Genomic DNA, 85,121 nt, shown 5'->3' with positions numbered 1-85,121 from the left:
GAACGGTCGCTTCCTTTGTACTCACCCGAGAGACTCTCTCGCGGCTTTCCTCCGGGCGCTTCCCTTCGGTCTTGCGTTTCCGACTCTATCAGATCCTTTCGGCGTCCGATTCCCGGTCGGCGGGTGTGCCGGAGACCTTCTCGCTTTCGCTCGTCGGCCTTTCGACATTCACTACGTTAGCCGATTCCCTCGCGAACTCATAATCAAGTTCCGCGGGTTCGAATTCGGGCGTGCGGACACGTCGAAGTCGTCCCCGACAGAGGGGGGAGACATAGGTAGTGGTTTGGCCGCTCCGGCTGCTGGCGAACGCCGTACCCGGTTCAGCGGCTTGGGCCACATTACGCACCTTCCCCACGCGAGTCAACTTCGACGGCGGCGTGGCACGTGGGCGCGGTAGGGACTCACGGTCGGGTCGTCCGCGATCCAGAAGCGCCAGGGGTGGATGTCCCCGTTGCCCCCGTCGCCGGCCACTCCGGTACGCGGACCGTTCCGTACCTGGTCGTAGGGGGCAGGGGTGCCGGTCACGATCCGCAGGAGCGTCTGCCCGGTGGCGCAGGCGTCCGTGCCGTCGAGGGCGCGGTCCACGCCCAGGGCCGTGGCGAGGCGGGCGGGGCCTTTGGCGAGTTCCCTGTCGTTGCGGGCCGAGAGTCGACGCTTGCGAGCCAGCTCCGCGCCTTCGATGATCTCGCCGGCCCGCAGCAGGACCGCGCTCGCGGTGCCCTCGGGGCCGCACACCAGGTTCATGCAGAACCACATGCCGTAGGTGAAGTAGACGTACACGTGTCCGGGCGGACCGAACATCACGTCGTTGCGGGGGGTGCGGCCGCGATAGGCGTGGGAGCCGGGGTCGTTCATGCCGTCGTACGCCTCGACCTCCGTGATGCGCACCGCGATCGGGCCGTCCGGCGTCGTGCGGACGAGGACGCGGCCGAGCAGGCCGGGTGCGACCTCGAGGACGGGCCGGTCGAAGAACTTCCTGGGCAGGGGCGTACGGTCCGAGGGCGCGATCATGGCGTCCGAGCGTAGTCCAGACGGGTGGATCCCAAGGACTGGTCAAGGTTCTGTCCGCTTGCCAGGGTGAGGGCGCGGAACCGGTCGTGCGTCGATCGCGTTTCTAGGGATCAAGGATCCGTACGCAAAGGGAGAGTCATGGCGTTCAAGAAGCTGCTCGCGAGCCTCGGGGCCGGCGGGGCTTCGGTCGAGACGGAGCTGGCCGAGGTCAACGTGGTGCCCGGTGGTGTCGTCCAGGGCGAGGTGCGGATCCAGGGCGGGTCCGTGAACCAGAACATCGAGGGTCTGTCCGTCGGCCTGCAGGCGCAGGTCGAGGTGGAGAGCGGCGACGAGGAGTACAAGCAGAACATCGAGTTCACCAAGCTCCGGCTCGGCGGGGCCTTCGAGCTGCAGGCCGGGGCCGTGCACGCGGTGCCGTTCGGGCTGGAGATCCCGTGGGAGACGCCGATCACGATGATCGACGGGCAGGCGCTGCGCGGGATGCACATCGGTGTGCGGACCGAGCTGGAGATCGCGCGCGCGGTGGACTCGGGTGACCTCGACCCGATCAACGTGCACCCGCTGCCGGCGCAGAAGGCGATCCTGGACGCCTTCATCCAGCTGGGCTTCCGCTTCAAGAACGCGGACATGGAGCGCGGTCACATCCGGGGCACGCGCCAGCAGCTGCCGTTCTACCAGGAGGTCGAGTTCTACCCGCCGTCGCAGTACCGGGGTCTGCACCAGGTCGAGCTGAGCTTCGTGGCCGACGAGCACGCCATGGACGTGGTGCTGGAGATGGACAAGAAGCCGGGGCTGTTCAGCGAGGGCAGCGACACCTACCGGTCCTTCCAGGTGGGACTGCACGACTACCACGGGACCGACTGGGCCGGCTACCTCAACCAGTGGCTGTCCGAGGTCGGGAGCAAGCGCAACTGGTTCTAGGGCCCTAGGCTCGAAAGCCACTGACTCCAGAACCGTTCAGGAGGTACCGAGGTGACCGAGCTCAAGCGGCGGCCGCTCCCCCATGACTTCCACCCGCCCGTGCCGTCGTTCACGGTGACGAGCGAGGACGTCCAGGAGGGCGCGACGCTCAAGGACGCTCAGGTCCACGCGGCCGGCAACACCTCACCGCAGCTGCGGTGGGAGGGCTTCCCGCCCGAAACCAAGAGCTTCGCCGTGACCTGCTACGACCCCGACGCCCCTACGGGCAGCGGGTTCTGGCACTGGGTCGTGTTCGACATCCCGGCCTCGGTGACCGAGTTGCCGGCGGGTGCGGGCGGCGGCACGTTCCAGGGGCTGCCCGAGGGGGCCGTGCACGCGCGGAACGACTACGGGACGAAGGACTTCGGCGGTGCCGCGCCGCCGCCCGGGGACGGACCGCACCGCTACGTCTTCACCGTGTACGCGGTGGACCAGGCGAAGCTCGGTCCGGATGCCGACGCCTCGCCCGCCGTGGTCGGTTTCAACCTGCGGTTCCACACGATCGCGCGGGCCCAGCTCATCGGTGAGTACGAGCACCCTCAGAAAGGCTGACTGAGCCCAGCGTTCATGGAACGTTTGCCCGCCTCTGGTCTTGGAAGTGATCAGAGGCGGGCATTTTTTATTGCGTTGTCCATCTCGGCGCGCCCGTCCAGAGTTGATCCAAGCCCGCCGGGGGGTGGGCCGGTGCACATGGGAGGTGGGCTGGATGCGTGACACGCTGGTGCTGAACGCGAGCTTCGAGCCGCTGTCGACGGTGACTTCGAACCGAGCCGTCGTGCTGGTTCTCCAGGCCAAGGCCGTCGTCGAGCAGGCCCACCCCGAACTGCGCATGCGGGGCGCCGATGTGGACATACCCGTGCCCCGGGTGATCCGGCTGTGCAGGTACGTACGGGTGCCGTTCCGAAGACAAGCACCGTGGTCGAGGCGGGGTGTGCTGGTCCGGGACCGGCACCGGTGCGCGTACTGCGGCCGCCGGGCGACGACCGTGGACCACGTGGTGCCGCGGGCGCAGGGCGGGCAGGACACGTGGCTGAACACGGTCGCCGCGTGCGCGGAGGACAATCACCGCAAGGCCAACCGGACACCGGAGGAGGCGGGTATGACGCTGCTACGGGCACCGTTCGAGCCGACCCCCGCCGATGCGATGCTGCTGGCTCTGGGACAGGAGGACCTGGGGGCGTTGCCCGAGTGGCTGGCGCACGTCGCGGCCGCTGCCTAGGGCCGTCACGGTGGTACGTGAGTGGGGCCCGCCTTCTCCACGAAGGCGGGCCCCACTCAGCGTACGCGGCGAGTCAGTCGATCGACGGCTTCTCGCGGCGCTGGTCCGGGACGTTGCCGGAGCCGTTGCCGCCGCTCGAACCGCCGCCCATCGGGTTGAAGTTGCCCATCGCGCCGGACAGTCCCTTGAGGGCGTCGCCGATTTCGCTGGGGACGATCCAGAGCTTGTTGGCGTCGCCCTCGGCGATCTTCGGGAGCATCTGGAGGTACTGGTAGGAGAGGAGCTTCTGGTCGGGGTCTCCGGCGTGGATCGCCTCGAAGACCGTGCGGACGGCCTGCGCCTCGCCCTCGGCGCGCAGGGCCGCGGCCTTGGCCTCGCCCTCGGCGCGCAGGATCTGGGACTGCTTCTCGCCCTCGGCGGTGAGGATGGCGGCCTGGCGCGTACCTTCGGCGGTGAGGATCGCGGCGCGCTTGTCACGGTCGGCGCGCATCTGCTTCTCCATCGAGTCCTGGATGGAGGTGGGCGGTTCGATGGCCTTGAGCTCGACCCGGTTGACGCGGATGCCCCACTTGCCGGTGGCCTCGTCGAGGACGCCGCGCAAGGCCGCGTTGATCTCCTCGCGGGAGGTCAGGGTCCGTTCGAGGTCCATGCCGCCGATGATGTTGCGCAGGGTGGTGACGGTGAGCTGCTCGATGGCCTGGATGTAGCTGGCGACCTCGTAGGTGGCCGCGCGGGCGTCGGTCACCTGGTAGTAGATGACGGTGTCGATGTTCACGACCAGGTTGTCCTGGGTGATCACCGGCTGCGGCGGGAAGGGCACGACCTGTTCACGCAGGTCGATGCGGTTGCGGATGGTGTCGATGAACGGGACGACGATGTTGAGGCCCGCGTTCAGTGTCCGTGTGTAACGGCCGAAGCGCTCGACGATGGCGGCGCTGGCCTGTGGAATGACCTGGATGGTCTTGATCAGGGCGATGAAGACCAACACCACCAGAATGATCAGGACGATGATGACCGGTTCCATCGTTTCCCCGTACCCTTCTCCGCCTCGGCGCCTTGGAAGATCCCATGGCTGTTGAAGATCTTGCTGGTCGAGTCTGACAGACCGTCGCGCAACTCGTGAGGTGTTCGGTCCAGTTGAGTCCTGCGAGGTCAGATGACAATCGCGGTGGCTCCCTCGATGTCCACGACGTCCACCTCCTGGCCCACCTCGTAGGCGCGTTCGGAGTGCAGGGAGCGCGCGGACCACACCTCTCCGGCGAGCTTGATCCGGCCGCCGGAGCCGTCGACGCGTTCCAGGACGACGGCTTGCCTCCCCTTCAACGCGTCGATGCCCGTGACGAGTTGGGGGAGTTGGCTGCCGTGCCGGGCCGCGATGGGCCGGACTACGGCGATGAGGGCGACCGAGACGATGACGAAGGTGAGGACCTGGATCACGACCCCGAGGCCGAGGCCGGCGACGACCGCGGCCGCGACGGCGCCCACCGCGAGCATGCCGAACTCGGGCATGGCCGTGACGACGAGAGGGATTCCGAGCGCTGCCGCGCCGACGAGCCACCACACCCATGCGTCGATGTCGTTCACATGGTCATGGTAGGGCCGCCGGTCTGTCACGGACAGGGCGCACCGGGGTCAGGACAGGGGCAGTCCGTGGGCGGTCCAGCGGTCGCCGACCTGCTCGACGACGAGGGGGAGTCCGAAGCAGAGGGAGAGGTTGCGGGAGGTGAGCTCGAGCTCCAGCGGGCCCGCGGCGAGGACCTTGCCCTGACGGATCATGAGGACGTGGGTGAAGCCGGGGGCGATTTCCTCGACATGGTGGGTCACCATGATCATGGAAGGGGCGATGGGGTCGCGGGCGAGGCGGCCGAGGCGGCGGACCAGGTCCTCGCGGCCGCCGAGGTCGAGGCCTGCGGCGGGCTCGTCGAGGAGCAGCAGTTCGGGGTCGGTCATCAGGGCGCGGGCGATGAGGGTCCGCTTGCGCTCGCCCTCGGAGAGGGTGCCGAAGCGGCGGTCGAGGTAGTCGCTCATGCCGAGGCGGTCGAGGAAGGCGCGGGCGCGCCGCTCGTCGATCTCGTCGTACTCCTCCTGCCAGCCGGCCGTCATGCCGTACGCGGCGGTCAGCACGGTCTGCAGGACGGTCTGGCGCTTGGGGAGCTTCTCGGCCATGGCGATGCCGGCCATGCCGATGCGGGGGCGCAGTTCGAAGACGTCGGTGCCGGGCTTGCCGAGGGTCTCGCCGAGGATGGTGGCGGTGCCCTTGCTGGGGAAGAGGTAGCTGGAGGCGACGTTCAGGAGGGTGGTCTTGCCGGCGCCGTTGGGGCCGAGGATGACCCAGCGCTCGCCCTCCTTGACCGACCAGGAGACCTGGTCCACCAGAGCCCGGTCCTCGCGGACCACGGATACGTCCTGAAGCTCCAGAACATCGCTCATGAGCGCGTTGTCTCCCCTTGCAGTGTGCCGGTCTCGGCTGTCGCGTACGCCTGTGGCTCGGTCCGCCGCGCCGGTGGGCGCAGCCCTTATGAAATCTACGCCACGAGTGCGGCGCTCCATTCCATCGGTCCGGTCCTTAGGGTGGTGGCATGCTCTCGGAACCACGTTCAGGACGGCTTGCCGCCTGGGGAAATGCCCTCCTTGCCGGGCTTGTCTCACCGGACGACGCGGTGCTCGCCATCGTCGGGGAGGACGCCGTCCACCGGGTGGAGGGGTTGCCGGGCGAGTCGGTGCCGGTCGGTCTCACGCTCGCGCTGGGGCGGCTGCGGGCGCTGGGGGTGACCGGGCTGCGGGTGGCACTGCCCCGGCCCGGTCATCCGCTGGGGCTGAGCGGGCCGCCGGAGTTCAACGCGCGGGCTCTGGACTCGGAGGAGGCGGTGATCGGTCACGGTGCCGCGCTCGGGCTGGTGCCGGAGGTGTACGAGGCCGGGCCGTCCGGTGATGTGCATGTCGAGGTGGAGTGGCACGTGCTTCCCGTGCGGGAGGCTCCGCCGGCCGATGTGCCGTCGCTGGGCGAGGCCGAGCGGGAGCTGGCGGAGGCCCTGCGGGAGGCGACCGGGGTGCTGTCGCGGCTGGACGTGGCCGGGTCGGGCCCGGTGGCGGAGGCGGCCATCGACGCGTACCGGGCCCGCGCGGAGCGGGGGCGCCAGGTGCTGGCGCCGGGGTATCCGCCCAGGGCGGTGCGGGTGCTGGAGCTGGCTCAGCGGGTGGGCTTGCTGGTCTCGCTGGCGTACGACAACGGACACGGGGGTGCGGTCAGCTCCGCTGAGATGGCGGCGCGGGCGGAGGCGCTGCGGCCGGTCGAGCGGACGGCTCGGCGCGCGCAGGTCGCGGCGTACAACTCCGTGGTGGAGGAGCGGGAGCGGGGGGCTCGCTGAGCGGGCCTTGTCCGGTTGGCCGAGTCGGTGTGGGTGCCGCTGGGGACCGCCGTCCCCAGGCCCCCGCTTCGGCCTGAACGGCCTCGTCCGCTCTGGCAGGCCCCCCGGTGCACGCGGGGGGCCTGGGTCCTGGTCGGTCGGGACTCAGTGGTTGAGGCCCAGGTTGCCGAAGGCCGGGTTCAGCACGCCGATGACGTTCACGCTGTTGCCCACCGCGTTCACCGGAACGTGCGCCGGGACCTGGACGACGTTGCCCGAGACGACACCCGCCGAGCGCTCGGCCCCGCCGCCCGCCGTCGCGCCGCCGGTGGTGGCGGAGGCCATTCCGGCACCGGCGGCGATCAGGCCCCCGGCCACCATCGTCACGGCCGCTGCCTTCTTCAGGTTCTTCACTTCTTCGTCCCCTCCTGAGTGAGCTCCGCGGCAGTTGCCGCGGACGCACTGGAGAACGCCGGAGATCGCCGGAGGGTGCGCCACCGGAGTGACATTCCCGCGATGGTATGAATCTCAGCCCGTCACACCATGACGTACCGCCCACAACGCCGCCTGCGTACGGTCCGCCAGGTCGAGTTTCATCAGGATGTTCGAGACGTGGGTCTTGACGGTCTTCTCGGAGAGGACCAGGGCACGGGCGATCTCACGGTTGGAGCGGCCGTCGGCTATCAGGCCGAGCACCTCGCGCTCCCGTTCGGTGAGCGAGCCGCCCCTGCCCTGGCCCGAGTTGGCCTGCTCCTGGGACAGCAGGGCGTCGGCGACCTCGGGCTGGAGCAGGATGTGGCCGGCGTGGACGGAGCGGATGGCTCCGGCGAGCGCGTCGGGGTCGACGTCCTTGTACACGTAGCCGGCGGCGCCCGCGCGCAGGGCCGGGACCACCGTGCGCTGTTCGGTGAAGCTGGTGACGATCAGCACGCGTGCGGGGTTGTCGAGTTCGCGGAGCCTGCGCAGCGCGTCGATGCCGTCCATGCCCGGCATCTTGACGTCCATCAGGACCACGTCGGGCCGCAGTTCCTCGGCGCGGTCGACTCCCTGGGCGCCGTCGGCCGCCTCGCCCACCACCTCGATGTCGTCCTGGACCTCCAGGAAGGTGCGCAGTCCCCGGCGGACGACCTGGTGGTCGTCGACGAGCAGCACCCTGATCGCCTCAGCCACCGGGCACCTCCATCTCGATCGCGGTGCCCTTGCCGGGCGCCGATTCCACGGTGAGTACCCCGCCGACGCCGCTCGCCCGGTCCCGCATGGAGACCAGGCCGAGGTGGCGCCCCGCGCGGCGCACGGACTGCGGGTCGAAGCCGCGGCCGTCGTCGGTGACGCGCAGGACGGCTCCGCGGCCGCGCCGGTCCACGGTCACCTCGACGTGCTCGGCCCCGGAGTGCCGCAGGGCGTTGTGCAGGGCTTCCTGGGCGACGCGCAGCATGGCCTCCTCCTGGGCCGCGGGCAGGGCGCGGAACCCGCGGGCGGCGAACGTCACGCGTGCGCTGTGGGCGCGGTCGAGGACCTGTGTCTGGGTGCGCAGGGTGGCGACCAGGCCGTCCTCGTCGAGGGCCGCGGGACGCAGCTCCACGACGGCGGCGCGCAGTTCGTCGGCGGCCTCGGCGGCGAGCGCCGCCACCTGGTGCAGCTCGCCCTTGGCGCGGCCCGGATCGCGGTCGACGAGTGCGGCCGCCGCCTGGGCGGTCAGACGCAGGGAGAACAGCTTCTGGCTGACCGCGTCGTGGAGCTCGTGCGCGAGGCGCGAGCGTTCCTCGGCGATGGTCAGTTCGCGGCTGCGCTCGTAGAGACGGGCGTTGGTGAGGGCGATCGCGGCGTGCTGGGCGAGGATGGCGAGCAGTTCCTCGTCCTCTTGGGTGAAGCCGCAACCGCCCGCGGGTTTCGGGCAGTTCTTGTTCGCCAGGAACAGCGCGCCGATGACCTCCTCGCCGTCCTTGACGGGCAGGCCCAGGAAGTCGGACATCTCGGGGTGCGCGGAGGGCCAGCCCTCGAAGCGCGGGTCGGTGCGCACGTCGGCGAGGCGCTCGGGGCGGGCCTCGTCCAGCATCGCGGCGAGGATGCCGTGCCGGCGCGGGAGCGGCCCGATGGCCTTCCACTGGGCGTCGCTGACGCCGTCGACGACGAACTGGGCGAAGCCGCCGTGGTCGTCCGGGACTCCGAGGGCGGCGTACTGCGCGTCGAGCAGCTCGCGGGCCGAGGCGACGATCGTCTTGAGGACGTCGCGCACCTCGAGGTGCCTGCTCATGGCCAGCAGCGCGGAGCTCACCGCGGCGAGGCCGGACCTGGGGCCGTGACTCATGACCTCACGGTACCGGCGGGGTGCGACAGCGCGGATGGGACCGACGGAGGCATCGGCGGGGCCGGTGGGTCTAGGTCCGGCGGCGTAGGCCGGCGGCCTAGGACGCGGGTCCCGGGCCGGCGGCGTAGGGCGAAGGGACCCCTCGCACCGGGGCCCGCGTCCGAGGCGGCCGGGACCGTGCCGTTCCTACGGTGGGGTCACCGCCGACGGAGGCGGACGGGAACGAGGGGACGGTTGTCATGCCGGTAGGGATCATCACGGGGGCCTCGAAGGGGCTGGGGCGGGCGCTCGCCGAGGCGCTGGCCGCGCGGGGCTGGGACCTGGTGCTGGACGCCCGCGGTGCCGGGGCGCTCGGTGCGGCGGCGCAGGCCCTGGCCGGGTACGGCACGCGGGTGGAGGCGCTGGCGGGGGACGTCACCGAGGCCGGGCACCGGGCCGAGCTGGTGGCCGCCGCGGCCGGACTGGGCGGTGTGGACCTGCTGGTGAGCAATGCGAGCGCGCTGGGCGCCGAACCGCTCGTCCGGCTGGAGGGACTGCCGCTGGAGGGGCTGCGGCGTGCTCTGGAGGTGAACGTGGTCGCCGCGCTGGGGCTGGTCCAGGAGGCGCTGCCGCTGCTGCGGAAGTCGGCGGCGGGCACGGTGATCGCGGTCAGTTCGGACGCGGCCGTGGAGGCGTACGGGACGTGGGGCGGCTACGGGGCGTCGAAGGCGGCTCTCGACCAGCTGGTGGCGGTGCTCGGCGCGGAGGAGGCCGGGCTGCGGGTGTGGGCGGTCGACCCCGGGGACATGGCCACGGACCTGTACGCGGCGGCCGTACCGGGGGACAGCGATCCGCGTCCGGCGCCGGCCGGTGTCGTGCCGGCCTTCCTGCGGCTGCTGGACGAGCGGCCGGCGAGCGGGCGGTACGCGGCGCCGGCTCTGGTGGAGGGGCGATGACGACCGCGGTGGAGGTTCCGGAGGAACTGTCGGCGCGGGTACCGGCCGAGCAGCGGGGGCCCGGCCTCGACCGGGATGCCGTGCGGCTGCTGGTCTCGCGTGGCACCGAGGTGAGGCACCACGGGTTCGCGGAGCTGCCGCGGCTGCTGCGGGCCGGGGACCTGCTGGTGGTGAACACCTCGCCCACGCTGGCCGCCGCGGTGGACGGGCGGATCGGGCACGCGCGCGTGGTGGTGCACTTCTCCACCCGGGGGGACGACGGACGGTGGGCGGTCGAGCTGCGCAGTCCCGACGGGCGCGGCACCACGCGCCCACGGCCGGGCGGGTCCGCGGGTACCGAGGTGGGGCTGCCGGGCGGGGCGCGGCTGGTGCTTCAGGAGCCGCTGAGCGGGCGCGGCGATCGGCTGTGGTGGGCCCGGCCGGACGGTGCGGAGGTCCTCCGGGTGCTGCGGGAGCACGGGCGGCCCATCCGGTACTCCTACACGGAGCGGGACCAGCCGCTGTCCGCCTACCAGACGGTGTTCGCGCTGCCGTCCGGTGACGGGGCGGGCAGCGCGGAGATGCCGAGTGCCGCGCGGCCCTTCACGGCGCGGCTGGTGACGGAGCTGGTGAGCCGGGGGGTGCGGTTCGCGCCGATCACGCTGCACACGGGGGTGGCGTCCGCGGAGGCGCACGAGCCGCCGTATCCGGAGCGGTTCGCGGTGCCGGAGGCGTCGGCGCGTCTGATCAATGCCGTGCGGGGCGGCGACGGGCGGGTCATCGCGGTCGGGACGACGGCCGTGCGGGCCGTGGAGTCGGCGGCCGGTCCGGACGGGACGGTGCGGGCGGCACGGGGGTGGACCGATCTGGTGGTCACTCCCGCGCGCGGGGTGCGGGTCGTCGAGGGGCTGCTGACCGGGCTGCACGAACCGCAGGCCTCGCATCTGCTGATGCTGGAGGCGGTGGCGGGGCGGGCGGCGGTCGACCGCGGTTACGCGGAGGCGCTGCGGGGGCGCTACCTGTGGCACGAGTTCGGCGACGTGCACCTCATCCTCCCGGAGGAGGGCCCTCACACAGAGGATTGCTTCAGCAACTGATGGTGAGGAAACCCTGAGGCCAATGTGAGCCCGCACATAGGACGCACATCACGTACGAACGGACATAGAAGATAAAGAGTACGTCCATGAACGGGGCAGACGTTCAAGTCTGTCCTGTTTTGCCCTACCCGATCCACTATCCAGGGTCGTACGTCACACCTTTGCCTGTCCGTTTTGCGGCCGCTAAGAATTGCGTTCGTCGCTCAGCGCCGTGGGTTTCGCCCCGCGGCGTTCGTGCGGGAAAAGGAACCGATTCCCCCGCAAGCCCGAGAGCGACCTCCGCGCGATTCGAAGAGGTCCATCACCCATGCCCCAGAACTTCCACATCCGTCGTCTCAGTCCGGCCCTGACCAAGCACCGCAAGATCGCTGTCGCCGGCGTCTCCACCCTCGGTGCCGCCGCCATCGCCTTCTCCGCGGTGCCGAGCAGTGCCCACACGGTCACCACGGGCGCCCCGCAGTCCGCGCCCCGGGTCGCCTACAGCTCCGAGCGGATCCAGGACGTCAAGGGCACCGTCACCGACCAGCTCGCCGCCGAGACCGTGAAGGTCGAGACCATCAAGGCGAAGAAGACCGCGCTGGACGCGGCCGCGAAGCAGGCCGCCGCGAAGAAGGCCGCCGCCGCTGCCGCCGCCAAGAAGGCCGCCCAGCAGCGCGCCGCCGAAGCACGCACCGTGCAGGCGGCCGCGAACAGGTCCGCCGCGCGTGCCGCCGTCAAGCCGGCCGCCGCGAAGACCTACGCCAACAACCTGGACGGCTGGATCCGGCAGTCCCTGGACATCATGAAGGCCAAGGGCATCCCGGGCAGCTACAGCGGCCTGCACCGCAACATCATGCGGGAGTCCTCCGGCAACCCCCGCGCCATCAACAACTGGGACATCAACGCCATCAACGGCATCCCGTCGAAGGGCCTGCTCCAGGTCATCCAGCCGACCTTCAACACGTACCACGTGCCCGGCACCTCGTGGAACATCTACGACCCGGTCGCCAACATCACGGCCGCCTGCAACTATGCCGCCCACCGGTACGGCTCGATGGACAACGTCAACAGCGCGTACTGAGGTCGGCGCGGACCTCTCCAGCACGCAACAGCCGGAAGGGCGGCACCCCGTCGCGGGGTGCCGCCCTTCGTCGTCGTACGGGCCGGGCGCGGTTACTTGCGCATGACCTCGGGCTCGTGGCGGCGCAGGAAGCGGGCCACGAGGAAGCCGCAGAGCACGCCGAGGGCGATCAGCGCGGCCATGTCCATGCCCCAGGCGGAGGCCTGGTGGTCCCACAGCGGGTCCGTGTTGGCCGGGTCGTCGGCGTTGGGGGCGATGTTGTTGAAGTCCAGCGTGGTGCCGGCGGCGGCCACCGCCCAGCGCGACGGCATCAGGTACGAGAACTCGTTGACGCCGAGCGTGCCGTGCAGGGTGAACAGGCAGCCGGTGAACACGACCTGGATGATCGCGAACATGACCAGCAGCGGCATGGTCTTCTCGGCGGTCTTCACCAGCGAGGAGATGACCAGACCGAACATCATCGAGGTGAAGCCGAGCGCCATGACCGGCAGGCACAGCTCGAACAGCGTGGAGCCGCCCAGGACGAGGCCCCGGTCGGGAATCTCCCGGCTGGAGAAGCCGATCAGGCCGACCATCAGGCCCTGCAGCACGGTGACCGCGCCCAGCACGACCACCTTGGACATCAGGTACGCCGACCGGGACAGGCCGGTCGCCCGCTCCCGCTCGTAGATGACCCGTTCCTTGATCAGCTCACGCACGGAGTTCGCCGCCCCCGCGAAGCAGGCGCCCACGGCGAGGATCAGCAGGACCGTGGTCGCCGTGCCGTTCGGGACGGGCACGTGTGTCCTCGGGTTCACCGGATTGACCAGCAGGCCCCGGTCCGAGTCGATCAGCAGGCTGACCGCCCCGAGCACCGCGGGCAGGATCACCGTCAGCGCCAGGAAGCCCTTGTCGGAGGCGATGACCGCCACGTACCGCCGGATCAGGGTCATCAGCTGCGAGCCCCAGCCCTGCGGCTTGGGCGGCTTCATCGCCTGCGGCGGAGGCATGTGTACGGACTGCGGGGCGACGGCGTCGATGTCCGCGGCGTACATCTGGTAGTGCTGCGAGCCCTTCCAGCGCCCCGCCCAGTCGTAGTCGCGGTAGTTCTCGAAGGCGGAGAAGACGTCGGCCCAGGTGTCGTAGCCGAAGAAGTTCAGCGCCTCCTCGGGCGGGCCGAAGTAGGCCACCGCGCCGCCCGGCGCCATCACCAGCAGCTTGTCGCACAGCGCCAGCTCGGCCACCGAGTGCGTGACGACGAGGACCGTACGGCCGTCGTCGGCGAGGCCGCGCAGCAGCTGCATCACATCGCGGTCCATGCCTGGGTCGAGGCCGGAGGTCGGCTCGTCCAGGAAGATCAGGGACGGCTTGGTGAGCAGTTCCAGGGCCACCGAGACGCGCTTGCGCTGGCCTCCGGACAGGGAGGTGACCTTCTTGTCCTTGTGGATGTCCAGCTTGAGCTCGCGCAGCACCTCGTCGATGCGGGCGTCGCGCTCGGCGGCCGTGGTGTCGGCCGGGAAGCGCAGCTTGGCCGCGTACTTGAGGGCCTTCTTGACGCTTAGCTCCTTGTGCAGGATGTCGTCCTGCGGGACCAGACCGATGCGCTGGCGCAGCTCGGCGAACTGCTTGTACAGGTCGCGGTTGTCGTACAGGACCTCGCCCTCATTGGCGGGCCGGTAGCCGGTGAGCGCCTTCAGCAGGGTGGACTTGCCGGAGCCGGACGGGCCGATGACCGCGATCAGGGACTTCTCCGGGACACCGAAGGAGACGTCCTTGAGGATCTGCTTGCCGCCGTCGACCGTGACGGTCAGGTGGCGGGCCGAGAAGGAGACCTCACCGGTGTCGACGAACTCCTCGAGCCGGTCGCCGACGATGCGGAACGTGGAGTGGCCGACGCCGACGATGTCGGTCGGGCCGAGCAGCTGCGTGCCGCCCTTGGCAATGGGCTGGCCGTTGACGTACGTGCCGTTGTGCGAGCCCAGGTCGCGGATCTCGAAGCGGCCGTCGGGCGTGGCGTGGAACTCCGCGTGGTTGCGGGAGACCTGGAGGTCGGAGACGACCAGGTCGTTCTCCAGGGCACGGCCGATGCGCATCACGCGGCCCAGGGAGAACTGGTGGAACGTGGTCGGGCTGCGGTCGCCGTAGACCGGCGGCGCCCCCGCGCCACCACCGGGCACCTGCTGCGCGTGACCGTCGGCCGAGCCGCTCTGCTGCTGCGGAATCCGGTGCGGAACCGGCGCGGCCTGCTGCGGCTGCTGCCAGCCGGCCTGCGCGACGTGCGGCTGGGGCGCCTGCTGCGGCGGGGCCTGCTGGACCCAGCCCGGGCCCGCGCCCTGGGCGGCGTACGGCTGCTGGGGCTGCGCGGCCGCCGCGGCGCCGGAGAGGCTCAGGCGCGGTCCGTCGGTCGCGTTGCCGAGGTGCACCGCCGAGCCGGGGCCGATCTCCGTGGGATGCGGGATCCGCCGGCCCTGCACGAACGTGCCGTTGGTGCTGCCGTGGTCCTCGATCACCCAACTGCGGCCGTTGTGGCTGACCGTGGCGTGCCGCCAGGAGACCCTGGCGTCGTCGAACACGATGTCCCCCTGCGGATCGCGTCCGAGTGTGTAGGTCCGGGACGCATCGAGCGTCCAGGTCCGTCCGTTTGATTCCAGTACGAGTTCCGGCACTCCACGCCCCACTGAGTTGTCCCCCGAGTTACCCCCGTCGCAGGGAGTCTAGGGATGTCGAACATCGTGGGGAACTATTCCAGGCTCCGCCCTCTGACCGAAAGTCGGGCCTTGCGAAGAGCGCCCGTGAACGCTTCAACTCATCCCGTTGACGGGGTTGAAACCGGGCCGGAGAGTGGTAATCCCCCGCGAGGGGGACACGCGCGGCCGCCGGCCGCGCCGCGGATCGGGGGGTCTGCCATGAGCGCTGCCGCGGGATTCGGGACCGCGCGACACGGCACGAGGCTGCCGTGGGGCGACATCCTGCTGTCGGCGATCGCCGCCGTCAGCTGGGCATTGACCGGGATGGCGGGTACGGCCGCGCTCGGGCTGCACCTCCTGGGGGCGGACACGGCGGGCTCACTGGGCCCGATGACCGCGGCCGTCGTGGCGCTGGGGGCCGGTGGTTCGGTCTCCCCCTCCGGCGACGTGTCGGCGTTCGGCCTCAAGGGCGCGCAGGCGCACACCGCCATAGAGATCACGCCACTCGGAGTGAGCCTGGTCGGTGCCCTGCTGCTGTCGTGGTTCTTCCTGCGGTCCCTGCGCGCGGCCCACGGTGTCATCACCCCCGCCGAACTCCTCGCGCGCGCGGGCGCGGTGGCGGCGCTGTTCGTGGCGGTGCTGGGCGGTCTGGCCTGGGCGGGGCACGACGTCATCACCATCGACGGCGGCTCGCTCGGGCTCGGCGGTCCGCCGGGCGCGGGCAGCGGCGGTGATGGTGGTGGGGCCGGCGGCGGGGTCGGCATCCCCGGTCTCGGCGGCCTCGGGGACATCGGCGGGCTGCTCCCCGACCGGATCGGCGACCTGATCCACGCCAAGGCGGCGGTCGGCTTCACCGTGGACACCGCGCCCACGGTGCTCGGCGGCCTCGGCTGGTGCGCCGGAGTCCTGCTGATCGCGCTGCTCGCCTCGCGCCGCACCCCGCTGCCGAGCGGCTGGGAGGCGGTGCACCGGGTGGTACGGCCCGCGGCCTCGGCACTCGTCACCGTGCTCCTCGTGGCCGTGGCGGCGGGCCTCGCCGCGGCCGGGTACGCGGCGATCGGCGACGACCACCCGGCGCGGATCGCGGGCGCGGCGCTCCTCGGCGCGCCGAACGGGGTGTGGCTCGGCGTGCCGATCGGCCTGTTCGTGCCGTGGGACGGCAAGGCGACGGGCGCGCTGGTGGGACTGCTGCCCGACCCGCTGGACCGGCTCCTCGGTCCCGGATCCGGCCGGCCGGTGACGCTGGGGAGTCTCGCCGGCCTGGACGGGCGGGTGTGGCTGCTGGGGGTCGCGGCGGCGTCGATGATGCTGCTGGCGGGGGTGCTGACGGCGGTGCGGACTCCCGGGTCGGCCGTATCCGGTACGGCCGGGTCCGGCGCGACCGGATACGGCGCGACCGGTTTCGTGGCGCGGTGTGCGGTGCGGCTGGGCGTCGCCACCGCGCTGACGCTGCCGCTGCTGGCCTGGCTGGCCGACGTCTCCGTGGACGCCTCGCTGTCCGTGCTGGGCTTCGACGCGTTCGGGGCGGGCGTCGAACTGCACGGCCGTCTGGGCACGGCTCTGCTCCTCGGGGCCGCGTGGGGCGCGGGCACGGGGGCCGCGGGAGCCCTGCTGGCCCTGGTGTCCGGGGCGACGGGCCGCGGGGCGACGGGTCGGGGGGCGACGGTGCCGGCACCGGGTGACGCGGCGCGTGGGGGTGCGGGTCACGGGGACGGTACGGGCTTCGGGGACGGTACGGGTACCGAGGCCGTCGCGGGTACCGAGGCCGTCGCGGGTTCCGGGGCCGGCTCCGGGTCCGGGCCCGCCGGGCATGCGGGACGTTCCGGCTCTTCGGGCCGGACCGGCCCGTCGGGGCCCTACGCCCCCGGCACGCCGTACCGTCCGCCGAACCCGGCCACCAATCCCTATCTGCGGGTCCCGGAGGAGTTGCGGGACCCGCGGGACGCCCCGGGTGCGCACGGTCCCGGGGAGCCGTCGGCCTCCGGCGACGTGCACGGCGCACCGACCGTGGCCCGGCCGTTCGGTCAGCCTCCGCCTCCGCCACCGCCGCCACCGCCGTCCCGCCCGCCGCGTCCCCCGGGGAAACGGGACGGTCGGTGAGGCGACGGGCCGCGCACTCGGGTGCGCCGGAGGCGGGAGCGGCCGCAGGCTCGGGGCCCGGCCTCCGCGCACCGGCCGTGGCCCGCCCGTCGGGAGCCGGCAACCGGAGCGACACTCACTGTTCCCTGTCCGATGGTCGGACCAGGCGGGCGGGGGGCACTGGGTGCCGGATACGGTGGAGGCACCATGAGCGCTTCGCAGACCTCCGCCTCACTGACCTCCGGGGTCCCCACCCTCCTCGTCAAGATCTTCGGCAAGGACAGGCCCGGCATCACGGCCGGCCTCTTCGACACCCTCGCCGCCTTCTCCGTCGACGTCGTAGACATCGAGCAGGTCGTCACGCGTGGCCGCCTGGTGCTGTGCGCGCTCGTGACGCAGCCGCCCCCCGCGCTGGAGGGTGACCTGCGGGCCACCGTGCACAGCTGGGCCGAGTCGATGAAGATGCAGGCGGAGATCATCTCCGGTCGGGGCGACAACCGTCCGCGTGGTCTCGGACGCTCCCTGGTGACCGTCCTCGGGCACCCGCTCACCGCCGAGGCGACCGCCGCGATCGCGGCTCGGATCGCCAAGGCCGGCGGCAACATCGACCGTATCTTCCGGCTCGCCAAATATCCGGTGACGGCGGTGGAGTTCGCGGTGTCCGGCGTGGCGACCGAGCCGCTGCGCACCGCCCTGGTCACCGACGCGGCGGCGCTCGGCGTGGACGTCGCGGTGGTGTCGGCGGGGCTGCACCGGCGCGCGCAGCGCCTGGTGGTGATGGACGTGGACTCCACGCTGATCCAGGACGAGGTGATCGAACTCTTCGCCGCGCACGCCGGCTGCGAGGACAAGGTCGCCGAGGTGACGGCGGCCGCGATGCGCGGGGAGCTGGACTTCGAGCAGTCGCTGCACGCGCGCGTGGCCCTGCTGGAGGGCCTGGACGCCTCGGTGGTGCAGAAGGTGCGGAGCGAGGTGCGGCTGACTCCGGGGGCCCGCACCCTGATCCGGACGCTGAAGCGGCTCGGCTACCAGGTCGGTGTCGTCTCGGGTGGCTTCACGCAGGTCACCGACGATCTGAAGGAGCGGCTCGGGCTGGACTTCGCCCAGGCCAACACGCTGGAGATCGTCGACGGGAAGCTGACGGGCCGGGTCACCGGCGAGATCGTCGACCGGGCGGGCAAGGCCCGGCTGCTGCGCCGGTTCGCCGCGGAGGCCGGGGTCCCGCTGTCCCAGACGGTGGCGATCGGGGACGGCGCCAACGACCTGGACATGCTGAACTCGGCGGGGCTGGGCGTGGCCTTCAACGCCAAGCCGGTCGTCCGCGAGGCCGCGCACACCGCGGTGAACGTGCCCTTCCTGGACACGGTCCTGTACCTGCTGGGCATCACCCGCGAAGAGGTCGAGGCGGCGGACACGCACGACGAGGGCTGAGCCGCCCCGCACCGCCCCGGTCATGCCGCGTACGCGGGAGGGCCCGGCATCGTCCGGGATGCATCAACAGCATCCGTCCGGGTGCCGGGCCCTCCCGCGCGTGCCGTCATGCGGCGGCGGTCACGGGCGGGGTGTCACTCGGAGGGAGCCCAGTAGTCCACAAGCGTGGCCGTGCCCGGTTCCAGGCTCTTCCAGGAGCCGGTGAAGGTCAGCACGGCGAACGCGGCGGCGGGGAAGCCGCGGCGGTTCATCCGTTCACGGGCGCCGTCCTCGGCGGAGGCGGCCAGGATGTCGGCGAGTCCGTGGATACCCGGGTTGTGACCGATCATGATCGCGTTCTGCGTGTCGTCGCCGACTTCGTTCAGCACGGCGATCAGCTCGCCGGGTGAGGCCTCGTAGACCCGCTCCTCATAGATGGTTTTCGGCCGCTCCGGGAGCTCGTGGACGGCCAGCTTCCAGGTCTCGCGGGTCCGGACGGCGGTGGAGCACAGGGCCAGGTCGAGGTGGATGCCGGTGTCGGCCAGCTTGCGACCGGCGACCGCGGCGTCCATGCGGCCCCGCTCGGCGAGTGGCCGCTCGTGGTCGTTCACCTGTGGCCAGTCGGCTTTCGCATGCCGGAAGAGGACGATCCTGCGGGGTTCTGCGACGCTCATGGCACCCAGCTTCGCATGAAACAGGCCATGAGGCGCAGGGAGTTGACATGCGGATTCACCGATGCGGGGCGTCCCGCCGCCGGCCGGCCGGACCTGGCGGTGGCCTCCCGGTGGCCTCGCGACGGCCTAGCGGGTGACCAACTCCTGTACCCGTTCGAAGAGATGGGTGAGAGCCGGGTCACCGGTGGCGGCCTGGGCGTCCGACGGGTTGAGTATCAGCATCAACAGGGAGACGAAGGCGAGCGCGGGCAGGGCGAGGGCCCACCAGGGCAGCCGGATGTCGACGCCGCCCGTGGTCGCCGGGTGGGTACGGGTGTGCGTACGGGCCGGCATGCTCGCCTCCGCGGGTCTTCGAGTGGTCCGTGGTCCGCCGGTCGCGGCCACGTCTCGAAGCTACGGAATCCGGGCCCGCCGGCCCATCCGGTGACCCACCCACTTGACCCTGACCCTGGCCCCCTAGGGGATGGGGGGCCAGCACCACCATGGCGGCCGGGGCGCGGGGTCAGGGGGACGCGATGGTCGCGATGATCGCGATGAGCACGAAGATGGCGAAGAACGAGCCGAAGACGATCAGCATCTTCTTCTGGCCGTTCTGGGGGTTCGGGTCGAGCACAGGCATGCCGCCAGTGTCGCACCCCGGATCCCCGGCGGGCCCGGCGGGGTGCGGCCCGTCATCCGTCCGGCGGATCAGCGGGCCGCCTCGTCCTCCACCGTCCGGTCCCGGCCCGCCAGGACGCCCACGGCCATCTGCGGCAGCATGAGGCCGGCCATGAGCGCGATCGGCAGGCCCCAGCCGCCGCCGCTCTGGTAGAGCACGCCGACCAGGAGCGGGCCGGGGATGGAGATCAGGTAGCCGGTGCTCTGCGCGAAGGCGGACAGCTGGGCGACGCCCGCGCCGGTCCCGGCCCGCATGCCGACCATCGTCAGTGCCAGCGGGAAGGCGCAGTTGGAGACGCCGAGCAGCAGGGCCCAGGCCCAGGCGCCGCCGGCCGGCGCGAAGTACAGGCCGGCGTACCCGGCGAGGCCGCAGGCGCCCAGCGCCAGCACGATCGGGCCCTGGTGCGGCAGCCGGGCGGCCAGGCGCGGGATGACGAAGGCCAGCGGCACGCCCATCACCATGGTGACGGCGAGCAGCAGGCCGGCCGTGCCCGCGGCGACGCCCGCGTCCCGGAAGATCTGCGCCATCCAGCCCATCGTGATGTAGGCGGCGGTGGCCTGGAGCCCGAAGAAGACCGCCAGCGCCCAGGCCGTGCGGCTCCGGGTGATGCGCAGCGCCGGTTCCGGCCGCTCCCGCGGGGCCTGCCGCGCGGGCTCCCGGCCGGCGGGCGCCGGCCCCCGGTCCCGTACCAGGGGCAGCCAGGGCAGCACCGCGACGGCGGCGAGGGCCGACCAGACGGCGAGCCCGGACCGCCAGCCGCCGCCCAGGGTGCCGGTGAGGGGCACGGTCGCCGCGGCGGCGGCCGAGGTGCCGGCGGCGAGCGCCATCGAGTACAGGCCGGTCATGGAGCCGACGCGGTCGGGGAACCAGCGTTTGACGATGACCGGCATCAGGACGTTGCTGACCGCGATGCCCATGAGGGCGAGTGCGCTGGCGGCGAGGAATCCACCGGTGCTCCCGGCGTAGGGGCGGATCAGCAGGCCCGCGGCGATGGCGGCCATGCCGGCGCACACCACGGCGGAGGGGCCGAAGCGGCGGGCGAGACGGGGGGCGGTGACGCCGAAGACGGCGAAGCACAGCGGGGGGACGGAGGTGAGGAGCCCGGCCATGCCGCCGCTCATCCCGAGGTCGTCGCGGACCTCTTCCAGGAGGGCGCCGAGGCTGGTGATGGCGGGGCGGAGGTTCAGCGCGGACAGCACGATGCCGACGACGACCAGACGCGTCGCCCACGCGCGCGGGGGGCGCGCGGCCGGGCCGGACCCGCCGGGGGACGTGGGGGTGCGGGGTGTCGTACGGGTTTCCTCGCGTGTCCTGCGTATGTCCTCGCGCGCCATGCGGACCATCATAGAATCATAGGATGATTGGTTGTCCATCTGTGGGCCGCCCGCGGCCGACCCACCTGTGCGAAGGTGTGCCATGCCCCTGAGCCACCCCCGTCGTTCGGCGCTGTCCGAGCAGGTCATCGCCGAGCTGCGCAACCAGATCACCTCGGGCGAGTGGCCGGTCGGCTCGCGCATCCCCACGGAGCCCGAGCTGGTCGAGCAGCTCGGGGTCGCCCGCAACACGGTCCGCGAGGCCGTCCGCGCGCTCGCGCACAACGGCCTGCTGGACATCAGGCAGGGCTCGGGCACCTACGTCGCGGCCACGAGCGAGCTGGCGGGCGTGATGCACCGCCGCTTCGCCGGCGCCGACCCGCGGCACATCGCCGAACTGCGTTCCACCCTGGAGTCCTCGGCGGCGAGGCTGGCCGCCGAGCGGCGAACCGAGAAGGACCTGAAGCAGCTCGACGCGCTCCTGGTGCGGCGCGAGGAGGCCTGGGAGTCGGGTGACGCGGAAGCCTTCGTGACGGCCGACGCGACCCTCCACCTGGCCGTGGTGGCCGCCTCCCACAACGACGTCATGACGGCGATGTACGCGGACCTGGGCGAGGTGCTGCGGGACTGGCTGCGCGCGGACGTCGGCGCGGAGCTCACTCCCGGGACACGCATGGACCACACCCGGCTCGTGGACGCCATCCGCGCGGGCGACGCCGAGGCCGCCGCCACGGAGGCCGCGGGCTACCCCTTCCTGTGCCGTCCGGGGCGGCTCAGCTCACCTTCTGGTGGCTGATCCACACCGAGCGGACCTCCTTCCAGCACCGTCCCGACAGCCGGACCGTCATCGCGGGCCCGGCGTCGACGGGATCGCCGTCGGTGTCGATGTCCCACCAGCGGTCGCACTCGATGTGCAGTCGCACGCGGTCCGTGTCGACATAGGGGTTGTGGCAGTACGCCAGCACCTGGGAGCCGCTGACGGTCGTACGGCATTGAGCCCCGAACAACTGCGGGAACGGCGGCTCGCCGCCCCGCGCACGCGCGTGCGGCATCGCCTCGTACGGCAGGGAGAGCACGAGGGCCACGGCTACGGTCACCGAGGTCAGGCTGCGGGACAGGCGCACGAGAAGACCTCCTCGGCCGTGCTGGGGAGGGCATTCGCGAGGTGGACGCGCTCTCCAGGGTGCGCCGTCCCCCGTCCGGGCGCCCGGCCTGTGAGCCGAACGGGTGATACGCCGGTGCCCTCGCCACGAGGTCCCGGCAACGCCGGAGGCCCGCACCCCGGCAGGGGGTGCGGGCCTCCGCACGGTCGGGCCCGGCGGCAGCGGTCAGGCGCCGATGGCGTGCAGGCCGCCGTCCACGTGGACGATCTCACCGGTGGTCTTCGGGAACCAGTCGCTCAGCAGGGCGACCACACCGCGACCGGCCGGCTCCGGGTCCTTCAGGTCCCACTCCAGGGGCGCGCGGGTGTCCCACACGGACGCGAGCTCCGCGAAGCCCGGGATGGACTTGGCGGCCATGGAGCCGATCGGGCCCGCCGAGACGAGGTTGCAGCGGATGTTCTGCTTGCCCAGGTCACGCGCCATGTAGCGGCTGGTCGCCTCCAGGGCGGCCTTGGCCGGGCCCATCCAGTCGTACTGCGGCCAGGCGAAGGAGGCGTCGAAGGTGAGGCCGACGACCGAGCCGCCGTTCTGCATCAGCGGCAGGCAGGCCATGGTCAGCGACTTCAGGGAGAACGCCGAGACGTGCATGGCGGTGGCCACGGACTCGAACGGCGTGTTGAGGAAGTTGCCGCCGAGCGCGTCCTGGGGCGCGAACCCGATGGAGTGCACGACGCCGTCGAGGCCGCCCAGCTCCTCGCCGACGACGTCCGCGAGCCGGCCGAGGTGCTCGTCGTTGGTGACGTCCAGCTCGATGACCTTGGCGGGCTTCGGCAGCTTCTTGGCGATGCGCTCGGTCAGCGTGGGACGCGGGAACGCGGTCAGGATGATCTCGGCACCCTGCTCCTGGGCCAGCTTGGCGGTGTGGAAGGCGATGGAGGACTCCATCAGCACACCGGTGATCAGGACACGCTTGCCCTCGAGAATTCCGCTCATGGTGATCAGTGACCCATTCCCAGTCCGCCGTCAACGGGGATGACGGCTCCAGTGATGTACGAGGCGTCGTCCGAGGCGAGGAACCGCACCGTCGCGGCGATCTCCTCCGGCTGCGCGTAACGGCCGAGCGGCACCTGCGACACGATGCCCTCGCGCTGCTCGTCGCTGAGCGCCTTGGTCATGTCGGTGTCGACGAAGCCGGGCGCGACGACGTTGAAGGTGATGTTGCGCGAGCCCAGCTCGCGGGCGAGGGAGCGCGCGAAGCCCACCAGGGCGGCCTTGGAGGCGGCGTAGTTCGCCTGCCCCGCCGAGCCGAGCAGGCCGACGACGGAGGAGATCAGGACGACGCGGCCCTTCTTGGCCCGCAGCATGGCGCGGTTGGCGCGCTTGACGACGCGGAACGTGCCGGTGAGGTTGGTGTCGATGACCGAGCTGAAGTCCTCCTCGGACATGCGCATCAGGAGCTGGTCCTTGGTGATGCCCGCGTTGGCGATCAGCACCTCGACCGGGCCGTGCTCCTCCTCGATCTCCTTGTAGGCCTGCTCCACCTGCTCGGGGTCGGTGATGTCGCACTTGACGGCGAGGCAGCCCAACTCCGCCAGGGCGGCCGGCGGCTCCCCCGAGCGGTACGTGATCGCGACCTTGTCGCCGGCGTCGGCGAAAGCGCGGGCGATGGCGAGGCCGATGCCCCGGTTGCCTCCGGTGACGAGAACCGAGCGGCTCAACGGATCACCCTTTCGATAGCGGTCTGACACACCGCCCGAACACCTGGATGACAGACGGCTTCCCTCGAAAACCTATCGGTCCGGCCGCGCCGGGGGGCAAGCGGGCACCGACAGTGGCGTGCGCGAGTCGCTGTCGGGTTTCTACAGTCGGCCGCCAGGTCACTCCGCCATTCCGGGGGCGTGGGCGGGCAGCCCTTCTTTGCGCGCCGCGTCGAGCATCCTGCGGTCGTACGTCACGAATGCCGCCAGCTCCCGCTCCATCGAGAGGGCGCTCGCCACGTGGAGGGCGTCCAGCGCGCGCAGACCGGGATCGACGCGGGTGGCCAGGTCACGGACCTCGCGGCCGAGGAGGATCTCCGTCACCCGCTCATCGAGATCCGCCAGAGCCCGCGGGAAACTGCCCGACCGGTCCAGATGCCGCACCGTCTCCACGAAGCCGACCGTGCAGGTGGCCAGTGGGGCCGGTGGGAAGCTCGCGAGGAAGGATTCGAGTGCGGAGGCGTTCACCCTCCCGGTCAGCAATGTGATCAACGCGGAGGAGTCCATGTAGATCACCGGTAGTACTCCTCGCGCTCGGCCAGCAGGGACTCCAGCGGATCCGGCGCGTCGTCCGGGACGTCATACCGGGGGAAGTCCGCGAGGTCGGCCACGGTCGCCGTCTTGAGTTTGATCTTTCCCCGGGCCACCAGGTGCGCGTACCGCTCCATCGGCCCGCCGCTCGGAACCAGTATCGCGATGACGTTGCCGTGCCGGGTCACCTCGACGGTCTCCCCCTTCTCCACCCGGGCGAAGACGGCGCTGGGGTTGTGGGAGAACTCGCGGACGGAGATGGCGCTCATGAGCTCCCTGCCTTGCACGTCGCGTGTACCTACATCGGATCGATTGTACCCACATCTTCCCGGGCTCTCCATGTCCGTGCGTGCCAGTACGGCTTGCGCCAGGGCGTCGATGCTCAGGTCCACCTGCTGCGGGGGCCGGTTCAGATCCAGCACGTGACGGTGCAGTACGACCTCGCCGTCGCCCACCGGTACGCGTACGACATCGGCACGACCGGACGCGTACACGAGGTGGCCGTCTGCGAGATCGAGGCGCACGCAGTACGCGAGCATCTGGTACGGGTCGTCGCGGTGGAAGCCTCGTTTGTACTTGGCGTCGACGACCGCGGCGGCCCGGCGCCCGCCGGTCGGCGCCGGTCGGCGCCGGAAGGCAGCGGATCAGGTCGGGTCTGAGGACGTGCTTGCGGGGTGGCGCGAGGAAGTGGTCACGGTCCCGGGTCCGGTACCTGCCGCCCGCCCTGCGGGTCAGCGCCTCTCCGAGCGCGCGGGTTTCGGCGAGGAGCTTCGCCGCGTCCTGGGACCGGCGGCCGTCCAGCCAGCGCTTTCAGAGTCCGGGAGCCGGGATCGTCCGGGTGTTCCCTGACCCGAAAACAGTCGCGGCACATGGGATGCAGAACACCGGTCATCAACGAGTTCGGAGACGGTTCCGCCACTGCGGAAATTCGGATTGAGGGAGATGCGAGGGTCAGGCCAGCGCACCTTGCGCGCACGCTCCTCGTCGAGATGCTGGGACCCCGAAGACGTCCGTCGTGGCCTGCGCTCCCCTTGCTGCTGTGACCGCCCCGCCGGCACCGTTGCCCGACGGCACCCCCTGGTCGCCGACGGCTCATCAGCCTACTGCCTGAACGCTGACCGGATCCGCGAAAGCCGGTGGTCGTCCACGGGCCCCACACGGCATGGTTCACTGCGGACATCCGCAGACCAGACGGGGAGAGCTCCATGGCCCATAAGATCGACGAGACATTTCTGGCACTACCCCTACGCGCCCTGGCCGACGCCGCGCTCGCGCGTGCGCGGGCGCTCGGGGCCGAGCACGCGGACTTCCGGTTCGAGCGGGTGCGCAGCGCCTCCTGGCGGCTGAGGGACGCCAGGCCCGCCGGCTCGTCGGACACCACCGACCTCGGGTACGCGGTCCGGGTCGTGCACGGCGGGACGTGGGGCTTCGCGTCGGGGGTGGAGCTGAGCCTCGACGCCGCCGCCAAGGTCGCCTCGCAGGCCGTTGCGATGGCGAAGCTCTCCGCGCAGGTGCTCCGGGCGGCCGGGTCGGACGAGCGCGTGGAGCTGGCGGGCGAGCCGGTGCACGCCGAGAAGACCTGGGTCTCGTCGTACGAGATCGATCCGTTCAGCGTGCCGGACGAGGAGAAGGCGGCCCTGCTGGCGGACTGGAGCGCGCGGCTGCTGGCGGCGGGCGGGGTCGACCACGTCGACGCCTCGTTGCTCACCGTGCACGAGAACAAGTTCTACGCGGACACCGCGGGAACCGTGACCACGCAGCAGCGGGTGCGGCTGCATCCGGAGCTGACCGCCGTGTCGGTGGACGACTCCAGCGGCGAGTTCGACTCGATGCGGACCATCGCCCCGCCGGCCGGGCGCGGCTGGGAGTACCTCACCGGCACCGGCTGGGACTGGGACGCCGAGCTGGAGCGGATCCCGGAGCTGCTGGCCGAGAAGATGCGCGCGCCGAGCGTCGAGGCCGGCCTGTACGACCTGGTCGTGGACCCGTCCAACCTGTGGCTGACCATCCACGAGTCGATCGGGCACGCCACCGAGCTGGACCGGGCGCTCGGCTACGAGGCCGCCTACGCGGGCACCTCCTTCGCCACCTTCGACCAGCTCGGCAAGCTGAAGTACGGCTCGGAGCTGATGAACGTCACCGGCGACCGCACCGCCGAGCACGGGCTGGCGACCATCGGGTACGACGACGAGGGCGTCGAGGCGCAGTCCTGGGACCTGGTGAAGGACGGCACGCTGGTCGGCTACCAGCTGGACCGGCGGATCGCCCGGCTGACCGGGTTCGAGCGGTCCAACGGGTGCGCGTACGCCGACTCCCCCGGGCACGTGCCGGTGCAGCGCATGGCCAACGTGTCGCTCCGGCCGGATCCGGCGGGGATGTCCACGGAGGACCTGATCGGGAGCGTCGACCGGGGCATCTACGTCGTCGGCGACCGGTCCTGGTCCATCGACATGCAGCGCTACAACTTCCAATTCACCGGGCAGCGCTTCTTCAGGATCGAGAACGGGCGGATCACCGGACAGCTGCGGGACGTCGCCTACCAGGCGACGACGACGGACTTCTGGGGCTCCATGGCGGCCGTCGGCGGCCCGCAGACCTACGTCCTGGGCGGCGCCTTCAACTGCGGCAAGGCCCAGCCGGGCCAGGTCGCCTCCGTGTCGCACGGCTGCCCCTCCGCCCTGTTCAAGGGCGTCAACATCCTCAATACCACGCAGGAGGCCGGCCGATGAGCGCCCGTACAGCACCCGGCTGGGGGTCCGGGGGTTACCCCCCGGGCAAGCACAGCCTCGACACCACGCAGGAGGCCGGCCGATGAGCGCCCGTACAGCACCCGGCTGGGGGTCCGGGGGTTACCCCCCGGGCAAGCACAGCCTCGACACCACGCAGGAGGCCGGCCGATGAGCGCCCGTACCGACAAGCCGCACGAGGTCGTCGAGCGCGCTCTCGAGCTGTCCCGGGCCGACGGCTGCGTCGTGATCGCCGACGAGCACTCGACGGCCAACCTGCGCTGGGCGGGCAACGCGCTGACGACGAACGGCGTCACGCGCGGCCGTACGCTCACGGTGATCGCGACCGTGGACGGCCAGGAAGGTACCGCCTCCGGCGTGGTGTCGCGGTCCGCGGTGACCGCCGACGAACTGGAGCCGCTGGTGCGCGCCGCCGAGGCCGCCGCGCGGGGCGCCGGGCCCGCCGAGGACGCGCAGCCGCTGGTCACGGGCGTGCCGGAGTCCCCGGACTTCACGGACGCGCCCGCCGAGACCTCCTCCGCCGTGTTCGCGGACTTCGCGCCGGCGCTCGGCGAGGCGTTCGCACGCGCGCGGGGGGGCGGGCGGGAGCTGTACGGCTTCGCCAACCACGAGCTGGTGTCGACGTACCTGGGGACGTCGACGGGCCTGCGCCTGCGACACGACCAGCCCAACGGCACGCTGGAGGTCAACGCCAAGTCCCCGGACCGTACCCGCTCGGCGTGGGCGGGACGCTCCACGCGGGACTTCAAGGACGTCGATCCGGGGGCGATGGACGCCGAGCTGGCCGTGCGGCTCGGCTGGGCGGAGCGGCGGATCGCGCTGCCCGCGGGCCGCTACGAGACGCTGCTGCCGCCGACCGCCGTGGCCGACCTGCTGATCTACCAGCTGTGGTCGGCGTCCGGCCGGGACGCGGCGGAGGGGCGGACGGTGTTCTCGAAGCCGGGCGGCGGCACCCGCGTCGGCGACCGGCTGACCGAGCTGCCGCTGACCCTGCGCAGCGACCCGGACGAGCCGGGTCTGGAGTGCTCGCCGTTCGTGATCGCGCACTCCTCCGGGGGCGACCAGTCGGTGTTCGACAACGGGCTGCCGGTCCGGGACACCGAGTGGGTCGGCGACGGGCGGCTCAAGAACCTGACGACCACCCGGCACAGCGCCGAACTGACCGGGCTGCCGGTGGCCCCGGCGCTCGGCAACCTCATCCTGGACGGCGGCGAGGACCGCTCCCCGGAGGAGATGGTCGCGGCCACGGAGCGGGGGCTGCTGCTGACCTGCCTGTGGTACATCCGCGAGGTCGATCCGGCGACGCTGCTGCTGACCGGGCTGACCCGGGACGGCGTCTACCTCGTGGAGAACGGCGAGGTGACCGGCGAGGTGAACAACTTCCGGTTCAACGAGTCGCCGGTGGACCTGCTGGGCCGGGCCGTGGAGGCCGGGCGCACGGAGAAGACGCTGCCGCGGGAGTGGAGCGACTGGTTCACCAGGGCCGCGATGCCCGCGCTGCGAGTGCCCGACTTCAATATGAGCTCTGTCAGCCAGGGCGTATAACCTCGTACCTGATTACGAGCCCACCCGAGGAGATCGAGAACCGTGACGGACATCGTCGACGAGCTGAAGTGGCGGGGGCTGTTCGCCCTGTCCACTGACGAGGACGCTTTGCGCAAGGCGCTCGCGGACGGTCCCGTCACGTTCTATTGCGGTTTCGACCCGACCGCGCCTTCGCTGCACGTGGGGCACCTGGTGCAGGTGCTCACCGTGCGCCGGCTCCAGCAGGCGGGGCACCGGCCGCTGGCGCTGGTCGGCGGCGCCACCGGGCTGATCGGCGACCCGCGCCCGACCGCGGAGCGCACGCTGAACGACCCGGAGACGGTCGCGGGCTGGGTGGAGAAGCTGCGCCGCCAGATCGAGCCGTTCCTGTCCTTCGAGGGCGAGAACGCGGCCGTCATGGTCAACAACCTCGACTGGACCGAGGGTCTCTCCGCGATCGAGTTCCTGCGGGACATCGGCAAGCACTTCCGCGTCAACAAGATGCTGACCAAGGACTCCGTGGCCCGGCGCCTGGAGTCGGACCAGGGCATCAGCTACACGGAGTTCAGCTACCAGATCCTGCAGGGCATGGACTTCCTGCAGCTGTACCGCCGGTACGGCTGCACGCTCCAGCAGGGCGGCAGCGACCAGTGGGGCAACCTCACGGCCGGCCTGGACCTGATCCACCGGCTGGAGCCGCACGCCGCCGTGCACGCCCTGGCGACCCCGCTGATGACCAAGGCGGACGGCACCAAGTTCGGCAAGACCGAGGGCGGCGCGGTCTGGCTCGACCCGGAGATGACGACGCCGTACGCGTTCTACCAGTTCTGGCTGAACGTGGACGACCGGGACATCTCGGCGTACCTGCGCATCCTGTCCTTCAGGTCCCGCGCGGAGCTGGAGGAGCTGGAGAAGCAGACCGAGGAGCGTCCGCAGGCCCGGGCCGCGCAGCGCGCGCTGGCCGAGGAGCTGACGACGCTGGTGCACGGCGCCGAGCAGACGGCGGCCGTGATCGCCGCCTCCAAGGCGCTCTTCGGTCAGGGCGACCTGTCCGAGCTGGACGACCGGACGCTGGCGGCGGCGCTGTCCGAGGTGCCGCACATCCAGGTCGCCGGGCTCGGCCCGGTGGTCGACCTGTTCGCCGAGGTCGGTCTGGTGGCCAGCAAGTCGGCCGCGCGGCGCACGGTCAAGGAGGGCGGTGCCTACGTGAACAACGCGAAGATCACCGCGGAGGACGCCGTTCCGGCGAAGGAGGATCTGCTGCACGGGCGCTGGCTGGTGCTGCGGCGGGGGAAGAAGAACCTGGCGGCGGTCGAGGTCACGGGCGCGTGAGTCCCACCAGCGCCTGAGCCGCGCCGGAGGGCGGTTCCCCGCGGGGGGCCGCCCTCCGGCGCATCCGGTCAGACCCGCTGCTCCCGCTTCCGGTTGCCCCACAGCGCCATGTACGCCATGTCACCGACGGCGACGATGATGATCGCGGCGACCAGCTGGAAGAGGTGCCGGGTCCAGTCGATGCCCGGGGTCGCCGCGACGCCGAGCGCGCGGGCGATCGCGTTGCCCACGACGGCGCCGAGGATGCCGAAGATGGTGGTCAGCCAGAGCGGGCTGTGCTGCTTCCCCGGGATGACCGCCTTCGCGATCAGACCGAGCACGAATCCGACGATGATCGCCCACAACCAGCCCATGGCTGCCTCCTCGTACGGCCCGACGTGAGCACTGGATCCATCCTCCGCGTGTCCGCCGTACGACGCACGTCAGGTACGGCCGGGAGGGGTACCGCCCTACGTGTGCCGGCGCAGGACGTTCGGCCGGGAGGCGGGGTGCCCCGGTCTCGAACGGTGCGCAGCCGCGGCGTACCGTGGAGACCGGGGGAGAGGCCGATGCGGGCGCCGACGCGGGCGGATGGTGGAATGTGATGCGGAAGCAGCATGGTGGCGGCAACGTCCAGGTGTTCCGGATCACCGGAGCCCGGACGGGCCTGGCGGAGGACGTGCGTGGCCGGCAGCGCCGGTACGTCATCTCCATGACGATCCGCACGGCCGCGGTGATCCTCGCCGCCACCCTCTGGAACGTGGAACGGTACGTGGCGGTCGTGGCGCTGGTGCTCGGGGCGGTGCTGCCCTACATCGCCGTGGTGGTCGCCAACGCGGGGCGTGAGCGGGCGCCGGGGCTGCCGTCGACATTCGTGGCCGCGCCGGTGCGGCCGATGATCTCGTCGCCCCGAGCCGACGACACGCAGGCGGAATCCGCTCCGGAGGACGCGCCGGAGGAGCCCCCGGCGGGGGTACGCGGTGACCGGCCGGACCCCGCGTGACCATCAGTGATGGCCGGCGGGCGGTCCTGGGCGCGGCGCGAAGCTCAAGAAAAGCTCAGATCAATCATGCTGTTCCGGTGCCGGGCGGCGGGCTACCCGTGACATACTTCGTACGCGCTCCGCATCCCCCGTCGGAGCGACGGACCGACGCCGGGCAGCTCCCCCCGTGGCTGCTCGGCGTCGCCTTTTGTCTGCCGTGGGTGAGAACGAAGCCGTGACTGACGAGACTCCCATCTGCTCCGCCAAGGGCTGCCGTGCCGACGCCGTGTGGGTGCTGGCGTGGAACAACCCGAAGATCCACACGCCGGAGCGGCGCAAGACGTGGCTGGCGTGCGAGGAGCACCGCGAGCACCTGGCGCAGTTCCTCGGGGTGCGCGGGTTCCTGAAGGACGTCGTCCTGCTCACCGACTGGGAGCAGCCGGCCGGGCAGGCCTGACCGGTCAGCCGCCGATCGCCGACATCGGCCGGTCCGGCTGGACGAACGACGGGTCGTCCAGGCCGGCGCCCGCCTTCTTGCCCCACATGGCCAGGCGCCAGACGCGGGCGATCTCCTCGTCGGGGGCGCCGGAACGCAGGGCGGCGCGGAGATCCGTCTCCTCGGTGGCGAAGAGGCAGGTGCGTATCTGGCCGTCGGCGGTGAGGCGGGTGCGGTCACAGGCCGCGCAGAACGGGCGGGTGACGGAGGCGATGACGCCGACACGGTGCGGGCCGCCGTCGACCAGCCAGCGTTCGGCCGGGGCCGAGCCGCGTTCCCCTTCGCCCTCGGGGGTCAGCTCGAAGCGGGTGCGCAGCGAGGCCAGGATGTCGCCCGCGGTGACCATGCCCTCGCGCTTCCAGCCGTGCTGGGCGTCCAGGGGCATCTGCTCGATGAAGCGCAGCTCGTAGTCGTGCTCCACGGCCCAGGCCAGCAGGTCCGGGGCCTCGTCGTCGTTGAGGTCCGGCATCAGGACCGTGTTGACCTTCACCGGGGTCAGTCCGGCCTCGCGGGCGGCCCGGAGGCCCTCGAGGACGTCCTGGTGGCGGTCCCGGCGGGTGAGCCGCTTGAACACGTCCGGGCGGAGGGTGTCGAGGGAGACGTTGACCCGGTCGAGGCCGGCGGTCTTCAGGGCGGCCGCGGTGCGCCTGAGGCCGATGCCGTTGGTGGTGAGGGACGTCTGGGGGCGGGGCTCCAGGGCCGCGACGCGCTCGACGACGCCGACGAGGCCGGGACGCAGCAGGGGCTCACCGCCGGTGAAGCGGACCTCGGTGATGCCGAGGGAGGTGACCGCGATGCCGATCAGGCGGACGATCTCGTCGTCCGTGAGCAGGTCGGGCTTGGCCAGCCACTGCAGGCCCTCCTCGGGCATGCAGTACGTGCAGCGCAGGTTGCAGCGGTCGGTCAGCGAGACCCTCAGGTCGGTGGCCACCCGGCTGTAGGTGTCGATGAGCACGTGGGCCGCCTCCCCTGGTTCTTTGCGGTCACTCGTCCGCCGTCACCTGTGAGCCTACGCGACACCACTGACAGAGACACAGGGCCCGTCCCACCACGCGGACGCGGCCGCGCCGCAGGACCCCGTGGGCCCCGCGACGCGGCCGCTCGTACACAGCTCGGTGCTCGGTACTCGGTACTCGGTGCGAAGTGCTGAGTGCCCGGTGTGCTGAGTGCTGAGTGCCCGGTGTGCTGAGTGCTGAGTGCCCGGTGCTCAGTGCGCCCCGGTCCCGGTCAGGGACCGCACCTCCAGCTCCGCGTACTTGCCGGCGTCGGGCGCCTCCTTCGACAGGAGGGTGCCGACGACGCCCAGCAGGAAGCCGACCGGGATCGAGATGATGCCCGGGTTCTCCAGCGGGAACCAGTGGAAGTCGACGTCGGGGAACATCGATGTCGCCTTGCCGGAGACCACGGGGGAGAACAGCACCAGGCCGACCGCGGTGACCAGGCCGCCGTAGATCGACCACAGCGCGCCCGAGGTGGTGAACCGCTTCCAGAACAGGCTGTACAGGATGGTCGGCAGGTTGGCGGAGGCGGCGACCGCGAAGGCCAGGGCGACCAGGCCGGCCACGTTCAGGTCGCGGGAGAGGGCGCCCAGCAGGATCGAGACGGCGCCGATGCCGACCGTGGCGTAGCGAGCCGCGTTGATCTCCTGTTTCTCGGTGGCCTGGCCCTTCTTGATGACGTTGGCGTAGATGTCGTGGGCGAAGGAGGAGGACGAGGCCAGGGTGAGACCCGCGACGACCGCGAGGATCGTGGCGAAGGCGACCGCGGAGATGGTGGCGAGCAGGACGGCGCCCCAGCTGGAGTCCACCCCGCCGAGGTGGAGGGCCAGCAGGGGTGCCGCGGTGTTCCCCGCCTTGTTGGAGGCGATGATCTCGTCCGGTTTGATCAGCGCGGCCGCGCCGAAGCCGAGGGCGAGGGTCATCAGGTAGAAGGCGCCGATCAGGCCGATCGCCCAGATGACCGACTTGCGGGCCGCCTTGGCGGTGGGAACGGTGTAGAAGCGGATCAGGATGTGCGGCAGCCCCGCCGTGCCGAGGACGAGGGCGATGCCCAGGGAGATGAAGTCCAGCTTGGTGGTGCCCGTGGCGCCGTACTTCAGGCCGGGCTCCAGGAAGGCGGAGCCCTTGCCGCTGTTGTCGGCGGCCTCGCCCAGCAGGTCGGAGATGTTGAAGTGGAACTTCAGCAGGACCAGGAAGGTCAGCAGCAGGGCGCCCGCGATCAGCAGCACGGCCTTGACCATCTGGACCCAGGTGGTGCCCTTCATGCCGCCGATGGTGACGTAGACGATCATCAGGACGCCGACCAGCGCCACGATGCCGATCTTGCCGCCGTCGCTGGTGATGCCGAGCAGCAGGGAGACCAGGACACCGGCGCCGGCCATCTGGGCCAGCAGGTAGAAGATCGACACGACGATGGTGGAGGTGCCGGCCGCCGTGCGGACGGGGCGCTGGCGCATGCGGTACGCCAGTACGTCGCCCATGGTGTAGCGCCCGGAGTTGCGCAGCGGCTCGGCGACCAGGAGCAGGGCGACCAGCCAGGCGACCAGGAAGCCGATGGAGTACAGGAAGCCGTCGTAGCCGAAGAGGGCGATGGCGCCCGCGATGCCGAGGAAGGACGCGGCGGACATGTAGTCGCCGGAGACGGCCAGGCCGTTCTGGAAGCCGGTGAACTGCCGTCCGCCGGCGTAGAAGTCGGCGGCGTCCTTGGTCTGGCGGCCGGCCCAGACGGTGATGACGAGGGTCGCGACGACGAAGACCGAGAACAGGGTGATGATCAGGGGCCGGTGCTCACTCGCCTCGCCGGCGGCCAGCACGCTCTGCTGCGCGATGTTCATGCGCCGCCCTCCATCCGGGACTTGATGGCCTCCGCCTTGGGGTCGAGGTGGGTGGCGGCGCGCCGCGCGTACCACCAGGCGATCAGGAACGTGGTGAGGAACTGGGCGAGGCCCAGCACGAGGGCGACGTTGACGTTGCCGGCCACCTTGGTGCCCATGAAGTCGCCCGCGTAGTTGGAGAGGAGGACGTACACCAGGTACCAGACGATGAAGGCGACGGTCAGCGGGAACGCGAAGGAGCGGTGGGAGCGGCGCAGCTCACCGAACTCCGCGCTCTCCTGCACCGCGGCGAACTCCTCTGCGGAGGGAAGCCGGGGGTGGGTCTTCGAGGGGGGCGGTGTCTCGGTGGCCACAAAGTCTCCTCGTGTCGCGGGCGGTTGGCGAAGGGGGCCCGATCCTGCCCGGGCTCCCCGTCGAAGGTCCACGGAGCCGCGGGAGGACCGGTTCAAGTCCGACGAGTTCTTTCGGAAGTCGTCGGCCGTGGTCATTGCTGGCCGGTGAGACGGGGAGATAGCTTCGCCCTGCACCACTAGTCATGCACCTGCTAGTCACGTACCTGCCCGGGCAGCACCTGTGCCTCGGGCCGGTTTCGTTTCCGGATGACCTCGGATGATGTGGAGACCCCATGCCTCATCTGCGCTCCAGACGCCGGCTCGCCCTCGCCGTACCCGTCGTGCTGTCGCTGACCGCGTCGCTCGGCTTCCTCCCGTCGGTGGCGTCGGCGGCCCCGCCGACGGCTCGGGCGGCACGCGCGGCGGACGGCCCCACCCTCGCGTACCTCGTCAACACGGGGACCGACCGCGCCACCGTCGCGTCGGTACGGAAGGCCATCGCGGCGGCCGGCGGCTCCGTCGTGGTGACGTACGACAGGATCGGCGTGTTCGTCGTCCACTCCGCGAACCCGGACTTCGGCAGGCGGATCCGCGCGGTGCGCGGAGTGCAGTCGGCGGGCGCCTCGCGGACCGCGCCGCTCGGCGCGGCGGGGACGACGGACGAGGGCGCGGTGCAGGTCCTGTCCAGGGCCGAGGCGGCGAAGCTCACGAAGAGCGCGGCGGCGGGCCAGGAGCCCCTGGAGGCCGACCAGTGGGACCTGCGGGCCATCGGCGCCGACAAGGCCGCGCGGATCGACCCCGGCAGCAGGCGGGTGACCGTCGGTGTCATCGACACCGGTGTCGACGACACCCATCCGGACATCGCGCCGAACTTCTCCGCCTCCCAGTCCGCGAACTGCGTAAGCGGCAAGGCGGACACCACGTACGGCGCCTGGCGGCCGGTGGACGCCGACCACTACCACGGCACGCATGTCGCGGGTGAGATAGCCGCGGCCCGCAACGGCATCGGCGTGGCGGGCGTGGCCCCGGGTGTGAAGGTCGCGAGCATCACCGTCGCCCAGCCGGACGCGAACCAGCTGTTCTACCCCGAAAGCGTGGTCTGCGCGTTCGTGTTCGCCGCCGATCACGGCATCGAGGTCACGAACAACAGCTACTACGTGGATCCGTGGCAGTACAACTGCATGGACGACCCCGATCAACGTGCCATCGTCGACGCGGTCGACAGGGCCCAGCTGTACGCCCAGCGCAAGGGCACGCTCAATGTGGCCGCCGCGGGCAACTCAGGCGACGACCTCGACTCGGACGCCCTCGTCGACGCCTCGAGCCCGGACGACTCGACCCCCACGACCCGGACGGTCGACCCGCACGAGTGCTTCGACGTGCCGACCCAGTTGCCCGGCGTGGTCACGGTGAGCGCGACCGGTGTCACGGGGGCCAAGTCGTACTACTCCAGCTACGGCAAGGGGGTCGTCGACGTGGCGGCCCCCGGCGGCGACAAGTTCCGGATCCCGGACACTCCGTCCAGGAACGGCCGCATCCTGTCGACCCTGCCGAACGACCAGTACGGCTTCCTCCAGGGCACCTCGATGGCCTCCCCGCACGTGGCCGCCGTGGCCGCGCTGCTGAAGTCCGCCCACCCGCACGCCACTCCGGCGCAGCTGCGGGCGCTGCTCAAGGCGGAGGCGGACAACCCCGGCTGCCCGAGCGCCCCGTACGACGGGGACGGCGACGGGGTCGTGGACGCGACCTGCGTGGGCGGCAAGCGCGTCAACGGCTTCTACGGGTTCGGCATCGTCAACGCGCTGCGCGCGGTCAAGTAGCCCCGGCACCGACGAACTGGAGAGACACGACACATGACAGCGTCCCACCGGCGCCACCCCCGCGCCCTCGCGCTTCCGCTCGGGACGGCGATGGCGACGGCCCTCGCCTTCCTTCCGAACGCCACGGCCACGGCGGCCCCGGCCGCACCGGCCGCACCGGCCGCCGCCACCAAGGCGGACGCGCCCTCACTCAGCTACGTGGTCAACGTCCGCCCGGGGCAGGCCGCTTCCGCGCGCGTGGAGAAGGCCATCGGCGAGGCCGGCGGCTCGGTCGTGATCGCCTACGACCGGATCGGCGTGATCGTCGTCCACTCGTCGAACCCCGGCTTCGCGGCGGCCGTCCGCACGGTGCGCGGCGTCGACTCCGCCGGTGCCACCCGCACCGCGCCGCTGCCCGCCCAGTCGACCACCGACGTCGGGACGCCGAAGGTGCTGAGCGACGAGCAGGTCGCCGACGCGCGGGCGGCCGACGGGCAGGACCCGCTGGAGCCACTGCAGTGGGACCTGCCGGCCATCAAGGCGGACAAGGCGCACGAGAAGAGCCTCGGCAGCCGGAAGGTCACCGTCGCCGTCATCGACACCGGGGTCGACGACACCCACCCCGACATCGCGCCCAACTTCGACCGTGCCGCCTCCGCCAACTGCGTCTCCGGCAAGCCGGACACCACCGACGGGGCCTGGCGGCCCAGCGCGAGCGAGAGCCCGCACGGCACGCACGTGGCCGGTGAGATCGCGGGCGCGAAGAACGGCGTCGGCATCACGGGCGTGGCGCCGGGCGTGCGGGTCGCGGGCATCAAGGTCGGCAATCCGGACGGCTACTTCTACACCGAAGCCGTGGTCTGCGGCTTCGTGTGGGCGGCCGAGCACGGCGTGGACGTGACCAACAACAGCTATTACACCGACCCGTGGTACTTCAACTGCACCACCGACCCGGACCAGAAGGCACTGGTGGACGCGGTCACCCGGGCCTCCCGGTACGCGGAGCGCAAGGGCGCGGTCAACGTCGCCGCGGCGGGCAACGAGAGCTACGACCTCGCCGCCGACTCGATCACCGACCCGGTCTCGCCCAACGACTCCACGCCGTCCGACCGGGTGATCGACCCGCGCACGTGCTACGACATCCCCACCCAGCTGCCGGGTGTCGTCACGGTCGCGGCGACCGGCGCGAAGGGGCTCAAGTCCTCCTTCTCCAACTACGGGCTGGGCGTGATCGACGTAGCCGCCCCGGGTGGCGACTCGACGGCGTACCAGAAGCCGGAGCCCCCGGCCACCAGCGGCCTCATCCTCGGCCCGCTGCCCGGCGGCAAGTGGGGTTACATGGCGGGCACGTCGATGGCGACCCCGCACGTCGCCGGTGTCGCCGCATTGATCAAGTCAACCCACCCGCACGCCTCCCCCGCCCTGGTGAAGGCGCTGCTGTACGCCGAGGCCGACGCCACGCCCTGCACGGACCCGTACGACATCAACGGGGACGGCAAGGTCGACGCGGTCTGCGAGGGCTCGAAGAACCACAACGGTTTCTACGGCTGGGGCACGGCGGACGCGCTGGCCGCGGTGACCAGGTAGGACCTCGGCCCGGGTGAGCGGGCCGGGCCGGGGCGTCGGACCCGGCCCGGCCCGCTCACCGCCCTCCGATGTTGATCGGATCAATACTGCATAGTGCAGTCATGACAGGAATCAACTGGGCATGGGAGGCGGTCGGCGGCGACCCCGCCCTGCTCCCGCGCGTCTCGACCGTCGTACGCCGGGGAACCCTCGAGGCGAAGCTGCCCGTGCGGGAGCTGGCCCGCGCCTGCGTGGGGGCCTGCGCGCTGGCCGCCGCCGAGCTGGGGACGCGGCGGGGCGGGCCGGCCGAGGTGCCGGAGGTCCGGGTGGACGACGGGGCGGTGGCCGCCGCCTTCCACAGCGAGCGGCTGCTGACGGTCGACGGGCGGGCACCGGTCGTCTTCGCGCCGCTGTCGAGGTTCTGGCGCACGGCCGACGGATGGGTGCGCACGCACGCCAACTACCCCCATCACCGGACACGGTTGCTGGGTGCGCTGGGGCTGCCGGAGGGCGCGTCGATGGCGGCGGTGGCCGAGCGGCTCGCCGAGCGGCCCGCGCGCGAGGTCGAGGAGACGGTGTACGCGGCCGGGGGCCTCGCGGTCGCGCTCCGTACGCCCGAGGAGTGGGCCGGGCACGAGCAGGCCGCCGCCGTGGCCGCACGGCCGCTCGTCGAGCGGGGACGGCTGGGCTCGGCACGCGCGCGCGTACTGCCGCCGCCCGCGTGCTCCTCCCCCCTGCTGCCCGCCGCCGGCCTGCGTGTCCTGGACCTCACCCGGGTCCTGGCGGGCCCGGTCGCCACCCGCACGCTCGCCCTGCTGGGCGCGCAGGTGCTGCGCGTGGACCCGCCGCAGCTGCCGGAGCTGCCCGACCAGCACGCCGACACGGGCTTCGGGAAGCGGTCGGCGACCCTGGACCTGGCCGTGGACCGGCAGGCCTTCGAGGAACTGCTGGCGGCGGCGGACGTGGTGGTCACCGGCTACCGGCCGGGCGCACTGGACCGGTTCGGCCTCTCCCCCGAGGCGCTGGCCGAGCGGCGGCCCGGGCTGATCGTGGCGCAGGTGTCGGCCTGGGGCGCGTACGGGCCGTGGCGCGGGCGGCGGGGCTTCGACAGCCTGGTACAGGTCGCCACCGGCATCGCGGCCGTCGAGGGTTCGGCCGGCCGGCCCGGTGCGCTGCCCGCGCAGGCGCTCGACCACGGCACCGGCTATCTGCTGGCCGCCGCCGTCCTGCGGGCCCTGACCGAGCGGTCCTACGACGGCGGTGGCCGCTTCGTCCGGCTAGCGCTCGCCCGGACCGCACGCCGGCTGACCGACGGGCTCCAGCGGGACGCCGACGGCGGGCTTGCGTACGACGGACCCGACGCGTGGCTGACCGAGACGGACAGCCGCCTCGGACGGCTGCGACACGCACGCCCGGCCGTCTCCTTCACAGGCGCCCCCGCCGACTGGCAACGACCCCCGGCACCCTGGGGAACCGACCCGGCCCACTGGGCCTGACCCGGCCGGCCGGCGGTGGCCCGCGCGCGGCGGGCTGCCTACACGCCCACCGCGCCCAGCAGCGCTCCCGCCGCGTACGTCACCCCCATCGCCAGCGCCCCGCCCGCCACGTTCCGCAGTACCGCCCGGCCCGGAGCGGCGGCGCCCAGGCGGGCGCTGGTGTAGCCGGTGACGACGAGGGCGGCCAGCACGGAGACCACGGTCACCACGAGCCGCAGGCCGGCCGGCGGGAGGACGATCGCCAGCAGCGGCAGCAGGGCGCCCACGGTGAACGCCAGGAAGCTCGCCCAGGCCGCGTGCCACGGGTTGGTCAGCGCCTCCGGGTCGATGCCCAGCTCCACACGCGCGTGGGCCCTCAGGGCGTCCCGCGCGGTGAGCTGCTCCGCCGCCTCCCGCGCCACCTCCCGGGACAGCCCGCGCTCCCGCAGCAGCTCGGTCAGCTCCACCAGCTCGGCCGCGGGCTGCTCCGTCAGCTCCTGTCTCTCCATCGCCAGGGCGGCCATCTCCGAGTCGCGCTGGGTCGACACCGACACGTACTCGCCCGCCGCCATCGACATCGACCCGGCCAGCAGCCCGGCCAGGCCCGCGGTGAGCAGGGCGGTGCGGGAGTCCGTGGCGCCGGCCACGCCGACGACGAGGCCCGCGGTGGACACGATGCCGTCGTTCGCGCCGAGGACGGCCGCCCGCAGCCAGTTCAGCCGTGAGCCCAGCGCGCCGCCGTGTGCCTCGTCATGGAGGGGTTCCGTCACACCAGGAGCATTCCACCCCGGCCGTCACCACACGCGTACCGACGCTCCCCGCGCGAACACCGGGCTGGTCGCGTCCGCGGGCGGTTCGAGGAGCGGCTCGGCGAGCTCGGCGACCGTCGGGCCGGCCTTCGCCGCGATCGGGTCCAGGAAGCCGAGGTCGAAGCCGTACACGCGGGCGGCGTTGCCCCCGAGCATGGCCGTGAGCTCGTCCCGGGGCACGCCCGCGTAGGCGAAACGCAGGGCTTGACGGGAGTGGGGATGGGTCCCCTCGTCGTGGGGGTAGTCGCTGCCCCACATGATCTTGTCGACGCCGATGCGGTCGCGCAGCGGCACCTCGTGCGGGCGCATGAAGCTGGCGCCGACGAAGCAGTTGTCGCGCCAGACTTCCGAAGGGGCCCCGCCCATGCCGGCGGCCAGACCCGCGCCGAACTTGGCCTCCGCCGTGGCCGCCTTGGCCGTGGCCGCCTTCGCCGCGGCGGCGACCAGGCGGCCGTGGTAGTAGTCCAGCATGTCGAGCACTCCGGGGATCCAGCCCGAGCCCTGCTCGGTCAGGACCAGCTTCAGCTCCGGGTGCCGGCGGAAGGCGCCGCCGAAGACGAGGTGCCACAGCGCGCGGTGGGAGAACCAGGTCGTCTCGACCATGAAGACCGCGCGGGCGGCCGGTTCGTCGCCGAGCGGCGGGGAGGCCGAGCCGGCGTGGTGGTTGACGGGCACGCCGAGTTCCGCGCAGACGGCCCAGATCGGGTCGTACACCGGCGAGTACAGCTCGGGCAGCCCGGAGCCCGGCGGTGTGCCCGGCAGCAGCACCCCGCCCTTCAGGCCCGCGCCGGCCGCCCACCGGATCTCCTTGACGGCTTCCCCGACGTCGTTCAGCAGGATCTGGCAGACGCCCGCACGGCGGCCCGGCGCGGCCGCGCAGAAGTCCGCCAGCCAGCGGTTGTGGGCGCGCAGCCCCGCCCACCGGCGGTCGAACTCCTCGGCGGTCGGGGTGGGCGCGCTCAGGGAGCCGGACGGGAAGAACGGCGGGACGGTGTTGGGGAACACCACCTCCGCGACGATCCCGTCCGCCGCCAGCTCGGCCAGGCGGAGGTCGGAGTCCCAGTTGCGGTCGGCGGAGTCGGCGAGCAGGTCCGCGTACGGGTTGACGTACGCGGCCGCCCAGGCGTCGAAGTCCTCGTGGTACCGCCGCTCCAGGTACGGCCGGTAGTCGAGGAGGTCGGCGCCCGCGTGGCAGTCGGCGGAGATCACCGTCAGGCGGTCCTCGTCCGAGGGGTTCACGGGGTCACTCCCAGGGCCGGGAAGTCGTGGCCGGTCAGCCAGTGGCGGCCCACCTCGCGCGAGCGCGCCCAGGACGCCTCGACGGCCGGCTGGTCGTCCGGCTGGCCGAGGTCGGCGGGGGTGGGGCCGATGCGCCGGGCGAGCGGGGTCAGCCGCTCCACGTCGAAGCCGAAGACCTCGGCCGCGGCGAGGCCCAGCATGCGGCGGGTCTCGGCCACCGGGATGTCGTGGAAGGTGCGGCGCAGCCACGCGCGCGTGTCGGGCCAGGTGCCCTCGGGGTGCGGGAAGTCGCTGCCCCACAGGATGTTGTCGACGCCGATCTCGTAGCGCTGGGCCAGCTCGCGGCGCTTGGTGTTGGTGGCGCAGACGAACACCTGCCGGTCGAGGTACGCGTGCGGCGGGCGCCCCAGTTCCCGGAAGGGGGAGAGCTTCTTGCCGCCGTGCGCGCCCAGGTAGAGGCGGTCCATGAACCACAGCAGGTTCGGCAGCCACCAGCAGCCCGACTCCGCCACCCCGAACCGCAGGCCGGGATGGCGTTCGAAGACCCCGGACCAGAGGAGGAACCACAGCGGCCGGGCGGGCCACCAGGTGACCTCGGAGACGTAGATCCCGAGGTGGTCGCCGTACTCGTGCCGCGGAGCCGCTCCGGAGTGCGTCAGCACCGGCATGCCGCACTCGGCGGCGGCCGCCCACACGGGGTCGTAACGGCGGTCGTGGTACGGCTCCTTGTCGACCCACATGGACGGGATCATGAGGGCGCCGAGCCCGGACTCCCTGGCGCGGTGGACCTCGGCGACCACCCGCTCGGCCGGGGCGGTGACGGGCAGCAGGGCGACACCGCAGTGCCGTTCGGGGTGCGCGGAGACGAAGTCGGCCAGCCAGCGGTTGTGCGCCCGCGCGCCCGCCATGCCCAGTTCGGGGTCCTGGTCTCCGGACAGGCCGAGGCCCACGCCGAAGGGGGCGGCCGTACGGCTGTCCACGGCGTCGGCGTCCGGGAAGACCACCTCGGCGGCCACCCCGTCCCCGTCGAGCTCCTTCAGGCGCTGCGCGGTGTCCCAGCCGCCGCGCAGGCCCTCCTCGTTGTCCTGGAACCACTTGTCCGCGAACGCCTCGTTGCGGATGCCGAGCCGGGTCATCTCCTCGCGGCGCCGGTCGCGGCCGGCGAGGAACTCGTCGAAGTCCCGGTGGAACCGGGCCTCCAGATAGGGCCGGTACTCCTCGGTGGGCAGCCCGGCGTGGCAGTCGGAGGAGATGATCAGGTACGGGTCCTGGTCGGTCACCGCGGTCCCCTCTTTCGTTGGCGGTCTCGGCGTCGGCAGGCGAGCGCGGCAGCAGTTCAGTCAAGGACGAATCGTTCGAGGTACGCCGGGTTCGTACGGTCGAGCATCGACGCGGCCCGGGCCCGGATCTGCGCGTCGCTGTGCTCGCTCGGCGGCAGCAGCCAGAAGCGGCCGGCGCGGATGCCGTCCACGACGAGGCCGGCGACCTCCTCGACGGGCGTGAAGCGGACCTCCTTGCCCGCCGCGCGCATCGCCGTCTCCCACTGGTCGAGGCTGCGGTACGGGGTCCTGCGGGGCCGTTGCTTGGCGTAGCGGGCGGGCCGGTTGCGGTGCGACTCCCACAGGCCGGTGCGCAGCATGTGCGGGCCGGGGAAGAGCACCGAGGCCCCCACGCGCGCGTGTTCCGCCTTCAGGTGGGCGTACAGGGACTCGGTCAGCGTGACGACGGCCGCCTTGGTGACGGCGTACACGGAGGCCGTGGGCAGCGGGGCGATGCCGCCGTCACCGGAGGAGGTGTTGACGACATGACCGGGCTCACCCGACTCGATCATCCGGGGCACGAACGCCTGGACGCCGTGGAAGACGCCCCACACGTTGACGGAGAACGCCCACTTCCAGTCGTTCGGGTCGTGCTCCCACATGCGGCCCTCGGCGCCCGAGCCGACCCCGGCGTTGTTGCACAGGACGTGTACGGCGCCGTACCTCTCGTACGCCGACTCGGCCAGTTCCACGACCTGTTCGCGGAGCGAGACGTCGACCACGCGCGCGTGCACGTCCGCGCCGTCCGCGCGCAGGCCGTCGGCGGCCTTGTCCAGGGCGGCCCCCTCGACGTCGGCGAGGACCACCTTCAGGCCCTCGGCCGCGAACCGCCGGGCCATGGCGAGGCCGATCCCGCTCGCGGCGCCGGTGACCACGGCCACTTGCCCTTCCCGCAGCCGCATCAGACGCTCCCTTCCGGGGGTGCGTCCAGGACCTGGCGCGGATCGTCGTACCGCTGGTGGACGTAGGGCAACAGCGCGCGCGGGTCGACCCGTTCGGCGACCCGGCCGCGCTGGTCGCTGGTCTTCTGCCCGAGGGTGATCTCCACGAGGCGCAGGACCGGCAGGTCGGCGACGGGGTCGTACCGGGACTCGCGCAGCACCACCTCTCCGGTGACCGCCTCCAGCGCGCGTACCCTCTCGTGGCGCACGCAGTGCACCAGCAGCGGGTCGCCGTCGAAGCCGGAACCGTCGACGGCGGGCAGGAACTTGAAGTAGAAGTCGGTCCTCCGCGCCGGCTCGGGCAGGGGCAGCGCGCCGCGCACCTCGCCGCGCACCTCGACGAAGGCGGTGCCGTGCCGGGCCATCGACGCCCGCACCACCGGGCCGTCCCGCTCGACGGTCACCTCGCCGAGCTTCTTGGGCTCCCCGAAGACCTCGCGGCCGCCGGTGAGGGCGCGCTCGTGGGTCATCGGCATCACCAGCGGATACCAGCCCTCGGTGTCGCCGTGGGCGGCGGCCACCGCGAACGAGCCCGCGCCGAGCGGATGTCCGGGCAGCTCGACGTTGCTGACGGTGACCCGGACCAGGGGGCGTCCGGTGGGCCCCAGCGGGGGTGGCAGCACCGCGGCCACCGCGTCCGGATCGGTCTCCCAGAGGGCCACCACGCCGGTGGACCAGATGTCGGGGAGCTTCGCGCTCGCGGTGCGCGCGGCCGTGACCTCCGCCTCGGTCCGTGCGCCGTACCGTACGCGTGCCATACGCCGTACCGCCCTTCCCTGGGCCGTCAACCGCCGGGCGGCAGCACGGTGGCACCGTGCGGCGAAGGTGTCCATAGCCACGCACCGGCAACGGCCGGGTGCGGCGACGTACCCAACCTCCGGGAGGGGACTGTCAGTCGCGGCCCGTATCCTCAGTGACCATGCTCGAAGACCGCACGACGGAAGCCTCCTCGCCCACCCGGTGGCCGGCCGCGTATCCCCACGGATACGCGGTCGTTGACGTGGAGACCACGGGCCTGGCCCGGGACGACCGGATCATCTCCGCGGCCGTCTACCGGCTGGACGCACGCGGTGAGGTCGAGGACCACTGGTACACGCTGGTCAACCCGGAGCGGGATCCGGGGCCCGTGTGGATCCACGGCCTGACGAGCGAGGTCCTCGAGGGCGCGCCGCTGTTCGCCGACATCGCCGAGGAGTTCGCCGCCCGGCTCGCGGACCGGGTGCTGGTCGCGCACAACGCCGTCTTCGACTGGCAGATGATCGCCCGGGAGTACGCGCGCGCGGAGCGCGAGGCCCCGGTGCGGCAGCGGCTGTGCACGATCGCGCTGTCGAAGGAACTCGGCCTGCCGCTGCCGAACCACAAGCTGGAGTCGCTGGCGGCCCACTTCGGCGTCGTGCAGCGGCGCGCGCACCACGCGCTGGACGACGCGCGTGTGCTCGCCGAGGCGTTCCGGCCCAGTCTGCGGGCCGCCGCGCAGGGCGGGGTGCGGCTGCCGCTGCTGGAGTGCCGGCCGCTGACCGAGTGGCAGGACCGGCCCGCGCCCCGGATCGGCCGCCAGGCCGGCGGCGGGGGGTACGGCGGTTACCGCCCCGGCACCTGGCGTCCGGCCCGCAAGCGGCCCGCGTGCCCCTACCCCAACCCGGGGCGGTACGAAGAAGGCGAACGCCTCAAGCAGGGCATGCGGGTGGCGTTCTCCGGGGACACGTCGGTCGAGCGCGAGCTGCTGGAGGACCGGGCGACCGAGGCGGGGCTGCACGTCGCGACCAGCCTGTCCCGGCTGACCAGTCTCCTCGTGACCAACGACCCCGGCTCGGGCACGTCGAAGGCGGTCAAGGCGCGGCAGTACGGGACACCGGTGGTGGACGAGGCGGCGTTCGGGCAGCTTCTCGCCGATGTGGAGCCCGCGTCGGAGGAGTGACCGCGCGGCGGACCACACGAAAGGGTGACCGCACGAAGCGGAGACCGCACGAAGGGGTGACCTGACGAAGGGGTGACCGCACGAAGCGGTGATCACACGAAGGAGTGGTCGCACGGACGGGTGACCGTACGGACGGGTGACCGTACGGACGGGTGATTGCCGCGCGACTCGCCCGGCGGCGGCTCGCCCGGGCGGCGACGACGGCTCACCCTGAGGCGCATGGCGAGATGTGAAGTCTGCGGCAATGACTACGGTATGACCTTCGAGGTGCACGCCCAGGGCGCTGTGCACGTCTTCGACTGCTTCTCCTGCGCGATCCACCGCATGGCGCCGCTGTGCGAACACTGCCGGGTGCAGATCATCGGCCAGGGTGTCGAGGCCGACGGTCACTTCTACTGCGGCGCCCACTGCGCGCGCTCGGAGGGGAAGGTGGGCATCGTCGACAACGTGTGACCCGGTACCCGCGCGTTCGCACCCCTCGACCGAGTTGTACGGTCGTGGGGTGCACCGCTACCGCTTCCTGCTGACCCGCCAGTGGGTGATCCTCACCCTGGTGGCCCTGCTGCTGATCCCCACCATGATCTGGCTGGGTTTCTGGCAGCAGCACCGGTACGAGATGCGCAGTACCCGCAACCAGCTGGTCGCCGAGGCGCTGGCGGCCCGTCCGGTGCCCGTGGAACGGCTGACCTCCCCGGGGCACGCCGTCACCCGCACCGAGAAGTACCACAGGGTCACCGCGACCGGCACCTTCGACACCGCGCACGAAGTGGTCGTCCGGCGTCGTGTGAACGCCGACGACGAGGTCGGCTTCCACGTGCTGACGCCGCTCGTGCTGGCGGACGGCAAGGTGCTGCTGGTCAACCGCGGCTGGATCCCGGCGGACGGAGCCCAGACCGCCTTCCCGAAGATCCCCGCACCGCCCGCGGGCCGGGTCACCGTCACCGGGCGGCTGATGGCCGACGAGACGACGGCGGCCAGCGGCATCAAGGAGGTCGAGGGGCTGCCGGACCGGCAGATCATGCTGATCAACAGCGAGCAGCAGGCCCGGCGGCTGAACGCCCGGGTGCTCGGCGGCTACATCCAGCAGACCGCTCCGGAGCCCAGGGGCGACACGCCCGAGCTGCTCTCCGACCCCGGCAAGGAAGACGCGCCGCTGAACTACGCGTACATGATCCAGTGGTGGCTGTTCGCCGCGGGCGTCCCGTACGGCTGGTTCGTCCTGGTCCGCCGCGAGCAGCGGTCCCGGGCGGAGGCGGACGGGCAACCGAGCGAGGAGCCGGCGACCGCCGCGGTGTGAGCACCGCCGCCGGCCCGTCGGGGAGCGGTCCCACCGCCGCGCGCGGTCACCTTCCCGGACCAGCCGGCTGATTGTGGCCGCGGCCCACCGGGAATCCCGAAACCCGTGCATCCGCGCATCGAGGACTACGCCCTCATCGGCGACGAGCAGACCGCGGCCCTGATCGGCCGGGACGGCTCCGTCGACTGGCTGTGCCTGCCCCGCTTCGACTCCGCCGCCTGCTTCGCCAGGCTGCTGGGCGACGAGGAGCACGGTCACTGGAGGATCGCCCCCGCCGGGGCCGGCCCCTGCACCCGCCGCGCCTACCGCCGCGACACCCTCGTCCTCGACACCGAGTGGGACACCCCGCAGGGCTCGGTCCGGGTCACGGACCTGATGCCGCAGCGCGACCGCGCGCCCGACCTCGTACGCGTCGTCGAGGGCCTCTCCGGCCGGGTCACCGTCCGCAGCACCCTGCGCCTGCGCTTCGACTACGGCTCGGTCGTGCCGTGGATGCGCCGGTCCGACGGCCACCGGGTCGCCGTCGCGGGGCCGGACTCGGTGTGGCTGCGCAGCGAACCGGCGGTGCGCACCTGGGGCGAGGACTTCGGCACGCACTCGGAGTTCACCGTCACGGCGGGCGAGCGGGTCGCGTTCGTGCTCACCTGGCACCCCTCGCACCAGCCGCGCCCGCCCCTCATCGACCCGTACGGCTCCCTGCGGGACAGTGTCCGGGACTGGCGGCGCTGGGCTTCCCGCTGCCGCTACCGGGGGCCGTACCGGGACGCGGTCGTCCGCTCCCTGATCACCCTCAAGGCCCTCACCTACGCGCCGACCGGAGGCATCGTCGCCGCGGCCACCACCTCGCTCCCGGAGGAACCGGGGGGCGTGCGCAACTGGGACTACCGCTACTGCTGGCTGCGCGACTCCACCCTCACCCTCGGCGCCCTGCTGGCCGTGGGCTACCACGAGGAGGCGGAGGCCTGGCGCGACTGGCTGGTGCGCGCGGTCGCGGGCGACCCGGCGGACCTGCAGATCATGTACGGCCTCGCCGGTGAGCGCCGGCTGCCCGAGTTCGAACTGCCCTGGCTGCCCGGGTTCGCCGGTTCGGCGCCCGTACGGATCGGCAACGAAGCCGTCAGGCAGCTCCAGCTGGACGTGTACGGCGAGGTCATGGACTCGCTGTCGCTGGCCCGGCACGCGGGCCTGCCGCCGGAGGCGCACATCTGGTCGTTGCAGGCCGTGCTGCTGGAGTTCCTGCGCTCGGCGTGGCGGCAGCCGGACGAGGGCCTGTGGGAGGTGCGCGGCGGACGGCGGCAGTTCGTGCACTCCAAGGTGATGGTGTGGGTGGCCGCCGACCGTGCGGTGCGCACCCTGGAGGAGCACCCCGAACTGCACGGCGACCTCGACGGCTGGCGCACGCTCCGCGACGAGGTGCACCGGGAGGTGTGCGAGAAGGGCTACGACCCCGAGCGGCGGACCTTCACACAGTTCTACGGCTCGCGTGAACTCGACGCGGCCGTGCTGCTCATCCCGCGGGTCGGCTTCCTGCCGCCCGACGACCCGCGGGTGATCGGCACGGTCGACGCCGTCCGCGCCGGACTCGGGCAGGGCGGTTTCGTGCGCCGGTACGACACCGGCGACACGGCCGTCGACGGGATGCCCGGCGAGGAGGGGGTCTTCCTGGCGTGCTCGTTCTGGCTCGCGGACGCCCTGCACATGACGGGCCGGACGAAGGAGGCCCGTCAGCTGTTCGAACGGCTGGTGGGCGTCGCCAACGACGTGGGGCTGCTGTCCGAGGAGTACGACCCGGTGGCCGGCTGCCAGCTGGGCAACTTCCCGCAGGCGTTCAGCCACATCGGGCTGGTCAACACCGCCCTCGCCCTGTTCGGGAGCGACGAGGCAGGATAGGGGGCATGGATCTTGGACTGAAGGACCGGGTGTACGTCGTCACCGGGGCCACGCGCGGCCTGGGCCACGCCGCCGCGCGCGAGCTCGTCGCCGACGGGGCGAAGGTGGTCGTCACGGGCCGGGACGGGAAGCGGGTCGCCGACGCGGCGGCCGGGCTGGGCCCGAACGCGGCCGGTACGGCCGTCGACAACGCCGACCCGCAGGCCGCCGAGCGGCTGATCGCGACCGCCCGCGAGCGCTTCGGCCGCTTCGACGGCGTCCTGATCAGCGTCGGCGGGCCGCCGCCGGGGTTCGTCGCCGACAACACGGACGAGCAGTGGCGGGAGGCGTTCGAGTCGGTGTTCCTGGGCGCGGTGCGGCTGGCCCGCGCGGCGGCCGGGGAGCTGGAGCCGGGCGGGGTCATCGCGTTCGTGCTGTCCGGTTCGGTGCACGAGCCGATTCCTGGGCTGACCGTCTCCAACGGGCTGCGGCCGGGGCTCGCCGGGTTCGCCAAGTCCCTCGCGGACGAGCTGGGTCCGCGCGGGATCCGGGTGGTGGGGCTGCTCCCCTCGCGCATCGACACGGACCGCGTGCGCGAACTGGACGGGATGTCGGCGGACCCGGAGGCCACCAGGGCCGCCAACGAGTCGCGGATTCCGCTGCGGCGGTACGGGACGCCCGAGGAGTTCGGCCGGGTGGCCGCGTTCCTGCTGTCCCCGGCCGCGTCCTACCTGACGGGGATCATGCTGCCCGTCGACGGCGGGACGCGGCACGGGTTCTGAACGTCTCAGGTCACCCGTTCCGCCTTGTGCCCGACCGTCCGCAGGCGCACCTCCGCCGGGAGCCCCGCCAGTCCCGCCGACTCGCGTGCGCGGGCCAGCGCCTGCGCCGTCAGCTCGTGCAGGACGGTTCCGGGATCGACGTCGGGCTCCAGCCGCAGCCACACCCGTACCCGGGGAGCCGTACGCCGGCCGGTCAGCAGCAGATGGGTGTGGGCCACGCCTTCCTGGCGTTCCGCGTCGGCGGCCAGGACGCCTTCCAGGGCCCGGCCGCGCAGCAGGGCGCCCTCGCCGTCGCCGGTGTCGACGAGCACCTCGGCGAGCCGGCGGCGGCGCAGTACCGCCGTCAGCCACCACAGGGCGAGCAGGACCAGGAGGGCGAGCGCGGCGAGGACGGCCGGCCACCACCAGCCGGCGTCCTGCCAGCGCGTCCGCTCGGCGTGGCTGAGCAGCACGTCGTGCCGGCCGGTGTGGATCCACCAGGAGGGCGGCCGGACGCCGAGTCCGACGGCCAGCACCGAGCCGCCGAGGGCGATCAGCAGCAGCCCGACCAGTCCCGTGAGCGTGCGGTCGACGGCCCTGAGCACCGTCCTCACCCCTTCCGTCCGGGACGGCCGACGCGCACCGACAGCGCGGGCGGCCGGGTCAGGCCGAGGCCCTGTACGGCCGCGGTGAGCGCGGTGTCCAGGTCGGCGCGTACGTCGTCGAGGTCGCGGAAGTGCGAGACGGCGCGGACGTCGGCCTTCCTGCGGCCCATCCGCACCCGCACCGACCGTACGCCCGAGATCTCCATGGCCCGGTCGCGCAGCACCAGGGCGGCCGCCGCGCGCTCCAGACCGGCGCGCACGTCGGGATGCGGGCGCCGCATCGGCAGGAGGTCCCGCAGTCCGGGGGTGACCGCGAGCACGAGGAGCCAGAGGCCGAGGGCCAGGGCGACGCCCGCGCCGGTCAGCACCCAGGTGTCGTCGAGCTGCCGTTCGGCGAGCTGCCGGGCCAGGGCGGGGCGCCAGCTCATGGCGGGCCGGTGGGCGCGGACGGCGGCGATGTCGTAGAGGAAGACGCCCGCGCCGAGCAGGAGGAGTGCGGCGACGATGCCCGCGGGCACGCGGCGGGCCGACCAGAAGCGGCCGTCGCGTCCGCCGTCCGCCACCGGCGGAGGCGCCTGTGCCGGTGGGGACGTCCGCTCCGCCTTCTCCATGACGACCGGCAGCGGCTGGGTGGTGCCGTCGGTCCCCGGGGGTTCGCTCATCGGGTCCTCCCCTGTGCAGTCCCCTGCGCATGCGCCGGGTGCAGCCGCTCCACCCGGACGGCGACCTCCGGCACCTCCATTCCCGCCAACGCGGTCACCCGCTCGGCGACCCGGCGACGCACCGCCCGGCAGCGGGCGGGGATGTCGGCCGGGTAGCCGAGCTCCAGGTGGACCCGGACCCGGACGGTGCCGTGGTGGACGACGACGGTGGCACGGGGCGGGTCCGCCTGCCCGGCCAGCGGGCCGAGCGCCTCGCGTGCCGCCTGGGCCGCGATCTTCGCGACGACCCCGTCGGCGATCCGCAGGGAGCCGCGCTCGCCGGGCGCCACGACGGTCACGGGGGCACGCGCCTCGGCGGTACCGCCGCTCACGGAGGTCACCGCCGCCGTTCGCGCCGGTCGTCCCGGGTGCGGAAGAGATCGCCGGGCTCCAGGTCCCCCTCGAGGAACCGGCCGACGACGAACCCGACGGCGCCCAAGGCGGCCACCAGCAGGAAGGCACCGAATCCGCCGAAGTACCCGGCGAAGCCCAGCGCCATCCCGGCGATCATGCCGACCACGGCCATGCTCATGGTGCGCTCCTCAGCTTCTCAGCCGTGCGTTGTCCGGACCGCCGGGCGTCACTGGATCCGGGGCTCCGGCTCCTCTTCTTCTTCCTCCGGAAGTTTGACATCACTCACCGCGATGTTGACCTCGACCACCTCGAGCCCGGTCATCCGCTCCACCGCGGTGATCACGTTCTCCCGCACGGCGTGCGCGACGTCGGAGATCGCCACGCCGTAGTCCACGACGATCTCCAGGTCGAGCGCGGTCTGCACCTCACCGACCTCGGCCTTCACTCCGCGGGTCACCGACTTCGTGCTGCCGGGCACCCGGTCCCGCACGGCGCCGAAGGTCCGGGCGAGTCCGCTGCCGAGCGCGTGCACACCGACCACGTCGCGTGCGGCAAGCGCCGCGATCTTCTCCACGACCCCGTCGGCGATGGTGGTCCGCCCTCGGGTCGCGGGGCTCCCGGTCCCGCGCCGGGTCGGCTGCGCTCTGCGGGCCCCCGGTGTCTCGGACACCTCCTTGGCACCCGTGGGATCCGCCGTCGAGTCCTGATTCGTCATCTCGGTCATGGCCGTACGTCCTCTTCGGTCGTCCTTCTTCGACCACCGTAAGTGTGCTTGCGCCGGCCCGCTCCAGGGATACGGCAGGCTGGAGCAATGACGGCGGAGCGATGGGCACGGGCGGTACGGCAGCAGCTGGGCCTCGGCAGGCTGCTTCCGCTGGGCGGCGCGCGGGACGGCGCGTGGATCACGGAGAGGGCGGCGGCGGAGCTGCTGCTGCGGGCGGCGCGGGACGTGACGGGTGCGCACCTGGGCACGCTGCGGCTCGGACCCGCCGGGCCGGGGGGCACCGAGGAGTCCGCGGTGCCCCGGCCGCCGAGTGCCCTGCCGCCGGGTCCGCTCCGGCTGACGGCCGACTTCACGGCCACGGCGGCCGTGCCCCTGCCGGACACGGCGTCCCGTCTGCGCCTGGTCCTGGCGACGGCCGCCGGGGAGGGTGTCGGCCTCGCGGTCACCGAGGTGGACCTCAGGGTGAGCGGCCTGCTGGACGACGAGGAGCCGCCCGCCCCGTCCCCCGAGGCGGAGCCCCTCGCGCCGACCGCGCCGGCCCCGGATTCCGCGGACGCCGACGAGGCCCGGGCCGCCGTGGCCGCCCTCTCCGTGCCCGGCGTGATCCGGCTGACCGGCGCGCTGGGCGGCGTGGGCCGGGCGGTGCACATCGAGGAACGGCGGGAGGAGTCCGCACTCGCGCGCCGCCACGTCCGGGTGGAGGTGGCGGTGGACGCCGCGTACCGGACCCTGGACGTGGCCCGGCAGGTGCGTGCGGCCGTCGGGGACGCGCTGCGGGACCATCCGACGGTGGCCGTGCTGGTGACGGCCGTCGGCTGAACGCGTACGGCTCATTCGCCGAGCCCGACCACGCCCCCCACCGCCGCGCCCGCGCCGCGCACTCCGCGACACACGCGCGACGGCCCCGACCGGACCGCGCCCCGCACCGGACCACGGACCCGGCGGGACCACCCGAGGCGGCCGTGCCGGTGACAACCGTCGGCCGAGCGCGTACGGCTCATTCGCCGAGGCCGGCCAGGTCCCTCAGTCGTCGTGCCTGGGCCAGGCGCTCCGCGGCGCGCTGTTCGTCGTAGGTGCGGCCGGCCGCCCCGCGCAGCAGGGCCTTGGTCTCCACGACCGCGTCGCGGGGTGCCGCCAGCAGCGCGGCCGTGAAGTCGCGGACCGTGCCGTCGAGTTCCTCCGCCGGCACCGCGATACTGGCGAGCCCCGAGCTCACCGCCTCCTCGGCCTGCACGAACCGCCCGGTCACGCAGATCTCCAGTGCCCTGGCGTACCCGACCAGTTCCACCAGCGGGTGCGTCCCCGTGAGGTCGGGCACGATGCCGAGGCTGGTCTCGCGCATGGCGAACTGCACATCGTGCGCGACGACGCGCAGGTCGCAGGCGAGGGCCAGCTGGAAGCCGGCACCGATGGCGTGCCCTTGGACGGCGGCGACGGACACGATGTCGTTCCGCCGCCACCAGGTGAACGCCTCCTGGTAGCCGGCGATGGTCGCGTCGAGCTCGGCGTCGGCACGCCGCGCGAGGTCGACGAAGGTCGGCTCGCCCTCGATCCCCTCGGTGGTGAACATCTGCCGGTCGAGCCCGGCGGAGAAGGACTTGCCCTCACCGCGCAGCACGACCGCCCGGACGGAGCCCGGCAGCAGCCGGCCGGCCTCGGCCAGCGCCCGCCACAGAGCGGGGCTCTGAACGTTGCGCTTGGCAGGGTTGGTCAGCGTCACCGTGGCGAGCGCGTCGTCGACGGTGAGTCGTACGCCGTCCTGGTCGAGCAGGGGAACCGGGGGAACAGGGTCCTTCTCGGGCGAAGCCATGGGACGCCTCCGATGCGTGCGGTCAGCTAAGTGACTGCACAGTAACCACCCGGTCGATCGCCCGACCGGCCGGGTGGCCACCATCGAAGCCGATGGGCCGCCCGGATCAGGACGATGCGGCCTTTTTACCCCTGGTCGCACCGCCACGCCCACGGAGCGTGACGCCCGACTCACTGAGCATCCGGTGCACGAAGCCATACGAGCGGCCGGTCTCCTCGGCCAGCGCCCGGATGCTCGCACCGGAGTCGTACTTCTTCTTCAGGTCTGCCGCGAGCTTGTCGCGCGCGGCGCCGGTCACCCGGCTGCCCTTCTTCAGAGTCTCGGCCACCCGTGCCTCCTCATGGGAAGTGCGCTCTGGTCTCCTCATGATCACCCCTCCGGGCCCCGATGGCCACCCATTCGGCAAGGTCCGTGAGACACGGTTTTGACGACAGGAGCACATCCCCACAAGCGGAACTGATGATTCCAGACGGGTTCGTCCGTACGGCCGAACGGGTTCACTCACGAAGCAGCAGGTCAGAGACGCGAAGCGGCCGACCCCTCGGTCATGGAGGAGTCGGCCGCGAAATCGATGTAGGACACACCTCGATACGAGGGAATCTCACACAGATGATGGATCACGGATCGGCCGAATGATCCATACGCAGTGGATCATCCATCCGATCACGCCAGGGTGACGAGGTCCGCGTAGTCGGAGCCCCACAGGTCCTCGACGCCGTCCGGCAGCAGAATGATCCGCTCCGGCTGGAGCGCCTCGACGGCGCCCTCGTCGTGGGTGACGAGCACCACGGCCCCCTTGTAGGTGCGCAGCGCGCCGAGGATCTCCTCACGGCTGGCCGGGTCGAGGTTGTTGGTGGGCTCGTCCAGGAGCAGCACGTTGGCCGAGGACACCACCAGGGTCGCGAGGGCCAGGCGGGTCTTCTCGCCGCCGGAGAGCACGCCGGCCGGCTTGTCGACGTCGTCACCGGAGAAGAGGAACGAGCCCAGCACCTTGCGGACCTCCACGAGGTCCATGTCGGGGGCGGCCGAGCGCATGTTCTCCAGGACCGTGCGGTCGGCGTCCAGGGTCTCGTGCTCCTGGGCGTAGTAACCGAGCTTGAGGCCGTGGCCGGGGACGACCGCGCCGGTGTCCGGCTGCTCGACGCCCGCGAGGAGGCGGAGCAGGGTGGTCTTGCCCGCGCCGTTGAGGCCGAGGATGACCACCCGGGAGCCCTTGTCGATGGCCAGGTCGACGTCGGTGAAGATCTCCAGCGAGCCGTACGACTTCGACAGGCCCTCGGCCATCAGCGGGGTCTTGCCGCAGGGCGCGGGCTCGGGGAAACGGAGCTTGGCGACCTTGTCCGACTGGCGGACCGCGTCCAGACCGGCCAGCAGCTTGTCCGCGCGGCGGGCCATGTTCTGCGCGGCGACCGTCTTGGTGGCCTTGGCGCGCATCTTGTCGGCCTGGGAGTGCAGCGCGGCGGCCTTCTTCTCGGCGTTGGCGCGCTCCCGCTTGCGGCGCTTCTCGTCGGCCTCGCGCTGCTGCTGGTAGAGCTTCCAGCCCATGTTGTAGACGTCGATCGTCGAGCGGTTGGCGTCCAGGTAGAAGACCTTGTTGACGACCGTCTCGACCAGGTCGACGTCGTGGGAGATCACGATGAAGCCGCCGCGGTAGGTCTTGAGGTAGTCCCGCAGCCAGATGATCGAGTCGGCGTCGAGGTGGTTGGTCGGCTCGTCGAGCAGCAGCGTGTCGGCGTCGGAGAACAGGATCCGGGCCAGCTCGATGCGGCGGCGCTGACCGCCGGAGAGGGTGTGCAGCGGCTGGCCGAGCACGCGGTCGGGCAGGTTGAGCGCGGCGGCGATGGTGGCGGCCTCGGCCTCGGCGGCGTATCCGCCCTTGGTGAGGAACTCCGTCTCCTGGCGCTCGTACTGCCGCAGGGCCTTCTCCCGGGTGGCGCCCTGACCGTTGGCGATCCGCTGCTCGTTCTCGCGCATCTTGCGCAGCAGTACGTCGAGACCGCGCGCGGAGAGGATGCGGTCGCGGGCGAGGACGTCGAGGTCGCCGGTGCGGGGGTCCTGGGGCAGGTAGCCGACCTCACCCGAGCGGGCGATGGTACCGGCGGCCGGGATGCCCTCGCCGGCGAGGCACTTGGTCAGGGTGGTCTTCCCGGCGCCGTTGCGGCCGACCAGGCCGATGCGGTCGCCCTTGGTGACGCGGAAGGTGGCGTTCTCGAGCAGGATGCGGGCACCGGCGCGCAGCTCGATACCGGAGGCGGAGATCACGGACAGACTCCAGGGCGGAGGTAGGTGGCGGATGGGCGGCTGAGGACGTTCCCGCCGTCTAATGCGCGAGGAGAATGGCCATGGGCCAAGTCTAACGGGGCGGGGCAAGCGCTTTTTCTGCGCACGGATGTTCGAACCGTTGGCCGGGGCGGTACGGCCCGGCTCGCCGGCGGCGACGACCTGCGCGTTCCGGGGACCCCGCACGGTCCCGGGCGACGAGCGGGATCCGCCGTGAGGTACGGCACGTCCCGGTCGCGGGGCGTACCTCGCCGCGCGGGGAGCCGGGAGGCCGGTACCGCGCCGACGCCCGCCGGCGTCCGTGACGAACCGGCGTGCCGGCGTGCCGGATCACGATCGCGATCACTTGTCCGCGCGCGGACGTACGGCGTCCGGGTGAGCGCCGTCCGCGCGGCTCTCCGGTCGTACGCCTTCACGGGCGCCCTCCCCCGTGATCGCCACCGGCTCCCGCTCCGGCTGCCGCGCTCCCGGGGTGTGGCGGCGGGCGGTGTCAGACTGAACGACGAGGCGGGGACGACGGACGGACGGAGGGAGTGGTGGGCATGGCCGGCTCGGACGGTGTGCGGCCGAGCGTCTATCCGACGCTGCTGTACACGGACGCGAAGGCGGCGATCAAACAGCTCACGGAGGCCTTCGGCTTCACCGAACTGTCGTTGTACGAGGGTGCGGACGGCACGGTCCTGCACGCCGAGCTGGTGCACGGCAACGGCGGGGTGATGCTCGGCTCCAAGGGCCGGGACGGCGTCTTCGCGGAGGCGATGGGAGAGGCGGGCCCTACGGGGGTGTACGTCGTGGTGGACGACGTCGACGCCCACCACCGACGCGCCGTGGACCACGACGCGGAGATCCTGGTGCCCCCGACCGACCAGCCGTACGGCTCGCGGGACTACATGGCCCGGGACGTCGAGGGCAACATCTGGAGTTTCGGGACGTACGCCCCGGACATCGGGGCCTGACGGCCGTCCGGGCCGGCGCTACCCCCCGGTGTGCACCTGGAAGGCGGCCCGGCGCACGGCCTTGGCCAGGGCCGGGTCGGGGTGGGCGGCGGCGAGGGCGACCAGGACCTGCACGGTGCGCGGGTGACCGACCGCGCGGACCTCGTCCAGCAGCTGGGGCACGGTGGGCTGGACCGCGGACTCCAGGTGGCGTACGAGCAGCGGCGCCTCGCCGTGGTCGGCGACGGCGGCGGCGGTGTCCACCCACAGCCAGGTCGCCTCCTGACGGGTGAGGACCTCGTGGGCGTCCTCCGGGTCGGCCCCGTCGTGCTCGGCGAGCCACAGCAGGGCGTACGGCCTGAGCGTCGGCTCGTCGACGACGGCGCGCACGTCCGCCTCGGCGGGCGCGCCGACGACGCGCAGCGCCTCGAAGGCGAGTCCGCGCAGCAGGGCGTCCTCGCCGCGGGCGGCGTCGATGAGCTCGGTGACGGCGCCGCCGACGGGCCGGGCGGCGAGCCAGGCGCGGTATTCGGCGCGGGCCGCGTTGGGGCGCAGCTGGGCGCAGCCGCGCAGCATGTCCTCGGCGCCCTGCTCGATGTTCCCGGCGGGGCTCTGCGCGGCCACGCAGATCTGCTCCAGCTTGACCCACACCGCCCAGCTGCCCAGCGGGGTGAGGGTGGCCTGGCCGTCGCCGTAGGTGAGGGCGCCGACACAGGCGAGGGCGTGCAGGGCCCAGTCGAGCAGCGGCGCGAGGTCGGGCACCGGTTCCGCGGCCGGGGTGCCGGCGGCGGGCACGGCGCTGGTGGGGGCCTCGGGGTCGGGCTCGTAGGAGATCTCGCAGCGCTCGGTGCGCAGCTCGGTGACGCGCTGCTGGAGCAGGTCGAGGAGCTGCTCGACCGGGACGGGCCCGGCGGACAACTGCAGGAAGGAGAGCACCTGGGGCATGGCCGAGACGACCTCGGCGACGGCGGCGGGCTCGTGGTCCGGGGGCTCGGGGTGGGCGAGCGACCAGGCGTCGAAGAGGGCGACCCAGCCGCGCAGGACGGCGCTGTCGTCCCGGTCCCAGGCGCGCAGCCGCCAGCCGGGGCGCGCGCTGTCGCCGTGGACCTCGACGAGCCCGGCGAGGCGGGCGGTGTCCCAGTCGGCGCGGACCTGAGCGGCGGTCAGGCCCAGATCGCCGGCGGCGCGTTTCGCGGTCGTCTCCGAGAGGGTGGCCTTGCCGTCGGCGGTCGCGTCGTCGCCGCCTGGGCCGAGGGCGGCGTCGGCCCAGTGGGCCACGCGGGCCGCGTCGGCCAGGCGGGATCTGGCCATTCGGGCCAGCTCGGCGGGGGCGGGTGTGCCCTCCGGCGGGCGGGGTGCGGGGCGGCGCGAGCGCCGCTGGTTCATCGCTCGGGGGGCGGCGGCCAGGGGTCGCGGTCGGACGAGTCGAAGCCTGGAGTCGCGCGGGATACGGGACGTCACGGGTGCAGTCTTCCGGTTGACGGTCCGAAAACCCAAACGGAATGTCACGGCGGGCGACGGGGTGGGCCAACGGACGCGTGCTGACAGGCGGCGGGAGGGGTGTTCAGGCCAGTGGTACGGCCTTGAACGGAACGGCTGGAACCGGGGCGTCCGACCCCGTGGAGGGCGTTCACATCAGCGGCGTCAGGAACCGCCGTACCGTCTCCTCGTACTCCTCGGGGCCGGCGTTCCACATGGCGCCGTGCGGGGCGTCCGGCACGGTGTGCAGGACGACCCGGTCGGTGCGCCGGGCCGCGAGGCGGCGGGAGAACTCCCAGGGGGCCACCACGTCGTCCGGTCCGTGGATCAGCAGGGTGGGTACGCTCAGCCGCGCCGGGTCGGCGGTCACCGCGAGGCGGTCGGCGGCCAGGCCGGCGCGGCCCTGTGCGGCCCGCACGGCGAGCGGCAGCAGGAGGTCGGGCGTGCCGCGGGCCGCGGCGAGGGCGCGCAGCGTGGCCTCCCAGTCGAGCACCGGCGAGTCCAGCACGAGCCCGGAGACGTGCTCGCGCAGGGTGGAGCGCGCGGCGGCGCGCAGGACCATGGCGGCGCCGGTGGACCAGCCGTAGAGGACGACGCGCCGGGCGCCGTAGCGGACGGCGTAGCGGATGGCCGCGTCGACGTCGCGCCACTCGGTCTCGCCCAGGTGGTTCAGACCGTCCGGGGGGCGGGGGGCGCCGAGGTCGCCGCGGTAGGCGAGGGCGAGCACGGAGAACCGCAGGTCGTGCAGGAATCCCATGATGTTCATGGGGTGTTCGCGGGTGGTGCCGAGGCCGTGCACCGCGATCACCCAGGTGTCCCTGGCGCCGGGCACGAACCAGGCGGGCAGGGCGCCGAGTTCGCCCGGTACGTCGATGTCGGCGTGGTCGAGCCCGAGGGCGGCGCCCGGGTTGCCGACGTACAGGTTGGGGGTCAGCCAGACCTGGTCGCCGGGTTCGAGCGTGCCGTGGGTGACGCGTTCCAGACGGCGTACGACGGTGTCGGCGGAGGGCGCGGCGGCCTCGAGGACGGGGCCGACGACGGCGTGCGAGCCGTCGCCGGCCAGGCCGTAGGTGCCGGGGCGCAGGGAGGCCAGGGCGCGGGTGAGGGTGAGCCGGCCGGCGGCCATGGCGTGCACGGTGAGCCGGGGCTCGGTGGGCAGCGGTCTGCCGGGGGCCGCCTTGAGCGCGGCGTCGCTGGCCATCCGGCCGGCGGCCACACCGGCCGCGCCGGCCGCCAGGACCGCGGTGACGACCGAGGCCGCCGCTGTGACGGTGCGCACGGATCCAGTGTCCCGGTGGGCCGTCGTGGCGGCCAGCGGGAGCAGGTGTCGGGGTGACATGTCCTCGCGGGTTCCAGCGAGAGGCCACTTTCAATCCCCCGGACGGATCCGCGCCGGCGGGATTCCTGCCCGCGGTCGCCTCCGTCGGCCGCCCTCAGCTCCGCCGGCCGTACCCCCGCAGCTTCTCCCCGGCCGCCGCCAGTTGCCGCGGGGTCAGCAGGGACGGCGTCAGGCCGGGCACCGAGGACGCCGTCAGCCACAGGCGGCACATCCATTCCAGCTGGGCGGTACGGTCGTAGGCCTGGTCGAGGGTGGCGCCGTGGGTGATCGTGCCGTGGTTCTGCAGGAGGCAGCCGGAGCGGTCGGCGAGGGCGCGGAGCATGTTCTCGGCCAACTCCTCGGTGCCGTAGGTCGCGTAGCGGGCGACGCGGACCGGGCCGCCGAGGGCGGCGGACATGTAGTGGACCGCCGGGAGCTCGGCGACGAGGGTCGAGACGGCCGTGGCGTGCACGGCGTGGGTGTGGACGACGGCGGCGGCGTCGGTGGTGCGGTACACGGCGAGGTGCATGGGCAGTTCGCTGGTCGGGACCAGGGTGCCGAGCACCTGCCGTCCGGTGAGGTCGACGCCGGTCACGTCGTGCGGCGTCAGCCGGTCGTACGGGACGCCCGACGGAGTGACCAGCACGGTGTCGCCGACGCGCACCGACACGTTGCCGGAGGTGCCGACGACGAGTCCGTCGGCCACGGTCCGGCGGGCCGTCGCGACCAGCGCCTCCCAGGCCCGTGACTCCTGCTCACGTACACCCCTGCCCTCTTCAGCCATGGCCGTGATCCTGCCAGGGATGTGCTGACGCGGTGTCACGACGGCGGGATCCAGGTCGAAATCGACCCCCTCCGAAAGGGTGCATAAGGCTACAAATACATCTTTTTCTCGCGTTGACTGGGGATCATCCATCAGCAGATGGTCTTCCCACCCTCTGCACGGTTTGTCGTGCACGCCGCCATTCCGGGGGAATCATGCGCCTGTCCCGTGTACGCACCCGTCTGCTCGTGGCGGCCGCGGCGGCACTCACCGTGGGAGCGGCGGCACCTGTCGGCGGCCCGGCCACGGCGGACCTCCTGAGGGGACACGACGTCTCGTCCCACCAGAAGACCGTCGACTGGCCGGACGTGAAGGCCAGGGGCGCCCGGTTCGTGTACATCAAGGCGACCGAATCCACCGATTACCGCAATCCCTACTTCGCCCAGCAGTACGACGGCTCGCGCGGGGCCGGCCTGATCCGCGGGGCGTACCACTTCGCGCGGCCGGACGAATCGTCGGGAACCGCCCAGGCCGCGTACTTCGCGCGGCACGGCGGCGGCTGGTCCGCCGACGGCCGGACGCTGCCGCCCGCGCTGGACATCGAATACAACCCGTACGACAGTGGGCGCCAATGCTACGGCCTGAGCCAGACGAAGATGGTCGACTGGATCCAGGCCTTCAGCGACGAGATGCTGCGGGAGACCGGCCGCCGCCCGGTGATCTACACCACCACCCACTGGTGGAACGACTGCACCGGCCGCAGCACCGCCTTCGCCGATCACGCCCTGTGGCTCGCCCACCACTCCGGCGACCCGGGCGACCTGCCGGCCGGATGGTCGTCCTGGACCTTCTGGCAGTACGACAACAGCGGCAGCCTGCCGGGGGACCAGAACCTCTTCAACGGCTCAGCGGACGAGCTGAGGTCGTTCGCCGGGGACGACCGACGGCTGACCGTTCCGACACCCTGATGCCCTTCTCAGTTCACCTTCCGTTCACTCAGGTTGCCTACGTTCATCCAGCCAATGACGTCGAAAGATTGCCTGGGTAAATGGAAAGCTTCTCGCTGATCCTCGCGATTGTGGTCGTAACCGCACTCGCGTTCGATTTCACGAACGGTTTCCACGACACCGCCAACGCGATGGCCACCACCATCTCGACCGGTGCCCTCAAGCCCAAGGTCGCGGTGGCCATGTCCGCCGTGCTCAACCTGGTGGGCGCTTTCCTCTCCGTGGAGGTCGCCAACACGATCTCCAAGGGTCTCGTCGACGAGAACGGCATACGTCCCGAGGTCATCTTCGCCGCCCTGGTCGGCGCGATCCTCTGGAACCTGCTGACCTGGCTGGTGGGGCTGCCCTCCAGCTCCTCGCACGCCCTCATGGGCGGCCTGATCGGCGCCACCGTCGCCTCCGCGGGCTTCGGCGCGGTCCACGGTGACGTCCTCGTCACCAAGGTCCTGCTCCCGGCGGTCGCCGCGCCGGTCGTCGCGGGGCTGGCGGCGATGCTCGCCACCCGGTTCTCCTACGGCATCGGCAAGAACGCCGAGGGCGAGGCCACCCGCAAGGGCTACCGCGCCGGCCAGATCGCCTCGGCCGGCCTGGTCTCCCTCGCCCACGGCACCAACGACGCGCAGAAGACGATGGGCATCATCACCCTCGCGCTGATCGCCGGCGGCTCCATCGCCCCCGGCTCCAACCCTCCCACCTGGGTGATCCTCTCCGCCGGTCTGGCCATCGCGCTCGGCACCTACATCGGCGGCTGGCGCATCATCCGCACCATGGGCAAGGGCCTGACCGAGCTGGAGCCGCAGCAGGGCTTCGCGGCCCAGACGAGCGCCGCGACCGCCATTCTCGCCTCCTCCCACCTGGGCTTCTCCCTCTCCACCACCCATGTCGTCTCCGGCTCCGTGATGGGCGCGGGCCTGGGCCGCAAGGGCGGCGTGGTCCGCTGGTCCACGGCGACCCGGATGCTCGTCGCCTGGGCGCTGACCCTCCCGGCCGCCGCGCTGGTCGGCGCGCTCGCCGAGACGGTCACCGGCCTCGGCGACTGGGGCACCGCGCTGGTGGCGGTCTTCCTCGTGGCCTCCAGCGCCGCGATCTGGAAGATGTCCCGCCGCGAGGTGGTCGACGCCACCAACGTCAACGACACCGAGGAACCGGCCGGCGTGGTCACCACCGCGATCGCCGCCGTGACGCCGCCCCCGGCGGGCACCGTGGCCGAGGACCTCACGGCCACGATCCCCTCCCCCGCGACACCCCTCGCCGTCCCCACCGTCGACCCGGCGACCCCGCCGGCCGCCGCCGTCTGATCCCGGGCACCCGGTAACCAAGGAAGCAGCTCTGCTATGAAGATCGACTGGGCAGCCCTCGGCTCCGTCTTCGGCGTCAGCCTCGCAGTCACCGTCGGCCTGGTGGCCCTCTTCACCCTGGGCATCCAGGGCCTGTCGCGACGCGAGCGCGCCGCCGCGCAGGGCGACTCGGCGGCGCTGGCCGTCGCCGGCGCGTACGTCTGCTTCGCGGCATGCGCGGCGGCGGTGGCCTACGGCATCTACCTGATCACGAACAAGGCCTGACCGAGGCCGCACAGGCTCCTCCCCGAACCCTCGGGGAGGAGCCTTTCGCATGCCGCCCCACCGTCGCCCGCACTCCGGTGTGGGCCTCAGCACACTCTCCCCCCGCAGGTCAACAGCAAGTTGACGGCCCTTCCGGGGCCGTGGTGGACTTCCGGGGCCATGTACGGCGGCAAGGGAGGAAGCCGGTGTGAATCCGGCGCGGTCCCGCCACTGTCACCGGGGTAGGTAGCCCCGGGAGCCAGGAACTCCCACCGCCGGTCTCGTCGAACCAGGGCGCGGACACCCTGAGTGAGGACATATCGCCATGTTGGCCTGCCGTTCGAGATACAGCCCGAGGTCGCTGCCCGCCGCCACGGCCGGCTGAGCCGGTGCGTGCCGATCGCGTCTTCGCGTACGGCGCCACCGCCGGCCTCCTCGGCGACCGGCTGCTCGGTGATCCCCGCCGCGGGCACCCGGTGGCCGCGTTCGGGCGGGCCGCCGCCGCCGTGGAGCGGGCGCTGTGGCGGGACCACCGGGGGTGGGGCGCACTGCACACCGTGGTGTGCGTGGGCGGTGCCGCCGGTCTGGGAGCCATCGCCGCCGCGGCCGTCCGTCCCTCCCGCGCCGCTTCCGTCGCGCTGACCGCCGCTGCCACCTGGGCCGTCGTGGGCGGGACCTCCCTCGCGCGGGAGGCCCGCGGCATCGGGCGCGCCCTGCGGGCCGGGGACGTCGAGGGTGCCCGGGCGCGGCTGCCGCACCTGTGCGGACGGGACCCGCAGGCGCTCGACGCCGACGGGATCGCCCGGGCCGTCGTGGAGTCCGTGGCCGAGAACACCTCCGACGCGGTGGTCGGCGCCCTGGTGTGGGGGGCCGTGGCCGGGGTGCCCGGACTGCTGGGCTTCCGGGCCGTCAACACCCTCGACGCCATGGTCGGGCACAAGTCACCCCGGTACCGGCGGTACGGATGGGCCTCGGCCCGGCTCGACGACCTCGCGGGCTGGCCGGGGGCGCGGCTGACCGCCGCCCTGGCCGCCGTGGCCGGAGACGACCGCCATGGGGCCGTCCGGGCCTGGCGTGCCGACGCGGCCGGGCATCCGAGCCCCAACGCCGGGCCGGTGGAGGCCTCGTTCGCCGGGGCGCTCGGCGTGCGGCTCGGCGGGACGCTCTCCTACGGGGGGCGGGTGGAGCACCGGCCCGTGCTGAACCAGCGGGGACGCGCCGTCGCCGTACCCGACATCGAGCGGGCCGTACGGCTCTCGCGGCGCGTCGGCCTGCTCGCGCTCGGCTTCACCGTCGCCGCGCGCGTCATCGTGAAGGGACGTGGGAAATGAGCGGGGGTCTCCTCGTCGCCGGCACCACCTCCGACGCCGGCAAGAGCGTCGTCACGGCCGGGATCTGCCGGTGGCTGGTGCGGCAGGGGGTCAAGGTCGCGCCGTTCAAGGCGCAGAACATGTCCCTCAACTCGTTCGTGACGCGGCAGGGCGCGGAGATCGGGCGGGCACAGGCCATGCAGGCCCAGGCCTGCCGCGTCGAGCCGACCGCGCTGATGAATCCCGTGCTGCTCAAGCCCGGTGGGGAGCAGAGCAGTCAGGTCGTGCTGCTGGGCAGGCCGGTGGGCGAGCTGAGCGCGCGGGGATACCACGGCGGGCGGCAACAGCGGTTGCTGGGCACCGTCCTGGACTGTCTCGCCGAGCTGCGGGGCACGTATGACGCGGTGATCTGTGAGGGGGCCGGTTCGCCCGCCGAGATCAATCTGCGGCGGACCGACATCGTGAACATGGGGATCGCGCGCCCTGCCCGGCTGCCGGTGCTCATCGTCGGCGACATCGACCGCGGCGGCGTCTTCGCCTCCTTCTTCGGGACCGTCGCGCTGCTCTCGCGCGAGGACCAGGAACTCGTCGCCGGGTTCCTCGTCAACAAGTTCCGCGGTGACGTCTCCCTGCTGGAACCCGGCCTCGACATGCTGCACGGGCTCACCGGGCGGCGGACGTACGGGGTGCTGCCCTTCCGGCACGGGCTCGGCATCGACGAGGAGGACGGACTGCGGGTCTCGCTGCGCGGGACCGTGCGCGAGCCGGACGTCGCCGCGCCCGTCGGCGAGGACGTGCTGCGGGTCGCCGTCTGCGCGGTCCCGCTGATGTCCAACTTCACGGACGTGGACGCCGTCGCCGCCGAACCCGGAGTCGTCGTGCGGTTCGTGGACCGGCCCGAGGAGCTGGCCGACGCCGATCTCGTGGTGGTCCCGGGGACCCGGGGCACGGTCCGGGCCCTTCAGTGGCTGCGCGAGCGGGGGCTCGCCGAGGCCCTGGTCCGCAGGGCCGCCGAGGGCAGGCCCGTGCTCGGGATCTGCGGCGGCTTCCAGATCCTCGGCGAGCGCATCGAGGACGAGGTCGAGTCGCGGGCCGGCCAGGTCGACGGCCTCGGGGTCCTCCCCGTGCGCGTGCGGTTCGCCCGCGAGAAGACCCTCACCCGGCCGGTGGGCGAGGCCCTCGGCGAGCGGGTCGAGGGGTACGAGATCCATCACGGGGTCGCCGAAGTCCTGGGCGGGGAGGCCTTCCTGGACGGCTGCCGGGTCGGGCAGACCTGGGGCACGCACTGGCACGGCTCGCTGGAGTCGGACGGATTCCGGCGGGCGTTTCTGCGCGAGGTGGCCGCCGCCGCGGGGCGCCGCTTCGTGCCGGCCCCCGACACCTCGTTCGCCGCGCTGCGCGAGGAGCAGCTCGACCGGCTCGGCGACCTGATCGAACAGCACGCGGACACGGACGCGCTCTGGCGGCTCATCGAGTCGGGCGCGCCGCAAGGACTGCCCTTCATCCCACCGGGAGCGCCCGCATGAGCACAGTGTTGTTGTTGTCGACCGCCGACACCGATCTGCTGGCGGCGCGGGCCTCCGGCGGGTCCTACCGGATCGGCAACCCGGCCCGGGTGGACGTGGCGGCCGGGCTGCCGTCCCTCCTCGCGGGCGCCGACCTCGCCGTCGTACGGCTGCTCGGCGGCAAGCGCGCCTGGGAGGACGGGCTGGCCGCCCTGAAGGCCTCGGGGATCCCGACCGTGCTGCTCGGCGGGGAGACCGTGCCCGACGCCGAGCTGATGGCCGAGTCGTCCGTGCCCGCCGGTGTCGTGGCCGAGGCGCTCAAGTACCTCGTGGAGGGCGGTCCCGAGAACCTGACCGAGCTCGCCCGGTTCCTGTCCGACACGGTGCTGCTGACCGGTGAGGGGTTCACCGAGCCGCGGAAGATGCCGGAGTACGGCGTGCACGGCTCCCGTACGCTCCGGGACGGCCGGCCGACCGTCGGCGTGCTCTTCTACCGCGCCCACGAACTGAGCGGCAACACCGCCTTCGTGGACACCCTGTGCGACGCGATCGAGGCGCGGGGCGCCAACGCGCTGCCCGTCTACTGCGGTTCGCTGCGCGGCGCCGACGCCGGGCTGTACGAGATCCTCGGCCGGGCCGACGCCCTGGTGGCCACCGTGCTCGCCGCGGGCGGCACGCACGCCTCGCAGGCGTCGGCGGGCGGTGACGAGGAGTCCTGGGACATCGGGGCGCTCGCCGACCTGGACATCCCGGTGCTCCAGGGCCTGTGCCTCACCTCCTCGCGCGCGGCCTGGGAGGCGTCCGACGCGGCCCTGTCCCCCATGGACGCGGCGATGCAGGTCGCGATCCCGGAGTTCGACGGGCGGCTCGTCACCGTGCCGTTCTCCTTCAAGGAGCAGGGCCCCGACGAGGTGCCGGTGTACGTGGCCGACCCGGAGCGGGCCGCGCGCGTCGCCGGGATCGCCGTACGCCACGCGCGGTTGAAGCACACGGCGAACGCGGACAAGAGGATCGCGCTGGTCTTCACCGCCTACCCGACCAAGCACTCCCGGGTCGGCAACGCGGTGGGCCTGGACACCCCCGCCTCGGCGGTACGGGTGCTGGACGCGCTGCGCGACGCCGGATACCTCGTGGAGGGGTACCCCGACAACGGGGACGAGCTGATCCACCGCCTCATCGAGGCCGGCGGGCACGACGTGGAGTGGCTCACGGAGGAGCAGCTGGCCGCCGCGCCCGCGCGCGTGCCGCTGGCCGACTACCTGGCGTGGTTCGACGAACTCGAGCCGGACCTCGGGGGAGCCATGCTGGAGGCGTGGGGCGAGCCGCCGGGAACGCTCTACGTCGACGGTGACGACATCGTCCTCGCCTCCCTCCGGTTCGGGAACGTCGTCGTCATGATCCAGCCGCCGCGCGGCTTCGGCGAGAACCCGATCGCGATCTACCACGACCCCGACATGCCGCCGTCGCACCACTACATGGCGGCGTACCGGTGGCTGGAGGCCGCGCCGTCGGAGGGGGGTTTCGGCGCCGACGCGATCGTGCACATGGGCAAGCACGGCACGATGGAGTGGCTGCCCGGCAAGGGCCTCGGGCTGTCCCGCGGCTGTGCCCCGGACGCCGTCCTCGGCGAACTCCCGCTGGTCTACCCGTTCATCGTCAACGACCCCGGCGAGGGCACCCAGGCCAAGCGGCGCGGGCACGCCACGGTCGTCGACCACCTGGTGCCGCCGATGGCCCGCGCCGACACCTACGGCGACCTGGCCAAGCTGGAGCAGCTGCTCGACGAGTACGCCCTGGTCTGCGACCTGGACCCGGCGAAGGCGCCGGCGGTGCGGGCGCAGATCTGGACCCTGGTCAAGGCGGCCGAACTGCACCACGACCTGCACGTGGCGGAGCAGCCGGACGACGACGGGTTCGACGAGTTCGTCATGCACATCGACGGCTACCTCTGCGAGATCAAGGACGTGCAGATCCGCGACGGCCTGCACGTCCTGGGCGGCGGTCCGGTCGGCGAGCCGCGCGTGAACCTGGTGCTGGCCGTGCTGCGGGCCTCGCAGGTGTGGGGCGGGCAGGCGAACGCGCTGCCCGGGCTGAGGGCTTCGCTGGCCGCCCACTTCGGGCTGGTGGAGAAGGACCTGCTGGCCGAGCCGGGGGCCCCGGTGAAGGTCCCGGCGGAACTCACCGACCTGGTGGCGGGTCCGGCGCGGACGGCCGCCGACACGATCGACCTGCTGGAGCAGTTGTGCCGGCGGCTCGCGGAGGGCATGGAGTCCCGGGCGTGGGACGTGACGGCCGTACCCGGGCTGGTGGACGACGTGCTCGGCACCCGTCTCGCGGGCGCCGTCGCGGTGTTGGAGTTCGCCTGCACGGAGGTCGTACCCCGGCTCGCGCGGACCACGGACGAGATCGGCAACATCCTCCGCGCGCTGCGCGGCGGTTACGTCCCGGCGGGCCCGTCCGGCTCGCCGACGCGCGGCCTGGTGAACGTCCTGCCGACCGGCCGCAACTTCTACTCCGTCGACCCCAAGGCCATCCCTTCCAGGCTGAGCTGGGAGGTCGGCCTGTCGCTGGCGGACTCGCTGGTGGCGCGCTACCTCCAGGACACGGGCGCGTACCCGAAGTCCGTCGGCCTGACGGTCTGGGGCACGTCCGCCATGCGCACCCAGGGCGACGACATCGCCGAGATCCTCGCCCTGCTGGGCTGCCGCCCGGTCTGGGACGACGCCTCGCGCCGGGTCACGGGCTTCGAGGTGGTCCCGCTGACGGAGCTGGGCCGGCCCCGCATCGACGTCACCGTGCGCATCTCCGGCTTCTTCCGGGACGCGTTCCCGCACGTCGTCGCTCTGATCGACGACGCGGTGCGGGCGGTGGCCGAGCTGGACGAGCCCGCCGAGTCCAACTACGTGCGGGCGCACGCCGACGAGGACACCGCCCGGCACGGCGACCGGCGGCGCGCGACCGCCCGCGTCTTCGGCTCCAAGCCGGGCGCGTACGGCGCGGGTCTGCTGCCGCTGATCGACGCGCGGAACTGGCGCTCCGACGCGGACCTCGCCGAGGTGTACGCGGTGTGGGGCGGCTACGCGTACGGCCGCGGGCTCGACGGGCGGGCGGCGCGCGGGGACATGGAGACGGCGTTCAGGCGGATCGCGGTGGCGGCGAAGAACGTCGACACGCGCGAGCACGACCTCGTCGACGCCGACGACTACTTCCAGTACCACGGCGGCATGGTCGCCATGGTGCGGCACCTGACGGGCGCCTCCCCCGAGGCGTACGTCGGCGACTCGGCCGTGCCGGACCAGGTGCGGACCCGCACGCTCGGCGAGGAGACGCACCGCGTCTTCCGGGCCCGCGTGGTCAACCCACGCTGGATGGCGGCCATGCGCCGGCACGGCTACAAGGGCGCCTTCGAGATGGCGGCGACCGTCGACTACCTCTTCGGCTACGACGCCACTGCTGGGGTCGTCGACGACTGGATGTACGAGAAGCTCAGCGCGGAGTACGTCTTCGACGCCGAGAACCGGGACTTCATGAAGAAGTCCAACCCGTGGGCCCTGCGCGGGATCACGGAACGGCTCCTGGAGGCCGCCGACCGCGGGCTGTGGGCGGAGCCGGACGCGGACACGCTCGAGCGGCTCCGGGCCACCTACCTCGAGCTGGAGGGCGACTTGGAGGGCGACGAGAAGTGAGTACCCCGTTTCCGTTCACCGCGGTCGTCGGGCAGGACGACCTGCGGCTCGCGCTCCTGCTCAACGCCGTCTCCCCGGCCGTCGGCGGAGTACTCGTCCGCGGTGAGAAAGGGACTGCGAAAAGCACGACCGTACGCGCTCTCTCCGCGCTCCTGCCCGAGGTGAACGTGGTTGCCGGGTGCCGTTTCTCCTGCGACCCCGATGCCCCGGACCCCGCCTGCCCGGACGGGCCGCACGAGCCCGGTGCCTTCGAGTCGCGTCCGGCGCGCATGGTCGAGCTGCCCGTCGGCGCCTCCGAGGACCGGCTCATCGGGGCGTTGGACATCGAACGCGCTCTCACCGAAGGCGTCACAGCATTCGAGCCGGGTCTCCTCGCCTCCGCGCACAGAGGCATTCTCTACGTCGACGAAGTCAACTTGCTGCATGACCACCTGGTCGACGTCCTGCTGGACGCCGCCGCGATGGGCGCCTCGTACGTCGAGCGCGAGGGAGTCTCCGTACGGCACGCCGCCCGCTTCCTGCTCGTCGGCACCATGAACCCCGAAGAGGGCGAGCTGCGGCCGCAGTTGCTGGACCGGTTCGGGCTGACCGTGGAGGTCGCGGCCTCGCGGGAACCCGGGCAGCGGGTGGAGGTCGTGCGGCGGCGGCTGGCGTACGACGACGATCCCGCCGCCTTCGCCGTCCGCTGGGCGGACGAGGAGGCCGCCGTACGGGCGCGGATCGTCGCGGCGCGGGAACTGTTGCCGTCGGTGCGGCTGGGCGAAGGGGCGCTGCGGCAGATCGCGGCGACCTGCGCGGCCTTCGAGGTGGACGGCATGCGGGCCGACATCGTGATGGCGCGTACCGCCACCGCGCTGGCCGCCTGGGCCGGGCGGACCGATGTGCTCGCGGAGGACGTGCGGCAGGCGGCGCTGCTGGCGCTGCCGCACCGCCGCAGGCGCAATCCCTTCGACGCGCCGGGGCTCGACGAGGACAAGCTCGACGAGACGCTGGAGCAGTTCGGCGACTCCTCGGACGACGAGGACCCCGACCCCGACGGTGGCGGCGGCGGTGGCGGCGGGCAGCCCCCGCGGGGCGACGGCGACCCGCAGGGCGGCGACACCGACGCGCGTCCCGAGGCCGGTGAGGGCGGGGAGCCGCGGACGTCCGGCGCCGGAGCGGGCGAGCAGGCCCCCGCGCGGGCCGCCGAGCCGTTCCGCACGAAGGTGCTGAGCGTGCCCGGCATCGGCGAGGGTGCCGCCGGGCGTCGTTCCCGCGCGCGGACCGAGCACGGGCGGACCACCGGGGCCCGCCGCCCCCGGGGGACGCTCACCAAGCTGCACCTGGCCGCGACCGTGCGGGCCGCCGCACCGCACCAGCGGGCGCGGGGCCGGTCGGGCCCGGGTCTCGTCGTGCGGCGGGACGATCTGCGGCAGGCGACGCGGGAGGGGCGCGAGGGCAACCTCGTGCTGTTCGTCGTCGACGCCTCCGGGTCGATGGCGGCCCGGCAGCGGATGGGCGCCGTGAAGGGCGCCGTGCTGTCGTTGCTGCTGGACGCGTACCAGCGGCGGGACAAGGTGGGGCTGGTGACGTTCCGGGGTTCCTCGGCCGACGTCGCGCTGCCGCCGACCTCGTCCGTGGACGCGGCGGCGGCCCGGCTGGAGTCGCTGCCGACCGGGGGGCGGACACCGCTGGCCGCCGGGCTGCTCAGGGCGCACGAGGTGCTGCGGGTCGAGCGGCTCCGGGATCCGGCCCGGCGGGCGCTGGTCGTCGTCGTGACGGACGGGCGGGCCACCGGCGGCCCCGAGCCGGTGGCGCTGGCGGGGCGTGCGGCGCGGCTGTTCGCGGCCGGGGGCGTCGCGTCGGTGGTCGTGGACTGCGAGTCGGGGCCCGTGCGGCTGGGGCTCGCGGGGCGGCTCGCGGGTGAGCTGGGGGGCACGGCGGTGACGTTGGACGAGCTGCGGGCGGACAGCATCGCCGGACTGGTCAAGGACGTACAGAGGAGGGCCGCGTAATGCCTCAGGGACAGCCGAGTGTGGTGCCGGACGACGGGCTGACCACGCGGCAGCGCCGCAACCGCCCGCTGGTCGTCGTGCACACGGGCATCGGCAAGGGCAAGTCGACCGCCGCGTTCGGGCTCGCGCTGCGCGCCTGGAACCAGGGGTGGCCGATCGGGGTGTTCCAGTTCGTCAAGTCGGCGAAGTGGAAGGTCGGCGAGGAGAACGCGCTGCGGGTGCTCGGTGCATCCGGCGAGGGCGGGTCCGTCGACTGGCACAAGATGGGCGAGGGCTGGTCCTGGGTCCAGCGGGACCTCCAGGGGGACAACCTCAGCAACGAGGAGAAGGCCCGGGAGGGCTGGGAGCAGGTCAAGCGTGACCTGGCCGCCGAGACCTACAAGCTGTACGTGCTGGACGAGTTCGCGTACCCGATGCACTGGGGCTGGGTCGACACGGACGAGGTCGTGGACGTGCTCCGCGGCCGGCCCGGCACCCAGCATGTCGTGATCACCGGCCGGAACGCGCCCGTCGAGCTCGTGGACTTCGCCGACCTCGTCACCGACATGTCCAAGGTCAAGCACCCCATGGACGCCGGGCAGAAGGGGCAGAGGGGCATCGAGTGGTGACGTCCTCGTCCGTGCCCCGGCTGGTCGTCGCCGCGCCGTCGTCCGGCAGCGGCAAGACCACCGTGGCCACGGGGCTGATGGCGGCGCTGACCGGGCGGGGGCTCGCCGTCTCCCCGCACAAGGTCGGGCCCGACTACATCGACCCCGGGTACCACGCGCTCGCCACCGGGCGCGCGGGGCGCAACCTCGACGCGTATCTGTGCGGACCCGAGCTGATCGGGCCGCTGTTCCTGCACGGGGCGCGCGGGTGCGACATCGCCGTCGTCGAGGGTGTGATGGGGCTGTACGACGGGGCCGCCGGGGAGGGTGAACTGGCGTCCACCGCCCATGTGGCGAAGCTGCTGCGGGCGCCGGTGGTACTCGTCGTGGACGCGTCGGCGCAGTCGCGGTCGGTGGCGGCGCTGGTGCACGGGTTCGCGTCCTGGGATCCGCAGGTGCGGGTGGGGGGCGTGATCCTGAACAAGGTGGCGTCCGACCGGCACGAGGAGCTGCTGCGGGAGGCGCTGGACTCGGCCGGGGTTCCCGTGCTGGGGGTGCTGCGGCGGGCGGCTCCGGTTCGGACGCCGTCGCGGCACCTGGGGCTGGTTCCGGTGGCCGAGCGGCGGGCTCCGGCGGTGGAGGCGGTCGCCGCCATGGCGGCGCAGGTGGCGGCGGGGTGCGATCTGGAAGGGCTGCTTGCGCTGGCCCGCGGCGCGGGCACGTTGCCCTGCGCGGCGTGGGACGCGGCCGAGGCCCTGGCTGTCCCGCCCCCGCCGCCCCTTCCCGTCCCGGCCCCGGGGGCTGCCGCTCCCAGCCCCCCGCGGCCGTCCCTGAACGGGCCCCGTCCTCGAACGCCGGACCGGCCGAGTGAGGCCGGCCGGCGCTCGAAAGTGACCGTTGCGCTGGCCGGAGGCCCCGCCTTCACCTTCTCCTACGCCGAGCACGCCGAGCTGCTCACCGCCGCCGGAGCCGAGGTCGTGTCCCTCGATCCGCTCCGGGACGAACAGCTGCCGGACGGTACCCGCGGGCTCGTCATCGGGGGCGGGTTCCCCGAGGTGTACGCCGCCGAGCTGTCCGCCAACGAGCCCCTGCGCAAGGCGGTCGCCGAGTTCGCCCTGAGCGGTTCCCCGGTCGCCGCCGAGTGCGCCGGGCTGCTCTACCTCTGCCGGGAGCTCGACGGGCGGCCGATGTGCGGGGTGGTGGACGCCCGCGCCCGGATGACCGAGCGGCTGACCCTCGGCTACCGGGACGCCGTGGCCGTGGGCGACAGCGTGCTCGCCGCCGCCGGGACCCGGATGCGCGGGCACGAGTTCCACCGGACGGCCGTCGAGCCCGGGGCGGGGGCGGCGCCCGCCTGGGGTGTGCGCGGCCCCGGGCGACGCGTCGAAGGTTTCGTGCAGCAGGGCGTGCACGCGAGTTATCTGCACACCCACTGGGCGTCCGAGCCCGGTGTGGCCCGTCGGTTCGTCGAGAGGTGCCGGACGTCATGAGCAGCAGACTGGTCGGGGTCGGGGTGGGGCCCGGTGATCCGGAGCTGGTCACCGTCAAGGGGGTCAACGCCCTGCGCGCGGCCGATGTCGTGGTCGTACCCGTGATGGACAGCGGTGAGCGCGGGCGGGCCGAAGCGACCGTGCTGCACTACGTGCCGCGGGAGAAGGTCGTCCGGGTCGTGTTCGCGCTCAACGAGCGGACCGACCGGGCGCGGCGGGAGACCGCCTGGGACGTGGCCGGTGAGCGGGTCGCCGGGCTGCTGAGGGAACGGGGGTCCGTGGCCTTCGCGACCATCGGGGACCCGAACGTGTACTCCACCTTCACCTATCTCGCGCAGACGATCGCCGAGCTGGTGCCGGGGACGCTCGTGGAGACCGTGCCCGGGATCACCGCCATGCAGGATCTCGCCGCACGCTCGGGTGCCGTGCTCGCCGAGGGCACCGAGCCGCTGACGCTCGTGCCGGTGACCGCCGGTTCGGCCGTGCTGAAGGAGGCCCTCGCGGGTCCCGGGACGGTCGTGGCGTACAAGTTCGGGCGGCAGGCCGCTCAGGTCGCCCGGGCGCTGCGGGAGACCGGCCGGCTCGAGGGTGCCGTGTGGGGGTCGGCGCTCGGGCTGGCGGAGGAGTCGATACGGCCGGCCGCCGAGCTGGACGGCGGTCCGCTGCCGTACCTCTCCACGCTGATCGCGCCGGCGCGGCGGGACGGCGGGCGGGGCGGGAAGCTGTGAGAGCGCCGCACGCGTCAGCCGGAGATGCCCACGACCAGCCAGATGAACGCCGCTCCGGCCACCGTGCACAGCAGGGTGGAGCGGGCGGGGTGCTCGTGGTGGGCCTCGGGGAGGATCTCGGCGGCGGCGAGGTAGAGCAGCGCGCCGCCGAACAGGCCGAGGTACCCGCCGAGGAGCTCCTCCGGGACGGTCAGGAACACGGTCGAGGCGGCGCCCAGCACGGGCGCGCAGGCGTCGGCGACGAGCATGGCCACGGCCTTGCGGCGCGCGTTGCCGTACAGGCTCGTGAGGGTGAAGGTGTTGAAGCCGTCCGCGAAGTCGTGGGCGATGACGGCGAGCGCGACCGCCGCGCCCATGCCGCCGCCCACCTGGAAGGCCGCGCCGATCGCGACGCCGTCCATGGCGCTGTGGCCGACCATCGCGGACGCGGCCGCCAGGCCCACCTCGGGCGCGCGGTGATTGTGTGCCTCGGCGCCACCGTGCGAGGCCTGCCGGGCGGCCAGCGTCCGTTCCACCAGATGGGCGAGGAGGAAGCCGGTCACGAACAGCAGCAGGGCCGCCGGCACGCCGAACACCGGCCGGCCGGCCGCGCGCAGCGCCTCCGGCAGCAGGTCGAGGCCGACCACCCCCAGCATCAGGCCGCCGGCCAGGCCGAGGACCAGGTGGCGGCGATCGGTCACGCGTTGTGCCGTCCAGCCCCCGGCCAGCGTCATCAGGAACGCGCCCAGCGCGACGAAGACCGCCATGTGTTCTTGCTATCCGATCGACCCGCGCGCACGCATCCCCGGCCGTAGCCGCCGCGCTCACAGGACTTTTGCTCGTAGGACTTGTAGGAGAGGACAGATTCTCATGGCCGATGCCCCCACCGGCAAGGTGACCTTCGTCGGTGCCGGCCCCGGCGCCGCCGACCTGCTGACGTTCCGTGCCGCGCGCGCCATCGCCGAGGCCGACGTGGTGATCTGGGCGGCCAGCCTGGTCCAGGCGGAGGTCCTCGGGCACGCGCGCAAGGACGCCGAGATCCTGGACTCGGCGGCCATGTCCCTGGAGGACGTCGTCACCGTGTACGAGCGGGCCCACCGGGAGGGCCTGAAGGTGGCCCGTATCCACTCCGGCGATCCGGCCCTGTGGGGCGGCACGCAGGAGCAGCTCGACCGGTGCGCCCGGATCGGGATCGGGACGGAGGTCGTGCCCGGCGTCTCCGCCTTCTCCGCCGTGGCCGCACTCGCGCGGCGGGAGCTGACGGTCCCGGAGGTGGCGCAGTCGGTCGTGCTCACCCGGCTGGGCGGCGGCAAGACGCCGATGCCGCCGGGCGAGGAGGTGCGCGAGTTCGCCCGGCACGGCACCACCATGGCGATCTTCCTGTCCGCGGCCCGCAGCGGGCAGCTGGTGCGGGAGCTGCTGGAGGGCGGCTATCCGACGACCACCCCGGTCGTCGTGGCGTACCAGGCGACGTGGCCGGAGGAGCTGGTCGTGAGGTGCACGGTCGGCACGCTGGAGGAAACCGTCAAGGAGCACCGGCTCTGGAAGCACACCCTCTTCCTGGTCGGCCCGGCCCTGGACGCCGAGGGCACCCGCTCGCACCTGTACCACCCCGGTCACTTCCACGGCTACCGCAAGGCCGATCCCGAGGCCCGCCGGGCTCTGCGCGAGCGGGGGGCGAGTACGTGATCACCGTCGTCGGTACGGGAACGGGTGCGCCGGCCGACGCCGCCGCGGTGGCGGGGGCCGAGCTCGTCGTGGGCGGGCGGCGGCACCTGGACGCCGCGGTGCTGCCCGAGGCCGCCGAACGGATCGTGCTGGGCCCGCTGGCACCCGCCCTGGACACCGTGCGGGAGTACGTCGACCAGGGCCGGCGCGTGGTCGTGCTGGCCTCGGGCGACCCGGGGTTCTTCGGGATCGTGCGGGCGCTGGCCGAACGGTTCGGGGCCGAGCGGCTGGACGTGCGGCCGGGGGTGTCGTCCGTCGCGGCCGCTTTCGCCCGGCTGGGTCTGGCCTGGGACGACGCGGTGGTGGTCAGCGCGCACGGACGGGACGCGCGGACGGCCGTGCACGTGTGCCGGGCGCATCCGAAGGTCGCGGTGCTGACCGGGCCCGGCGCCGGTCCGGCCGAGCTGGGCGCGGCGCTCGCCCGCACCGCCCCCGGGCGGGTCCTCGTCGTCGCGTCGGCGCTGGGCGACGCCGCCCGCGAGCGCGTGGAGCGGGTCTCCCCCGCCGAGGCCGCCGAGCGGGACTGGGGTGCGGCGGTGAGCGTCGTGCTGTGCCTGGACGAGTCGCGGACGCTCGGTCCCGTACGGACGCTCGCGGGCCCGGCCGCCGCGGCTGCCGGGTGGGCGCTGGACGAGACCGGCTTCGCGCACCGCGACTCGATGATCACCAAGTTCGAGGTGCGGGCGCTGGCCCTGGCCCGGCTCGGGCCCCGTCCCGGCGAGCTGGTGTGGGACGTGGGCTCCGGGTCCGGGTCGGTCGCCGTGGAGTGCGCGCGGCTCGGTGCCGCCGTCAGCGCGGTGGAGAAGGCCCCGGACGGGGTGGAGCGGATCCGCGCCAACGCCGTCGCGCACGGCGTCGACGTGCACGTGGTGCACGGCACGGCACCCGAGGTACTGGCCGGGCTGGACGACCCCGACGCCGTGTTCGTCGGCGGCGGGGGGCGCGGGCTGCCCGGCATCGTCGGTGTCTGCGCGCGGCGGGCCCGGCGGGCCGTGGTCGTCGCGATGGCCGCGCTGGACCGGGTCCCGGCGGTCCGGGCCGCGCTCACCGGCGCCGGGTTCGCCTGCGACGGCGTACTGCTGCAGTCGTCCCGGCTCGCGCCGCTGCCGGGGGACGTGACCCGGCTGGCGGCGACCAATCCCGTTTTCCTGCTGTGGGGAACCAGAGCCCCCAGCCGTAGCGAAGGAGTCGCTCAGTGATCGGCCTCATTTCCGCCACCGCGGCGGGGGCGGCCGCGCGCGACCGGCTGGCCGCCGCGTGGCCGGGCCGTACGCGCGTGTACGACGGTCCCGTCGGGGACGCCGTGCGGGCCGCGTTCGTGGAGTGCGAGCAGCTCGTGTGCTTCCTGGCGACGGGGGCCGTGGTGCGGCTCCTGGCGCCGCTGCTGGCGGACAAGGTGTCGGACCCGGGTGTGGTCTGCGTCGACGAGGGCGGACGGTTCGCCGTGTCGCTGGTGGGCGGGCACGGCGGCGGGGCCAACGGGCTCGCCCGCGAGGTGGGCGGGGTGCTGGGCGCCGAGCCGGTGGTGACCACCGCGACGGACTCCGTCGGGCTGCCGGGCCTCGACACGCTCGGACTCGCGGTGGAGGGTGCCGTCGCGGCCGTCTCGCGGGCCCTGCTGGACGGTGAGCCCGTCGCCCTGGAGACCGAGGTGCCGTGGCCGCTGCCGCCGCTGCCGACGGCGCCGGAGGGGGCGTACACGATCCGGCTGACCGACCGGGACGTCGTGGCGGGCGAGCGCGAGGTGCTGCTGCGGCCGCCGTCCCTGGTGGTCGGGGTCGGGGCCTCGAGGGGCGCGCCGGCCGACGAGGTGCTCCGCCTGGTCGAGGCCGCGCTGCGGGACGCCGGGCTCTGCGCGAGGTCCGTCGCCGAACTCGCCACCGTCGACGCCAAGGCCGGGGAGCCGGGCATCGTGGCCGCCGCCGAGCGGCTGGGCGTGCCGCTGGTGACCCATACGGCCGAGGTGCTGGCGGGCGTCGAGGTGCCCAACCCGTCCGACGCGCCGCTGGCCGCGGTCGGCACGCCGTCCGTCGCGGAGGCCGCCGCGCTGGTCCGGGGTGGCGAACTCCTCGTTCCCAAGCGGAAGTCGGCGGCGAGCCCGGCGATGGCGACCTGTGCCGTGGTACGGCGGCCGGGGCGCGGACGGCTCGCGGTGGTCGGGCTCGGGCCGGGCGCCCGGGATCTGCTCACCCCGCGCGCCGAGGCGGAGCTGCGGCGGGCGTCCGTGCTCGTCGGGCTCGACCAGTACGTCGACCAGATCCGCGACCTGCTGCGGCCCGGCACCCGGATCCTCGAGTCGGGGCTCGGCGCGGAGGAGGAGCGGGCGCGCACGGCGGTCGCTCAGGCCCGCGCGGGGCACGCGGTCGCGCTGATCGGCAGCGGGGACGCGGGCGTGTACGCGATGGCCTCGCCGGCGCTCGCCGAGGCCCGCGACGACATCGACGTGATCGGGGTGCCCGGGGTGACGGCGGCGCTCGCGGCCGGGGCGGTGCTGGGCGCGCCGCTCGGCCACGACCACGTCTCGATCAGCCTGTCCGACCTGCACACGCCGTGGGAGGTCATCGAGCGGCGGGTGCGGGCGGCGGCCGAGGCGGACCTCGTGGTGACCTTCTACAACCCGCGCTCGCGGGGCCGCGACTGGCAGTTGCCGAAGGCGCTCGCGATCCTCGCCGGGCACCGGGAGCCGGCCACGCCCGTCGGTGTCGTGCGCAACGCCTCGCGGCCGGACGAGTCCAGCCGGCTGACGACGCTGGACGCGCTGGACGCGACGACGGTCGACATGATGACGGTCGTCACCGTGGGCAATACGGCGACCCGTGAGATCGCGGGCCGCATGGTGACGCCGCGCGGCTACCGCTGGCAGGAGGCCGCCGAATGAAGCGTGTGGTCCACCCGATCGAGGTGGAGTCCTACCGGCGGCTGCGTGCCCGCCTGGACACCTCGCACTTCCCGACGCTGACCCGGGCCGTCGTGGAGCGGGTCGTCCACTGCGCCGCCGACCTCGAGTACGCCACCGATCTCGTCATGGCCGAGGGCGACCTGGTCAGGGCGCACGCCGCGCTGCACGGCGGGGCGCCGGTCGTCGTGGACGTGGAGATGGTCGGGGCCGGCATCACCCGGCGCGAGACCGTCTGCCGGCTCCGGGACGCCGGGTCCGAGCCGGGTCTGACCCGTTCGGCGCACGCGATACGGCTCGCGTACGAGCAGGTCGGTCCGGGTGCCCTCTGGGTGATCGGCAACGCGCCGACCGCGCTGGAGGAGCTGCTCACCCTGGACGCCGATCCGGCGCTCGTGATCGGTCTGCCCGTCGGCTTCGTCGGCGCCGCCGAGTCCAAGGCCGCGTTGCGCGCGAGCGGACTGCCCGCCGTGAGCAACGTGTCCGAGAAGGGCGGTTCGGCGGTCGCCGCCGCCGCGCTCAACGCCCTGCTGTACCACCCCGTCCCCGCTGAGGAGAAGCCGTGACCACCCCGCCGCCCGCCCTGCTCATCGCCGGCCACGGCACCCGGGACGACGCCGGAGCCGAGGCGTTCCGTGACTTCGTCCGGGAACTGGGCCGCCGCCACCCCGAGCTGCCCGTCGCGGGCGGCTTCATCGAGCTGTCCCCGCCGCCGCTGGGCGACGCGGTGACCGAGCTGGTGGACCGGGGCGTACGCCGTTTCGCCGCCGTCCCGCTGATGCTGGTCTCCGCCGGGCACGCCAAGGGCGACATCCCGGCCGCGCTGGCCCGCGAGAAGGAACGGCACCCCGGGATCTCCTACACCTACGGCCGTCCGCTCGGCCCGCACCCGGCGCTGCTGAACGTGCTGGAGCGGCGGCTGGACGAGGCGCTCGGCACCGCGGCGCGCAGGCCGGAGGACCGGGCCGACGTGACCGTGCTGCTCGTCGGCCGCGGCTCGACCGATCCGGACGCCAACGCCGAGGTGCACAAGGCCGCCCGGCTGCTGTGGGAGGGGCGCGGGTACGCCGGTGTGGAGACGGCGTTCGTGTCGCTGGCGGCTCCGGACGTGCCGAGCGGCCTCGACCGGTGCGCGAAGCTGGGGGCGCGGCGGATCGTCGTGCTGCCCTACTTCCTGTTCACCGGCATCCTGCCGGACCGGGTGCGGCAGCAGACCGCGGGCTGGGCCGCCGCGCACCCGGAGACCGAGGTGCGGTCGGCGGACGTCATCGGGCCCGAGCCGGAACTGCTCGACCTGGTCATGGAGCGGTACGAGGAAGCCGTCGGGGGCGACCTGCGGATGAACTGCGACTCGTGCGTGTACCGCATCGCGCTGCCCGGCTTCGAGGACAAGGTGGGTCTGCCGCAGCAGCCGCACTTCCACCCGGACGACGACGGAGACGGGGACGGGCACGGGCACGGGCACCACCATCACGGGGGGCACGCACACAGCCATGCGCACTGAGGACACCGTCACGGGCGGGCCCGATCTGCGCCACCACGGGGACGCCGAGGTCCGGGACGACGGGGCCGCGCTGGTCGACCTCGCCGTCAACGTCCGCGCGGACACCCCGCCCGGATGGCTGCGGGAGCACATAGCCGGGTCGCTGGACCTGCTCGCCGCCTACCCGGACGGGCGGGCCGCGCGGGCGGCGGTGGCCGGGCGGCACGGGGTCCCGGCGGAGCGGGTGCTGCTGACGGCGGGGGCGGCGGAGGCGTTCGTGCTGCTCGCGCGGGCGCTGGGGGTGCGCCGGCCGGTGGTGGTGCATCCGCAGTTCACCGAGCCGGAGGCGGCCCTGCGGGACGCGGGGCACGGCGTGGACCGGGTGCTGCTGCGGGAGGAGGACGGCTTCCGGCTGGATCCGGCGGCGGTCCCGGAGGACGCCGACCTGGTGGTGCTCGGCAATCCGACGAATCCCACGTCGGTGCTGCACCCGGCCGCGGCGATCGTCGCCCTGGCCCGTCCCGGGCGGGTGCTGGTGGTCGACGAGGCGTTCATGGACGCGGTGCCGGGCGAGCGGGAGGCGCTGGCCGGGCGGACCGACGTACCCGGGCTCGTGGTGCTGCGGAGCCTGACCAAGACGTGGGGGCTGGCCGGGCTGCGGATCGGCTACGTGCTGGCCGCGCCGGAGACGGTCGCGGAACTGGAGCGGGCCCAGCCGCTGTGGCCGGTGTCCACGCCCGCGCTGGCCGCGGCGGGGGCGTGCGTGGCCCCCCGGGCCCTGGCGGAGGCGGCGCACGCGGCCCACCGGGTGGCGTCGGACCGGGCCCATCTGGTGGCGGGGCTGTCCGCGTTCGCCGGGCGGGGCGTGCGGGTGGTGTCCCCTGCGGAGGGGCCGTTCGTCCTGGTGCGGATGGAGGGGGCGGCCGCCGTGCGGGAGCGGTTGCGGCAGCTGGGGTACGCGGTGCGGCGGGGGGACACCTTTCCCGGGCTCGGGGAGGGGTGGGTGCGGGTCGCTGTGCGGGACCGGGGGACGGTGGACGGGTTCCTGCGGGCGCTGGACGCCGCGCTGGGGTGAGCCGGAGCTCCGTCAGGGGCTCGCCCCTGGACCCCGGGGTTTCCCACCCTCCCACCATCTCGCCCCACCGGGAGGTGACCGCCCCTGGAGCTCCGCCCCGGACCCCGGCGGGCTCAGCCCTGCACTCCGGCGGGGTCCGCTGCCCCGTGGGGGTGCCGTCAGTTCTTTCGCCGCCGCACCAGCGCCACCGCTCCCCCGCCCGCCGCCAGGAGCACGGCCGAGCCTGCCGCGAGGTACGGGGTGAGGGAGTTCGCGCCGGTCTCCGCCAGGCCGGTCCTGGCGGGGGCGGCCTGGGGCTTGATGTCGGGGGCCGGGGTCCTGTGCGGGGTCTTGTGCGGGGCGGCCGGGGTCTCGCAGGTCGCCCCGGCCAGGGTGACGGTGCCCTCCACCTCGGCCACGTTCAGCTTCAGCGGGTTCACGGAGACCGTGAGCCGGAGGGCGGTGGCGGCCGCGGTGCGGGAGGTGGTCTCGCGCTGGGAGAGGTCCAGGCGGACCTGGCCGACGCCGGGCACGCGGACGTCCGTCGGTCCGCCGGCGGTGAGGGTGACGCGCTTTCCCAGGACCGTGACCGTGCCCGGGACGGCGGAGGCGGCGACCGGCGTCCTGCCGGGCTCGCAGGTCGCCCTCGCGGTGACGGTGTCCAGCTCGACGAGGGAGAGCAGGGGCAGGCCGGGGACGTGGAGCCGGGCGTGGGCGAGGTGGACGGTGGCTTCGGCGCGGGTCGCGGTCGCCGTCGTCTTCGCCGAGGCGACGTCCGCGCCGAGCACCGGGAAGGGCCGGCCCCCGCCCACGCCGTCCAGGCGGGCGGTGAGGGCGGTCCTCGCGGCGGTGTGCGGGGCCCGGACCTCGTTCAGGGAGACGGCGAACGGAACGTGCACGGTCCTGTTCACGAGGGACACGTCGAGCCCGGTGCGCAGCACGACGGCGGCGGCGCGGCCGTGGTCGCCGGCCGCCAGGGCGGAGCTCGCGGCGGCCGGTGTGACCGCCCCGGCGGCGAGTGCCGCGGCCGTCGCGACGGTGGCCCAGCGGCGTGCGGGCATGCGGAAGGTGGTGCCGTTCACGGTGGGGACCCCCAGGGGAGACGTGCTCGGGACCCGGCAAGAATCGCGCACCGAGGGTGAACCGTCAGCGATCCGGCGTCAGTTCACTCCATCGTGGATTTTCCGTCAGCGCGTGCGAATAGTCCGGTGGTTATTCGACCACGCGCCCGTTCAGCACCACCCGTCGCGGTGACGCCAGCACCCGTACGTCCGCACGGGGATCCGCCTCGTACACCACCAGGTCGGCCGGTGCGCCCTCCTCCAGACCGGGGCGGCCGAGCCACTTCCGCGCGCCCCAGCTCGTCGCGGAGAGGGCGTCGGCGGGCGGGAGGCCGGCGGCGACCAGTTCCGCGACCTCGGCCGCGACCAGGCCGTGGGCGAGCGAGCCCCCGGCGTCCGTGCCGACGTACACCGGGATCCCGGCGTCGTGGGCGCCGCGTACGGTGTCGTAGCGCCGTTCGTGGAGCCGGCGCATGTGGGCGGACCAGCGCGGGAACTTGGCCTCGCCGCCGTCGGCGAGCCGGGGGAAGGTGGCGATGTTGACGAGGGTGGGGACGATCGCGACGCCTCGCGAGGCGAACAGCGGGATCAGGTCCTCCGTCAGGCCCGTCGCGTGCTCGATGCAGTCGATGCCCGCCTCGACCAGGTCGCGCAGGGAGTCCTCGGCGAAGCAGTGCGCGGTCACGCGGGCGCCCAGGCGGTGGGCCTCGGCGATGGCCGCCTCGACCGCCTCGCGCGGCCAGCAGGCGGACAGGTCGCCGAGGTCGCGGTCGATCCAGTCGCCGACCAGCTTGACCCAGCCGTCGCCGCGCCGGGCCTCCCGGGCGACGTACGCGACGAGGTCGTCGGGCTCGATCTCGTGGGCGTAGCCCCGGATGTAACGGCGGGTGCGGGCGATGTGCCGGCCGGCCCGGATGATCTTCGGCAGGTCGTCGCGGTCGTCGGTCCAGCGGGTGTCGGAGGGCGAGCCCGCGTCGCGGATCAGCAGGGTGCCGGCCTCGCGGTCGGTCAGCGCCTGCTTCTCGGCCACGTCCTGCCCGACCGGGCCTTCGGCGCCGAGGCCGACGTGGCAGTGCGCGTCGACCAGGCCGGGCAGTGCCCAGCCCTCGACGGTCCTCACGTCGCGGGCGCCGGCGGGACGGTCGTACGAGATCCGGCCGCCGACCACCCACAGCTCGTCCCGGACCTCGTCCGCACCGACGAGGACCCGGCCCTTCACGTGCAGCACCGCGCGTTCGCTCATGCACCGCACCTTAATGAGCTACCGGCCGTCCTCGCCCACCCGGTCCGGGGCCCCCTCCTCCACCTCGGCCATCGCCGGGTCGAGGAGGCGGGAGAGGAAGTGGCGGGTCCGGTCGTGGCTCGGGGCGCCGATGACCTGGTCCGGGGAGCCGTCCTCGACGATCACGCCGCCGTCCATGAAGACGACCCGGTCGGCGACCTCGCGGGCGAAGGTCATCTCATGGGTGACGACCATCATGGTCATGCCCTCGTCGGCGAGGCGGCGCATCACCGCGAGGACGTCCCCGACGAGTTCCGGGTCGAGGGCGGAGGTCGGCTCGTCGAAGAGCATCACCTCCGGGCCCATGGCCAGCGCGCGGGCGATGGCGACGCGCTGCTGCTGGCCGCCGGAGAGGGACGAGGGATAGGAGTCCGCCTTGTCGGCGAGGCCCACCCGGCGCAGGTTCTCGGCGGCCACCGCGGCGGCCGTCGCCTTGTCCCGCCGGAGCACCCGGCGCTGCGGGAGGGTGAGGTTCTCGGTCACCGTGAGGTGCGGGAAGAGGTTGAACTGCTGGAAGACCATGCCGATGCGGCGGCGGGCCGCGTCGATGTCGACGTCGGGGTCGGTCAGCTCCACGCCGCCGACGAAGACCCGGCCCCCGGTGGGTTCCTCGAGGAGGTTGACGCAGCGCAGCAGGGTCGACTTGCCGGACCCGGAGGGGCCGATGACGCAGACCACCTCGCCCTGGCCGATCTCCAGGTCGATGCCGCGCAGCACGTGGTTGTCGCCGAAGGACTTGTGCAGGTCCTGGACCATGACTTCGGGGGTGCTCACTTGACGGCCTCCTGGGCCTTGGCCTCCATGCGGCGGACGGCGAAGCCGAGCGGGATCGTGACCAGCAGGTAGCACAGGCCGGCCACGAGGATCGGCGTGGAGTTGGCGGTCGTGCTGGCCAGGTCGCGGCCGAACTTGGACAGTTCGCGTTCCTCCAGGGTGACGCCGAGGAACAGCACCAGGGAGGAGTCCTTGAAGAGCAGGACGAGTTCGTTGGTGAGCGGCGGGAGGATGATCCGGAAGGCCTGCGGGACGATGATCGAGGCCATGGCGCGGGCGGGCGAGAAGCCCAGCGAACGGGCCGCCTCCATCTGCCCCTTGGGCACCGCCTGGATGCCGGCCCGGATCGTCTCGGCCATGTACGCGGCCGCCACCAGGCCGAGGGCGAGGGCCACCTTGCCGTACGTGCCGCCGATGATCTCGGTGCCGGGGAAGGCCAGCGGCACGGCCACGCCGATGAAGATGAAGATCAGCAGGGCGGGCAGGCCGCGGAAGATCTCGATGTAGATGCCGGCGAGCCAGCGGTAGGGGCCCACCGGCGACAGCCGCATCAGCGCGATGACCATGCCCAGCACCAGACCGACCAGGAAGCCGGACACGGTGTACAGCACGGTGTTCTTCAGCGCCAGGGTGATGATGTCGGGGAACATCTGCCGGGCGATGTCCGCCTGCGCGAACTGGTTCCGCAGCTGTCCCCAGTCGGCCGTGACCGCGAAGGCGGT

84 protein-coding genes and 1 riboswitch are annotated in these 85,121 nt (G+C 72.9%); of the genes, 42 read left to right on the top strand and 42 right to left on the bottom strand.

From position 1 onward, the window contains the following. Positions 1 to 360 precede the first annotated feature (360 nt). Entirely contained in the window at positions 361 to 1,011 is a 651-nt protein-coding gene (locus tag ABZX30_RS18695; protein WP_355934743.1) for a DNA-3-methyladenine glycosylase, read from the bottom strand. Positions 1,012 to 1,149: 138 nt separating this feature from the next. Here ABZX30_RS18695 and ABZX30_RS18690 point away from each other — a divergent pair, with 138 nt between their 5' ends. The 3 genes from ABZX30_RS18690 (at position 1,150) to ABZX30_RS18680 (ending at position 3,190) form a co-directional block, all read left to right on the top strand. After that, positions 1,150 to 1,932, top strand: a complete 783-nt coding sequence (locus ABZX30_RS18690; RefSeq protein ID WP_355934741.1) for a sporulation protein — start codon at positions 1,150 to 1,152, stop codon at positions 1,930 to 1,932. Positions 1,933 to 1,983: 51 nt separating this feature from the next. Continuing rightward, positions 1,984 to 2,523: a YbhB/YbcL family Raf kinase inhibitor-like protein gene (locus tag ABZX30_RS18685; protein ID WP_355934739.1), complete on the top strand. Its 540-nt coding sequence runs from the start codon at positions 1,984 to 1,986 to the stop codon at positions 2,521 to 2,523. Between the two features lie 154 nt (positions 2,524 to 2,677). After that, a complete protein-coding gene (locus ABZX30_RS18680; protein ID WP_355934737.1) occupies positions 2,678 to 3,190 on the top strand; it encodes an HNH endonuclease in 513 nt (170 codons plus the stop codon). Positions 3,191 to 3,263: 73 nt separating this feature from the next. Here the strand turns inward: ABZX30_RS18680 and ABZX30_RS18675 are convergent, their stop codons facing one another. The 3 genes from ABZX30_RS18675 to ABZX30_RS18665 form a co-directional block, all read right to left on the bottom strand. Then, positions 3,264 to 4,214, bottom strand: coding sequence for an SPFH domain-containing protein (locus ABZX30_RS18675; RefSeq protein WP_355934735.1), 951 nt, complete (start codon positions 4,212 to 4,214; stop codon positions 3,264 to 3,266). A gap of 128 nt (positions 4,215 to 4,342) precedes the next feature. Continuing rightward, the gene (locus tag ABZX30_RS18670; RefSeq protein WP_355934733.1) at positions 4,343 to 4,774 is read right to left on the bottom strand and encodes an NfeD family protein; all 432 of its coding nucleotides are present in this window, start codon (positions 4,772 to 4,774) and stop codon (positions 4,343 to 4,345) included. A gap of 48 nt (positions 4,775 to 4,822) precedes the next feature. Then, positions 4,823 to 5,620 carry an ABC transporter ATP-binding protein gene (locus ABZX30_RS18665; protein ID WP_355934731.1) on the bottom strand — a complete coding sequence of 266 codons (798 nt, stop codon included), beginning with the start codon at positions 5,618 to 5,620 and terminating at the stop codon, positions 4,823 to 4,825. 149 nt (positions 5,621 to 5,769) lie between these two features. Here ABZX30_RS18665 and ABZX30_RS18660 point away from each other — a divergent pair, with 149 nt between their 5' ends. Then, the gene (locus tag ABZX30_RS18660; RefSeq protein ID WP_355934729.1) at positions 5,770 to 6,558 is read left to right on the top strand and encodes a hypothetical protein; all 789 of its coding nucleotides are present in this window, start codon (positions 5,770 to 5,772) and stop codon (positions 6,556 to 6,558) included. Positions 6,559 to 6,702: 144 nt separating this feature from the next. On the opposite strand, the gene ABZX30_RS18655 is transcribed toward ABZX30_RS18660, so the two are convergent. From ABZX30_RS18655 to ABZX30_RS18645, 3 genes are all read right to left on the bottom strand, one after another. Beyond that, complete coding sequence (locus tag ABZX30_RS18655) at positions 6,703 to 6,951, bottom strand: chaplin (protein WP_355934727.1); 249 nt, start codon at positions 6,949 to 6,951, stop codon at positions 6,703 to 6,705. A 114-nt stretch (positions 6,952 to 7,065) separates the two neighbouring features. Beyond that, the gene (locus ABZX30_RS18650) at positions 7,066 to 7,707 is read right to left on the bottom strand and encodes a response regulator transcription factor (protein WP_355934725.1); all 642 of its coding nucleotides are present in this window, start codon (positions 7,705 to 7,707) and stop codon (positions 7,066 to 7,068) included. Further along, a complete protein-coding gene (locus ABZX30_RS18645) occupies positions 7,700 to 8,845 on the bottom strand; it encodes a GAF domain-containing sensor histidine kinase (RefSeq protein ID WP_355934723.1) in 1,146 nt (381 codons plus the stop codon). Before ABZX30_RS18645 ends, ABZX30_RS18650 begins: the two co-directional genes overlap by 8 nt. Positions 8,846 to 9,084: 239 nt before the next feature. On the opposite strand from ABZX30_RS18645, the gene ABZX30_RS18640 reads away from it, so the two are divergent. The 3 genes from ABZX30_RS18640 (at position 9,085) to ABZX30_RS18630 (ending at position 11,916) form a co-directional block, all read left to right on the top strand. Next, a complete protein-coding gene (locus tag ABZX30_RS18640) occupies positions 9,085 to 9,780 on the top strand; it encodes an SDR family NAD(P)-dependent oxidoreductase (protein WP_355934721.1) in 696 nt (231 codons plus the stop codon). Continuing rightward, entirely contained in the window at positions 9,777 to 10,856 is a 1,080-nt protein-coding gene (locus ABZX30_RS18635; protein WP_355934719.1) for an S-adenosylmethionine:tRNA ribosyltransferase-isomerase, read from the top strand. Before ABZX30_RS18640 ends, ABZX30_RS18635 begins: the two co-directional genes overlap by 4 nt. A gap of 307 nt (positions 10,857 to 11,163) precedes the next feature. After that, positions 11,164 to 11,916, top strand: a complete 753-nt coding sequence (locus tag ABZX30_RS18630) for a transglycosylase SLT domain-containing protein (RefSeq protein WP_355934717.1) — start codon at positions 11,164 to 11,166, stop codon at positions 11,914 to 11,916. A 92-nt stretch (positions 11,917 to 12,008) separates the two neighbouring features. Here ABZX30_RS18630 and ABZX30_RS18625 read toward each other — a convergent pair whose 3' ends face one another. After that, positions 12,009 to 14,561, bottom strand: coding sequence for an FHA domain-containing protein (locus tag ABZX30_RS18625; RefSeq protein ID WP_355934715.1), 2,553 nt, complete (start codon positions 14,559 to 14,561; stop codon positions 12,009 to 12,011). A gap of 240 nt (positions 14,562 to 14,801) precedes the next feature. On the opposite strand from ABZX30_RS18625, the gene ABZX30_RS18620 reads away from it, so the two are divergent. Together ABZX30_RS18620 and serB are read left to right on the top strand one after the other, a co-directional pair. Beyond that, complete coding sequence (locus ABZX30_RS18620; RefSeq protein ID WP_355934713.1) at positions 14,802 to 16,682, top strand: streptophobe family protein; 1,881 nt, start codon at positions 14,802 to 14,804, stop codon at positions 16,680 to 16,682. A gap of 186 nt (positions 16,683 to 16,868) precedes the next feature. Next, entirely contained in the window at positions 16,869 to 18,092 is a 1,224-nt protein-coding gene (gene serB, locus ABZX30_RS18615; protein WP_355934711.1) for a phosphoserine phosphatase SerB, read from the top strand. Between the two features lie 134 nt (positions 18,093 to 18,226). On the opposite strand, the gene ABZX30_RS18610 is transcribed toward serB, so the two are convergent. The 4 genes from ABZX30_RS18610 to ABZX30_RS18595 form a co-directional block, all read right to left on the bottom strand. Continuing rightward, entirely contained in the window at positions 18,227 to 18,745 is a 519-nt protein-coding gene (locus tag ABZX30_RS18610; protein WP_355934709.1) for a histidine phosphatase family protein, read from the bottom strand. A gap of 126 nt (positions 18,746 to 18,871) precedes the next feature. Further along, a complete protein-coding gene (locus ABZX30_RS18605; protein WP_355934707.1) occupies positions 18,872 to 19,078 on the bottom strand; it encodes a hypothetical protein in 207 nt (68 codons plus the stop codon). A gap of 169 nt (positions 19,079 to 19,247) precedes the next feature. After that, positions 19,248 to 19,364, bottom strand: a complete 117-nt coding sequence (locus ABZX30_RS18600; RefSeq protein ID WP_355934705.1) for an SGM_5486 family transporter-associated protein — start codon at positions 19,362 to 19,364, stop codon at positions 19,248 to 19,250. A gap of 68 nt (positions 19,365 to 19,432) precedes the next feature. Next, positions 19,433 to 20,749 carry an MFS transporter gene (locus ABZX30_RS18595; protein WP_355934703.1) on the bottom strand — a complete coding sequence of 439 codons (1,317 nt, stop codon included), beginning with the start codon at positions 20,747 to 20,749 and terminating at the stop codon, positions 19,433 to 19,435. Positions 20,750 to 20,819: 70 nt separating this feature from the next. Here ABZX30_RS18595 and ABZX30_RS18590 point away from each other — a divergent pair, with 70 nt between their 5' ends. Beyond that, a complete protein-coding gene (locus ABZX30_RS18590; RefSeq protein WP_355934701.1) occupies positions 20,820 to 21,512 on the top strand; it encodes a FadR/GntR family transcriptional regulator in 693 nt (230 codons plus the stop codon). Here ABZX30_RS18590 and ABZX30_RS18585 read toward each other — a convergent pair. The 5 genes from ABZX30_RS18585 to ABZX30_RS18565 all read right to left on the bottom strand — a co-directional run bounded on the left by ABZX30_RS18585 (position 21,490) and on the right by ABZX30_RS18565 (position 24,376). After that, the gene (locus ABZX30_RS18585) at positions 21,490 to 21,840 is read right to left on the bottom strand and encodes a hypothetical protein (protein ID WP_355934699.1); all 351 of its coding nucleotides are present in this window, start codon (positions 21,838 to 21,840) and stop codon (positions 21,490 to 21,492) included. The genes ABZX30_RS18590 and ABZX30_RS18585 overlap by 23 nt on opposite strands. A gap of 204 nt (positions 21,841 to 22,044) precedes the next feature. Continuing rightward, complete coding sequence (gene fabI / locus ABZX30_RS18580) at positions 22,045 to 22,812, bottom strand: enoyl-ACP reductase FabI (RefSeq protein ID WP_355934697.1); 768 nt, start codon at positions 22,810 to 22,812, stop codon at positions 22,045 to 22,047. Between the two features lie 5 nt (positions 22,813 to 22,817). Continuing rightward, positions 22,818 to 23,537, bottom strand: coding sequence for a 3-oxoacyl-[acyl-carrier-protein] reductase (gene fabG / locus ABZX30_RS18575; protein WP_355934695.1), 720 nt, complete (start codon positions 23,535 to 23,537; stop codon positions 22,818 to 22,820). Between the two features lie 159 nt (positions 23,538 to 23,696). Then, positions 23,697 to 24,083 (bottom strand): type II toxin-antitoxin system VapC family toxin, encoded by a 387-nt coding sequence (locus ABZX30_RS18570; protein ID WP_355934746.1) that lies wholly within the window; start codon positions 24,081 to 24,083, stop codon positions 23,697 to 23,699. 5 nt (positions 24,084 to 24,088) lie between these two features. Then, on the bottom strand, positions 24,089 to 24,376 hold the full coding sequence (locus ABZX30_RS18565; protein WP_355934693.1) for a type II toxin-antitoxin system Phd/YefM family antitoxin: 288 nt from the start codon (positions 24,374 to 24,376) through the stop codon (positions 24,089 to 24,091). Positions 24,377 to 24,469: 93 nt separating this feature from the next. On the opposite strand from ABZX30_RS18565, the gene ABZX30_RS18560 reads away from it, so the two are divergent. The 4 genes from ABZX30_RS18560 to tyrS all read left to right on the top strand — a co-directional run bounded on the left by ABZX30_RS18560 (position 24,470) and on the right by tyrS (position 29,710). Then, positions 24,470 to 24,766, top strand: a complete 297-nt coding sequence (locus ABZX30_RS18560) for a hypothetical protein (protein ID WP_355934691.1) — start codon at positions 24,470 to 24,472, stop codon at positions 24,764 to 24,766. 546 nt (positions 24,767 to 25,312) lie between these two features. Further along, positions 25,313 to 26,836 carry a TldD/PmbA family protein gene (locus tag ABZX30_RS18555; RefSeq protein ID WP_355934689.1) on the top strand — a complete coding sequence of 508 codons (1,524 nt, stop codon included), beginning with the start codon at positions 25,313 to 25,315 and terminating at the stop codon, positions 26,834 to 26,836. Between the two features lie 168 nt (positions 26,837 to 27,004). Next, on the top strand, positions 27,005 to 28,399 hold the full coding sequence (locus ABZX30_RS18550) for a metallopeptidase TldD-related protein (RefSeq protein ID WP_355934687.1): 1,395 nt from the start codon (positions 27,005 to 27,007) through the stop codon (positions 28,397 to 28,399). 42 nt (positions 28,400 to 28,441) lie between these two features. Next, positions 28,442 to 29,710 carry a tyrosine--tRNA ligase gene (gene tyrS, locus ABZX30_RS18545; protein ID WP_355934685.1) on the top strand — a complete coding sequence of 423 codons (1,269 nt, stop codon included), beginning with the start codon at positions 28,442 to 28,444 and terminating at the stop codon, positions 29,708 to 29,710. 68 nt (positions 29,711 to 29,778) lie between these two features. On the opposite strand, the gene ABZX30_RS18540 is transcribed toward tyrS, so the two are convergent. Then, complete coding sequence (locus ABZX30_RS18540) at positions 29,779 to 30,063, bottom strand: GlsB/YeaQ/YmgE family stress response membrane protein (protein ID WP_355934683.1); 285 nt, start codon at positions 30,061 to 30,063, stop codon at positions 29,779 to 29,781. Between the two features lie 230 nt (positions 30,064 to 30,293). On the opposite strand from ABZX30_RS18540, the gene ABZX30_RS18535 reads away from it, so the two are divergent. Both ABZX30_RS18535 and ABZX30_RS18530 read left to right on the top strand, forming a co-directional pair. Then, positions 30,294 to 30,692 carry a DUF3099 domain-containing protein gene (locus ABZX30_RS18535; protein WP_355934681.1) on the top strand — a complete coding sequence of 133 codons (399 nt, stop codon included), beginning with the start codon at positions 30,294 to 30,296 and terminating at the stop codon, positions 30,690 to 30,692. 214 nt (positions 30,693 to 30,906) lie between these two features. Next, positions 30,907 to 31,128: a hypothetical protein gene (locus ABZX30_RS18530; protein ID WP_355934680.1), complete on the top strand. Its 222-nt coding sequence runs from the start codon at positions 30,907 to 30,909 to the stop codon at positions 31,126 to 31,128. Positions 31,129 to 31,132: 4 nt separating this feature from the next. Here the strand turns inward: ABZX30_RS18530 and moaA are convergent, their stop codons facing one another. The 3 genes from moaA to ABZX30_RS18515 all read right to left on the bottom strand — a co-directional run bounded on the left by moaA (position 31,133) and on the right by ABZX30_RS18515 (position 34,353). After that, the gene (gene moaA / locus ABZX30_RS18525; RefSeq protein WP_355934678.1) at positions 31,133 to 32,122 is read right to left on the bottom strand and encodes a GTP 3',8-cyclase MoaA; all 990 of its coding nucleotides are present in this window, start codon (positions 32,120 to 32,122) and stop codon (positions 31,133 to 31,135) included. 252 nt (positions 32,123 to 32,374) lie between these two features. Beyond that, entirely contained in the window at positions 32,375 to 34,000 is a 1,626-nt protein-coding gene (locus ABZX30_RS18520; protein ID WP_355934676.1) for a cation acetate symporter, read from the bottom strand. Next, the gene (locus ABZX30_RS18515; protein WP_355934674.1) at positions 33,997 to 34,353 is read right to left on the bottom strand and encodes a DUF485 domain-containing protein; all 357 of its coding nucleotides are present in this window, start codon (positions 34,351 to 34,353) and stop codon (positions 33,997 to 33,999) included. The genes ABZX30_RS18520 and ABZX30_RS18515 overlap by 4 nt, the downstream gene beginning before the upstream one ends. 272 nt (positions 34,354 to 34,625) lie before the next feature. Here ABZX30_RS18515 and ABZX30_RS18510 point away from each other — a divergent pair, with 272 nt between their 5' ends. From ABZX30_RS18510 to ABZX30_RS18500, 3 genes are all read left to right on the top strand, one after another. Beyond that, on the top strand, positions 34,626 to 36,152 hold the full coding sequence (locus tag ABZX30_RS18510; protein WP_355934672.1) for a S8 family serine peptidase: 1,527 nt from the start codon (positions 34,626 to 34,628) through the stop codon (positions 36,150 to 36,152). Between the two features lie 33 nt (positions 36,153 to 36,185). Then, positions 36,186 to 37,718 (top strand): S8 family serine peptidase, encoded by a 1,533-nt coding sequence (locus ABZX30_RS18505; protein WP_355934670.1) that lies wholly within the window; start codon positions 36,186 to 36,188, stop codon positions 37,716 to 37,718. A gap of 101 nt (positions 37,719 to 37,819) precedes the next feature. Then, positions 37,820 to 39,193, top strand: a complete 1,374-nt coding sequence (locus tag ABZX30_RS18500) for a CoA transferase (RefSeq protein WP_355934668.1) — start codon at positions 37,820 to 37,822, stop codon at positions 39,191 to 39,193. 38 nt (positions 39,194 to 39,231) lie between these two features. On the opposite strand, the gene ABZX30_RS18495 is transcribed toward ABZX30_RS18500, so the two are convergent. The 5 genes from ABZX30_RS18495 to ABZX30_RS18475 are packed head-to-tail and all read right to left on the bottom strand — an operon-like array spanning position 39,232 to position 44,238. Next, positions 39,232 to 39,942: a VIT family protein gene (locus ABZX30_RS18495; RefSeq protein WP_355934666.1), complete on the bottom strand. Its 711-nt coding sequence runs from the start codon at positions 39,940 to 39,942 to the stop codon at positions 39,232 to 39,234. A gap of 24 nt (positions 39,943 to 39,966) precedes the next feature. Further along, a complete protein-coding gene (locus tag ABZX30_RS18490) occupies positions 39,967 to 41,220 on the bottom strand; it encodes an amidohydrolase family protein (RefSeq protein WP_355934664.1) in 1,254 nt (417 codons plus the stop codon). Continuing rightward, complete coding sequence (locus ABZX30_RS18485) at positions 41,217 to 42,500, bottom strand: amidohydrolase family protein (RefSeq protein WP_355934662.1); 1,284 nt, start codon at positions 42,498 to 42,500, stop codon at positions 41,217 to 41,219. The genes ABZX30_RS18490 and ABZX30_RS18485 overlap by 4 nt, the downstream gene beginning before the upstream one ends. 56 nt (positions 42,501 to 42,556) lie before the next feature. After that, positions 42,557 to 43,441 carry an SDR family NAD(P)-dependent oxidoreductase gene (locus ABZX30_RS18480; RefSeq protein WP_355934660.1) on the bottom strand — a complete coding sequence of 295 codons (885 nt, stop codon included), beginning with the start codon at positions 43,439 to 43,441 and terminating at the stop codon, positions 42,557 to 42,559. Continuing rightward, a complete protein-coding gene (locus ABZX30_RS18475) occupies positions 43,441 to 44,238 on the bottom strand; it encodes an acetoacetate decarboxylase family protein (RefSeq protein WP_355934658.1) in 798 nt (265 codons plus the stop codon). The genes ABZX30_RS18480 and ABZX30_RS18475 overlap by 1 nt, the downstream gene beginning before the upstream one ends. Positions 44,239 to 44,399: 161 nt before the next feature. Here ABZX30_RS18475 and ABZX30_RS18470 point away from each other — a divergent pair, with 161 nt between their 5' ends. The 5 genes from ABZX30_RS18470 (at position 44,400) to ABZX30_RS18450 (ending at position 49,346) form a co-directional block, all read left to right on the top strand. Beyond that, entirely contained in the window at positions 44,400 to 45,398 is a 999-nt protein-coding gene (locus ABZX30_RS18470; RefSeq protein ID WP_355934657.1) for a DEDDh family exonuclease, read from the top strand. Positions 45,399 to 45,617: 219 nt separating this feature from the next. Beyond that, complete coding sequence (locus ABZX30_RS18465) at positions 45,618 to 45,851, top strand: hypothetical protein (RefSeq protein WP_355934655.1); 234 nt, start codon at positions 45,618 to 45,620, stop codon at positions 45,849 to 45,851. Positions 45,852 to 45,900: 49 nt separating this feature from the next. Continuing rightward, positions 45,901 to 46,695: an SURF1 family protein gene (locus ABZX30_RS18460; protein WP_355934653.1), complete on the top strand. Its 795-nt coding sequence runs from the start codon at positions 45,901 to 45,903 to the stop codon at positions 46,693 to 46,695. 105 nt (positions 46,696 to 46,800) lie between these two features. Beyond that, entirely contained in the window at positions 46,801 to 48,585 is a 1,785-nt protein-coding gene (locus tag ABZX30_RS18455; RefSeq protein WP_355934651.1) for a glycoside hydrolase family 15 protein, read from the top strand. A gap of 5 nt (positions 48,586 to 48,590) precedes the next feature. Then, on the top strand, positions 48,591 to 49,346 hold the full coding sequence (locus ABZX30_RS18450; protein WP_355934649.1) for an SDR family oxidoreductase: 756 nt from the start codon (positions 48,591 to 48,593) through the stop codon (positions 49,344 to 49,346). Between the two features lie 5 nt (positions 49,347 to 49,351). Here the strand turns inward: ABZX30_RS18450 and amaP are convergent, their stop codons facing one another. The 5 genes from amaP to ABZX30_RS18425 are packed head-to-tail and all read right to left on the bottom strand — an operon-like array spanning position 49,352 to position 51,709. Beyond that, positions 49,352 to 49,939: an alkaline shock response membrane anchor protein AmaP gene (gene amaP, locus ABZX30_RS18445; RefSeq protein WP_355934647.1), complete on the bottom strand. Its 588-nt coding sequence runs from the start codon at positions 49,937 to 49,939 to the stop codon at positions 49,352 to 49,354. Beyond that, positions 49,936 to 50,592, bottom strand: a complete 657-nt coding sequence (locus ABZX30_RS18440; protein ID WP_355934645.1) for a DUF6286 domain-containing protein — start codon at positions 50,590 to 50,592, stop codon at positions 49,936 to 49,938. Before ABZX30_RS18440 ends, amaP begins: the two co-directional genes overlap by 4 nt. Then, complete coding sequence (locus ABZX30_RS18435; protein WP_355934644.1) at positions 50,589 to 50,972, bottom strand: Asp23/Gls24 family envelope stress response protein; 384 nt, start codon at positions 50,970 to 50,972, stop codon at positions 50,589 to 50,591. The genes ABZX30_RS18440 and ABZX30_RS18435 overlap by 4 nt, the downstream gene beginning before the upstream one ends. Continuing rightward, the gene (locus tag ABZX30_RS18430) at positions 50,969 to 51,163 is read right to left on the bottom strand and encodes a hypothetical protein (RefSeq protein WP_355934642.1); all 195 of its coding nucleotides are present in this window, start codon (positions 51,161 to 51,163) and stop codon (positions 50,969 to 50,971) included. The genes ABZX30_RS18435 and ABZX30_RS18430 overlap by 4 nt, the downstream gene beginning before the upstream one ends. A gap of 48 nt (positions 51,164 to 51,211) precedes the next feature. After that, positions 51,212 to 51,709: an Asp23/Gls24 family envelope stress response protein gene (locus ABZX30_RS18425; RefSeq protein WP_355934640.1), complete on the bottom strand. Its 498-nt coding sequence runs from the start codon at positions 51,707 to 51,709 to the stop codon at positions 51,212 to 51,214. Between the two features lie 87 nt (positions 51,710 to 51,796). Here ABZX30_RS18425 and ABZX30_RS18420 point away from each other — a divergent pair, with 87 nt between their 5' ends. Next, positions 51,797 to 52,528: a nucleopolyhedrovirus P10 family protein gene (locus ABZX30_RS18420; RefSeq protein WP_355934639.1), complete on the top strand. Its 732-nt coding sequence runs from the start codon at positions 51,797 to 51,799 to the stop codon at positions 52,526 to 52,528. A gap of 178 nt (positions 52,529 to 52,706) precedes the next feature. Here ABZX30_RS18420 and ABZX30_RS18415 read toward each other — a convergent pair whose 3' ends face one another. The 3 genes from ABZX30_RS18415 to ABZX30_RS18405 all read right to left on the bottom strand — a co-directional run bounded on the left by ABZX30_RS18415 (position 52,707) and on the right by ABZX30_RS18405 (position 55,781). Then, positions 52,707 to 53,519 (bottom strand): enoyl-CoA hydratase/isomerase family protein, encoded by an 813-nt coding sequence (locus tag ABZX30_RS18415; RefSeq protein WP_355934637.1) that lies wholly within the window; start codon positions 53,517 to 53,519, stop codon positions 52,707 to 52,709. A 106-nt stretch (positions 53,520 to 53,625) separates the two neighbouring features. Next, a complete protein-coding gene (locus tag ABZX30_RS18410) occupies positions 53,626 to 53,847 on the bottom strand; it encodes a helix-turn-helix domain-containing protein (RefSeq protein WP_004002281.1) in 222 nt (73 codons plus the stop codon). Positions 53,848 to 54,182: 335 nt separating this feature from the next. Beyond that, positions 54,183 to 55,781, bottom strand: coding sequence for an ABC-F family ATP-binding cassette domain-containing protein (locus ABZX30_RS18405; protein WP_355934635.1), 1,599 nt, complete (start codon positions 55,779 to 55,781; stop codon positions 54,183 to 54,185). A gap of 560 nt (positions 55,782 to 56,341) precedes the next feature. On the opposite strand from ABZX30_RS18405, the gene ABZX30_RS18400 reads away from it, so the two are divergent. After that, positions 56,342 to 56,755 (top strand): VOC family protein, encoded by a 414-nt coding sequence (locus ABZX30_RS18400; RefSeq protein ID WP_355934633.1) that lies wholly within the window; start codon positions 56,342 to 56,344, stop codon positions 56,753 to 56,755. 18 nt (positions 56,756 to 56,773) lie between these two features. On the opposite strand, the gene ABZX30_RS18395 is transcribed toward ABZX30_RS18400, so the two are convergent. From ABZX30_RS18395 to ABZX30_RS18385, 3 genes are all read right to left on the bottom strand, one after another. Beyond that, entirely contained in the window at positions 56,774 to 58,120 is a 1,347-nt protein-coding gene (locus ABZX30_RS18395; protein ID WP_355934745.1) for a hypothetical protein, read from the bottom strand. A gap of 244 nt (positions 58,121 to 58,364) precedes the next feature. Beyond that, entirely contained in the window at positions 58,365 to 59,492 is a 1,128-nt protein-coding gene (locus ABZX30_RS18390) for an alpha/beta fold hydrolase (protein ID WP_355934631.1), read from the bottom strand. Between the two features lie 154 nt (positions 59,493 to 59,646). Continuing rightward, positions 59,647 to 60,315, bottom strand: a complete 669-nt coding sequence (locus ABZX30_RS18385; protein ID WP_355934629.1) for a class II aldolase/adducin family protein — start codon at positions 60,313 to 60,315, stop codon at positions 59,647 to 59,649. Between the two features lie 194 nt (positions 60,316 to 60,509). Here ABZX30_RS18385 and ABZX30_RS18380 point away from each other — a divergent pair, with 194 nt between their 5' ends. The 10 genes from ABZX30_RS18380 (at position 60,510) to cobI (ending at position 74,142) form a co-directional block, all read left to right on the top strand. Then, entirely contained in the window at positions 60,510 to 61,262 is a 753-nt protein-coding gene (locus ABZX30_RS18380; protein ID WP_355934628.1) for a lysozyme, read from the top strand. A gap of 80 nt (positions 61,263 to 61,342) precedes the next feature. Continuing rightward, positions 61,343 to 62,599 carry an inorganic phosphate transporter gene (locus ABZX30_RS18375; RefSeq protein WP_355934626.1) on the top strand — a complete coding sequence of 419 codons (1,257 nt, stop codon included), beginning with the start codon at positions 61,343 to 61,345 and terminating at the stop codon, positions 62,597 to 62,599. A gap of 36 nt (positions 62,600 to 62,635) precedes the next feature. Then, entirely contained in the window at positions 62,636 to 62,863 is a 228-nt protein-coding gene (locus ABZX30_RS18370; RefSeq protein ID WP_355934624.1) for a hypothetical protein, read from the top strand. Between the two features lie 127 nt (positions 62,864 to 62,990). Next, positions 62,991 to 63,131: riboswitch (cobalamin riboswitch) on the top strand. A gap of 100 nt (positions 63,132 to 63,231) precedes the next feature. Next, a complete protein-coding gene (locus ABZX30_RS18365; protein ID WP_355934622.1) occupies positions 63,232 to 64,173 on the top strand; it encodes a cobalamin biosynthesis protein in 942 nt (313 codons plus the stop codon). After that, entirely contained in the window at positions 64,170 to 65,678 is a 1,509-nt protein-coding gene (locus tag ABZX30_RS18360; RefSeq protein ID WP_355934620.1) for a cobyric acid synthase, read from the top strand. The genes ABZX30_RS18365 and ABZX30_RS18360 overlap by 4 nt, the downstream gene beginning before the upstream one ends. Then, positions 65,675 to 69,343, top strand: coding sequence for a cobaltochelatase subunit CobN (gene cobN / locus ABZX30_RS18355; RefSeq protein ID WP_355934618.1), 3,669 nt, complete (start codon positions 65,675 to 65,677; stop codon positions 69,341 to 69,343). The genes ABZX30_RS18360 and cobN overlap by 4 nt, the downstream gene beginning before the upstream one ends. Next, entirely contained in the window at positions 69,340 to 71,337 is a 1,998-nt protein-coding gene (locus ABZX30_RS18350) for a putative cobaltochelatase (protein WP_355934617.1), read from the top strand. Before cobN ends, ABZX30_RS18350 begins: the two co-directional genes overlap by 4 nt. Further along, a complete protein-coding gene (cobO, locus tag ABZX30_RS18345) occupies positions 71,337 to 71,945 on the top strand; it encodes a cob(I)yrinic acid a,c-diamide adenosyltransferase (RefSeq protein ID WP_355934615.1) in 609 nt (202 codons plus the stop codon). Before ABZX30_RS18350 ends, cobO begins: the two co-directional genes overlap by 1 nt. Then, on the top strand, positions 71,939 to 73,414 hold the full coding sequence (locus ABZX30_RS18340) for a cobyrinate a,c-diamide synthase (protein ID WP_355934613.1): 1,476 nt from the start codon (positions 71,939 to 71,941) through the stop codon (positions 73,412 to 73,414). Before cobO ends, ABZX30_RS18340 begins: the two co-directional genes overlap by 7 nt. Continuing rightward, entirely contained in the window at positions 73,411 to 74,142 is a 732-nt protein-coding gene (gene cobI, locus ABZX30_RS18335) for a precorrin-2 C(20)-methyltransferase (protein WP_355934611.1), read from the top strand. Before ABZX30_RS18340 ends, cobI begins: the two co-directional genes overlap by 4 nt. Positions 74,143 to 74,156: 14 nt before the next feature. Here cobI and ABZX30_RS18330 read toward each other — a convergent pair whose 3' ends face one another. Then, a complete protein-coding gene (locus ABZX30_RS18330) occupies positions 74,157 to 74,888 on the bottom strand; it encodes a ZIP family metal transporter (protein WP_355934609.1) in 732 nt (243 codons plus the stop codon). Positions 74,889 to 74,991: 103 nt separating this feature from the next. Here ABZX30_RS18330 and cobM point away from each other — a divergent pair, with 103 nt between their 5' ends. The 6 genes from cobM to cobC are packed head-to-tail and all read left to right on the top strand — an operon-like array spanning position 74,992 to position 81,303. After that, complete coding sequence (cobM, locus tag ABZX30_RS18325) at positions 74,992 to 75,810, top strand: precorrin-4 C(11)-methyltransferase (protein ID WP_355934607.1); 819 nt, start codon at positions 74,992 to 74,994, stop codon at positions 75,808 to 75,810. Next, a complete protein-coding gene (cbiE, locus tag ABZX30_RS18320; protein WP_355934605.1) occupies positions 75,807 to 77,048 on the top strand; it encodes a precorrin-6y C5,15-methyltransferase (decarboxylating) subunit CbiE in 1,242 nt (413 codons plus the stop codon). The genes cobM and cbiE overlap by 4 nt, the downstream gene beginning before the upstream one ends. Then, positions 77,045 to 78,727 (top strand): precorrin-3B C(17)-methyltransferase, encoded by a 1,683-nt coding sequence (gene cobJ, locus ABZX30_RS18315; RefSeq protein WP_355934603.1) that lies wholly within the window; start codon positions 77,045 to 77,047, stop codon positions 78,725 to 78,727. Before cbiE ends, cobJ begins: the two co-directional genes overlap by 4 nt. Beyond that, on the top strand, positions 78,724 to 79,311 hold the full coding sequence (locus ABZX30_RS18310; protein WP_355934601.1) for a precorrin-8X methylmutase: 588 nt from the start codon (positions 78,724 to 78,726) through the stop codon (positions 79,309 to 79,311). The genes cobJ and ABZX30_RS18310 overlap by 4 nt, the downstream gene beginning before the upstream one ends. Further along, a complete protein-coding gene (locus ABZX30_RS18305) occupies positions 79,308 to 80,249 on the top strand; it encodes a sirohydrochlorin chelatase (RefSeq protein ID WP_355934599.1) in 942 nt (313 codons plus the stop codon). The genes ABZX30_RS18310 and ABZX30_RS18305 overlap by 4 nt, the downstream gene beginning before the upstream one ends. Further along, the gene (gene cobC / locus ABZX30_RS18300) at positions 80,239 to 81,303 is read left to right on the top strand and encodes an Rv2231c family pyridoxal phosphate-dependent protein CobC (protein WP_355934597.1); all 1,065 of its coding nucleotides are present in this window, start codon (positions 80,239 to 80,241) and stop codon (positions 81,301 to 81,303) included. The genes ABZX30_RS18305 and cobC overlap by 11 nt, the downstream gene beginning before the upstream one ends. A gap of 158 nt (positions 81,304 to 81,461) precedes the next feature. Here the strand turns inward: cobC and ABZX30_RS18295 are convergent, their stop codons facing one another. The 4 genes from ABZX30_RS18295 to ABZX30_RS18280 all read right to left on the bottom strand — a co-directional run. Continuing rightward, positions 81,462 to 82,364 carry an SCO1860 family LAETG-anchored protein gene (locus tag ABZX30_RS18295; protein ID WP_355934595.1) on the bottom strand — a complete coding sequence of 301 codons (903 nt, stop codon included), beginning with the start codon at positions 82,362 to 82,364 and terminating at the stop codon, positions 81,462 to 81,464. A gap of 130 nt (positions 82,365 to 82,494) precedes the next feature. Beyond that, entirely contained in the window at positions 82,495 to 83,586 is a 1,092-nt protein-coding gene (locus ABZX30_RS18290; protein ID WP_355934593.1) for an amidohydrolase family protein, read from the bottom strand. 18 nt (positions 83,587 to 83,604) lie between these two features. Beyond that, entirely contained in the window at positions 83,605 to 84,399 is a 795-nt protein-coding gene (locus ABZX30_RS18285) for an amino acid ABC transporter ATP-binding protein (RefSeq protein WP_355934591.1), read from the bottom strand. Then, a partial coding sequence (locus ABZX30_RS18280) for an amino acid ABC transporter permease (RefSeq protein ID WP_355934589.1) occupies positions 84,396 to 85,121 on the bottom strand: 726 nt, incomplete at its 5' end. The genes ABZX30_RS18285 and ABZX30_RS18280, both read right to left, overlap by 4 nt.

The organism is Streptomyces sp. NPDC004542 (genome assembly GCF_040610035.1).
Taxonomy (GTDB): Bacteria; Actinomycetota; Actinomycetes; order Streptomycetales; family Streptomycetaceae; genus Streptomyces.
This window is presented reverse-complemented; position numbering and strand designations above follow the sequence as displayed.

What these genes read in the sequence shown, in the direction of transcription:
- ABZX30_RS18660 (WP_355934729.1), top strand. Translation starts at nt 5,770, where the DNA reads ATGCTCTCGGAACCACGTTCAGGACGGCTTGCCGCCTGGGGAAATGCC.
- ABZX30_RS18470 (WP_355934657.1), top strand. Translation starts at nt 44,400, where the DNA reads ATGCTCGAAGACCGCACGACGGAAGCCTCCTCGCCCACCCGGTGGCCG.
- ABZX30_RS18540 (WP_355934683.1), bottom strand. Translation starts at nt 30,063, where the DNA reads ATGGGCTGGTTGTGGGCGATCATCGTCGGATTCGTGCTCGGTCTGATC.
- ABZX30_RS18690 (WP_355934741.1), top strand. Translation starts at nt 1,150, where the DNA reads ATGGCGTTCAAGAAGCTGCTCGCGAGCCTCGGGGCCGGCGGGGCTTCG.
- cobC (WP_355934597.1), top strand. Translation starts at nt 80,239, where the DNA reads ATGCGCACTGAGGACACCGTCACGGGCGGGCCCGATCTGCGCCACCAC.
- ABZX30_RS18610 (WP_355934709.1), bottom strand. Translation starts at nt 18,745, where the DNA reads ATGAGCGTCGCAGAACCCCGCAGGATCGTCCTCTTCCGGCATGCGAAA.
- ABZX30_RS18630 (WP_355934717.1), top strand. Translation starts at nt 11,164, where the DNA reads ATGCCCCAGAACTTCCACATCCGTCGTCTCAGTCCGGCCCTGACCAAG.
- ABZX30_RS18645 (WP_355934723.1), bottom strand. Translation starts at nt 8,845, where the DNA reads ATGAGTCACGGCCCCAGGTCCGGCCTCGCCGCGGTGAGCTCCGCGCTG.
- ABZX30_RS18290 (WP_355934593.1), bottom strand. Translation starts at nt 83,586, where the DNA reads ATGAGCGAACGCGCGGTGCTGCACGTGAAGGGCCGGGTCCTCGTCGGT.
- ABZX30_RS18395 (WP_355934745.1), bottom strand. Translation starts at nt 58,120, where the DNA reads ATGAACCAGCGGCGCTCGCGCCGCCCCGCACCCCGCCCGCCGGAGGGC.
- serB (WP_355934711.1), top strand. Translation starts at nt 16,869, where the DNA reads ATGAGCGCTTCGCAGACCTCCGCCTCACTGACCTCCGGGGTCCCCACC.
- ABZX30_RS18380 (WP_355934628.1), top strand. Translation starts at nt 60,510, where the DNA reads ATGCGCCTGTCCCGTGTACGCACCCGTCTGCTCGTGGCGGCCGCGGCG.
- ABZX30_RS18475 (WP_355934658.1), bottom strand. Translation starts at nt 44,238, where the DNA reads ATGGCACGCGTACGGTACGGCGCACGGACCGAGGCGGAGGTCACGGCC.
- ABZX30_RS18535 (WP_355934681.1), top strand. Translation starts at nt 30,294, where the DNA reads ATGCGGAAGCAGCATGGTGGCGGCAACGTCCAGGTGTTCCGGATCACC.
- ABZX30_RS18570 (WP_355934746.1), bottom strand. Translation starts at nt 24,083, where the DNA reads ATGGACTCCTCCGCGTTGATCACATTGCTGACCGGGAGGGTGAACGCC.
- ABZX30_RS18520 (WP_355934676.1), bottom strand. Translation starts at nt 34,000, where the DNA reads ATGAACATCGCGCAGCAGAGCGTGCTGGCCGCCGGCGAGGCGAGTGAG.
- ABZX30_RS18555 (WP_355934689.1), top strand. Translation starts at nt 25,313, where the DNA reads ATGGCCCATAAGATCGACGAGACATTTCTGGCACTACCCCTACGCGCC.
- ABZX30_RS18510 (WP_355934672.1), top strand. Translation starts at nt 34,626, where the DNA reads ATGCCTCATCTGCGCTCCAGACGCCGGCTCGCCCTCGCCGTACCCGTC.
- cobI (WP_355934611.1), top strand. Translation starts at nt 73,411, where the DNA reads ATGAGCAGCAGACTGGTCGGGGTCGGGGTGGGGCCCGGTGATCCGGAG.
- ABZX30_RS18430 (WP_355934642.1), bottom strand. Translation starts at nt 51,163, where the DNA reads ATGAGCATGGCCGTGGTCGGCATGATCGCCGGGATGGCGCTGGGCTTC.
- ABZX30_RS18400 (WP_355934633.1), top strand. Translation starts at nt 56,342, where the DNA reads ATGGCCGGCTCGGACGGTGTGCGGCCGAGCGTCTATCCGACGCTGCTG.
- ABZX30_RS18480 (WP_355934660.1), bottom strand. Translation starts at nt 43,441, where the DNA reads ATGCGGCTGCGGGAAGGGCAAGTGGCCGTGGTCACCGGCGCCGCGAGC.
- ABZX30_RS18330 (WP_355934609.1), bottom strand. Translation starts at nt 74,888, where the DNA reads ATGGCGGTCTTCGTCGCGCTGGGCGCGTTCCTGATGACGCTGGCCGGG.
- ABZX30_RS18420 (WP_355934639.1), top strand. Translation starts at nt 51,797, where the DNA reads ATGACGGCGGAGCGATGGGCACGGGCGGTACGGCAGCAGCTGGGCCTC.
- ABZX30_RS18465 (WP_355934655.1), top strand. Translation starts at nt 45,618, where the DNA reads ATGGCGAGATGTGAAGTCTGCGGCAATGACTACGGTATGACCTTCGAG.
- ABZX30_RS18375 (WP_355934626.1), top strand. Translation starts at nt 61,343, where the DNA reads ATGGAAAGCTTCTCGCTGATCCTCGCGATTGTGGTCGTAACCGCACTC.
- ABZX30_RS18595 (WP_355934703.1), bottom strand. Translation starts at nt 20,749, where the DNA reads ATGATGGTCCGCATGGCGCGCGAGGACATACGCAGGACACGCGAGGAA.
- ABZX30_RS18310 (WP_355934601.1), top strand. Translation starts at nt 78,724, where the DNA reads ATGAAGCGTGTGGTCCACCCGATCGAGGTGGAGTCCTACCGGCGGCTG.
- cobN (WP_355934618.1), top strand. Translation starts at nt 65,675, where the DNA reads ATGAGCACAGTGTTGTTGTTGTCGACCGCCGACACCGATCTGCTGGCG.
- ABZX30_RS18550 (WP_355934687.1), top strand. Translation starts at nt 27,005, where the DNA reads ATGAGCGCCCGTACCGACAAGCCGCACGAGGTCGTCGAGCGCGCTCTC.
- ABZX30_RS18620 (WP_355934713.1), top strand. Translation starts at nt 14,802, where the DNA reads ATGAGCGCTGCCGCGGGATTCGGGACCGCGCGACACGGCACGAGGCTG.
- ABZX30_RS18695 (WP_355934743.1), bottom strand. Translation starts at nt 1,011, where the DNA reads ATGATCGCGCCCTCGGACCGTACGCCCCTGCCCAGGAAGTTCTTCGAC.
- ABZX30_RS18505 (WP_355934670.1), top strand. Translation starts at nt 36,186, where the DNA reads ATGACAGCGTCCCACCGGCGCCACCCCCGCGCCCTCGCGCTTCCGCTC.
- ABZX30_RS18440 (WP_355934645.1), bottom strand. Translation starts at nt 50,592, where the DNA reads ATGAGCGAACCCCCGGGGACCGACGGCACCACCCAGCCGCTGCCGGTC.
- ABZX30_RS18680 (WP_355934737.1), top strand. Translation starts at nt 2,678, where the DNA reads ATGCGTGACACGCTGGTGCTGAACGCGAGCTTCGAGCCGCTGTCGACG.
- ABZX30_RS18370 (WP_355934624.1), top strand. Translation starts at nt 62,636, where the DNA reads ATGAAGATCGACTGGGCAGCCCTCGGCTCCGTCTTCGGCGTCAGCCTC.
- ABZX30_RS18675 (WP_355934735.1), bottom strand. Translation starts at nt 4,214, where the DNA reads ATGGAACCGGTCATCATCGTCCTGATCATTCTGGTGGTGTTGGTCTTC.
- ABZX30_RS18665 (WP_355934731.1), bottom strand. Translation starts at nt 5,620, where the DNA reads ATGAGCGATGTTCTGGAGCTTCAGGACGTATCCGTGGTCCGCGAGGAC.
- ABZX30_RS18450 (WP_355934649.1), top strand. Translation starts at nt 48,591, where the DNA reads ATGGATCTTGGACTGAAGGACCGGGTGTACGTCGTCACCGGGGCCACG.
- ABZX30_RS18635 (WP_355934719.1), top strand. Translation starts at nt 9,777, where the DNA reads ATGACGACCGCGGTGGAGGTTCCGGAGGAACTGTCGGCGCGGGTACCG.
- ABZX30_RS18385 (WP_355934629.1), bottom strand. Translation starts at nt 60,315, where the DNA reads ATGGCTGAAGAGGGCAGGGGTGTACGTGAGCAGGAGTCACGGGCCTGG.
- cobO (WP_355934615.1), top strand. Translation starts at nt 71,337, where the DNA reads ATGCCTCAGGGACAGCCGAGTGTGGTGCCGGACGACGGGCTGACCACG.
- ABZX30_RS18640 (WP_355934721.1), top strand. Translation starts at nt 9,085, where the DNA reads ATGCCGGTAGGGATCATCACGGGGGCCTCGAAGGGGCTGGGGCGGGCG.
- ABZX30_RS18590 (WP_355934701.1), top strand. Translation starts at nt 20,820, where the DNA reads ATGCCCCTGAGCCACCCCCGTCGTTCGGCGCTGTCCGAGCAGGTCATC.
- ABZX30_RS18600 (WP_355934705.1), bottom strand. Translation starts at nt 19,364, where the DNA reads ATGCCTGTGCTCGACCCGAACCCCCAGAACGGCCAGAAGAAGATGCTG.
- ABZX30_RS18565 (WP_355934693.1), bottom strand. Translation starts at nt 24,376, where the DNA reads ATGAGCGCCATCTCCGTCCGCGAGTTCTCCCACAACCCCAGCGCCGTC.
- fabI (WP_355934697.1), bottom strand. Translation starts at nt 22,812, where the DNA reads ATGAGCGGAATTCTCGAGGGCAAGCGTGTCCTGATCACCGGTGTGCTG.
- ABZX30_RS18360 (WP_355934620.1), top strand. Translation starts at nt 64,170, where the DNA reads ATGAGCGGGGGTCTCCTCGTCGCCGGCACCACCTCCGACGCCGGCAAG.
- ABZX30_RS18605 (WP_355934707.1), bottom strand. Translation starts at nt 19,078, where the DNA reads ATGCCGGCCCGTACGCACACCCGTACCCACCCGGCGACCACGGGCGGC.
- ABZX30_RS18415 (WP_355934637.1), bottom strand. Translation starts at nt 53,519, where the DNA reads ATGGCTTCGCCCGAGAAGGACCCTGTTCCCCCGGTTCCCCTGCTCGAC.
- ABZX30_RS18425 (WP_355934640.1), bottom strand. Translation starts at nt 51,709, where the DNA reads ATGACCGAGATGACGAATCAGGACTCGACGGCGGATCCCACGGGTGCC.
- cobM (WP_355934607.1), top strand. Translation starts at nt 74,992, where the DNA reads ATGGCCGATGCCCCCACCGGCAAGGTGACCTTCGTCGGTGCCGGCCCC.
- ABZX30_RS18500 (WP_355934668.1), top strand. Translation starts at nt 37,820, where the DNA reads ATGACAGGAATCAACTGGGCATGGGAGGCGGTCGGCGGCGACCCCGCC.